This window comes from Shumkonia mesophila, assembly GCF_026163695.1.
GTDB classification, from domain to species: Bacteria; Pseudomonadota; Alphaproteobacteria; order Rhodospirillales; family Shumkoniaceae; genus Shumkonia; species Shumkonia mesophila.
The window spans coordinates 52566-160678 of sequence record NZ_JAOTID010000013.1; the positions used below are offsets into that span (position 1 = coordinate 52566).

General features: G+C 67.8%; 111 protein-coding genes, 1 tRNA gene and 1 other RNA gene (1 of these 113 only partly in view). 30 read left to right on the forward strand and 83 right to left on the reverse strand.

What is annotated here, in order from left to right:
- Positions 1-1245 carry the 5' portion of an asparagine synthase (glutamine-hydrolyzing) gene (gene asnB, locus ODR01_RS18940; protein WP_316979266.1) on the reverse strand. It extends 534 nt beyond the left edge of the window, so the window shows 1245 of its 1779 coding nt (coding positions 1-1245); the start codon lies at positions 1243-1245; the stop codon falls past the left edge of the window.
- Positions 1245-2279, reverse strand: coding sequence for a glycosyltransferase (locus ODR01_RS18945; protein ID WP_316979267.1), 1035 nt, complete (start codon positions 2277-2279; stop codon positions 1245-1247). Before ODR01_RS18945 ends, asnB begins: the two co-directional genes overlap by 1 nt.
- A 149-nt stretch (positions 2280-2428) precedes the next feature.
- On the opposite strand from ODR01_RS18945, the gene ygfZ reads away from it, so the two are divergent.
- Positions 2429-3334: a CAF17-like 4Fe-4S cluster assembly/insertion protein YgfZ gene (gene ygfZ, locus ODR01_RS18950; protein ID WP_316979268.1), complete on the forward strand. Its 906-nt coding sequence runs from the start codon at positions 2429-2431 to the stop codon at positions 3332-3334.
- A 22-nt stretch (positions 3335-3356) separates the two neighbouring features.
- A complete protein-coding gene (locus tag ODR01_RS18955) occupies positions 3357-4007 on the forward strand; it encodes a class I SAM-dependent methyltransferase (protein WP_316979269.1) in 651 nt (216 codons plus the stop codon).
- Positions 4008-4013: 6 nt separating this feature from the next.
- Here the strand turns inward: ODR01_RS18955 and ODR01_RS18960 are convergent, their stop codons facing one another.
- From ODR01_RS18960 to ODR01_RS18980, 5 genes are all read right to left on the reverse strand, one after another.
- A complete protein-coding gene (locus tag ODR01_RS18960) occupies positions 4014-4406 on the reverse strand; it encodes a cupin domain-containing protein (RefSeq protein WP_316979270.1) in 393 nt (130 codons plus the stop codon).
- Positions 4403-5437 carry an ACR3 family arsenite efflux transporter gene (gene arsB / locus ODR01_RS18965; protein ID WP_449441458.1) on the reverse strand — a complete coding sequence of 345 codons (1035 nt, stop codon included), beginning with the start codon at positions 5435-5437 and terminating at the stop codon, positions 4403-4405. Before arsB ends, ODR01_RS18960 begins: the two co-directional genes overlap by 4 nt.
- 67 nt (positions 5438-5504) lie before the next feature.
- Complete coding sequence (locus tag ODR01_RS18970) at positions 5505-6032, reverse strand: arsenate reductase ArsC (protein ID WP_316979272.1); 528 nt, start codon at positions 6030-6032, stop codon at positions 5505-5507.
- An 11-nt stretch (positions 6033-6043) separates the two neighbouring features.
- A complete protein-coding gene (locus ODR01_RS18975) occupies positions 6044-6478 on the reverse strand; it encodes an ArsR/SmtB family transcription factor (protein ID WP_316979273.1) in 435 nt (144 codons plus the stop codon).
- Positions 6479-6534: 56 nt separating this feature from the next.
- Complete coding sequence (locus ODR01_RS18980; protein ID WP_316979274.1) at positions 6535-6870, reverse strand: ArsR/SmtB family transcription factor; 336 nt, start codon at positions 6868-6870, stop codon at positions 6535-6537.
- Between the two features lie 49 nt (positions 6871-6919).
- On the opposite strand from ODR01_RS18980, the gene arsM reads away from it, so the two are divergent.
- Entirely contained in the window at positions 6920-7735 is an 816-nt protein-coding gene (gene arsM / locus ODR01_RS18985) for an arsenite methyltransferase (RefSeq protein WP_316979275.1), read from the forward strand.
- A 15-nt stretch (positions 7736-7750) separates the two neighbouring features.
- Here the strand turns inward: arsM and ODR01_RS18990 are convergent, their stop codons facing one another.
- The 11 genes from ODR01_RS18990 to ODR01_RS19040 all read right to left on the reverse strand — a co-directional run bounded on the left by ODR01_RS18990 (position 7751) and on the right by ODR01_RS19040 (position 18420).
- Positions 7751-8152, reverse strand: coding sequence for a putative zinc-binding protein (locus ODR01_RS18990; protein ID WP_316979276.1), 402 nt, complete (start codon positions 8150-8152; stop codon positions 7751-7753).
- Between the two features lie 17 nt (positions 8153-8169).
- Positions 8170-8403, reverse strand: a complete 234-nt coding sequence (locus tag ODR01_RS18995; protein WP_316979277.1) for an MTH895/ArsE family thioredoxin-like protein — start codon at positions 8401-8403, stop codon at positions 8170-8172.
- Positions 8404-8427: 24 nt separating this feature from the next.
- Positions 8428-9729 carry a permease gene (locus tag ODR01_RS19000; RefSeq protein WP_316979278.1) on the reverse strand — a complete coding sequence of 434 codons (1302 nt, stop codon included), beginning with the start codon at positions 9727-9729 and terminating at the stop codon, positions 8428-8430.
- Positions 9730-9778: 49 nt separating this feature from the next.
- On the reverse strand, positions 9779-10099 hold the full coding sequence (locus tag ODR01_RS19005; RefSeq protein WP_316979279.1) for an ArsR/SmtB family transcription factor: 321 nt from the start codon (positions 10097-10099) through the stop codon (positions 9779-9781).
- A 124-nt stretch (positions 10100-10223) separates the two neighbouring features.
- A complete protein-coding gene (ppdK, locus tag ODR01_RS19010) occupies positions 10224-12899 on the reverse strand; it encodes a pyruvate, phosphate dikinase (RefSeq protein ID WP_316979280.1) in 2676 nt (891 codons plus the stop codon).
- Between the two features lie 4 nt (positions 12900-12903).
- Positions 12904-14982 (reverse strand): glycine--tRNA ligase subunit beta, encoded by a 2079-nt coding sequence (glyS, locus tag ODR01_RS19015; protein WP_316979281.1) that lies wholly within the window; start codon positions 14980-14982, stop codon positions 12904-12906.
- Between the two features lie 2 nt (positions 14983-14984).
- Complete coding sequence (locus tag ODR01_RS19020) at positions 14985-15857, reverse strand: glycine--tRNA ligase subunit alpha (RefSeq protein ID WP_316979282.1); 873 nt, start codon at positions 15855-15857, stop codon at positions 14985-14987.
- 143 nt (positions 15858-16000) lie between these two features.
- On the reverse strand, positions 16001-16258 hold the full coding sequence (locus ODR01_RS19025) for a hypothetical protein (RefSeq protein ID WP_316979283.1): 258 nt from the start codon (positions 16256-16258) through the stop codon (positions 16001-16003).
- A gap of 214 nt (positions 16259-16472) precedes the next feature.
- Positions 16473-17333 (reverse strand): S49 family peptidase, encoded by an 861-nt coding sequence (locus ODR01_RS19030; RefSeq protein WP_316979284.1) that lies wholly within the window; start codon positions 17331-17333, stop codon positions 16473-16475.
- 69 nt (positions 17334-17402) lie between these two features.
- Positions 17403-18161, reverse strand: a complete 759-nt coding sequence (locus ODR01_RS19035) for a tRNA1(Val) (adenine(37)-N6)-methyltransferase (RefSeq protein WP_316979285.1) — start codon at positions 18159-18161, stop codon at positions 17403-17405.
- Positions 18162-18180: 19 nt separating this feature from the next.
- Positions 18181-18420 carry a putative signal transducing protein gene (locus ODR01_RS19040; protein ID WP_316979286.1) on the reverse strand — a complete coding sequence of 80 codons (240 nt, stop codon included), beginning with the start codon at positions 18418-18420 and terminating at the stop codon, positions 18181-18183.
- Between the two features lie 125 nt (positions 18421-18545).
- On the opposite strand from ODR01_RS19040, the gene ODR01_RS19045 reads away from it, so the two are divergent.
- The 3 genes from ODR01_RS19045 to ODR01_RS19055 all read left to right on the forward strand — a co-directional run bounded on the left by ODR01_RS19045 (position 18546) and on the right by ODR01_RS19055 (position 21016).
- Entirely contained in the window at positions 18546-19562 is a 1017-nt protein-coding gene (locus ODR01_RS19045; protein ID WP_316979287.1) for a polyprenyl synthetase family protein, read from the forward strand.
- A gap of 118 nt (positions 19563-19680) precedes the next feature.
- Positions 19681-19757: transfer RNA gene (locus ODR01_RS19050), tRNA-Pro, on the forward strand.
- A gap of 107 nt (positions 19758-19864) precedes the next feature.
- On the forward strand, positions 19865-21016 hold the full coding sequence (locus ODR01_RS19055) for a TRAP transporter substrate-binding protein (RefSeq protein WP_316979288.1): 1152 nt from the start codon (positions 19865-19867) through the stop codon (positions 21014-21016).
- Positions 21017-21032: 16 nt separating this feature from the next.
- Here the strand turns inward: ODR01_RS19055 and ODR01_RS19060 are convergent, their stop codons facing one another.
- A complete protein-coding gene (locus ODR01_RS19060; RefSeq protein WP_316979289.1) occupies positions 21033-22169 on the reverse strand; it encodes a DUF2336 domain-containing protein in 1137 nt (378 codons plus the stop codon).
- Between the two features lie 284 nt (positions 22170-22453).
- On the opposite strand from ODR01_RS19060, the gene ODR01_RS19065 reads away from it, so the two are divergent.
- On the forward strand, positions 22454-22861 hold the full coding sequence (locus ODR01_RS19065) for a c-type cytochrome (protein ID WP_316979290.1): 408 nt from the start codon (positions 22454-22456) through the stop codon (positions 22859-22861).
- 59 nt (positions 22862-22920) lie between these two features.
- Here ODR01_RS19065 and ODR01_RS19070 read toward each other — a convergent pair whose 3' ends face one another.
- From ODR01_RS19070 to ODR01_RS19080, 3 genes are all read right to left on the reverse strand, one after another.
- Positions 22921-23352 carry a universal stress protein gene (locus ODR01_RS19070; RefSeq protein ID WP_316979291.1) on the reverse strand — a complete coding sequence of 144 codons (432 nt, stop codon included), beginning with the start codon at positions 23350-23352 and terminating at the stop codon, positions 22921-22923.
- A 24-nt stretch (positions 23353-23376) separates the two neighbouring features.
- The gene (locus tag ODR01_RS19075) at positions 23377-25800 is read right to left on the reverse strand and encodes a TRAP transporter permease (protein ID WP_316979292.1); all 2424 of its coding nucleotides are present in this window, start codon (positions 25798-25800) and stop codon (positions 23377-23379) included.
- 86 nt (positions 25801-25886) lie between these two features.
- On the reverse strand, positions 25887-26891 hold the full coding sequence (locus ODR01_RS19080) for a TAXI family TRAP transporter solute-binding subunit (RefSeq protein ID WP_316979293.1): 1005 nt from the start codon (positions 26889-26891) through the stop codon (positions 25887-25889).
- 446 nt (positions 26892-27337) lie between these two features.
- Here ODR01_RS19080 and ODR01_RS19085 point away from each other — a divergent pair, with 446 nt between their 5' ends.
- A complete protein-coding gene (locus tag ODR01_RS19085; RefSeq protein ID WP_316979294.1) occupies positions 27338-27853 on the forward strand; it encodes an adenine phosphoribosyltransferase in 516 nt (171 codons plus the stop codon).
- Here the strand turns inward: ODR01_RS19085 and mutY are convergent.
- Positions 27795-28988 (reverse strand): A/G-specific adenine glycosylase, encoded by a 1194-nt coding sequence (gene mutY, locus ODR01_RS19090; protein ID WP_316979295.1) that lies wholly within the window; start codon positions 28986-28988, stop codon positions 27795-27797. The two genes, ODR01_RS19085 and mutY, sit on opposite strands and share 59 nt — an antisense overlap.
- A gap of 30 nt (positions 28989-29018) precedes the next feature.
- Between mutY and ODR01_RS19095 the strand changes: the two genes are divergently transcribed.
- The 8 genes from ODR01_RS19095 to ODR01_RS19130 all read left to right on the forward strand — a co-directional run bounded on the left by ODR01_RS19095 (position 29019) and on the right by ODR01_RS19130 (position 36448).
- Positions 29019-29555 (forward strand): DUF721 domain-containing protein, encoded by a 537-nt coding sequence (locus ODR01_RS19095; RefSeq protein WP_316979296.1) that lies wholly within the window; start codon positions 29019-29021, stop codon positions 29553-29555.
- Between the two features lie 65 nt (positions 29556-29620).
- Complete coding sequence (locus ODR01_RS19100) at positions 29621-30229, forward strand: DsbA family protein (RefSeq protein ID WP_316979297.1); 609 nt, start codon at positions 29621-29623, stop codon at positions 30227-30229.
- 18 nt (positions 30230-30247) lie between these two features.
- Positions 30248-33709, forward strand: a complete 3462-nt coding sequence (gene smc / locus ODR01_RS19105) for a chromosome segregation protein SMC (RefSeq protein ID WP_316979298.1) — start codon at positions 30248-30250, stop codon at positions 33707-33709.
- Between the two features lie 280 nt (positions 33710-33989).
- Positions 33990-34256 carry an AtpZ/AtpI family protein gene (locus ODR01_RS19110; RefSeq protein ID WP_316979299.1) on the forward strand — a complete coding sequence of 89 codons (267 nt, stop codon included), beginning with the start codon at positions 33990-33992 and terminating at the stop codon, positions 34254-34256.
- A gap of 24 nt (positions 34257-34280) precedes the next feature.
- On the forward strand, positions 34281-35006 hold the full coding sequence (locus ODR01_RS19115; RefSeq protein ID WP_316979300.1) for a F0F1 ATP synthase subunit A: 726 nt from the start codon (positions 34281-34283) through the stop codon (positions 35004-35006).
- Between the two features lie 55 nt (positions 35007-35061).
- Positions 35062-35286, forward strand: coding sequence for a F0F1 ATP synthase subunit C (locus tag ODR01_RS19120; protein ID WP_316979301.1), 225 nt, complete (start codon positions 35062-35064; stop codon positions 35284-35286).
- A 65-nt stretch (positions 35287-35351) separates the two neighbouring features.
- Positions 35352-35921: a F0F1 ATP synthase subunit B family protein gene (locus ODR01_RS19125; protein WP_316979302.1), complete on the forward strand. Its 570-nt coding sequence runs from the start codon at positions 35352-35354 to the stop codon at positions 35919-35921.
- Positions 35921-36448: a F0F1 ATP synthase subunit B family protein gene (locus ODR01_RS19130; protein ID WP_316979303.1), complete on the forward strand. Its 528-nt coding sequence runs from the start codon at positions 35921-35923 to the stop codon at positions 36446-36448. Before ODR01_RS19125 ends, ODR01_RS19130 begins: the two co-directional genes overlap by 1 nt.
- Before the next feature lie 88 nt (positions 36449-36536).
- On the opposite strand, the gene ODR01_RS19135 is transcribed toward ODR01_RS19130, so the two are convergent.
- The 29 genes from ODR01_RS19135 to ODR01_RS19275 form a co-directional block, all read right to left on the reverse strand.
- Positions 36537-38003, reverse strand: a complete 1467-nt coding sequence (locus tag ODR01_RS19135) for a sodium:solute symporter family protein (RefSeq protein ID WP_316979304.1) — start codon at positions 38001-38003, stop codon at positions 36537-36539.
- 10 nt (positions 38004-38013) lie between these two features.
- Positions 38014-38232 (reverse strand): hypothetical protein, encoded by a 219-nt coding sequence (locus ODR01_RS19140; RefSeq protein ID WP_316979305.1) that lies wholly within the window; start codon positions 38230-38232, stop codon positions 38014-38016.
- Positions 38233-38649: 417 nt separating this feature from the next.
- Complete coding sequence (ligA, locus tag ODR01_RS19145; RefSeq protein WP_316979374.1) at positions 38650-40743, reverse strand: NAD-dependent DNA ligase LigA; 2094 nt, start codon at positions 40741-40743, stop codon at positions 38650-38652.
- Positions 40744-40760: 17 nt separating this feature from the next.
- Positions 40761-42437, reverse strand: coding sequence for a DNA repair protein RecN (recN, locus tag ODR01_RS19150; protein WP_316979306.1), 1677 nt, complete (start codon positions 42435-42437; stop codon positions 40761-40763).
- A 13-nt stretch (positions 42438-42450) separates the two neighbouring features.
- Positions 42451-43320: an outer membrane protein assembly factor BamD gene (locus ODR01_RS19155; protein ID WP_316979307.1), complete on the reverse strand. Its 870-nt coding sequence runs from the start codon at positions 43318-43320 to the stop codon at positions 42451-42453.
- A gap of 172 nt (positions 43321-43492) precedes the next feature.
- Complete coding sequence (gene lpxC / locus ODR01_RS19160; protein ID WP_316979308.1) at positions 43493-44488, reverse strand: UDP-3-O-acyl-N-acetylglucosamine deacetylase; 996 nt, start codon at positions 44486-44488, stop codon at positions 43493-43495.
- 168 nt (positions 44489-44656) lie between these two features.
- Complete coding sequence (gene ftsZ, locus ODR01_RS19165) at positions 44657-46273, reverse strand: cell division protein FtsZ (RefSeq protein WP_316979309.1); 1617 nt, start codon at positions 46271-46273, stop codon at positions 44657-44659.
- Between the two features lie 114 nt (positions 46274-46387).
- A complete protein-coding gene (gene ftsA / locus ODR01_RS19170; RefSeq protein WP_316979310.1) occupies positions 46388-47653 on the reverse strand; it encodes a cell division protein FtsA in 1266 nt (421 codons plus the stop codon).
- Between the two features lie 44 nt (positions 47654-47697).
- On the reverse strand, positions 47698-48459 hold the full coding sequence (locus ODR01_RS19175) for a cell division protein FtsQ/DivIB (RefSeq protein ID WP_316979311.1): 762 nt from the start codon (positions 48457-48459) through the stop codon (positions 47698-47700).
- Between the two features lie 77 nt (positions 48460-48536).
- Positions 48537-49439: a D-alanine--D-alanine ligase gene (locus ODR01_RS19180; protein ID WP_316979312.1), complete on the reverse strand. Its 903-nt coding sequence runs from the start codon at positions 49437-49439 to the stop codon at positions 48537-48539.
- The gene (gene murB / locus ODR01_RS19185) at positions 49436-50374 is read right to left on the reverse strand and encodes a UDP-N-acetylmuramate dehydrogenase (protein ID WP_316979313.1); all 939 of its coding nucleotides are present in this window, start codon (positions 50372-50374) and stop codon (positions 49436-49438) included. Before murB ends, ODR01_RS19180 begins: the two co-directional genes overlap by 4 nt.
- A complete protein-coding gene (murC, locus tag ODR01_RS19190) occupies positions 50371-51807 on the reverse strand; it encodes a UDP-N-acetylmuramate--L-alanine ligase (protein ID WP_316979314.1) in 1437 nt (478 codons plus the stop codon). Before murC ends, murB begins: the two co-directional genes overlap by 4 nt.
- On the reverse strand, positions 51804-52940 hold the full coding sequence (gene murG, locus ODR01_RS19195) for an undecaprenyldiphospho-muramoylpentapeptide beta-N-acetylglucosaminyltransferase (protein WP_316979315.1): 1137 nt from the start codon (positions 52938-52940) through the stop codon (positions 51804-51806). The genes murC and murG overlap by 4 nt, the downstream gene beginning before the upstream one ends.
- Positions 52937-54058 (reverse strand): putative lipid II flippase FtsW, encoded by a 1122-nt coding sequence (gene ftsW / locus ODR01_RS19200; RefSeq protein ID WP_316979316.1) that lies wholly within the window; start codon positions 54056-54058, stop codon positions 52937-52939. The genes murG and ftsW overlap by 4 nt, the downstream gene beginning before the upstream one ends.
- Positions 54055-55449: a UDP-N-acetylmuramoyl-L-alanine--D-glutamate ligase gene (gene murD / locus ODR01_RS19205; protein ID WP_316979317.1), complete on the reverse strand. Its 1395-nt coding sequence runs from the start codon at positions 55447-55449 to the stop codon at positions 54055-54057. The genes ftsW and murD overlap by 4 nt, the downstream gene beginning before the upstream one ends.
- A 7-nt stretch (positions 55450-55456) precedes the next feature.
- On the reverse strand, positions 55457-56545 hold the full coding sequence (gene mraY, locus ODR01_RS19210) for a phospho-N-acetylmuramoyl-pentapeptide-transferase (RefSeq protein ID WP_316979318.1): 1089 nt from the start codon (positions 56543-56545) through the stop codon (positions 55457-55459).
- 8 nt (positions 56546-56553) lie between these two features.
- Positions 56554-58008, reverse strand: a complete 1455-nt coding sequence (locus tag ODR01_RS19215; protein WP_316979319.1) for a UDP-N-acetylmuramoylalanyl-D-glutamyl-2,6-diaminopimelate--D-alanyl-D-alanine ligase — start codon at positions 58006-58008, stop codon at positions 56554-56556.
- Entirely contained in the window at positions 58005-59474 is a 1470-nt protein-coding gene (locus ODR01_RS19220; RefSeq protein WP_316979320.1) for a UDP-N-acetylmuramoyl-L-alanyl-D-glutamate--2,6-diaminopimelate ligase, read from the reverse strand. Before ODR01_RS19220 ends, ODR01_RS19215 begins: the two co-directional genes overlap by 4 nt.
- Complete coding sequence (locus tag ODR01_RS19225) at positions 59461-61260, reverse strand: peptidoglycan D,D-transpeptidase FtsI family protein (protein WP_316979321.1); 1800 nt, start codon at positions 61258-61260, stop codon at positions 59461-59463. The genes ODR01_RS19220 and ODR01_RS19225 overlap by 14 nt, the downstream gene beginning before the upstream one ends.
- Entirely contained in the window at positions 61257-61610 is a 354-nt protein-coding gene (gene ftsL / locus ODR01_RS19230) for a cell division protein FtsL (RefSeq protein WP_316979322.1), read from the reverse strand. Before ftsL ends, ODR01_RS19225 begins: the two co-directional genes overlap by 4 nt.
- A complete protein-coding gene (gene rsmH / locus ODR01_RS19235) occupies positions 61607-62572 on the reverse strand; it encodes a 16S rRNA (cytosine(1402)-N(4))-methyltransferase RsmH (RefSeq protein WP_316979375.1) in 966 nt (321 codons plus the stop codon). The genes ftsL and rsmH overlap by 4 nt, the downstream gene beginning before the upstream one ends.
- A complete protein-coding gene (locus ODR01_RS19240; RefSeq protein WP_316979323.1) occupies positions 62572-63060 on the reverse strand; it encodes a division/cell wall cluster transcriptional repressor MraZ in 489 nt (162 codons plus the stop codon). Before ODR01_RS19240 ends, rsmH begins: the two co-directional genes overlap by 1 nt.
- A 318-nt stretch (positions 63061-63378) precedes the next feature.
- The gene (locus ODR01_RS19245) at positions 63379-63810 is read right to left on the reverse strand and encodes a GNAT family N-acetyltransferase (protein WP_316979324.1); all 432 of its coding nucleotides are present in this window, start codon (positions 63808-63810) and stop codon (positions 63379-63381) included.
- A 228-nt stretch (positions 63811-64038) separates the two neighbouring features.
- Entirely contained in the window at positions 64039-64893 is an 855-nt protein-coding gene (locus ODR01_RS19250) for an SAM-dependent methyltransferase (protein ID WP_316979325.1), read from the reverse strand.
- 43 nt (positions 64894-64936) lie between these two features.
- An RNA gene (rnpB, locus tag ODR01_RS19255) (RNase P RNA component class A) lies at positions 64937-65344 on the reverse strand.
- Positions 65345-65375: 31 nt separating this feature from the next.
- On the reverse strand, positions 65376-65759 hold the full coding sequence (locus ODR01_RS19260; protein ID WP_316979326.1) for a hypothetical protein: 384 nt from the start codon (positions 65757-65759) through the stop codon (positions 65376-65378).
- 4 nt (positions 65760-65763) lie between these two features.
- Positions 65764-66441: an N-acetylmuramoyl-L-alanine amidase gene (locus ODR01_RS19265; protein WP_316979327.1), complete on the reverse strand. Its 678-nt coding sequence runs from the start codon at positions 66439-66441 to the stop codon at positions 65764-65766.
- 99 nt (positions 66442-66540) lie between these two features.
- Positions 66541-67005, reverse strand: coding sequence for a cache domain-containing protein (locus tag ODR01_RS19270; RefSeq protein WP_316979328.1), 465 nt, complete (start codon positions 67003-67005; stop codon positions 66541-66543).
- Between the two features lie 196 nt (positions 67006-67201).
- Entirely contained in the window at positions 67202-67414 is a 213-nt protein-coding gene (locus tag ODR01_RS19275; protein ID WP_316979329.1) for a hypothetical protein, read from the reverse strand.
- A gap of 309 nt (positions 67415-67723) precedes the next feature.
- On the opposite strand from ODR01_RS19275, the gene ODR01_RS19280 reads away from it, so the two are divergent.
- Complete coding sequence (locus ODR01_RS19280; RefSeq protein WP_316979330.1) at positions 67724-68194, forward strand: hypothetical protein; 471 nt, start codon at positions 67724-67726, stop codon at positions 68192-68194.
- Between the two features lie 174 nt (positions 68195-68368).
- Here the strand turns inward: ODR01_RS19280 and ODR01_RS19285 are convergent, their stop codons facing one another.
- The 7 genes from ODR01_RS19285 to ODR01_RS19315 form a co-directional block, all read right to left on the reverse strand.
- On the reverse strand, positions 68369-68752 hold the full coding sequence (locus ODR01_RS19285; protein ID WP_316979331.1) for a type II toxin-antitoxin system HicB family antitoxin: 384 nt from the start codon (positions 68750-68752) through the stop codon (positions 68369-68371).
- A 4-nt stretch (positions 68753-68756) separates the two neighbouring features.
- Positions 68757-68951, reverse strand: a complete 195-nt coding sequence (locus ODR01_RS19290; protein ID WP_316979332.1) for a type II toxin-antitoxin system HicA family toxin — start codon at positions 68949-68951, stop codon at positions 68757-68759.
- Positions 68952-69002: 51 nt separating this feature from the next.
- On the reverse strand, positions 69003-69776 hold the full coding sequence (locus ODR01_RS19295) for a TerB family tellurite resistance protein (RefSeq protein ID WP_316979333.1): 774 nt from the start codon (positions 69774-69776) through the stop codon (positions 69003-69005).
- A 107-nt stretch (positions 69777-69883) separates the two neighbouring features.
- A complete protein-coding gene (locus ODR01_RS19300; RefSeq protein ID WP_316979376.1) occupies positions 69884-70645 on the reverse strand; it encodes a DUF3750 domain-containing protein in 762 nt (253 codons plus the stop codon).
- An 89-nt stretch (positions 70646-70734) separates the two neighbouring features.
- Entirely contained in the window at positions 70735-72039 is a 1305-nt protein-coding gene (locus ODR01_RS19305) for a TRAP transporter large permease (protein ID WP_316979334.1), read from the reverse strand.
- A 3-nt stretch (positions 72040-72042) separates the two neighbouring features.
- The gene (locus ODR01_RS19310) at positions 72043-72624 is read right to left on the reverse strand and encodes a TRAP transporter small permease (protein ID WP_316979335.1); all 582 of its coding nucleotides are present in this window, start codon (positions 72622-72624) and stop codon (positions 72043-72045) included.
- Positions 72625-72672: 48 nt separating this feature from the next.
- Positions 72673-73641: a TRAP transporter substrate-binding protein gene (locus ODR01_RS19315; RefSeq protein ID WP_316979336.1), complete on the reverse strand. Its 969-nt coding sequence runs from the start codon at positions 73639-73641 to the stop codon at positions 72673-72675.
- A 356-nt stretch (positions 73642-73997) separates the two neighbouring features.
- Here ODR01_RS19315 and ODR01_RS19320 point away from each other — a divergent pair, with 356 nt between their 5' ends.
- Entirely contained in the window at positions 73998-75320 is a 1323-nt protein-coding gene (locus ODR01_RS19320; protein WP_316979337.1) for a TolC family outer membrane protein, read from the forward strand.
- 103 nt (positions 75321-75423) lie between these two features.
- Here ODR01_RS19320 and ODR01_RS19325 read toward each other — a convergent pair whose 3' ends face one another.
- Entirely contained in the window at positions 75424-77079 is a 1656-nt protein-coding gene (locus tag ODR01_RS19325) for a SulP family inorganic anion transporter (protein ID WP_316979338.1), read from the reverse strand.
- A 504-nt stretch (positions 77080-77583) separates the two neighbouring features.
- Positions 77584-78459 carry a universal stress protein gene (locus ODR01_RS19330; RefSeq protein WP_316979339.1) on the reverse strand — a complete coding sequence of 292 codons (876 nt, stop codon included), beginning with the start codon at positions 78457-78459 and terminating at the stop codon, positions 77584-77586.
- Between the two features lie 507 nt (positions 78460-78966).
- Here ODR01_RS19330 and ODR01_RS19335 point away from each other — a divergent pair.
- Positions 78967-80247: an L-lactate MFS transporter gene (locus ODR01_RS19335; RefSeq protein ID WP_316979340.1), complete on the forward strand. Its 1281-nt coding sequence runs from the start codon at positions 78967-78969 to the stop codon at positions 80245-80247.
- 135 nt (positions 80248-80382) lie between these two features.
- On the opposite strand, the gene ODR01_RS19340 is transcribed toward ODR01_RS19335, so the two are convergent.
- Together ODR01_RS19340 and ODR01_RS19345 are read right to left on the reverse strand one after the other, a co-directional pair.
- Positions 80383-81543 carry a mandelate racemase/muconate lactonizing enzyme family protein gene (locus ODR01_RS19340; protein WP_316979341.1) on the reverse strand — a complete coding sequence of 387 codons (1161 nt, stop codon included), beginning with the start codon at positions 81541-81543 and terminating at the stop codon, positions 80383-80385.
- 31 nt (positions 81544-81574) lie between these two features.
- Positions 81575-82633 (reverse strand): Ldh family oxidoreductase, encoded by a 1059-nt coding sequence (locus ODR01_RS19345; RefSeq protein WP_316979342.1) that lies wholly within the window; start codon positions 82631-82633, stop codon positions 81575-81577.
- Between the two features lie 283 nt (positions 82634-82916).
- On the opposite strand from ODR01_RS19345, the gene ODR01_RS19350 reads away from it, so the two are divergent.
- Both ODR01_RS19350 and ODR01_RS19355 read left to right on the forward strand, forming a co-directional pair.
- Positions 82917-84038 carry an Ldh family oxidoreductase gene (locus ODR01_RS19350; RefSeq protein ID WP_316979343.1) on the forward strand — a complete coding sequence of 374 codons (1122 nt, stop codon included), beginning with the start codon at positions 82917-82919 and terminating at the stop codon, positions 84036-84038.
- A 155-nt stretch (positions 84039-84193) separates the two neighbouring features.
- The gene (locus ODR01_RS19355) at positions 84194-84544 is read left to right on the forward strand and encodes a carboxymuconolactone decarboxylase family protein (RefSeq protein WP_316979344.1); all 351 of its coding nucleotides are present in this window, start codon (positions 84194-84196) and stop codon (positions 84542-84544) included.
- A 10-nt stretch (positions 84545-84554) separates the two neighbouring features.
- On the opposite strand, the gene ODR01_RS19360 is transcribed toward ODR01_RS19355, so the two are convergent.
- The 3 genes from ODR01_RS19360 to ODR01_RS19370 form a co-directional block, all read right to left on the reverse strand.
- Entirely contained in the window at positions 84555-85145 is a 591-nt protein-coding gene (locus tag ODR01_RS19360) for a DUF4405 domain-containing protein (protein ID WP_316979345.1), read from the reverse strand.
- Between the two features lie 181 nt (positions 85146-85326).
- Complete coding sequence (locus ODR01_RS19365; RefSeq protein ID WP_316979346.1) at positions 85327-85680, reverse strand: flagellar biosynthesis regulator FlaF; 354 nt, start codon at positions 85678-85680, stop codon at positions 85327-85329.
- A 104-nt stretch (positions 85681-85784) separates the two neighbouring features.
- Positions 85785-85937, reverse strand: coding sequence for a hypothetical protein (locus ODR01_RS19370; protein ID WP_316979347.1), 153 nt, complete (start codon positions 85935-85937; stop codon positions 85785-85787).
- A gap of 247 nt (positions 85938-86184) precedes the next feature.
- Between ODR01_RS19370 and ODR01_RS19375 the strand changes: the two genes are divergently transcribed.
- Together ODR01_RS19375 and ODR01_RS19380 are read left to right on the forward strand one after the other, a co-directional pair.
- Complete coding sequence (locus ODR01_RS19375; RefSeq protein ID WP_316979348.1) at positions 86185-86589, forward strand: response regulator; 405 nt, start codon at positions 86185-86187, stop codon at positions 86587-86589.
- 80 nt (positions 86590-86669) lie between these two features.
- Positions 86670-87269, forward strand: a complete 600-nt coding sequence (locus ODR01_RS19380; RefSeq protein ID WP_316979349.1) for a DUF938 domain-containing protein — start codon at positions 86670-86672, stop codon at positions 87267-87269.
- A gap of 162 nt (positions 87270-87431) precedes the next feature.
- Here the strand turns inward: ODR01_RS19380 and arfB are convergent, their stop codons facing one another.
- Positions 87432-87851, reverse strand: coding sequence for an alternative ribosome rescue aminoacyl-tRNA hydrolase ArfB (gene arfB / locus ODR01_RS19385; protein ID WP_316979350.1), 420 nt, complete (start codon positions 87849-87851; stop codon positions 87432-87434).
- A 206-nt stretch (positions 87852-88057) separates the two neighbouring features.
- On the opposite strand from arfB, the gene ODR01_RS19390 reads away from it, so the two are divergent.
- Together ODR01_RS19390 and ODR01_RS19395 are read left to right on the forward strand one after the other, a co-directional pair.
- Entirely contained in the window at positions 88058-88402 is a 345-nt protein-coding gene (locus ODR01_RS19390; RefSeq protein ID WP_316979351.1) for a hypothetical protein, read from the forward strand.
- A gap of 207 nt (positions 88403-88609) precedes the next feature.
- Positions 88610-89704: an autotransporter outer membrane beta-barrel domain-containing protein gene (locus tag ODR01_RS19395; protein ID WP_316979352.1), complete on the forward strand. Its 1095-nt coding sequence runs from the start codon at positions 88610-88612 to the stop codon at positions 89702-89704.
- Positions 89705-89991: 287 nt separating this feature from the next.
- Here ODR01_RS19395 and ODR01_RS19400 read toward each other — a convergent pair whose 3' ends face one another.
- The gene (locus tag ODR01_RS19400; protein WP_316979353.1) at positions 89992-90948 is read right to left on the reverse strand and encodes a cation diffusion facilitator family transporter; all 957 of its coding nucleotides are present in this window, start codon (positions 90946-90948) and stop codon (positions 89992-89994) included.
- A 223-nt stretch (positions 90949-91171) separates the two neighbouring features.
- On the opposite strand from ODR01_RS19400, the gene ODR01_RS19405 reads away from it, so the two are divergent.
- Positions 91172-92755 carry a gamma-glutamyltransferase family protein gene (locus ODR01_RS19405; protein ID WP_316979354.1) on the forward strand — a complete coding sequence of 528 codons (1584 nt, stop codon included), beginning with the start codon at positions 91172-91174 and terminating at the stop codon, positions 92753-92755.
- Between the two features lie 10 nt (positions 92756-92765).
- Here the strand turns inward: ODR01_RS19405 and ODR01_RS19410 are convergent, their stop codons facing one another.
- The 4 genes from ODR01_RS19410 to ODR01_RS19425 all read right to left on the reverse strand — a co-directional run bounded on the left by ODR01_RS19410 (position 92766) and on the right by ODR01_RS19425 (position 96709).
- On the reverse strand, positions 92766-93599 hold the full coding sequence (locus tag ODR01_RS19410; protein ID WP_316979355.1) for a sulfite exporter TauE/SafE family protein: 834 nt from the start codon (positions 93597-93599) through the stop codon (positions 92766-92768).
- A gap of 88 nt (positions 93600-93687) precedes the next feature.
- On the reverse strand, positions 93688-95013 hold the full coding sequence (locus ODR01_RS19415; RefSeq protein ID WP_316979356.1) for a TRAP transporter large permease: 1326 nt from the start codon (positions 95011-95013) through the stop codon (positions 93688-93690).
- Positions 95010-95591, reverse strand: a complete 582-nt coding sequence (locus ODR01_RS19420) for a TRAP transporter small permease subunit (RefSeq protein WP_316979357.1) — start codon at positions 95589-95591, stop codon at positions 95010-95012. The genes ODR01_RS19415 and ODR01_RS19420 overlap by 4 nt, the downstream gene beginning before the upstream one ends.
- Before the next feature lie 2 nt (positions 95592-95593).
- Positions 95594-96709: a TRAP transporter substrate-binding protein gene (locus ODR01_RS19425; RefSeq protein WP_316979358.1), complete on the reverse strand. Its 1116-nt coding sequence runs from the start codon at positions 96707-96709 to the stop codon at positions 95594-95596.
- A gap of 201 nt (positions 96710-96910) precedes the next feature.
- Here ODR01_RS19425 and ODR01_RS19430 point away from each other — a divergent pair, with 201 nt between their 5' ends.
- Positions 96911-97594 carry a GntR family transcriptional regulator gene (locus tag ODR01_RS19430; RefSeq protein ID WP_316979359.1) on the forward strand — a complete coding sequence of 228 codons (684 nt, stop codon included), beginning with the start codon at positions 96911-96913 and terminating at the stop codon, positions 97592-97594.
- A 5-nt stretch (positions 97595-97599) separates the two neighbouring features.
- On the opposite strand, the gene ODR01_RS19435 is transcribed toward ODR01_RS19430, so the two are convergent.
- Genes ODR01_RS19435 through ODR01_RS19455 form a run of 5 tightly spaced genes read right to left on the reverse strand, consistent with a single transcriptional unit; the run spans position 97600 to position 102667 of the window.
- A complete protein-coding gene (locus ODR01_RS19435; RefSeq protein WP_316979360.1) occupies positions 97600-98211 on the reverse strand; it encodes a CDP-alcohol phosphatidyltransferase family protein in 612 nt (203 codons plus the stop codon).
- A 40-nt stretch (positions 98212-98251) separates the two neighbouring features.
- On the reverse strand, positions 98252-99097 hold the full coding sequence (gene hpnK, locus ODR01_RS19440) for a hopanoid biosynthesis-associated protein HpnK (protein WP_316979361.1): 846 nt from the start codon (positions 99095-99097) through the stop codon (positions 98252-98254).
- On the reverse strand, positions 99073-100500 hold the full coding sequence (gene hpnJ / locus ODR01_RS19445; RefSeq protein WP_316979362.1) for a hopanoid biosynthesis associated radical SAM protein HpnJ: 1428 nt from the start codon (positions 100498-100500) through the stop codon (positions 99073-99075). The genes hpnK and hpnJ overlap by 25 nt, the downstream gene beginning before the upstream one ends.
- A gap of 26 nt (positions 100501-100526) precedes the next feature.
- On the reverse strand, positions 100527-101678 hold the full coding sequence (hpnI, locus tag ODR01_RS19450; RefSeq protein ID WP_316979363.1) for a bacteriohopanetetrol glucosamine biosynthesis glycosyltransferase HpnI: 1152 nt from the start codon (positions 101676-101678) through the stop codon (positions 100527-100529).
- An 11-nt stretch (positions 101679-101689) separates the two neighbouring features.
- The gene (locus tag ODR01_RS19455) at positions 101690-102667 is read right to left on the reverse strand and encodes a lysylphosphatidylglycerol synthase domain-containing protein (protein WP_316979364.1); all 978 of its coding nucleotides are present in this window, start codon (positions 102665-102667) and stop codon (positions 101690-101692) included.
- Between the two features lie 164 nt (positions 102668-102831).
- On the opposite strand from ODR01_RS19455, the gene ODR01_RS19460 reads away from it, so the two are divergent.
- From ODR01_RS19460 to ODR01_RS19470, 3 genes are all read left to right on the forward strand, one after another.
- On the forward strand, positions 102832-103536 hold the full coding sequence (locus ODR01_RS19460; RefSeq protein WP_316979365.1) for a CDP-alcohol phosphatidyltransferase family protein: 705 nt from the start codon (positions 102832-102834) through the stop codon (positions 103534-103536).
- 19 nt (positions 103537-103555) lie between these two features.
- Positions 103556-104452 (forward strand): DMT family transporter, encoded by an 897-nt coding sequence (locus tag ODR01_RS19465; protein WP_316979366.1) that lies wholly within the window; start codon positions 103556-103558, stop codon positions 104450-104452.
- A gap of 178 nt (positions 104453-104630) precedes the next feature.
- A complete protein-coding gene (locus ODR01_RS19470) occupies positions 104631-105032 on the forward strand; it encodes a four-helix bundle copper-binding protein (protein ID WP_316979367.1) in 402 nt (133 codons plus the stop codon).
- Positions 105033-105363: 331 nt separating this feature from the next.
- Here ODR01_RS19470 and ODR01_RS19475 read toward each other — a convergent pair whose 3' ends face one another.
- The 6 genes from ODR01_RS19475 to ODR01_RS19500 form a co-directional block, all read right to left on the reverse strand.
- Entirely contained in the window at positions 105364-105726 is a 363-nt protein-coding gene (locus tag ODR01_RS19475) for a hypothetical protein (protein ID WP_316979368.1), read from the reverse strand.
- 132 nt (positions 105727-105858) lie between these two features.
- Positions 105859-106146 (reverse strand): hypothetical protein, encoded by a 288-nt coding sequence (locus tag ODR01_RS19480; protein ID WP_316979369.1) that lies wholly within the window; start codon positions 106144-106146, stop codon positions 105859-105861.
- Complete coding sequence (locus ODR01_RS19485; protein ID WP_316979370.1) at positions 106055-106480, reverse strand: hypothetical protein; 426 nt, start codon at positions 106478-106480, stop codon at positions 106055-106057. Before ODR01_RS19485 ends, ODR01_RS19480 begins: the two co-directional genes overlap by 92 nt.
- Position 106481: 1 nt before the next feature.
- Positions 106482-107279 (reverse strand): transglycosylase SLT domain-containing protein, encoded by a 798-nt coding sequence (locus ODR01_RS19490; protein ID WP_316979371.1) that lies wholly within the window; start codon positions 107277-107279, stop codon positions 106482-106484.
- A gap of 5 nt (positions 107280-107284) precedes the next feature.
- Complete coding sequence (locus ODR01_RS19495; RefSeq protein WP_316979372.1) at positions 107285-107614, reverse strand: phage holin family protein; 330 nt, start codon at positions 107612-107614, stop codon at positions 107285-107287.
- 166 nt (positions 107615-107780) lie between these two features.
- A complete protein-coding gene (locus ODR01_RS19500; RefSeq protein WP_316979373.1) occupies positions 107781-108062 on the reverse strand; it encodes a hypothetical protein in 282 nt (93 codons plus the stop codon).
- Positions 108063-108113: the final 51 nt, after the last annotated feature.

Consider the following 108113-nt stretch of genomic DNA (forward strand, 5'->3'; position numbering starts at 1 on the left):
GCCGGCCCGCCAGGGCCGTCGGCGGCCCTCCTCGCGCAGCACGCCAAGGCCGTCCAGCATGCCGGTGCGCCGCATTTCGCGGGCGAACGGCCAGGTGCGGTCGGCGGTGCGATAGCGGCCATAGCCGGCGAACAGCTCGTCGCCGCCCTCGCCGCTGAGCACCACCTTGAGGCCGTCGGCGCGGGCCGCCTGGGCCAGCTTGTAAGTGGGCAGGACGGCGTAGTCGGCGGCGGGATCGTCCATCGCCGCAGCGATCTCGGGCAGCAACCGCCAGAAGTCGGCCTCAGTGAATTCGACATCGACGGGATCGGCGCCGACGGCCAGCGCCACCTCGCGGGCGTGCCGGCGCTCGTCGTGCACCGCGGTGCCGGGGAACCCGGCGGTGAAGGTGCGCACCGGCCGTTCGTTCAGGCGCACCATCATGGCCAGCAGCACCGAGGAATCGATGCCGCCGGAAAAGAACATTCCATAGGGCACGTCGGCGCGCTGATGCACCCCCACGCTGTCGGTGAGCACGCCATCGAGTTCATTCAGCGCGTCGGTGACGCTCGCCCGGCGGGGCCGTTCCCGCGGCAGGGCGTCGAGCCGGCGGCGTTCGACCACACGGCCGGCCTCGACGACAAGGGTCTCGCCCGGCAACACCCGCTGAACGCCCTCGAACACGGTGGCCCGCCCGGTGGTGAACTGAAGCTGCAACAGCTCGTCGCGCTGGGCGGGACACAGCGACGGCTTGGCCCACCCCGCCTCGATCAGGGCCTGCGGCTCCGAGGCGAAGGCGAAGCCGGCGGCGGCCTCGACGTAATAGAGCGGCTTGATGCCGAAAGGATCGCGCGCCAGGACCAGCCGCCGGGCGTCGGGATCGTGGATGGCGATGGCGTACATGCCCCGCAGGTGCGAGGCGAAAGAAACGCCGTGGCGCAGATAGAGGTGCAGCGGCGGCTCGCAGTCGGAGCGGGTGGCGAAGGCAACGTCGGCCATCGCGGCGCGCAGTTCGACGAAATTGTAGATCTCGGCGTTGGCGATCAGGGCGGCGCGGCCGCCGGCCGGGGTCGTCGCGAAAAGCGGCTGGTCGCCGGTCTGAAGGTCGATGATGGCGAGGCGCGTCTGCACCAGGGCGACGTCGCCCGCCAGATGCCGGCCCCGGCCATCGGGACCGCGATGCGCCAGGCAGCCGGTCATGCGCTCCAGGGCCACCGCGTCCGGCGGCCGGCCATCGGCGGTCATGATGCCGGCAATGCCGCACATCAGGTGGGGGATCCGGCCAGCAGGCTTTCGAAGAAGGCGATGTACTTGGCGACGACGACCCGCTCGCTGTAGTCGGCCTCGAAGGCGGCGCGCCCCTGCTGGCCAAGCCGGGTGCGCAATTCGTCGTCCTCGAACAGCGCGCGCACGGCGCTGGCCAGCGCCTCGGCGTCGTCGACCGGCACCAGGATGCCGTTTTCCATCTGCTCGATCAGCATGCCCGGGCCGACGGCATCGGCGGCGACCACCGGCTTGCCACGCGCCCAGGCCTCCAGCACCACGTTGCCCAGGGGCTCGTGGCGCGACGGGCAGACGAAAACGTCGCAGGCCGCCAGCAGGGCCGGCACGTCGTCGCGCCAGCCCAGGAAGCGGACCCGCGGCTTGACCCCCAGCCGCTGGGCCAGGACTTCCAGGCTTTCGCGCAGCGGGCCGTCGCCGGCGATCCACAGATAGGCGTCGGGCAGCCGGACCAGCGACTGGAGCAGGACGTCGAACGCCTTGTTGGGGTGGAGCCGGCCGAGGGCGAGAATCAGCTTGCCGCGGTCCGGCGTGTAATAGTCGGTGCGCCGCACCGGCGCCGCCGCCGTGTCGTCGGCGAAGTTGGGCAGGTAGTGCGCCTTTTCGGCCGGCCATCCCTCGTTGACCAGGTAGTCGCGGATGTCCTCGGTGTTGGCGATCAGGTGATCGCACCCCTGATAGTACTTGAGGTCGTAGTAGCCGCCGAGCCGGCTGACGTGGATGAACTTGCCGCGCGGGCACATCTGGGTGGCCCGGTTCATCCAGGTCATGACGATGTGCGGCTTGAAACCGCGGATCTCGCGGCGCATGACCAGCGGCGAGCCGAAATCCAGGCGCCCGCCGAAGGCGACTTCGACCGGCTCGATGCCCGCCGCGCGCAGTTTCGCCACCCGCTCGGCATCGCGGCGGATCACCACCAGCTGCTGGATGCCGGCGCGTTGAAGGGCCGGGACGAGACGCATGAAAAAAGACTCGGCTCCACCGTGGGGGGCTCCGGCCATGGCCTGAAGAACACGCATTGGGGCATCCACCTCTCGAAGTCCGCGGCGGCTGTTATACGTCCCGGGCGGGGCCTTGGAAAGGCCCCAAACCCTTGCCAAGGCACCATCGATGCGCCAATTTTTGGGACACGGGCGACAAGCATCATGTTATACCCAGGAAAACAAGGATGCGCATGGCAAACCCCTCGTTTGCACGGCTTGAAAATCGCGGGCTGCTGGCGGTACGGGGCGAGGATGCCCGAACCTTCCTGCAGGGCCTGATTTCCAACGACATCCGGCGGGTGACCGATGATCGAGCCATCCACGCGGCTTTCCTGACCGCCCAGGGAAAGTTCCTGCACGAGTTCTTCGTCGTGCCGCTGGGCGAAACGCTGATGCTGGACTGCGAAGCCGGGCGCGCCGCCGACCTGGCCCGCCGGCTTTCCCTCTATCGCCTGCGCTCCAAGGTCACCGTCGAGCAGCGGACGGCGGACTATCTCGTCGCCGCGGTGTTCGGAGAGGAGGCCGGCCAGGCCTTTCAATTGAACGGCGAGGCGGGCGACGCCGCCGCCTTCGCCGGCGGCGTCGTCTATCGCGACCCGCGCCTGGCGGCGGCCGGTGTGCGCGCCATCCTGCCCCGCGAGGGCGGCGAGGAAGCGCTTGGCCGCATGGGCTTCGCCGAGGCGCCGTTCGCCGCCTACGACGCCCACCGCCTGGCCCTCGGCCTGCCCGACGGCAGCCGCGACCTGGTGGTGGAGAAGACCATCCTGCTCGAGGCCGGATTCGACGAGTTCAACGGCGTCGATTGGCAGAAGGGCTGCTTCCTGGGGCAGGAACTGACGGCGCGCACCAAATACCGCGGCCTGATCAAGCGCCGCCTGTTGCCGGTCCGCTTCGACGGCCCGGCGCCGGCGGCGGGAACGCCCATCCTGCTGGACGGCCGCGACGTCGGCGAGATGCGCTCCTCGGCGCCCGGCATCGGGCTCGCCCTGCTGCGCCTCGAATCGCTGGAAGCGGCGGCAGGCGCCGGCACCGCCCTGATGGCGGGCGACATTCGGCTCGTCCCCGAAAAGCCGTCGTGGGCCAGGATATGAGCCCATCCGGAGCGCCCGTTCCATGAACCCCGATGACCTCCGCGACGCCGCCCGCAGGCTGGCGCCGATCGCCGTCCTTTACGACATCCGCCTTAAGGAATGCGGCGCCACGGCGCGCGGCGTCTTCTGGCGCAACGCGACGGGACAACAATTGCGCTTCGAGGTACTGATCGGCATCGTCGATCCCGCCGACGACGCGGGCGGCCTTACGCTCACCGACCTGGGCTGCGGCTACGGCGCCTTTTTCGATTTCGTCGCGCCGTTCCCTTTCATGCGAGACAGCACCTATTTCGGCTATGACATTTCCGAGGGCATGGTGCGCGAGGCCGCTCGGCGCATCCGCGATCCCCGGGCCCATTTCGCCCAGTGCCTGATGGCGACGCGCGAGGCCGACTACTCCTTCGTGTCGGGCACCTACAACATGAAGCTCGACGAAAGCGACCGCGACTGGATCGCCTATGTCGAAGGCAGCCTCAGGGACCTGTGGTCGAAGACCCGCAAGGGCCTCGCCTTCAACATGCTGTGCGCCGCCACCAAGAGCCGCAGGGAGAAGGACCTCTATTACGCCGACTGGCGGGTGTTCCACGATTTCTGCGTGAAGGAACTGTCGCCCCGCGTCACCGTGCTGCGCGACTATCATCTGGCCGAGTGGACGATCCACGTGCGCCGGTAGGCCGGCTCACACCGTCGGCGGCCACTTGCCTTCCACGGCAATGGCCTCACCCTCGCCCGGCCAGGGCGGCATGGTGATGCCGACGGCGGCCAAGGGCTTGTCCCCCAAGGCGCGGAACTGGAAATGGGTTCCCAGCGGGATGGTCAGGCACACGCCCGGCTCGACGGCGACGATCTCCTCGCGGGTTCCCTGCCGGCGCCACATCTCGCCCAAGCCGCCGACGAAGAACCAGATTTCCTCGACGGTGCGGTGCGTCACCGCCCGCGACGTTTTTCCCGGGGCGAGTTGGAAATGGGCGGCGCCGCCCCCGGCGAGGCCGAGCAGGATGCGCACGTCGGAGCCGTCCGGGGCAACCACGTCAGGATCGACGGCGAGCCGCTTGGTGGCGAAATCGGTCATGGCGCCACCCGTCCCCGCTCGTACCACGCCTGCGTGCGGGTGACGATGCCGACCACCGAGAGCATCACCGGCACCTCGATCAGGACGCCGACCACGGTGGCCAAGGCGGCGCCGGACTGGAAGCCGAACAGGCTGATGGCGGTGGCCACCGCCAGTTCGAAGAAGTTGCTGGCGCCGATCAGCGCCGACGGCCCCGCCACGCAGTGGGCGGCGCCGACCTTGCGGTTCAGCAGATAGGCCAGCCCGGCGTTGAAATAGACCTGGATCAGAATCGGCACCGCCAGCAGCGCGATGATCAGGGGCTGGGCGATGATCTGCTCGCCCTGGAAGCCGAACAGCAGCACGAGAGTCACCAGCAGCGCCCCCAGCGACACCGGGTGCAGGCGCGCCAGCACGGCCTGGAGCGCGCCGTCGTCGCCGTTCCTGACCAAGCCGCGCCGCCACAACTGGGCAAGGATCACCGGAATGACGATGTAAAGCACGACCGAGAGGAAGAGCGTTTCCCACGGCACGGCGATGGAGGAAAGCCCGAGCAGCAGGCCGACGATCGGCGCGAAGGCGAAGATCATGATGGTGTCGTTCAGCGCCACCTGGGAAAGCGTGAAGTGGGGCTCGCCGTCGCACAGGTGGCTCCATACGAAGACCATGGCGGTACAGGGGGCGGCAGCCAGGATGATCAGCCCGGCGATGTAGGAATCGATCTGCTCGGCCGGCAGGTACGGCGCGAACAGATAGCGGATGAACAGCCAGCCCAGCGCCGCCATCGAGAACGGCTTGACCGCCCAGTTGATGAACAGCGTGACGCCGATGCCCCGCCAGTGTTGGCGGACCTGGCCGATGGCGCCGAAATCGACCTTGAGCAGCATGGGAATGACCATCAGCCAGATCAGCACGGCGACCGGGATATTGACCTTGGCCACCTCCATGCGGCCGAACGCCTGGAAGACATCGGGCACGACCTGGCCCAGCGCGATGCCGCCGACGATGCAGAGCGCCACCCACAGCGTCAGGTAGCGCTCGAAAATCCCCATCGGGGCCTTGGCCGCGCGACGGCCGGTCGCTTCGCATTGGATCGACATGTTTTTCGTGGTCCTTCGTTCAGGCGGGATCGGCGGCCGAGGCGGCTTCGTCGCCCATGCGGCCGATGTCCTTGACGCGGCTGTGCAGCGATTGCCTGTCCAGCGAGGCGACCGGAAGGCTGGCGAACACCGCGATGCGGTTCTGCAGCATGCGGAACACCTTGAGGAAGAAGGCCCGCCGCTCGGCGTCCGTTCCCTCGAAGGTGGCCGGGTCTTCGACCCCCCAATGGGCCGTCATCGGCTGGCCGGGCCACACCGGGCAAACCTCGCCGGCCGCGTTGTCGCAGACGGTGAAGACGAAATCCATCACCGGCGCGCCCGGCTCGGCGAACTCGTCCCAGGCCTTGGAGCGCGCCCCCCCGGTGGGCAGCCCGGCGATGCGCAAGGTGTCGAGCGCCAGGGGATGCACGCGGCCGGACGGATGGCTGCCGGCGCTGTAGGCCCGGAACTTGCCTTTGCCCAGGCTGTTCATGATCGCCTCGGCCATGATGCTGCGCGCCGAATTGCCGGTGCACAGGAACAGAACGTTGAAGACTTTCTCGGTCATGGAGGGTCCCTTCAACCGGTGGGGGTCGCTTCCTTGTAGCGCCCGAGTGTTGCAAGCCCGTGACGGTCGAGGCCGGCCAGCACCGCCGGCCCCTCGTCGCACAACCGCTCCGCCGGGATGGCGGCGAGGCTGTCGAGGGCGCGGCGGTCCGCCAGAACGGCGGGATCTTCGGCCAGCGCGGCGCCGACGACGGCCAGGACGGCCGGCGCATACGGGTTCACCTCGCGGTCGGCAAGCCGGTAATAGGCCCATCGGCCCCGCTTGTCCGACAGGATCATCCCCGCCGACTTGAGGACCGAAAGATGCTTGGACACGGTCGCCGGAGCCAGGTCGAGGGCCATGGTGATGCGGCACACGCAGAGCGGCCCGGATTCCAGCATCTTGAGAATGCGGACCCGGTTGCGGTCGGCGATGGCCTTGGCGACGAATTCGAACTGCTCGATCATCGGCGATGTACCTGATAATTCGTTATATAGCGAAATATCAGGTACAAGACATCCCGTCAACGACGTTCTGGCAAGGCATCGGCCGGGGCGCATCCGCAGATCTCGGGATGGTCCTGGCAGCAGTCCTTTTGCAGGAAGTCCAGGAAGCGGCGCATGGCGCCGTAATCGACGGCATAGAGCATCTGGCGCTGGTGGCGGCGGACCGTGACGAGGCCGGTGCGCTCCAGTTCCTTCAGGTGGAACGACAGCGTCGAGGCCGGGGCGCCGACCCGCTCCGCGATGTCGCCGGCGGCCATGCCGGCCTCGCCCCGGCGGACCAGCAGGCGGAACACCGCCAGGCGGGTTTCCTGGGCGAGCGCAGCCAGGCAACTGAGGGCTTGCTTTGTTTCCATATTTCTAGAATAATCGAATTATACGAGTTTGACCAGTGGAGATCATGCCATGACCACCCCCGACATCAAAACCCTTGTCCGTGAACGTTATGCCGATGCCGCGACCCGCGCCTCCGGCTGCTGCGGCCCGTCGTCCTGCGGCTGCGGCTCCGGACCGGGCACCGGCGTCGACATGATCGGCAACGCCTACAGCCAGGTCGAGGGCTACGTCGCCGAGGCCGACCTCGGGCTCGGCTGCGGCCTGCCGACCCGCCACGCCGCCATCCGGGCCGGCGAAACGGTGCTCGACCTCGGCTCTGGCGCCGGCATCGACTGCTTCGTCGCCCGCCGCGAAACGGGCGATTCGGGCCGGGTGATCGGCGTCGACATGACGCCGGAAATGATCGCCAGGGCGCGCCAGAACGCCGCCAAGCTTGGCTACGGCAACGTCGAGTTCCGGCTGGGCGAGATCGAGAACCTGCCGGTCGAGGCCGGGGCCGTCGACATCGTGATCAGCAACTGCGTGCTCAACCTGGTGCCCGACAAGGCCGCCGCCTTCGCCGAAATGTTCCGCGTGCTGAAGGCGGGCGGCCGGTTCTGCGTGTCCGACATCGTCTCCAGCGTGGCCCTTCCCGCCCCCATCCGCGAGGCGGCGGCCCTGCACGTCGGTTGCGTGGCCGGCGCCATCGTCGAGGCCGAGTACCTGGCCCTGCTCGGCCAGGCCGGTTTCACCGACGTCCGCGTGGTCGAGGCCAAGCCGATCCCGCTGCCGGACGACCTGCTGGGCCGTTACCTCGACGCACGGGGGCTGGAGGCGTTCCGGGCATCCGGCACCGAGTTGCGCAGCGTCACCGTGCTCGGCACCAAGGCGGCATCCGCGGCCTGAAGCCGGCACATCGCCCTATTCGGCGGCGGCGCAGCAGGAGCCGCCGCCGAGCAGTTCCGCCCCCCTGGCGACGACCCGCCCGACCGCCTCGTCGGTTACCGGGCTGTGGCCCTTTTTGAGGCCGAGGTCGGCCAGTTGGAGATGCCTGAACCCCGAGAACCCCGCCTGTTCGAGGGTCTTGCGGGCGCAATCGATGGGGCAGCCGTCGATGGCCAGAACGGCCGAGGCGGCTTCGGTGCTCTTGACGATGCCCGGAACCCGCCCGCCGATGCCGGCCAGGCAGTACATGTTGCCGACGCCGCCGCGCGTGAGGTGGCGCGCCGCCTGGTCGGAGATGGCGCCGACGTCGGCCGCGCCGGAGCAGGCAAAAATGAGCTTCGGCGCGCTGTTGCACGCGCAACTGTCTTGCTTTTCCATGGTCGTTTCTCCCGTCTTCATCCCTTCAAAAGGGTCTTGATCTCATCCACCGAGGCCACCTTGCCGACCACCTTGACCACACCGTCCACGGCCAGGGCGGGCGTCATGGCGACGCCGAAGTCGGCGTAGCGGTTCATGTCGGTGATCTTCTCCATCTGATAGTCGAGGCCCAAGTCCTTGGCCGCCGCCTCGGCATGCTGGGCCAGGGCGTGGCATTTGGCGCAACCGCCACCGAGAATCTGGATTTTCATGGTGTTCCTCCTTTGGTTTCAGGATCAGCCGAAAAAGGTTCCGAAGAGCATGCCGCTCACCGTGGCCATCACCACGACGAGGACGACGAAAGCGAGGGTCTTCCTGGTCCCGAGGACGGTGCGGATGACCAGCATGCTGGGCAGGCTCAGCGCCGGCCCGGCCAGCAGCAGGGCCAAAGCCGGGCCCTTGCCCATGCCGGCGCCGATCAAACCCTGCAGGATCGGCACCTCGGTCAGCGTCGCGAAGTACATGAAGGCGCCGACCACCGAGGCGAACAGGTTGGCGGCGAGCGAATTGCCGCCCACCAGACCGGAAACCCACTCCGAGGGAATCAGGCCTTCGTGGCCCGGCCGCCCAAGCAGGGCTCCGGCGACCAGGACGCCGATAAAGAGGAGCGGCAGGATCTGTTTGGCGAAGTCCCACGACACGCCGAACCAGGTTCCGATCTCGCCTTTGTCCCGGCTCGTGAAGTAGGAGAAGGCGACGACGCCGGTGGAAAACGGGATCAGCGGCATGTCGGGCGCCAGGGTGGCGGCCAGCGCCACCGCCGCGGCGACGATCGCCACCTTCTTGACGGCGAAGCCGAACCACAGGACGAGGGTGCCGCCGAGGGCGAGGCCGAAGGCTGCCGTCACCAGCCACTTGACCTGCCATATGACCGCCCACACGCCCGTTGCCTCGGCCGGCTCGCCCCAGGTGGCGAAGACCAGGATGCCGACCATCGAGGCGAAGAAGAGGGCGTTCTGCCACAGGGGCCGCGTCGCCTCGGCTTCCGGCATGACCATGGCGACCGACGCCTTCTCCCGCTCCTCCTTGAGGAACAGCAGATGCATGACAAGGCCGATGACGATGGAAAAGAGGATCGCCCCCACGGCGCGCGCGATGCCCAGTTCCAGCCCGAGGACGCGCGCCGTCAGCACGATGGCCAGCACGTTGATGGCAGGCCCCGAATAGAGGAAGGCGGTGGCCGGCCCCAGACCGGCGCCCATGCGGTAGATGCCGGCAAACAGTGGCAGCACGGTGCACGAACAGACCGCCAGCAGCGTGCCCGACACCGAGGCGACGCCATAGGCCAGAACCTTGTTGGCCTTGGCGCCCAGGTACTTCATGACCGAAGCCTGGCTCAAGAAGACGCCGATGGCCCCGGCGATGAAGAAGGCCGGGATCAGGCACAAGAGCACGTGTTCCTGGGCGTACCAATTGGCGAGGTGGAAGGCTTCGAGGATGGCCCCCTGCACGCGGTCGGTCTCGATCGGCAGGAAGAAGATGGAAAGGAAGCCGACGATGCCGACGGCCAGGGCCTTCCACTCGTTTTTCCAGGTCATGACGGGGGTCCGTTCTTGATGTTCTTCTTGGTCATCCGGCCCGGCAGGATCAGGCCAGCATGGCGACCTGTTCCTTCACGCGGGCATCGATGACGGCTTCGACGCAACCCATGAAGCTCAGCACGCAGGGAACGCGCAGGCGGTAGAACACCTGCATCCCGCGCTTGTCATCCTCGACGATTCCAGCCTGTTTGAGGACCGAGAGGTGCCGGGACACGGTCGAGAAATCGGCGCCGATCTTCTCGACCAGCTGGCAGACGCAGCGCTCGCCTTCTCCCAGTTCCTCGACAATGAACAGCCGGCTGGGGTGGCCCAGCGCCTTCAGCACCTTGGCCTTCTCCTCGAGGAAAAACCGCGCCCGCTCGTCCATGACACCACTCTTATGCTATTTGGCTAAAGTGCAAAATAGCCATTAGGTGGCGCACTGTCAAATGAAAAGACCCGGCGGGTGGCCCCGACCGGGTCTTTTCGTTCAGGTCAGTCGGTCGCGTCGATCAGGCGTTGGTCTCGCCCTCGACGCCCAGCGCCGCCTGGGCCGCCGCCAAGCGGGCGATCGGCACCCGGTAGGGCGAACAGGACACGTAGTTGAGCCCGACGCGCTGGCAGAAGTGGATGGAGGCCGGATCGCCGCCGTGCTCGCCGCAGATACCCATCTTCAGGTCGCTGCGGGTCGAACGGCCCTTCTTGACGGCGATGCGCACCAGATCGCCGACGCCCTCCTGGTCCAGGCTGACGAAAGGATCGATGTCGATCAGCCCCTTCTCCACATAGACCTTAAGGAAGCTTCCGGCATCGTCGCGCGACAGGCCATAGCCCATCTGGGTCAAATCGTTGGTGCCGAAGCTGAAGAACTCGGCCCCTTGGGCGATCTTGTCGGCGACCAGGGCGGCGCGCGGCACCTCGATCATGGTGCCGACCATGTACTTCACTTCGACGCCCTTTTCGGCAAACACGGCCTTGGCCGTCCTGTCGATCACCTCCTTCAGAACGTCGAACTCGGCCTTCAACCCAACCAGCGGGATCATCACCTCGGGCAACACCTCGATGCCCTCATGGGTCACGTCGCAGGCCGCCTCGAAGATGGCGCGCGCCTGCATCTCGCTGATTTCCGGATAGGTTATGCCCAGCCGGCAGCCACGATGACCAAGCATCGGGTTCGTCTCGTGCAAGGAAGCCGCGCGGGATTTGACCGCATTGAAATCCATGCCGGCGGCCTTGGCGACCTCTCGGAAGTCGGCATCGGTAGTCGGCAGGAATTCGTGCAGCGGCGGGTCGAGCAACCGGATGGTCACCGGCAGGCGGTCCATGATGCGGAAGATTTCGGCGAAGTCGTCGCGCTGATAAGGCAGCAGCTTGGCCAGCGCGACGCGGCGCTGTTCCTCGGTGTCGGCGACGATCATCTCGCGGACGTGGATGATCCGCTGCGGATCGAAAAACATGTGCTCGGTCCGGCACAGGCCGATGCCCTCCGCTCCGAACTTGCGGGCCGTCGTGGCGTCCAGTGGGGTTTCGGCGTTGGCCCGGACCTTCATGGTCCGGATGACGTCAACCCATTCCATCAGCTTGGCGAAATCCCCCGAAAGCTCGGGGTGGGTGGTCGGAACGGCGCCAAGGAAGACCTCGCCGGTCGAGCCGTCCAAGGTCAGGACATCGCCTTCATGGATGGTATGGCCGGAGACCTTGATGGTCTTCGCCGCATAGTCGATCTTCAGATCGCCGGCACCGGACACGCACGGCGTTCCCATGCCGCGGGCGACCACGGCGGCGTGACTGGTCATGCCGCCTCGGGCGGTCAGGATTCCTTCGGAAACATGCATGCCGCCGATGTCGTCGGGGCTGGTCTCGATCCGGCACAACATGACCTTCTCGCCCCGGCCGACCCAGGCTTCCGCATCGGCCGCGCTGAATACCACCTTGCCCGATGCCGCCCCCGGCGAGGCCGCCAGTCCCTTGCTCAGCAATTTCTTCGGCACATTGGGATCGAGGGTCGGATGCAGAAGCTGGTCGAGCCCGGCCGGATCGACCCGGCGCACAGCTTCCTTGCCGTCGATCAGCCCTTCTTCCTTCATCTCGACGGCGATGCGCAGGGCCGCCTTGGAGGTGCGCTTGCCGGTGCGGGTCTGGAGCATCCACAGCTTGCCCTGCTGGATGGTGAACTCCATGTCCTGCATGTCTTTGTAATGCTTCTCAAGCTGCGCGCGGATGACGCACAGTTCCTTGTAAAGCGCGGGCATGACCTCTTCGAGAGCCGGAAGATCCGATCCCGCATGCTTCTTCTCGGCCAGGGACAACGGCTGCGGCGTGCGGATGCCGGCCACCACGTCCTCGCCCTGGGCGTTGACCAGATACTCGCCATAGTAGGCGTTCTCGCCGGTCGCCGGGTTGCGGGTGAAGCAGACCCCCGTGGCGCAATTCTCGCCCATGTTGCCGAATACCATGGCCTGGACGTTAACGGCGGTGCCCCAACTGTCCGGCAGGCTGTTCAGCTTGCGATAGGTGATGGCCCGCTCGTTCATCCAACTGCCGAACACGGCGCCGATGGCGCCCCACAGTTGCTCGTAGGGGTCCTGCGGGAACGGCTTGCCCTGCGTCTCCTCGACCTTCTTCTCGTAGCCCTTGACGACGACCTTCCAGTCCTCGGCGGTGAGGTCGGTATCGTGGCGGTAACCCTTGGCCTCCTTGCGCTCTTCGAGGATGGATTCGAAGTGGTGGTGGCCGATACCCAGCACCACGTTGCAGTACATCTGGATGAAGCGCCGGTAGCTGTCCAGCGCGAAACGCTCGTCGCCGGTGGCCTTGGCCAGGGCCGCCACCGTCTCGCGGTTGAGGCCCAGATTGAGCACGGTGTCCATCATGCCGGGCATCGAGGCCCTGGCACCCGAGCGGATCGAAAGCAGCAGCGGCATCTCGCGGCTGTTGAATTTGCAGCCCATGGTCTTCTCGATCCGGGCCAGCGCCGCCTCGACCTCGGGCTTGAGGTCGGCCGGATAGGTCTGCTTGTTCTGGTAATAGAAAGTGCAAACCTCGGTGGTGATGGTAAAGCCCGGAGGCACCGGAATCCCCAACCGGCTCATCTCGGCCAAGTTGGCGCCCTTACCTCCGAGGAGGTTCTTCATGCTTGCGTTGCCGTCGGCGGAACCGTCCCCAAAGCCGTAGACCCATTTAGGCATGTTTCTACCCTTCTATTGTTGAGAAGTCGGCCACCTCCGAAAGGGCCGACCGCACGGTCGACAAAAGGCGCAAACGGTTTTTCCTGAGGGCCGGCTCGTCGCAGTTGACGGTAACCTCATCGAAAAAGGCATCGACGGGTCCCCGCAGCCGGGCCAGGATGGACATTGCCTCATTGAAACGCTCGCGGCGGATCTCGTCGGCCACCAGGGGCATGATCTCGCCGATCTTCCCGCTCAATTCGATCTCTTCGCCCTGCTTCAGCAGCGCCTGGTCGGCCGCCGCCGCATAGCTGGCGTTGTCCTTCTTCTCCTCGATGCGCACGATGTTGGCCGCCCGCCGGAAGGCGGTCAGCAGGTCGGCGCCGTCTTCGGAGGCCAGGAACGCCGCCAGGGCGTCGACCCGGGCCAGCAGCCGCACGAAATCATCCTCGCCGCCGACCGCGAACACCGCCGAGATGAGGTCGTGTCGCACCCCCTTTTCGCGCAGATGCACCTTCAGGCGGTCGGCGAAAAATTCCAGAAGCTCCTTCACGTCGAGTGCGGCCGCCGGGGCGATGCCCTGGCCGGCATAAAGGCCGCGCGCCGCCTCGAAGATGCCGGTCAGCGGAAGGCGCAGGCCGTTTTCGACGATCAGGCGGATGACGCCCAGCGCCGCCCGGCGCAGGGCGAACGGGTCCTTCGATCCGGTCGGCTTCTCGCCGATGGCGAAGAACCCGACCAGGGTGTCGATCTTGTCGGCCAAAGCCACGGCGACGCTGAGCGGCTTCGACGGGCAGGCGTCGCCGGGCCCCTGCGGCGAATAGTGCTCGGCGACGGCATCCGCGACGGCCGGCGTCTCGCCATCGTGAAGCGCGTAATAGCGGCCCATGACGCCCTGCAACTCGGGGAACTCGCCGACCATCTCGGTGCCGAGATCGGCCTTGCAGAGCAGGGCGGCGCGCTCGGCCGCCGCCGCCTCGGCGCCCGGCACGTGGCGGGCGATGGCCTTGGCCAGTTCGCGCAGGCGCGAAACGCGCTCGCGGTCGCTGCCCAGCTTGGCGTGGAAGATGCGCTCGGCCAGCTTGTCGACCCGGCTTTCGAGGGTGCGCTTGCGATCCTGTTCCCAGAAGAACTTGGCGTCCGACAGGCGGGCCCGCAGCACCCGCTCGTTGCCCTTGACGATCTGGGCGCCGCCGTCGGCGGTCTCGTTGTTGGCGACGACGACGAAGCGCGGCGCCAGCTTGCCCGCCGCATCGAGCGTCGAGAAGTATTTCTGGTGGGCCCGCATCGAGGTGGCCAGCACCTCGGGCGGCAGGTCCATGAAGGCGGCGTCGATGCGCCCCATGCGCACCACCGGCCATTCGACCAGTCCGGCCACCTCGGCCAGCAGCCCCTCGTCGGCCTTGACCGTCAGCCCCTCGGCCTTGGTCAATTTCTCGGCCTCGGCCTTGATGACGGCCCGCCGCTCGGCCGCGTCCAGCATGACCTTGGCGGCGCGCAGCTTGGCCGCATAATCGGCAAAGTCCTTGACCGCGAACGGAGCGGGCGCCAGGAAGCGGTGCCCTCGCGTCGCGTCGCCGGCCGTCACCGGGCCGAAGGCCACCGGTACCGGCGCCCCGTCGAACAGGCAGAGGATGGAATGCAGGGGCCGCACCCAGCGCACCGCGTGATCGGCCCAGCGCATGGACTTCGGCCACGGTAAAGCGGCAGTGGCCGCCGCCAGCACGGCCGGCAACACCTTCAGGGTCGCCGCGCCCTTCTTCTCGACCACCGCGACATAGTAGTCGCCCTTCTTGGGATCGGAACGAATCTCGCAGGCGTCCAGGCTGTCGATGCCGGCCGCCTTGAGGAAGCCGGCGATGGCGCCCTCGGGCGAGCCGACGCGCGGTCCCTTGCGCTCTTCCCTGACGTCGGGCTGGGCGACAGGCAGGCCGTCGACCACCAGGGTCAGGCGGCGCGGCGTCACGAAGGCCTCGGCTTTCGCGAAGTCCAGGCCGACCGCCTTGAGCCCGTCGGTCACCAGGCGTTTCAGGTCGTCGGCGGCGCGCGCCTGCATGCGCGCCGGAATTTCCTCGGAGAACAGTTCGAGCAGCAGTTCGGCCATGATCAGGCTCCCGCCCCGGCTAGCCAGCCTTCGCAGCAGCCCTTGGCGAGCGCCCGTACACGGCCGATATAGGAGGCGCGCTCGGTCACGCTGATGACGCCGCGCGCGTCCAGAAGGTTGAACAGATGGCTCGCCTTGATGCACTGGTCATAGGCGGGCAGCGACAGCTTCTTGTCCAGCAGGGCCGTGCACTCGGCCTCGGCGTCCTTGAAGTGCTGGAGCAGCATCCTGGTGTTGGCGTGCTCGAAGTTGTGGGCCGAATACTCGCGCTCGGCCCTTAAGAAAACGTCGCCGTAGGTCACGCCGGCGCCGTTCCAGTCGAGGTCGTAGACGTTCTCGACTTCCTGGATGAACATGGCCAGCCGCTCGACTCCGTAGGTGATCTCGGCGGTGACGGGGGCGCATTCGAAGCCGCCCACCTGCTGGAAATAGGTGAACTGCGTCACCTCCATGCCGTCGCACCACACTTCCCAGCCGAGGCCCCAGGCGCCCAGCGTCGGGCTTTCCCAGTCGTCCTCGACGAAGCGGATGTCGTGCATCGCCGGATCGATTCCCAAATGTTTGAGGCTGTCGAGGTAAAGCTGTTGGACGTCGGCCGGCGACGGCTTGAGCACCACCTGGTACTGATAGAAGTGCTGCATGCGGTTGGGATTCTCGCCGTAACGGCCATCGGTCGGCCGTCGCGACGGCTGCACGTAGGCGGCGTTCCATTCGCCTTTGCCGAGGCAACGCAACGTGGTCGCCGGATGGAAGGTTCCCGCCCCCACCTCCATGTCGTAGGGCTGCAGCAGCACGCAGCCGCGCGCCGCCCAGAACGACTGCAGGGCGAGGATCAAGGATTGGAAATTGGGCTTGTTTTGGGGAGTTTCGGCCATGAAATCGATGTTGATCCGTATGTTTTATCGTTGCGCGAAAGACTAATCCGCGACGGCACAACCGGTCAAGGAAACAGGGCCGCAGGACCGTCGGTTCCCGCAGTGGTTAGGATTGTGCAACCTGCGCGTTCGCGGGTCGACGGTCAACCCGCATAAGGACAGCCGGAACGGCCGCAGCTTCGGGCGCCTTTGGCCGGCACGTAGTCGCCGCAAACCGGGCAGGCGACCATGTCCACCGCCTCGACGGCCGGCGGCGCCGAGGGACGCTCCGCCTTCTCGCGGACGCGCCGTGGCGCCCCGTCCCGCACCGCCTGGACGCGGCTCAGCCATTTCCAGCCGAAAAAGACGGCGGCCACCACCACGATCGTGAACAGGAGCTTGCCGAGGCTGAGACCGAGCATGTCCCGGTTTTAGGGCCCGTCCTTCACCGGGTCAAGGCGAACCGGGGAGAGAAACCGTACGCCGCCATCTTCCCCTCTCCGCCGGTGGGGCGGAGAGGGTGCGCGCGAGAGCGCGCGGGTGAGGTGGGGAGCCGCCGCCGCTCGGAAATCCCCCACCTCACCTCGATCCTCTCCGCCCCCAAGGGCGGAGAGGAGGTTGTTAGCTCCGAACCGGTCACAAACCGAATCGGCTCCAGGTCATCCGCTCCTCGAGGGCGGAAACAACCGCATCCGCCCAGGCGCCGGCGTCGCCGCCCGCCATCCCCGTCAGGCCCACCCGCCGGCGCAGCCATCCTTTTTCGGCGATCACCGGGCGCAGCTTGACCCGCTCGCCAAAGCGTTCGCGCATGACGGCGCGCAGGTCGCCGATGCCGTCGATCAGGCCCATGGCCAGCGCGGTGCGCCCGCTCCAGAAGGCGCCGCTGAACAGGTCCTCCTCGGGGGCCCGCAGGCGCCCGCTGCGACGGGCCCGCACCATTTCGATGAAGTCCTGGTGAACGCTGTGCTGCAAGGCTTCGAGATGCTCGACGTCCTCGGGCCGTTCGCGGGAAAATGGGTCGAGCATGCCTTTTCTGGCGCCCGAGGCGTGCAACCGGCGCTCGACGCCTATGCGGCGCAGCAGGTCCTGGAAGCCAAAGCCGGAGGAAATCACCCCGATCGAACCGATGATGGAGGCGGCGTCGGCATAGATCTCGTCGGCGGCGCAGGCCAGCCAGTAGCCGCCGGAGGCGGCGACGTCCTCGGCGAAGGCGACGACCGGCACCCCCTTCTCCTCGGCCAGCGCGCGGATGCGCCCGGCGATCAGCGAGGACTGGACGGGCGATCCGCCCGGCGAGTTGACGGAAAGCGCCACCGCCTTCAGGTGGCGCAGCCGGAAGGCCCGTTCGATCGGCCCCGCCAGCGCCGCCAGGCTCAGGCCCCGCCGCATCGGCCCCATCTGCCCGACGATGCCGGCCAGCCTGAGAACCGCCACCACCGGCGCCGGTTCGCGCCAACGGGCAAAGGGAATGAGGCTTCTCGGCGACAGGCGATTCATCGGGTCTTCCTTTTCTCGACGGCAGGGACGGGTTTCTTGGGCTTGATATAGGCGGCGCGCGGGCCGGCGCTATGGCCTCAGGGCGGCGCCATCGCGAAGCACCCGTTCGGCCGCCTCGGTGTACGTGCCGTCGGCGGCGTGCAGCACCAGCCCCGGCAGCAGGGCCAGCGGCGCGGCGATCCCCTTGCGGCCGCTGACGATGACCCGCTTGGCCGGCTTCGGCCGGCCGTCGGCGGCCGGCGCGCCGCCCGGCCACAGCGGAAACACCGTCAGTTCGCCCAGTCCCTGGCGCATGAGGGCCAGCAGTTCGTCCAGGCGGTCGGCGCGATGGACGACGGTGATGCTGCCCTTCGGCCGGACCATGGTAAGGCAGAAACGCAGCCAGTCGGCCAGCCGCGCCTCTCCCTCGATGGCGGCCGCGGCCTTGGCGGGATCGGGCGGCGGGTTGCCGCGGCCGGCGGCGACGAACGGCGGATTGGCCATGACATGATCGAAGGTGCCGGCGGCCAGGCGCGGCGGCGGCCGCAAAAGATCGCCGGCCATGAAGTCGACGCGCCCTGCCAAGCCGTTATCCCTGGCGTTGGCGGCGGCCAGCGCCACCAGGTCGCGCTGCAGGTCGATGCCGCTGACCCTGACGCCATCGAGACGGGCGGCCAGGCACAGTCCGGCGGCGCCCACCCCGCAGCCGGCGTCGAGCACCCGCTCGCCCGGCTGCGCCGGCACCGCGGCGGCCAGCAGCACCGGGTCGATGGCGGCCCGATAGCCGGCCGCCGGCTGGCGGATGCGAAGCCGCCCGCCGAGCACGCCGTCGACCGTGATGCCGGCCATGGCCGGCGTTTCCGCCGGATCACGCCTCGGCGTTGTCATCTCCGTCCCTTTCGCCGCCGGCTTCGGCATCGGCCAGAATCCTAGAGGCCCGGACGAAATCGTCGTCGGCGACCATCACGCGGCGCTGGATGGCGGCGACGCTGCCTTCGAGGATGGCCGTGTGGGTGTCCAGCACGACGGCGTAAATCGAAGCCTCGCCGAGGGCGGCGGTCAGCCACGAGATCAGCACCGGATCGTTGGTCCGCACCAGTTCCTTCATGACGCCCCCTGTTCGCCGGACCCGGTCCCGCCGCCTCATCCTTTCGGCGGGGTTGACCGCCCGGCCCCGTGCTTCTTATGCTCCAGGGACCGGGGGTTCACGTCAAGCGGGTCGGGAGAGAGATTTTGGGGATCGTCGTCGATCTGAACGGAAAGCGCGAGCCGCAACCGTCGCTTGAGGCCCTCACCCGCCTGGTGGCCGCCGATCTCAAGGCGGTCAACGAGCTGATCGTGCGGCGCATGCACAGCCCGGTGGCCCTCATTCCGCAGTTGGCCGGCCACATCGTCGCCGCCGGTGGCAAGCGATTGCGGCCGGTTCTCACCCTGGCGGCCTCCCGCCTGTGCGGCTATACCGGCACCCGCCATATCGCGCTGGCCGCCTGCGTCGAGTTCATCCACACCGCGACCCTTTTGCACGACGACGTGGTCGACCGCAGCGAGCTTCGGCGCGGGCTGGCCTCGGCCAACGCGGTGTGGGGCAACAAGACCAGCGTGCTGGTCGGCGACTTCCTGTTCGCCCGCTCGTTCGAACTGATGGTCGAGGACGGATCGCTGGAGGTGCTGGCCATCCTCTCGCGCGCCTCCTCGGTAATCGCCGAGGGCGAGGTGGCGCAGCTGGTCACGGCCAACGACACCGAAACCGGCGAAACCGCCTACATGGACGTGATCAAGGCCAAGACGGCGCAGCTTTTTGCGGCGGCCTGCCAGATCGGCGCCATCGTCGCCGACCGCCCGGCGGTGGAGAAGGAGGCCCTGGAATCCTATGGCATGAACCTGGGCATCGCCTTCCAGCTGATCGACGACGTGCTCGACTATTCGGCCAAGCAGGCCAAGCTGGGCAAGACCGTCGGCGACGATTTTCGCGAGGGCAAGATCACGCTCCCCGTGATCCTGGCGTTTCGCCGCGGCAGCGAGGCGGAACGCGCCTTCTGGCGGCGCACGCTGGAAGACCTCGACCAGAAGGAGACCGATTTCGACAAGGCGGTCGGTCTGATGGGCCGTTACCAGTCGCTGGAGGACACCATCGAGCGGGCCCGCCACTACGGCGCCATCGCCAGGGACGCCCTCGGCATCTTCGCGGACGGCGCCGAAAAGGACGCTCTCATCGAGCTCATCGACTTCTCCATCCATCGCGCCTACTAGGCCGGCGCCGGCAGCCGATTTCCGCCAATTCCCCGGCCGTGCAAAACTCCCGCGTCCGGCGGCGAGACGGACCTTGCCCTGCCGCGCCGACAAGGGTATAAACCCGTCCACGACGGTCCGGGGCGTAGCTCAGCCTGGTAGAGCGCTATCTTCGGGAGGTAGAAGTCGCTGGTTCGAATCCAGTCGCCCCGACCAATTCCCCCCTTGCACGACAAGGGGGTTTTTTGTCAGTCTCCATGACCAGAAGGCGGGAATAGCCCGCCCGTCGACAGCCGACCGGAAACCTGGCAGGGAGGGATGGCATGCGCAATGCGATCATCGGGATCGTCATTGGCACGGTGGTCGGCGTGGTGATCGGCGCCACCCTGCTGGCGCCCCAGCTCTATGACGGCGGGAATACCGCCCTCGCCACCCCGGGGGTCGAGAACCTGTCACCCCCGGCACCAGCGCCCGCACCGGCCAAGGACCCCGCCCCGCGGGCCGAAGCCCCGGCCGTTTCCTGGAAGATGGCCAGCGCCTATTCGGGAAAGCTGCCGCAGATCGGCAGCCTGGCCAAGCGTCTCGAACAGGAAACCTGGCGCATTTCCGGCGGCCAGATGGAAATCCGCCTCAGCGAGCCCGACACCCTGGTCCCTTCGACCGAAATCTTCGATGCCGTCGCCTCCGGCGCCATCGACGCCGCCTTCGCCTCGCCCGGCCTGTGGCGCGACAAGGCGCCGGCGTTGCAACTCTTCGGCGCCGTGCCGTTCGGGCCCGACGCCGTCGAATACCTGGCCTGGATCTATTTCGGCGGCGGCCGCGAACTGTTCGACAAGATCTACGAACGGCACGGCATCCACAGCCTGTTCTGCGGCATCCTGGGGCCCGAGGCTTCGGGCTGGTTCCACCAGCAGATCCTCGGCATCGAGGATCTGCGCGGCCTGAAGATCCGCATCTACGGGCTGGGGGCCGACGTGCTGGCCAAGCTGGGGGCCAAGCCGCGCATGCTGGGCGATGGCGAGATCTTTCCCGCCCTGGAATCGGGGGCCATCAACGCCGCCGAATTTTCGATGCCGGCCATCGACCTTCAACTCGGCCTGCACAAGATGGCCGAACACTACTACTTCCCCGGCTGGCACCAGCCGGTGACGATGCTGGAACTGATGGTCAACCGGGGCAAGTGGGAGGCGCTCTCCTCGCAGGCCAAGTCCCAGGTCGAGGCGGTCTGTGGCGACAACATCCGCTACGGACTGGCCGAGGGCGCCGCCATCCAGTTCGCTGCGCTGAAGAAGATCTATGCCGAGGGTACGAAAATCCACCGCTGGCCCCCGGCTTTCCTGGAAACCCTGGAGACGACGTGGGCCGAGGTGGCGGCCGAACGCTCCGCCAGCGACGAGGCCTTCCGCGAGGTGTGGAGTTCGCTCAGCGCCTTCCGCCGCGACTACGCGATCTGGCAGGAACTGGCCAGCCCCTGAACCGCGAGCCGCCGCTTCAGGCCTCGGGCACCGGATCGATGGGCAAGGCGTTCATCTTGGTCAGCAGGTATTCCAGGTCGTCGGCCTCGATCTGCACGCCAAGATCGCCGTACTGGGTCAGGATGCGCTCGATCATGCGGCGCGAATAGCGTTCGCGGTCCTGGTCGCCGCCGTCGTATTCGGTCTCCCAGGCGACATCGACGGCGGCGCGGATGGCCGGGAAATAGCTGCGCGGCAGCTTGGCTCTGTCGAATAGCGCTTTCAGTCCCCGCTTGCCGGCATCGTGAATGAGTTCGCGCGCGTTGAGGATGGAAATGCCGGCCAGTTCGGCCACTGCCGCCTCGAAGAAGGGCAGGTCGCCCATGCACAGCGCGCGCAGCACGATCGAGGGGGTCAGGCGACCGTTGGTCTTCAACTGCTGGACCAATTGGTGCAGGTCGTCATCGTCGCTGCCCGACGACAGCGACAGCACGGCCCGCTCGCGGATCTGAAGGATGAGATCCGTCATGGTGTCGGCCGGCAGGTCGAAACGCTGGGCGATCTCGGCCTTCAGGTGTTCGGAAACCAGGGTCACCAGCCGCTCGGCCACCGTGACCGGCAACCGGGGGCGGCCGACCATCGCTTCCTGGACCGCTTCGCGGTCGCCCAGCGAATCGACCACCCGGCCCAGCGAGCCCTCGGAAATGTCGGCCCCCGGATTGGCCACCAACCGGGTCACCACTTCTTCCTTCTCGGTATCGACGATCGCTTCGGACACGGTTTCCGACACGTTGGCCCGGCTGGCGATCGCCACCTGCTTTTCGGTGTCTTGCGAACGGATGATCGCCACCAGGTCCTCGTCCGTCAAAACCTCGGAATACTGGAGGACAGGCAGGGCCACGGAGGTGACGTCATGGGCCATCGTCATCGCCACGTCGCGGGGAACCAGCGGATTGGACTTCAGGTTGCTGGACAGCGCCTCGCGGACCCGTATCTCGGCGTCCTTGACCATCAGCCGGAAGATATCCTCGGCCAACCGCCGCTGAGTTTCCGTCAACTCCGCCTGATTGAACTCGATTGCGATCTTCCTGGCGGTCTCGGCCCGTTTGCTGCCCGATGAATCTTCGAGCAGCGCCATAACGTCCGCTTGCGACAGGACACTCGTTTTAGCCATCGTCCAACCCTTCTCCGACCCCGAACGGACCCCTCCGGACGACAAGTATACCGGCTGTTTGCCGTCGCCGCATCCCCGTCCTTGCGTTTGACATCCATCCTCCCCACTTCCCCGGGGTCAGGCGCGCCCGGGGGTCAGCCGCGCCCGCAGGCCCGCCGGCGAGGATTTTCCATCGGCCCGGACCGGGCCTCCCGGCGCGGCGTTGGAGTGTTGCGTCGCGGCAACATCGTACGGATAATGCGGCCGATCGTGTTGGCCACCCGATAGTTTATGAAAGGAATCCGATGCTCAAAGCTCCATCCATCGTCCTTGGCGCCCTGTGTGCCATGATGGTCGTCGGCGGCCAGGCCGTCGCCGCCGACGCCGCCAATGGCGAGGCCGCCTTCAAGAAACGGTGCGTGGCCTGCCATACCGTCGAGAAGGGCAAGAACAAGGTTGGACCGTCGCTGTTCGGCGTTGTCGGCAGGAAGGCGGGGACGACGGAGGGCTTCAAGTATTCCGAAAGCTATGTCGAGGCGGGCAACAAGGGGCTGACCTGGACCGCCGACAAGATCGTCCCCTACCTCGAGGACCCGAAGGACTACATGGAAAAGGCGACGGGCAACCCGAAGGCCAAGTCGAAGATGGTTTTCAAGCTCAAGCCCGAGAACGAACGCCAGGACATCGCCGCCTACCTCGCCACGGTGAAGTAAGCCGGTTTAGAATGTGGAGCCCCGGCGGACCGCTGCCGGGGCTCTTGGATTCTACGGCGTCACTCCCTGACCACCATCACCGAGCAGCCGGCGTGGCGCACCACGCGCGCGGCGTTCGGCCCCAGCAGATAGTCCTCCAGCTCCGGATGGTGGGCCCCCATGATGATCAGGTCCGCCTTCACCTGCCGCGCCGCGTCGAGGATTTCCTTGTAGATCTTCCCGTAGGCGATGATGTGCTGGACCTTGGTGCCCGCCGGAACATGGTGGATGGAAAACGCGTGGAGGTCGTCGTGGACCTGGCGGCGGATTTCCTCCTCATAGTTGCTCGGAAAATACTGGGCCACCGCCGTCTGAAGGCCGATTTCCGGAATCACCGTCATCAGGTGAAGGGTGGCGCCGAACGCGCGGCACATTTCGAGCGCCGTCGGCAACGGTTTTTGCCACGAGGTTTCGTCGTTGAGGTCGACCGGAACCAGGATGTGCTTGTACATGTCTGAAATCTTACCCTCTTCCGGTTAAGCCGAAACGGCGGCAGCCGCCACGTCCTTCCGCCTGTCGCGCCGCCAGCGGAAGAACTGGAGACCGACGACAAGGCCAAGGATCGCCAAGCCAATCGGGTATATCCAATACTTCGCCGGCCGGTTCTTCACCTCGACGTCAACGGCGGTGACGAAGTCGCCGAACTGCACCCCGATCGTCTCGGCCGGCCCCGCCATCGCCAGATCGGCGACCTTGTAGCGGCCATTGTCCTTCTGCAGCGTCACGCCGTAGGGTCCCATCGTCCCCGTCGTCGTTGCCGGCGTCGGCAGGCGATAGAGCTTGTAGCGGTCGCCGTAGTTGGTTTCGCGCACGATGTGGAAGCGGACATCGAGACCCGGCCCCGCCGCCGCCTCGCCGGAGATGAACTTGTCGGTATTGAACTGCACGAACGGCGGATAGGCCATATCCATGAAGAAGCCCGGCCGGAACAGGGCGACCATGGCAACCAGCAAAAGCGCGCTCTCGTACCACCGGTTGCGCACCAGCATCCAGTTCTGCGACACCGAGCTGAAAGCGAGAATGGCCAACAGCGAGGTGATGAATATCAACAACGCGTGCCAGAAGCTGTCGACGCCGATCAACAGCAGTTCCGGGTTGAAAAGGAACACCACGGGAATGATGGCCGTACGAATGTTGTAATAGAAAGCCTGGACGCCGGTCTTGATCGGGTCCGCCCGCGAAATCGCCGATGCGGCGAAGGCGGCCAACGCCACCGGCGGGGTCACGTCCGCCATCAGGCCGAAGTAGAAGACGAAAAGGTGGACCGCCATCAGCGGCAGCACGAGGCCGGCTGCGGCCCCCAGTTCGACCACGACATTGGCCAGCAGCGAAGCCACCACCAGGTAGTTGGCGGTGGTCGGCAGGCCCATGCCGAGCAGCAGGCACAACAGCGCGGTCATGCCGAGCAGAATGTAGACGTTGCCGCCCGACACCGCCTCCACCACGCTGATCAGGGCATTGTTGAGGCCGGTCGAAGAGACCGAGCCGACGATGATGCCGGCCGCCGCCACCGCCACCGCGATGGTGATCATGTTGCGGGCGCCGCCGACCATCCCTTCGTAGACGTCGCACAACCCGGCCTTGGCGGCATCGAGCGGCGATTCCTTGCCCGAATGCAGGGCGCGGATCACCTTCTGGAGGACGATGATGCCCATCATCAGCAGGATCGAATAGAAGACCGAACTGCTCGGCGTCCACTTCTCGACCATCAGCAGCCAGATCAGGACGATGATGGGAATGACGAAATGGAGGCCCGACAGCAGTGTCGGGAAGAACGGCGGGATTTCCTCGCGCGGCAGGCCCTTGAGGCCGAGTTTCATCGCCTCCAGATGCGAAATGTAAAGCAGCGCGATGTAGATGATGATGGCGGGAATGAAGGCGGCCTTGACCACCTCGAAATAGGTGACGCCGATGAACTCGGCGATGATGAAGGCGGCGGCGCCCATGACGGGCGGCATGATCTGGCCGTTGACCGAGGCAGCCACCTCGATGGCGCCGGCCTTCACCGCCGGCATGCCACTGCGTTTCATCACCGGGATGGTGAAGGTGCCGGTGGTCACCACATTGGCAACCGACGAGCCCGAGATCAGGCCGGTCATGCCGGAAGCCAGGATGGCGGCCTTGACCGGCCCGCCGCGGTAGCGGCCGACCATGGCAAACGCCAGGTTGAGGAAATACTGGCCGGCGCCGGCCTTGTCGAGGATCGCGCCGAACAGAACGAACAGGAACACGAAACTGGTGGTAACGTCGATGGGAATGCCGAAGATGGCCTCGCCCGTCAGCCACTGATAGCCGGGCAGCCTGGACAGCGACACCCCGCGATGCGAGATGAGGTCCGGCATCGACTGTCCGAATACGGAATAGATAAGGAATAATCCGGCAACGATGACCAGCGGCCAGCCGATGCTGCGGCGGGTCGCTTCCAGCAGCAGCAGGATACCGGCCCAGCCGAGCAGAACCTCGAACGGAAGCACGAAGGAATAACCGGCCAGCGAAACGGGAATATCGAGAAGAACGCCAGGACGCCGGGCCATGTCGTCCCACGCCAGAAACAGGTACAAAGCGCAGAAACAGGCGAGAACGGCCAGGACTCGGTCGCGCCACGGAATGTGTCCGGAGGATGCCCTCGTTCGGGAGCCGGGAAAGACCAGGAAGACCAGGAAAAGTCCAAAGGCCAGATGGACGGCTCGGGCGGGAACGTCGGTAATGATCCCGAAATTGAAGATGAATGGCAGGGGAGACGCGATCCACAACTGGTAGAATGACCACAGCGCCGCGATGAAACCGATGAACATCGCGGTACGGGGATCGTGCTTTCGACCCGCGTATTCAATGTCTTTGAGAGCTTCCTGAAGGTCTTCGGGTACAGCTTCGTCCCCGGTCGTCACGTTCACTGCCATCGGCCCTGATCCCCCCGGCCTAGAACTATAGCAAAACGCGGCACCCCCGCCGTCGGCGGGGGTGCCGGCTTTTAGGTCTCAGGAGATTACATCAACTTCTTCTCTTTGAAGTACTTGACGGCGCCGGGATGCAGCGGGGCCGACAGGGCGTTCTTGGTCATGACCTTGGGATCAAGATTCGCAAAGGCCGGATGCAGCGACTTGAAGTCGTCGAGGTTCTCGAAAACCGCACGGACCACTTCGTAGACGATGTCTTCCGACACGTCGGCGCTGGTCACCAGCGTCGCCATGGGGCCGAAGGTGGTGACGTCGGCCGTGCTGGTCTTGTATGTGCCCTTGGGAATGGTGGTAAAGGCGTAATAGGGCGTCTCGGCCACCAGTTTCTTCACGGGCTCGTCATTGAGATTGATGATCCTGGCATCGCAGCCATCGGTCGCCACGGCAACACCGGCGTTCGGCACGCCGACCGTGTAGCCGAAGGCATCGATCTTGCCGTCGCACAGCGCGTTGGCCTGCTCGGTCGAGGTCAATTCGGTGGCGATGGCAAAGTCCTTGGTCGTCAAATTGAACAGCTTCAACAGCACCTCGGTGGTGCCGCGCTGGCCGGACCCTGGATTGCCGATATTGAACTTCTTGCCTTTGAGGGTTGCAAAGGACGTGATGTCCTTGGCGTCCTTCGAGACGATGATCTGGTAGGGTTCGGGGTAGATCGAGAATACCGACCGCAGTTTCGGGAACGGCTTCACCTTGTCGGGCGTGTCTCCCTTGTAGGAATGGTACTGCCAGTCGGACTGGGCAACGCCGAATTCCAGTTCGCCGGCCGCAACCTGGCCGATGTTGTAGGTCGAACCGCCGGTCGAGGGCGCCGAGCACCGGATGCCGTGCTTGCGGCCCTGGGACGCCCCTTCCGCCGCTTCCTTATGGACCATCCGGCAGATGGCATTGCCCGCGACGAAGTACACGCCCGTCGGGCCGCCGGTGCCGATGGCGATGAACGATTTCTGGGCCACCGCCTCGCCCGGCTGCATGCCGGCGGTCAGCGCGACCGTGCCGAGTGCCAAGGCCATCGTCGAGAAAGTCGTCTTTTTCATGACATTATGTCTCCCCTGGTTAAAACATAGAAAGCGACACGACACCACGAGAAATGCCCGCAGATCCCGTCAAGATCGATGACGGAAACCGCCGAAGCCACCCCGTTGGCCGATCGCTGAACCACCGGATGAAAGAGCCGCCTTCCCTCAGCCCATTCTTGCCCGCTGGTCCTGGTCCCGGCGCCCGGCGGATCTTTCCGCGGACACCCAAACCCGAACGCACCTCCCGGAATGGCCCGACGACAGGCCATCCCGAGGGGACGCACTATAACGTCCTTTGGTGGAAAGGTACAACGCTCCGCCGTACGCGTCGGGTGAAAATCCCGCCGCCGGCCGGTCTTTCGATGTCGAAACCGGCCGCGTATATGCTATAGACGGCAAGGTCGGGGTGCCGAGGCTGCGGCGGGCACTCGCGTGCGGCTTTCACGGCAGACGATGGACGACAAATGGATCTCAAGGACCACATCGCTTCGATCCCCGATTTCCCGAAACCCGGCATCAATTTCTACGACATCTCGCCCCTGCTGTCCCACGCCGAGGCCTGGAGCGTCGCCATGAGCCGCATGGCCAAGGTGGTGGGCCGCCACAGTCCCGACATCCTGGCCGGCATCGAATCGCGCGGCTTCCTGGTGGCGGCGCCGCTGGCCCTCAAGCTGGGCTGCGGCTTCGTCATGATCCGCAAAAAGGGCAAGCTGCCGGGCAAGACCATCCCCTACGAATACGGGCTGGAATACGGCACCGACACCATCGAGATCCAGGAGAACGCCGTGAAGCCCGGCCAGCGCGTCGTTATCCTCGATGACCTGCTGGCGACCGGCGGCACGCTGGCCGCCTCGGCCGGGCTGCTGCGGCGGATCGGCGCCGAAGTCACCGGCGCCGCCTGCATCATCGAACTGACCTTCCTCAACGGCCGCTCGAAGCTCGACGTGCCGGTCGAGGTCCTGATGTCCTACGACGCATAGGCCGAACGGCCGCCTCGGGCGGCGCCGACGGTGGGGCGAGCGCCCGCAGGGCGTGGTCGGCCACCTTGCGCATCACCGTCGGCAACGCGTGGCCGCCGAAATCCTCCGGCCGGCACCACAGGCCTTCGACGATGCCGGGGGCGAGGCCGTTCGCCGCCAGGACGCCCAGCTTCAGTTCGAAATGGGTGAAGACATGGCGTACCTCGCCGGCCAGCGGCCGCCACTGCCCCGGCGCCGGTGCCAGGGCCAAGGCCTCGTCTTCCGTCCATGGCCGCTCCCGCCATTCGGTGCCCGGCACCTCGGTCATGCCGCCCAACAGGCCCTTCTCCGGCCGGCGGCGCAGCAGCACGGCCCCGACCGTGTCGACCGCCCAGAAGGCGACGCCGTGGCGCACCGGCTTCGCCTTGCGCCGGGCCCGCCGTGGCAGTTCCCCGGTCAGGCCGCGCCGCAGAGCCAGGCAATCCCCGGCCCATGGGCACATCGGGCAAGCCGGGCCGCGCGGCCGGCAGACGGTGGCGCCAAGATCCATCACCGCCTGCCAGAAGTCGCCGGGCCGGCCGGCCGGCGTCAGGCCACCGGCCAAGGCGCCGACCTCGCGCTTGACCTCCGCCCGTTCGCCATCCAGGGCGAACAGGCGGGCCAGCACCCGCTCGACGTTGCCGTCGACCGGCGCCGCCGGGCGGCCGAAGGCGATGGCCGCGATCGCCGCCGCCGTGTAGGCACCGATGCCGGGCAGAGCCCGCAATCCGGCCTCGCTGTCGGGAAACCGCCCGCCCAGGTCCCCGGCGATCACGCCGGCGCATTTGTGCAGGTTGCGGGCGCGGGCGTAATAGCCCAGCCCCTGCCAGGCGTGCAGCACCGCCTGCAGGTCGGCCCGGGCCAGATCGCCCACCGTCGGCCAGCGGGCGATGAAGGCCAGGAAATAGGGCCCGACGGTCGCCACCGTCGTCTGCTGCAACATGATTTCGCTGAGCCACACGTGGTAGGGATCGGCGCGTTCGCCCGGCCGCGCCCGCCACGGCAGGTCGCGCTTATGGCGGTCGTACCAGGCCAGCAGTCGTTTCGCCAGGGCCGCCGCCGGCGCGCCGTTCCCGGGTCGCGAGGAGTCGGTCGTGGCGGCGCGAAACTGTTTCATATTGGCTCCGACGCTATCATATTGTTCCCCATGGCAACCCGCACAACCGATTCCGCCGGCACCGTCCCCTCGACCCGCCGGAGCGGCCGCGTCAAGGCTCTGGCCAGCGCCGTCGAGGGCGTCACGCGGCCGATTTTCGGCCGGCGCGGATTGGCCGACGGCGCCATCGTCCACCACTGGCAGGCCATCGTCGGAGAGCGGTTCTCCGCCCTCACCGCGCCCGAGAAGCTGGTGTTTCCCACCGGCGCCCGGCACGGCGGCACCCTGCACCTTCGGGTCGCCAGCGGCGGCATCGCCACCCAGCTGCAACATCTGGAGCCGCTCCTGGTCGAGCGCGTCAACAGCTATTTCGGCTATCAGGCGGTGGCGCGGCTGCACTTCAAGCAGGGCCCCGTCACCACCCCCGGCGAATCGCCGGCCCCGGTGCCGCCGCCGCTCGACGCCCGCGAGGAAGCCGGCCTCGCCGCCTGCCTCGACGTCGTCGAGGACCCCGATCTGAAGGCCGTCCTTCAATCCCTCGGCCGGGCGGTCGTCACCCGCGGGCGCAAGCGGCGGAGCGGTGGATAAAAGCCGTCTTGTCGAGCGGGACGCGATTCTATAGTCTTCCACATCTTGTATACGGGAGAAGAAATTTGCCGCGCTTCATACTAGGTATAGCATTCGCGTTGGCGGTGTGGTCGGTCGGGAGCGCCGCCTCCGCCGCCGATTTCGATGCCCTTCTGCCGGAAATGGCGCTGGGGTCCGCCGACGCGCCGCTGACCATTTATGAGCATTCGTCGCTGACCTGCGGCCATTGCGCCAATTTCCACCGCGTGACGCTGCCTGAGATCAAGAAGGCCTATATCGACACCGGCAAGGTGCGCTTGGTGTTCCGCGACTTCCCGCTGGACAACCTCGCCTACGCCGCGGCACTGCTGCCCCATTGCGCCGGCCCGCAGCGTTACTTCGGTTTCCTCGAGGTACTGTTCCGCACCCAGGAGACCTGGGCCGGCGGCAAGGACCCCTTGGGCGAGTTGAAGAAGGTGGCGCGCCTGGGCGGCCTGTCGGCCGGCGACTTCGAGGCCTGCCTCGGCAACCAGCCGCTGTTCGCCGCCATCCGCGACCGCGCCGCCGCCGATGGCAAGGCCTACGCCATCGAGGCGACGCCGACCTTCCGTATCGGCAACCAGACAATCGTCGGCGGTCAACCGTTCGACGCCTTCAAAAAGCTCATCGACGAAGCCCTGAAGGCGTCGAAGTAGGAGCGGGAACCAACGCCGGTGCGCTTCACCAAACTTCGCCTTTCCGGGTTCAAATCCTTCGTCGACCCGACCGAGCTGATCATCGATCGGGGCCTCACCGGCGTCGTCGGCCCCAACGGCTGCGGCAAATCGAACCTGGTCGAGGCCCTGCGCTGGGTGATGGGCGAGACGTCGGCCAAGCAGATGCGCGGCTCGGAGATGGAGGACGTCATCTTCGGCGGTACCCGCGACCGGCCGCCCCGCAACATCGCCGAAGCGATCCTTAGCATCGACAACACCGAGCGCAACGCCCCATCGCAGTTCAACCATGCCGACGAACTGGAGGTCAGCCGCCGCATCGAGCGCGGCGCCGGCTCGATCTACCGGGTCAACGGCAAGGAAGCGCGGGCCCGCGACGTCCAGATCCTGTTCGCCGACGCCGCCACCGGGCCGCGCTCGACCGCCCTGGTCAGCCAGGGCCGTATCGGCAACCTGATTTCCGCCAAGCCGACCGAACGGCGCCTGCTGATCGAGGAGGCGGCCGGCATCACCGGGCTGCATTCCCGCCGCCACGAGGCGGAGATCCGCCTGCGCGGCGCCGAAAGCAACCTGATGCGCCTCGACGACGTGCTGGGCACGCTGGATGCCCAGCTCAAAAGCCTGAGGAAACAGGCCCGTCAGGCGTCGCGCTACCGCAACCTCAGCGGCGACATCCGGCGGGCCGAGGCGACCCTGTTCCTGCTGCGCTGGCGGGACGTGGAGCGCGACCTCGCGCTTGGCCACGAGCAGTTGAAGGAGGCCGAGGCCCGGGTCGTCCAGTTGACCGGCACGGCGGCCGAGGCGTCGGCCCGCCAGGCGGAATGCGCCGCCACCCTGCCCCCCCTGCGCCAGGCCGAGGTCGAGGCGGCGGCCGAGTTGCAGCGCCTGACGCTGGCCCGTCAGAGCCTCGACGAGGAGGAGCGGCGCGTCGAGGCGGCGGTACGCGACTGCCAAGCCCGCCTGGCCCAGATCGCCGCCGACATCGGACGCGAGACGTCGCTGGCCGACGACGCCGGTAACGCCATCAAGGCGCTCGATGCCGAGGCGGCCGGTATCGACCAAGCGCGGGCTGGAGAGGCGGCGGCCCGCGAGGAGGCGGAAGCCCGCCTCACCGCGGTGCGCCAGCAGGTCGAGGCGCTGGATCGCCAGTTGGCCGAGCTGACCGACAAGGTGGCCGGCGACGAGGCCAGGCGGACCAACCTGGCCCGCGCGCTTGAGGAATTGGCCGTGCGCCAGAAGAACCTGGAGACGCGTGCCGCCGAGATCGCCAGCCAGCGCACCGCCCTGGAGGCCCGCGCCGTCGACCCCGCCGGCCTGGCGGCCGCCGAAACGGCGCTAGCCGAGGCCCAAGAGAACGTCGAGCGGGCCCGCGAGCGGGCGGCGCAGGCGGCCGAGGATCGAGCCTCGGCGGCCGAAAAGGCGCGCGCCGCGATGGCCTCCCTGCACGAAGCGAAATCGGCCTTCACCCGCCTGGAAGCCGAGGCAATGGCCCTGGCCAAGGTGCTGGAGGCGGGCGAATCGAAGAAATGGCCGCCGCTCATCGACAAGGTGACGGTGGAGCCGGGCTACGAGGCGGCCCTCGGCGCCGCGCTGGGCGAGGACCTGTCGGCGCCGGTCGATGAGCCGGCCCCGGTGCGCTGGCAGACGCTCGCCCCTTACGGCGAGACGCCGCCGCTGCCCACTGGGGCCGTGCCGCTGGCCAGCCACGTCAGCGGTCCCTCGGCCCTGGCCCGCCGCCTGTCGCAGACCGGTGTCGTCGACGACGAAACCGCCGGGGCCAGGCTGGCCGGCGACCTGCGCCAGGGGCAGCGGCTGGTCAGCCGCGACGGCGGCCTGTGGCGCTGGGACGGCTTCGCGGTATCGGCCGGCGCCCCGACCGCGGCGGCGGCCCGTCTGCAACAGCGCAACCGTCTGGCCGAGGTGCGCGAACGCCTGGGGGGTGCGCGGCGCGAGGCCGAGAAGGTCGCCGAGACGGCCGGCGCCGCCGAGCGCGCCGCCCAGGCCGCCATCGAGGCCGAAAAGGCGGCCCGCGCCGCCGCCAACGAGGCCGATGCCGTGCAGGCGCGGGCATTGGCCGCGCTGGCCGAGATCCGCCAGCGGGCGGCCGAAATCGACAGCCGCTTGGGCGCGCTGGCCGAAACCGCCGAGCGCATCGAGGCCGACCGCGCCGAGGCCGCCGGGCGCCTGCGCGAGAGCCGGGAAACCCTGGACGGCCTGCCCGATCCCACCGCCGAGCGCGAGCGCCTCGTCGCCCTTAGGGCCGAGATGGCCGAGCGTCGCTCCCATCAGGTGGCCTGCCAGAGCGCGCTGGATTCGGTGCTGCGCGAGGCCCGCGAACGCCAGGCCCGGCGCGACGCCATCGCCCGCGACCTGGCCTCGTGGCACAGCCGCGGCGAGGCCGCCCGGCTTCACCTGGAGGAACTGGCGGCCCGCCGCAAGACGGTCGAAGAGGAAGCCGCCCGGCTGGCCGAACGGCCGGCCGAGATCGCCGGCCAGCGCCAGACCCTGCTGGGCCTGATCGAGGCCGCCGAGGGCAAGCGCAACGCCGCCGCCGACCGTCTGGCCGAGGCCGAGGGCCGCCTGGCCGCCGCCGACCGCGACCTGCGCGAGGCCGAATCCGCGCTGGCCAAGGCCCGCGAGGACCGGGTGCGCGCCGAGGGCGCCGTCGAGCAGGGACGCCTCGCCGTCCAGGCCCTGACCGAGCGGGTGCGCGAACGCCTGGACTGCCTGCCGCAGGCGCTGACCGAGGTCGCCGAGTTGGGCGAAGAGGAGGAATTGCCCGACCTCGAGGCCACGGAAAAGCGCGTCGACCGCCTGCTGCGCGAACGCGAGACCATGGGGCCGGTGAACTTGAGGGCCGAACAGGAAGCCAGCGAACTGGACGAGCAGATCACCACCCTGCAGCAGGAGCGCGGCGACCTGATCAAGGCGATCGAGAAGTTGCGCCGCGGCATTTCGGATCTCAATCGCGAAGGCCGCCAGCGCCTGGTCGCCTCGTTCGAGGAAGTCGACGGTCATTTCCGGGCGCTGTTCACCCGCCTGTTCGGCGGCGGCCGCGCCCATCTGGCGCTGACCGAATCGGACGATCCGCTCGACGCTGGGCTGGAAATCATGGCCAGCCCGCCCGGCAAGCGGCTGCAGGTGCTGTCCCTGCTGTCGGGCGGCGAACAGGCGCTGACCGCGCTTGCCCTCATGTTCGCGGTGTTCCTCACCAACCCGGCGCCGGTGTGCGTGCTCGACGAAGTCGACGCCCCGCTCGACGACGCCAATGTCGATCGTTTCTGCACACTGGTCAGCGAACTCGGGCAGGCCGGCCACACCCGTTTTCTGGTCATCACCCACCACCGCATGACCATGGCCCGGATGGATCGGCTGTTCGGCGTCACCATGGCCGAGCGCGGTGTTTCGCAACTTGTCTCGGTGGATCTGCAACAGGCGGTCGCCCTGCGCGAAATCGCCTGACGCCTAGGGCATTCACGACGAATTTCAAGACTTATCAAGGGCTTGGGTAGCAGTCTTTCATTCTTGACAGCCCGGGAGCCGGCCGCTAACGTCCGCCTCCCATGGGTTGCGGGCGGACGGGAGTTCGCCGGGCCCGGCGGGCGGGAATCCGATGGGCGACGAGACACCTGGTGGATCTCTTGAAGACCTGGATGCCCGGCTTAGACGCGCACGTTCGCAGGAACAGGCCCGATCGCGGGGCAGGGGTTCCGCGCTCGGGGCTCCGATGTCGGGGTTCGGGGTGGCCTTTCGCATCGGCGTCGAACTGGTCGCGGCCTTGGTTGTCGGCGTCGGAGCAGGCCTTCTGCTTGACAGGTGGTTGGGCTCCACGCCATGGTTTTTGATTGTCTTCTTCTTTCTCGGCGCCGCCGCCGGCGTGTTGAATGTCTACCGGGCGGCCAGCAGGATAGGATGGGCAGAGGCGGAAGGGGCGCCGGCGCCGTCCGAAGGGAAACCGGAAGAGGAAGATGACGATTGGCCGTCCGGGACGGGCTCGGACAGGCAATAGGACTCTCAGGGGGCGAGAACACAGGTGGCCAACCCACTCCATCAGTTCGAAATCCATGTCGTCGCGCCCATTCATGTCGGCGGCGTCAACGCATCCCTCACCAATTCGGGCATTTTCATGCTGGTGACGGTCGCCGCCGTGACCCTCTTTTTGATGTTCGCCATGCGCAACCGGCGGCTGGTTCCCGGCCGCTGGCAGTCGATGGCGGAACTCAGCTACGAATTCATCGCCGGCATGGTGCGCGACAACGTGGGCAACGAGGGGCGGCGCTATTTCCCGTTCATCTTCTCGCTGTTCATGTTCATCCTGTTCGGCAACCTGGTCGGCCTAGTTCCCTACAGCTTCACCTTCACCAGCCACATCATCGTCACCTTCGCGATGGCGATCTTCGTGTTCCTGGGCGTCACGGTCATCGGCATCGTCCGCCATCGGCTGAAGTTCTTCAGCTATTTCCTGCCCAAGGGCGTGCCCCTGGTCATGGCGCCGCTGCTGATTCCGATCGAGATCATGTCCTATCTGTCGCGCCCGGTGAGCCTGTCGATTCGCCTGTTCGCCAACATGATGGCCGGCCACACCATGATGAAGGTGTTCGCCGGCTTCGTCGTGCCGCTGGGCCTCCTGGGCGGTTGGGCGCCGCTGTCCATCGACGTCGCCCTGACCGCCTTCGAATTCCTGGTGGCGTTCCTGCAAGCCTACGTTTTCACCATTCTGACCTGCATCTATTTGCACGACGCCATCCACCTGCATTGAGGGTCGGCGCGTCCCGCCGAAACCGTTTTCTTGAACCAACGAGGGAATTAGGATCATGGAAATTCTTGCCGCGAAAATGATTGGAGCCGGCCTTGCCGTCATCGGCCTGGGCGGCGTGGGCGCCGGCATCGGAAACATCTTTTCCTCGCTCATCGGCTCCATCGCGCGCAATCCCGCCGCACGCTCCCAGGTTTTCGGCCTCGCCATGCTGGGCTTCGCCCTGGTCGAGGCGGTGGCGCTCTATGCGCTGCTGGTTTCGTTCCTGATCCTCTTCGGCTGAAGGCGGTGGGCGGTGCCGGCGCTCCCCACGGGCGGCCGGCCGGCGTCTTCCTGCGGGAGATGAGCATGCGCGGATTCATTCGGCTTCTGGGGGGTCTGGCCCTGACCGTTGCGGCGGGAACGGGCGCGGCGTCGGCCGCCACCCTTCCCCAGCTGGACCACGAATTCTACGCCTCCCAGGTGATCTGGCTGGTGGTCTCGTTCCTGATCCTCTACGTCGTCATGTGGCGGTTCGCCCTGCCGCGCATCAGCCACATCCTCGAGGAACGCCAGGACCGGATCGAGGGCAACCTGGAACGGGCCGAAACCATTCGCCGGGAAGCCCAGGTCACCGCCGAGGCTTACGATAAGGCCGTGTCCGAGGCCCGCGCCGCCGCCCAGTCCGTGATCGCCACGGCGCGCGACAGGATGGCCGCCGATGCCGCCGCCCATCACGCCACGCTGAGCGAACGCCTGGCGGCCGAGATCGCCGAGGCGGAGGGCCGCATCCTGGAGGCCAAGCAGGAAGCGATGGCCCACCTTCGCGATGTGGCGGTGGAGGTGACATCGACGGCGGCCGAGCGGCTGGCCGGCGAGCGCGTCGACCCGCGCGTCGTCGGCAGGATCGTCGACCACGTGCTGAAGGAGCGCAGCTGATGCAGGCATGGGCGGCCGAAACGGCCGGAACAAAGGCCGAAGCGTTCTGGGCCACCCCCGAGTTCTGGGTGGCCATCGCCTTCGTCATCCTGGTCGCGCTGGCCGGGCGGGCCGTGCTTCGGCTGGTGACCACCGGCCTCGACGCGCGCGCCGATGCCATCCGGGCCAGGGTCAACGAGGCCGAGAAGCTGCGCGAGGAGGCCCAGGAACTGCTGGCGTCCTATCAGCGCAAGCAGCGCGAGGCCGCCGAGGAAACCAGCCGGCTGCTCGAACACGCCCGCCAGGAAGCCGCCACGCTGAGCGCCCGGGCCGCCGAAAGCCTGGAGCAATCGGTCAAGCGGCGCGAGCAGTTGGCGATGGAGCGCATCGCCCAGGCCGAGGCCACGGCGACGCGCGAAATCCGCGACGCGGCGGTGGACGTCGCCCTGGAGGCGACGCGCCGCGTGCTGGCCGAAAAATTGAGCGAAACGAAGGCCGACGAGCTGATCGACGACGCCATCAAGGGGCTGCCCGGCAAGCTGCACTGAGGCGACAGGCCCCGGAAAAACTCGGACGAAAAAACGGCCCCGGCATCATCCCGATGCCGGGGCCGCTTGTTGAAAACCGCCTTCCCGTTCAGACGCGGTGGAAGGCGCGGACGTGTTCCTCATCCCGGCTGCGGCACATCAGGCTTATCGCGATGAAGATGATGACGTTGGCGATCAGCCCCATGATGCCGGGGTTGATGTCGAGCGGCGTCACGCCCTTCTGGACCAGTTGGTACCAGAAGTTCACGCCGACGCCGACGACCAGGCCGGCGATCGCCCCTTCCTTGCGGGCGCCGCGCCACCAGATCGCCCCGTAAACGCAGGGCGCGAACTGGACGATCGAGCCATAGGCGCCGAGCAGGAGCTGGACCAGCCCCGCCGCCCCCCAGATGGCCAGGTAGTAGGAAACCGCCCCGACGGCCACCACCGCCCAGCGCATGATGACGATCTGGGCGCGGTCGCTGAGATCCGGCTTCAGCGGGTAGACGACGTCGCGCCCGAACGACACCGAGGCGCCGTGCGTGATGGCGTCGGCCGAGGATTGCGCGGCGGCCAGCGCGCCGGCCCCGATGATGCCGTAAAGAAGGCCGGTCGCCCCCAGGTTGTTGGTGATCAGGTAGGGCAGGATGCCGTCCGGAGTCGTCAGGGCGGTGGACGGGATCACCCCGACCGCCGAGAACCCGATGAACAGCACGGGCACCAGGAAGATCGCGAACAGCGGGTAGGCCAGCACCGTGAGCTTGATCGTCTTTTCATTGGCCGTGTACGACTTCATGAAGAGATGCGGCCACATGATGAAGCCGACGACCGACACCAGGATGGCCGTCGAATAGGCCATCTGCGACATCTTCGAACCTTCGTGCCCGATCTCCAGAAAGCCGGGGCGCTCCGCGGCGATCTGGGCGAACATGGCGCCCGGGCCGTCATGCAGGACGTAGACGAGATAGAGCCCGACACCCCAGGCGACGACGAACATCATGGCGCCTTGCAGAACGTCGCTCCAGGCGGCGCCGCGCACACCGCTGGTGGCGACGTAAATGACGACGATGCCATAGGAGAGAAGGGCACCGACCCAGAACGGGATGTGGCCGTCCGTCATGATGTTGAAGATGTAGGCCATGCCCTTGATCTGCAGGGTCAGATACTGGATGAAGGCCAGCACAGAGACGATGCCGACGATCACCACCAGCGACCTCGACTGATAGCGGTCGCGCAGCATGTCGCCCATGCTGAAATAGCCGCGCGCGGCACCCAGCTTGGCCATCCTGGGGCCGATCAGGTACCAGGGCAGCAGGCCCAGCGCCGTATAGGCCAGGATGTAGAAAGAGGCCGCGCCCCGCGAGTAGGCCCAGGCCGGCCCGCCCAGGAAGGCGAAGGCCGAGAAGATCGTGCCGCCCATCAGGAACCACATGACGACGATGCCCAGGCCGCGGTCGGCGACCGCGTATTCGGAGATCGAGAAGAACGAGCGCCCCTTGCCCGCCAGCATCCCCAACACGAACGCGAAGACGAGGTATCCCCCCATCATCGCCAGCGCAATGATCCATTCCGGCATGTCGGCCTCCTCAGCGCCCGTATTCGTAACGGAAAAAGGCGATCAGGCCGACGAACTCGACGCCGATCCAGAAGACCACCCAGAACAGCGAGAACGGCAGTCCGATCACGATCGGCTGCGCCGAATTGCCCAGCCCGTAGAGCGGAAACATCATGACGAGCAGGATGAATACGGCGAAGACGGCATAGGCTCTCTCGGGTGTCTTTCTCTTCGTTTCAGTGTCAGGCATGTTGTGGCTCCCTGCCGGTTTCATTGCAGCGGCGGCACCCCCATGGGCCGCCGGTCACGGACGCCTCGGCGGTGGAAACGCGACGAGACCCGGCCCGGCAGCCGGCGCCTGCCGAGAGGATCCCGTCGTCGAAGTCGTCGTGAGGTTGGTGTCCTCGGTGCCCATATCGGGATCGAGGCCACGAGAAGCGTTGTCTGCCAACACCGCATGTCGTCTATGGAATCGACGATCCCCGGCTTCATGGGCTGGCCTCCGTCGCCGGCGATGCCGAACCGTTGGCATCGCTCAAAATCTGGCTGACCTGGTACCTTAGGTGCCGCTCCCCGTCGCGCGTCAGTGTAACCGAGGGCCGCGCCGGCCGCAACGAGTGGTATTCCGGGAAAAAATTCTAGCGATGGCTGCCCGACGCGGCCGGCCTCAACCGATAAGGGCCCGCCAATCGGCTTCGCTGAGCGTGGCGACGCCCAGTTCCTCGGCCTTGCGGGCCTTCGAGCCGGCGTCGGCGCCGACGACCACGTAGTCGGTATTCTTCGACACCGAGCCCGCCACCTTGGCGCCGAGCGCCTCGGCCCGGGCCTTGGCTTCGCCGCGGGTCATGGTTTCCAGCGTGCCGGTGAAGACCACGGTCTTGCCGGCGATGGGCGAGGCCTGAACCGCCGGCGCCTGGAACGGCTCGACCGTCAGTTGCCATTCTTTCTTTTCTGTTTCTTTTGTACCGACGAGATCGTCGAGGACCTCGCCATTGTGCTGCTCGGCGAAGAAAGCCAAGATGTCACCGACCATCCCTGGGCCGATGCCGTCGATGTTGATGAGGTCTCGGTAAACTTCTGAATCGGTGTCGCGGGCCGCCGTCATCGCCGCCCGCCATCTCTCAAACGTCCCGTAGTGGCGGGCCAGCAGGCGCGCCGTCGCCCGCCCCACCTGCGGGATGCCGAGGGCATAGATCAGGCGCTCCAGCGCAATCGTCCGCCGCTCGCCGAGCGCGCGCACGAGGTTGCGGACCGACTGCTCTCCCCACCCCTCGCGCTCGGCGATTTCCTCGGTCCGGCCGGGAAGCCTGAAGATGTCGGCCGGCGTCTTGATGAGGCCGTCCTTCCAGAACGCCTCGATGTGCTTGCCGCCCAATCCCTCGATGTCGAAGGCGTCGCGCGACACGAAGTGCCGAAGCCGTTCGACCGCCTGGGCCGGGCAAATCAGGCCGCCGGTGCAGCGCCGGGCGACCTCCCCCTCCTCGCGCACCGCTTGGCTGCCGCATTCAGGGCAGACCTCGGGAAAGACGAAGGGGCGGCTGCCGGCCGGCCGCTTCTCCAGCACCACCTCAACCACCTGCGGAATGACGTCGCCGGCCCGCTGGACGATCACCCTATCGCCCTCGCGAACGTCCTTGCGGGCGATCTCGTCCTCGTTGTGCAACGTCGCGCGCGACACCACGACGCCGCCCACGGTCACCGGCTCGAGATGCGCCACCGGGGTCAGCACGCCGGTCCGGCCCACCTGGATATCGATCCTGTTGAGCACGGTTTCGGCCCGCTCGGCCGAGAACTTGTGGGCGATGGCCCAGCGCGGCGCCCGGCTGACGAAGCCCAGGCGCTCCTGCCAGTCCAGCCGGTTGACCTTGTAGACCATGCCGTCGATGTCGTAATCGAGCGTGGCGCGCTGGCTTTCCATGGCGGCGTAATGGGCAAGCAGCGCATCCGCGCCCGTGCAGACGACAACCAGGGGGTTGGTGCGAAAGCCCCAGCTGCGCAGCAGTTCCAGGAATTCCCCCTGGCTTTTCACCGGCAGCCGGCTGACCTCGCCCCAGGCATAGGCGAACATGCGAAGCGGCCGCTGGGCGGTGATCCCGGCGTCCAACTGGCGCAGGCTGCCGGCGGCGGCGTTGCGCGGGTTGGCGAAGATCTTGCCGCCCCTTTCCTGCTGGCGGACGTTGAGCGCGGCGAAGTCGGCCCGCGACATGTAGACCTCGCCGCGCACCTCGAAGACGGCCGGCACCTCGCCCGCCCGGATCTCGGTGGGGATGTCGTCCAGCGTGCGCAGGTTGGCGGTGACGTTCTCGCCGGCCGCGCCGTCGCCGCGCGTCGCCCCCTGGACCAGCCGGCCTTGCTCGTAACGCAGCGACACCGAAAGCCCGTCGATCTTGGGCTCGGCGACGATTTCCAGCGGCTCCGCCTCCGGCAGGTTGAGGAAGCGGCGGATGCGGGCCAGGAATTCCCGCACGTCCTCGGCGGAAAACGCGTTGCCCAGCGACAGCATCGGCTTGGCGTGGACCACCTTCTCGAAGCCGGCGGCGACGGGAGCGCCGACCCGCCGGGACGGACTGTCGGACCGCACCAACTTGGGAAAGCGCGCCTCGATGGCCTCGTTGCGCCGGCGCAGGGCGTCGTATTCGGCGTCCGATACCGTCGGCGCGTCGTTCTGGTGATAGGCCCGATCATGGGCGGCGATCTCGGCGGCCAGCGCCGCCAGTTCGGCCTCGGCTTCCCGTTGCGTCAGATCCTCGACGGCAAGCATTCGCAGATCGCGCTCGTTCATGCCGCCCCGCCCCCGGCGAGCAGGCTGTCGGCGGCGGCGCGGGCCTCGTCGGTGACCCGGGCGCCTGCCAGCATGCGGGCGATTTCTTCCTTGCGCTCGCCGGCCGAGAGCGCCTCGACCCGGGTGACCGTGGCGGCGCCGTCGATCTTCTTGGAAACCCGCCAGTGATGGGCGCCCCGCGCCGCCACCTGCGGCGAGTGGGTGACGACCAGCACCTGGAAGCGGACGGCCAGGCGGGCCAGCCGTTCGCCGACGGCATCGGCCACGGCGCCGCCGACGTTGGCGTCGACCTCGTCGAAGACGATGGTGGGCACCGGGTCGGCCTGGGCCAGGACCGCCTTCAGGGCCAGCATGAAGCGCGACATCTCGCCGCCCGAACTGATCTTGTTGAGCGGCCCCGGCGGCGTTCCCGGATTGGTCGCCACCTCGAAGGCGACGGCATCCGAGCCGTGCTCGCCCCAGGCCCCCTCCTCCAGCGCGTCGATGCGGGTGCCGAAGCGCGCGCTGCCAAACTTGAGCGGGCCCAGCTCGCCGGCCATCGCCTTGTCCAGGCGCGCCGCCGCGGCCAAGCGCTTCTCGCGCAACGCGCCGGCGGCCGCGACATAGGCCGCGCGGGCCGCCGTCGCTTCCGCCTCCAGGCGGCGCACCCGGCCGCCGCCGTCCTCGATATCGCCCAGCTTCGCCTTGAGCCCGTCGAGGACCGCCGGCAGCCGGTCGACATCGACGCCGTGCTTGCGCGAAAGGGTGCGCAGGGCGAACAGCCGTTCCTCCACCTTCTCCAGGTTGCGCGGATCGAGGTCCATGTCGGCGCTGGCCCGATGCAACAGCACGACGGCCTCGGCGGCCTCGACCGCCGCCCGGTCGAGGGCGGCGAGCGCCGCGTCGAGGCGCCCTTCCGCCTTGTCGGCGACCCGTTCCAGGGCCCGCGCCGCGCCGCGCAACGCCGCTTCCACCCCGGCCCCGGCGGAAAGGTCCGCGGTCGCCTGGTTCATCGCCTCGATCAGCTTCTCGGCGTGCATCATGACGGCGCGCCGCTCGGCCAGTGCCGCCTCCTCGCCGGGCTGGGGCGCCAGGGCCTCCATCTCGTCGACGGCATGGCGCAGGAACTCCTCCTCGCGCCGGGCCTGGGCCAAGTCGGCTTCGGCCCGCTCGAACGCCTCGACGGCCGCCCGCCAAGCGCGATGGGCCCCGGCGGCGGTGGCCCCCTCGGCGGCGAGCCCGCCATAGGCGTCCAGCAGCGCGCGATGGGTGGCGGTATGCATCAGCCGCTGATTGTCGAACTGGCCATGGATTTCGACGCAGGCGTCGCCGATCTGGCGCAGCAGCGAGACGCTGACCGGCTGGTCGTTGACGAAGGCCCGCGAGCGGCCGTCGGCGCCGACGATGCGGCGCAGGATCAGCTGTCCGCCGCCGTCCTCGATCCCCTGCTCGGCCAGCAGCGCCTCCGCCGGATGGCCGCCATCGACGTCGAAGGCCGCCGCCACCGTGGCCTGCGCCGCGCCATGGCGCACCAAGCCGGCTTCGGCCCTTTCGCCCAGGGCCAGCCCAAGGGCATCCAACAGGATGGATTTGCCGGCCCCGGTCTCGCCGGTCAGCACGCACAGCCCCGGCTGGAAGGTCAGATCCAGCCTTTCGATGAGGACGACGTCGCGGATGGACAGGCTGCGCAGCATCCAGCGGACCGGATCACCAGAACTTGAACCAGGACTCTTTTTTCGCGGGGTCGGTCTCGATCTTCTCGACCTTCGGCGGCTCCGCATCGCCTTCCCAGAACTTGTACCAAGCGGTCTCCTGGGGCCGGATGCGCTTCTGCTCGAGCAGTTCGTAGGCGTCGACATACCATTCGCTGCCCGGGAAATTGTGGCCGAGCACCGCCGCCGTGCGCCTCGCCTCCTCGCTCAGGCCGAGCGCCAGGTAGGCCTCGGTCAGCCGCAGCAGCGCCTCGGGGACATGGGTCGTCGTCTGGTGATTGTCGACCACGTAGCGGAAGCGGTTGATCGCCGCCAGATAGTGGCCCTGGCGCAGGTAGTAGCGGCCGATTTCCATGGTCTTGCCGGCCAGATGGTCATGGGTCAGGTCGATCTTGAGCCGGGCGTCCTTGGCATAGGTGCTGTCGGGAAAGCGGGTGATCAGTTCGTCCAGGGTCTTCTTGGCTTCCTGGGTCATCTTCTGATCGCGCCGGACGTCGGAAATCTGCTCGTAATAGCAGAGCGCCTTCAGGTAGTAGGCATAGGGCGTGTCGCGGTTGGACGGGTGAAGCTGGATGAAGCGGTCCAACGCCACGATCGCCTCGTCGTAGGCGCTTTTCTGATAGTGGCCGTAGGCGGCCATCAATTGGGCCTTGGTCGCCCACGACGAATAGGGATGCTGGCGCTCGACCTCGTCGAACTGCCGGGCGGCGGTGTCGTACTTCCCGGTCTGCAGCGCGTCCATGGCCTCGTTGTAGAGCTCCTCGATCGGCCGCTCGACATAGAGCTCCTCCTTGCTCGCGCAGGCGGCGAGCAGAAGGGCAAAGGCGAAAGCCGCGAGGCTGAGCGGTGTCCTTCCACGGGTCATGGGATCGGGTCATTCTCCGGCGGGTTCGGCGATCGCCCGGCGCGATCGGCCCGTTGCCGCGGACTATACCACGGCCGCTTCAAATGTCGTTAGGATGATACGCACAACGCCGCGCCGCGCAAGGCCCTAGGCCCGCCGGCGCGTCACACGTCGATCGAAGAGGAAACCGCCCTCAGGCCGTCGCGGCCAGCCCTACCGGCATATCGTCGGCAATCGAAGCCCGCATCGCCGGCGCTTCCGCCCCCGCCACCCTGACGGTGTCGTAGCACCAGGCGTCGGGCTGGGCGAAAAGCTGCCGCAGCAGGCGGTTGGTCAGCGCATGCCCCGAGCACCGGCCGTCGAACCGCCCGATGATCGGCGCGCCGGCGGTGTAAAGGTCGCCGACCGCGTCCAGCGCCTTGTGACGGACGAACTCGTCCTCATAGCGCAGGCCGTCCTCGTTCAGCACCTTGTCGCCGCTGACCACCACCGCGTTTTCCAGCGAGCCGCCGCGGGCAAAGCCGTTGGCCCACAACTGCTCGACCTCGTGCAGGAAGCCGAAGGTGCGGGCCCGCGACAGTTCCTTCTTGAAGGTGCCGTTGACCAGTCCCAGCAAAAGGGCCTGGCGCCCGACCAGGGCGCTGTCGAAATCGATCTCGAAACCGACCGCGAAGCTGTCGGCCGGATAGAGCGCCGCGATGCCGCTCTTGCCGCCGTCGACGACCACCGGCTTGAGCACGCGCACGCCGCGGCGGGCCACGCCCAGGTCGCGCACGCCGGCACACTCGATCAGGAAAACGAAGGGCTCGGCGCTGCCGTCCATGACCGGCACTTCGGGACCGTTGATCTCGATCTCGACGTTGTCGATCCCGCAGCCGGCCAGCGCCGCCATCAGATGCTCGATGGTCGAAACCACCACCCCCTCGCCGTTGCCGACGACGGTGCACAGCCGCGTATCCACGACATGATCCCAGCGGGCGGGGATGACGGCGCCCTTGCCCGCGATGTCGGTCCGCCTGAAGACGACGCCGTGACCGGCCTCGGCCGGCTTCAGAACCATCGATACCTTGGCCCCGCTATGGAGCGCCACGCCCGAACAGCCGATGGGGCTCTTCAGCGTCTTCTGGGTATCGATGCGCTCGTCGGTCAAGGTCTCGACCCGGCGGCGTCTGATCTCGGAAAATCCCATCTTCGGTGTCTTTCCCCGGTGGTTCCCGGCATCGGCTGCACGCCGAAAAACCCTTGGACCGAAAGCAGTTAAAGAAAAAGTGCCACGAGGGTTGATATACCCACCAACCCCGTGGCACTCAAATCAATCATTGTTTCTAATTGTTTCCGTGCAACCGATTGTTTTTCCTCAGTTTGCTTGCCTCCTCAGGAAGGCCGGAATATCCAGCAGGTCGTCGCCGGACTGGGAGTCCTGCAAACGGTCCGACGGGTCGAGGCCGCCGATCTCGGATTGCTCCTTCGTCGCCGGCATCGGAACCGGCGCCGGCTCGGCCCTCGGCTTGGCCGCCCGGCCGGTTCCGGTCACCTTCTCGAACAGGCTGGGGCCGCGCGGTTTGGCGGCCTCGACGTGGGGCCGTTCGACCGCCCGGGCTCCGTTGGCCATCGCCGCGCCGGCGAACGGATCGGCCCGGCGTGGCGGCATCGGCTGGTCGTTGCGACCGACCGGCCGCGCCGGAATGAAGGTCTCCCGCGCGTTGACCGACGGCGCCGCCGCCGGGGCCGGCACCTGATCGGAGGGTGCCGCCACGAAGTGATCCAGCGCCCCCGGCTCGACCTCGGCGACCGCCTGTTCGGCGGCGACCTCCTCAGGCTTGACGGCGGCCGTTTCCTCGGTTTCGGCGACAACTTGCTGGGTCGCCGGCATCGACACGACGGAACCCAGCGGCGAGGCGTACGCCTCGGCCGGAACGGCCTTCTTGCGCTCGATCGCCCGCTCGGCCCGCGCCTTGGCAAGGACATCCAGCGTCACCGGCGCCGGCTGGGTCTGCGACTGGGTGCTCATGCCGGTGGCCACCACCGAGATGCGCATCTTGCCGTCGAGGCTGGCATCGAAGGTCGAGCCGAAGATGATGAAGGCGTCGCCGTCCACTTCGGCACGGATGCGGTTGGCCGCCTCGTCGACCTCGAAAAGGGTCATGTCGGTGCCGCCGGTGATGTTGATGAGGACGCCCTTGGCCCCCTTCATCGAGGTGTCGTCGAGCAGCGGGTTGGCGATGGCCGCCTCGGCCGCCTCCAGCGCGCGACGCTCGCCCTCGGCCTCGCCGGTGCCCATCATGGCCTTGCCCATCTCGCTCATCACCGAACGGATGTCGGCGAAGTCGAGGTTGATCAGGCCGGGCATCACCATCAGGTCGGTGACCCCGCGCACGCCGGAATAGAGCACGTCGTCGGCCATCTTGAAGGCGTCGGCGAACGTCGTCTTTTCGTTGGCCACCCTGAACAGGTTCTGGTTGGGGATGATGATCAGGGTATCGACGTACTGTTCCATATCGTTGATGCCGGCCTCGGCGATGCGCATGCGGTGCATGCCCTCGAAATGGAACGGCTTGGTGACGACGCCGATGGTCAGGATGCCCATCTCGCGGGCCGCCCGGGCGACCACCGGCGCGGCGCCGGTGCCGGTGCCCCCGCCCATGCCGGCGGTGATGAACACCATGTTGCTGCCTTCCAGGTGATGGACGATCTCGTCCATCGTCTCCTCGGCGGCGGCGCGGCCCACTTCGGGCCGGTTGCCGGCACCCAGGCCCTGGGTGACGGTTGCGCCAAGCTGGATGCGGGTGTCGGTGCGCGCCTGCGCCAACGCCTGGGCGTCGGTATTGGCGACCACGAAATTGACCCCCTCCAACTCGGCCTGGATCATGTTGTTGACGGCGTTGCAGCCAGCGCCGCCGACGCCGAAGACCGTGATACGCGGCCGCAGCTCGGGCACTTCGCTGGTGGTCGGCAGGCTCAGGTTGATGCTCATAATTCCCTCCGAAAAACTGACGAAGCCAAGATATTCCCTGTGTGTTGCCGTCCGCGGGCGGCGATGCCGGGGGTCCGCCCCCTCGGCGGGCCGGTCAGGTCGAACGTTCTCCCTCTAGAAATTCTCACGGAGCCATTGCCCGAAGCGGCCGAACCGCCCGTTGGGCACCTCTGTTGGGCGGTAGGGCGAACTGACCGCCGCCGCCGGGGTTCGAATCGCGTACTTCAGCAGTCCCGCGCAGGTCGAAAAGGCCGGACCGCCGGTCGCCTCGGCCATGCCGCGGATGAACTGCGGCCGGCCGAGCCGGACCTGCTTGTCGAGGATCATTCCGGCCACCTCGCGCACGCCCGACAACTGGCTGGCGCCGCCGGTCAGCACGACGCGCCGCCCGGCCACCTTGTCGAAGCCGGCTTCCTCCAGGCGGGCCCGCACCATCTCGAAGGTCTCCTCGATGCGCGGCCGGATGATGCTGACCAGCATCGAGCGCGGCACCGGATTGGCCTCGGAGTCCGACTCCTCGCCGATGACCGGCACCTTCAGCACCTCGCGGTCGTCGGACGGCGTCGGCATGGCGCTGCCGTAGAGCGTCTTCATGCGCTCGGCATGGGCGACCGGGGTGGAGAGGCCGCGGGCGATGTCGTTGGTGACGTGCATGCCGCCGACCGGGATGCCGTCGGTATGGATCAGCTCGCCGTCGAAATAGACGGCGATGGTGGTGGTGCCGCCGCCCATGTCGATGAGGGTGACGCCCAGCTGCTTCTCGTCGTCGACCAGGCAGGCCAGCGACGAGGCCAGCGGCGAGACCACCCTGGCGTCGATTTCGAGATGACAGTGGGCGATGCAGGTGGCCAGGTTGCGCAACGCGCCGCCGCTGGCGCTGATCACGTGGACATTGGCGCCCAGCCTTTCCCCGAACATGCCGCGCGGGTCGGCCACCCCGCGCTGGCCGTCGATGCTGTAGCCGACCGGCAGGGTGTGGATCATCTCGTGATCGGCCGGGCGGCCGTGGTTGAGCACGTGGGGGTCGAGCACCTGGCGCAGATCGGCGTCGCCGATCTGGTGGCCGGCGATGGAAATCTCGTAGGCGATCAGCCGCGAAACGGGCTCGCCGCCCGACAGGTTGACAATGACCTCGCGGATGTTCTCGCCGGCCATCTGCTCGGCCGCCTCGACGGTGGCGCGGATGGAATCGGCGGCGGCCTCCATGTCGACGATGGTGCCCGAGCGGATGCCGCGCGACAGCTGGTGGCCCATGCCGACGATCTGCAGCCCGGTGTCGCCCCCGGTCCTGGCGATGAAGCAGACCACCTTGGTGCTGCCGATATCGAGCGCGGCAACCAGGCCGTTGCGCACTTTCGGGGTCGTGCCGTTCGTCTTCATCCGTCTACCGCTCTTCGATCCGTCGCCATGGGCTTGCGGGCGTCTCACGTTTCGGTGCCGGGCTCGAGCCCCTCGGACTGGCGCGCCTTCTGCACGATCAGGCGGTCGGGAAGCCTGAGATCGAGCACGCCGACGTCCTTGGCCAGCACGTGATGGGTTCGTTCGTAATCGGCCAGCCGGTTCCAGGCCGATCCCGTGTTCTCCTCGGGCAGGCGCACGTCGATGCCGTTGTCGAGGCGAACGTTCCAGCGCCGGCCGCCGACCCGCACCGCCGCCTTCACCCGCGCCATCAGGTCGGGCTGGTTCCACAGCGTCTCCAGCAGGCGGGCGGTGTGCACCGGGGCGTCCTCGCCGACCACCAGCAGCAGGTGGGCGAAGCGCTCCAGCTTGCCGTCGGGGATCACCTGGCCGTCGCGGTCGATGAGCGCGAACCGGCCCTGGTGCTGCCACACCGCCAGCGGCCGCCGCTCGACGACGCGCAGAAACACGGTGTCGGGCAGCCGGCGCTGCACGGACGCCGATTTGACCCACGGCAGGGCCTCGACCCGTTGCTTGGCGGCATCGGGATCGAAGGCCAGGATGGGGGCGCCGCGGGCCAGGCGCACCGCCTTCAGCAACTCGTCGCGCGGCGTTTCCTGGCGGCCGAGGACCAACACGTTTTCGACCCGGAAGCCCATCTCGGCGGTCGTCGCGATGACCGCCCAGCGGGCCTTGGCGGCGACGTTCGCAGCCCAGCCCGACTGCCACATCCACCAGCCGCCGGCCGTCGCGCCGGCGATCGCCGCGACGGCGGCCAGCGCGACCACATGGCCGCTTTTCCAAAGAGGCTTCACCCGTGGGCGGGGCTGGCCCCTTTTCTTCGACGTCGAGGATGTCCACGGTCTCATCGATCGCACTCCGCACTCTCAACCATCCAGGTGCACAGTTCGGCAAACGAGATGCCGGTATGCGCCGCCTGTTCGGGCACCAGGGACGTCGGCGTCATCCCGGGTTGCGTGTTCACTTCCAGCAGGAAAAGGGTGTCGCCGTCGTAGCGGAAGTCGGCCCGGGCCACGCCCCGGCAGCCGAGCACCGCGCAGGCGCGGGCGGACAGCCGCAACGCCTCGTCGTAGACCTCGGCATCGAGCGGCGCCGGCAGCAGGTGCCGCGAGCCGCCGGCGGCATACTTGGCGTCGTAGTCGTAGAAGCCGTGTTCGGTGGTGATCTCGGTCACCGCCAGCGCCCTGTCGCCCATGACCGCGACCGTCAGTTCGCGGCCGGGGATGAAGCGCTCGACCATCGCTTCCGCGCCGAACGGCCAGCGCTCGATCACCGTGTTGATGTCGCCCTGCTCGCGGATGATGAAGACGCCGACGCTCGAGCCCTCGTTCGGCGGCTTGACGACATAGGGGCGCTCCAGCGGGTCGCCTTCCTTGAGCTCCTCCAGGGTGACGACGGCATCCTCGGCGACCGGAATGTCGGCCGCCCAGAACAACCGCTTGGCCGCCGGCTTGTCCATGGCGAGCGCCGAAGCGAGCAGGCCGGAATGGGTGTAGGGAATGTCGAGGATATTGAGCAGCCCCTGGATGCATCCGTCCTCGCCGAAGCGGCCGTGCAACGCGTTGAAGACGACGTCGGGCCGCGGGAACAGGCGGGTCAGCAGCGCCCCCACGTCGCGCTGCACGTCGATGGCGGTCACCCGATAGCCGGCTTCGCGAAGGGCGGTGGCGCAGGCCGCGCCGCTGACCAGCGACACCTCGCGCTCGGCCGACCATCCCCCCATCAGAACGGCGACGTGCTTGGTCATGCCGAATCCCTCCGTTTGCCGGGATCGGCGGTGCCGATGCGGCGGATTTCCCATTCCAGATCGACGCCGGCGGTCTCGCGGACGCGACGGCGGACCTCTTCGCCCAGGTCCTCGAGGTCGGCGGCGGTCGCCTCGCCGGTATTGATCAGGAAGTTGCAGTGCTTTTCCGACACCATGGCGCCGCCCCGGCGCAGGCCGCGGCAGCCGGCCTGTTCGATCAGCTGCCACGCCTTGGCGCCGGGCGGATTCTTGAACGTGCTGCCGCCGGTGGCGATGCGCAGCGGCTGGGTGGTTTCCCGTTCCTTCTGGATGTGCGCCATGCGCCGGGCGATGTCGTCGCGTCGGCCGGGCACCCCCCGCAGGGTCGCCGCCACCACGATCCAGTCCTCGGGGATCGAGGTGCGGCGGTAGGAAAAGCCGATGTCGGCGGCGGCGAGCTCGTGCGCCTTGCCGGCGCCATCAATGGCGCGGGCCCTGACGACCACATCCTTCATCTCGACGCCGTAGGCGCCGGCGTTCATGCGCACCGAGCCGCCGACGGTGCCGGGAATGCCGCTCAGGAATTCCAATCCCTCGGTCTCGGCCTCAAGGGCGGCCCTGGCCACCTGGATGGCCATGGCGCCCGAGCCGGCCTCGATCTCGGTCCCCTTGGCCTTGATGTCGGCGAAACCGCGGCCGAGGCGCACCACCACCCCCGCCACCCCGCCGTCGCGCACCAGCAGGTTGGAGCCAACGCCGATGACCGTGACCGGCAGGTCGAGGGGCCGCCTGGCCAGGAAGCTGGCGAGGTCGTCGGCATCGGCCGGCTTGAACAGCACCTCGGCCGGACCGCCCACCTTGAACCAGGTGACGCGGGCGAGATCGAAGTCGGGCAGGTATTCGCCGCGGACCTTGGGCAGGTGCTCGATCAGCCGAGAATGTCCATGAACGGTCATCGGGCGGGTCCTCCCGCATCGCCGTAGCGCAGCCGGGTCAGGGCGGCCGGCAGGGCGTTGGCCCAGGTGGTGACGCTGCCGGCGCCCAGGCAGACGACCAGATCGCCGGGACGCGCCAGGTCGTTGATCACGCCGGCCAGATCGGCGGGGTCGGCCAGCGGCATCACCAGCCGGTGGCCGTGGGCGCGCAACCCTTCGACCAGGGCGGTCTTGTCGATTCCCTCGATGGGCGCCTCGCCGGCCGGATAGACGTCGGCGACGACCACCGCGTCGGCGTCGTTGAAGCAGGTGCAGAAACCCTCGAACAGGTTTTGCAGGCGCGAATAGCGGTGCGGCTGGACGACGGCGATGACTTTATTCGCCTTGGCCTCGCTGCGCGCCGCGCGCAGCACGGCGGCGATCTCCACCGGGTGGTGACCGTAGTCGTCGATCACCGTGATGCCGTCGACCTCGCCGGTGCGGGTGAAGCGACGCTTGACCCCCCGGAAGGTGGAAAGCGCTTGGCGCAGCACCGCCTCGTCAAGGCGCATCTCGTTGGCCACCGCCACCACGGCCAGCGAGTTCTGGACGTTGTGGTCGCCCACCATCGGCAGGACCATCCCGGTAAGCGTCCGGCTGTCGCCGGCCTTGCGGTCGGTCAGCACGACGTCGTAATGGGTGGCGCCGGGCACGGTTTCCAGATTGATGGCGCGCACGTCGGCCTGCGGGCTGAAACCGTAGGTGACGATCTTGCGGTCGGTGACGTGCGGGATTAGCGCCTGCACCTCGGCGTTGTCGATGCACAGCGCGGCGAAGCCGTAGAAGGGGATGTTCTCGACGAACACCCGGAAGGCGGCGCGCAGCGCATCGAACGTCCCATAGTGGTCGAGGTGCTCGGGGTCGATGTTGGTGACGACGGCAATCGTCGCCGGCAGCTTGACGAAGGTGCCGTCGGATTCGTCGGCCTCGGCGACCAGCCAGTCGCCGCTGCCCAGGCGGGCGTTCGACCCGATGGCGTTGATGATGCCGCCGTTGATCACCGTCGGGTCCATACCGGCGGCATCGAGAAGGGCGGCGATCATCGAGGTGGTGGTGGTCTTGCCGTGGGTGCCGCCGATGGCGATCGACCATTTGAGGCGCATCAGCTCGGCCAGCATCTCGGCCCGCCTGACCACCGGGATCAGCCGCTCGCGGGCCGCCGCGACTTCGGGGTTGTCGCGCTTGACGGCCGAGGACACCACCAGCACCTGGGCCTCGCCCAGGTGCTCGGCCGCATGGCCGACGGTAACGGGAATGCCCAGCGCCCTGAGGCGCAGCACGTTGGCGTTTTCCGCCACATCGCTGCCCTGGATGACATAGCCGAGGTTGTGCAGGATCTCGGCGATCCCGCTCATGCCGATACCGCCGATGCCGACGAAATGCATGGGGCCGAGGTCGAGGGGAAGCGCCATCAATTGGGCCTCCCGGGCTGGGCGTCGCCGCCGCGATCCATCAGGTCCATCACCATGTCGGCCAGCCGGACCGCGGCATCGGGCCGCCCGACGGCGCGCGCCGCGGCGGCCGCCCGATCCAGCGTCGCCGGCACGGCCAGCAGGGATTCCAGGCGGGCCGCCAGGGCCGGCGCCGTGAAACCGTCCTGCGGCATCAGCCAGCCGCCGCCGGCCTCGGCAACGGCGTGGGCGTTGAACGACTGGTGGTCGTCGATGGCATGCGGATAGGGCACCAGGATGGCCGGCCGGCCGACCGCCAGCATTTCCGCCACCGTCGAGGCGCCGGAACGGGCGATCAGCAGATGGGCCGCCGCCAGGCGTTCCGGGATGTCGTCGAAGAAACTCTTGAGCTCGGCTTCGATGCCGCCCGCCCGGTAGGCGGACGTCGCCGCCTCCAGGTCCTCCGGCCGGCATTGCTGAACGATGGCCAGCCGGCAGCGCAACGCATCCGGCAGCAGGCCGATGGCCGCCGGCACGACCTGGGAAAAGACCCGTGCGCCCTGGCTGCCGCCGACCACCATCAGGCGGATCGTTCCGTCGAGGGCCGGGGGAGCGTACGGCCGCTCGCGCATGGCAAGCACGGCGGCGCGCACCGGCATACCGGTGTGGACCACCCGGTCGGCGCCGCGCTCGGGGATGGCCTGGCAATCGGCGAACGACGTGGCGATGCGCGAAACGCGGCCTGCCAGCAGCCGGTTGGCCCGCCCGAGAACGGCGTTCTGTTCGTGGACGGCGGTGCGCCGGCCGCCCAGGGCCGCCGCCGCCATGGTCGGCACCGAGGCGTAGCCGCCAAAGCCGATCACCGCCGCCGGCTGGAGGCGTGCGAGCAGGCGACGGGCCTGCCAGGTACCGATGACCAGTTCGACGCCGCCGCGCAGGCGGGCGGCCACGCCCTTGCCGGCCAGGCCGCCGGCCCGGATGCGGTAGGTTTCGGTACCGGCCAGGAAGGTGCCCCGCGCGGAGCCTCGCTGATCGGTGATCAGGGCGACGCGGCAGCCGCGGCCCAGCAGTTCGCGGCCCAGCGCCTCGGCCGGGAAGACGTGGCCGGCGGTACCGCCGGCCGCCAGGACGACAAGGGGGGTGGCGGGCGCGCTCATTCGCCGAAATCCTGGTGCGGACGGGCGCGGGTCAAGGCCAGCACCATGCCCATGGTCAGCGCCAGTGCGATCATCGACGAGCCGCCGTAGGAAATGAACGGCAGCGTCATGCCCTTGGGCGGCATCAGGCGGACGGCCGAGGCCATGTTGATGATGGCCTGCAGCCCGAACAGCACCAGCAGGCCCGACACCGCCAGCACGACGAACAGGTTTTCCTCCTTGAGGATGCGCGCGAAGCCGCGCAGCACGACGAACGTGAACAGCGCGACGATCAGCAGGCAGACGATGAGGCCGAATTCCTCGCCGGCCACCGCGAAGATGAAGTCGGTGTGGGCGTCGGGCAGCACCGCCTTGATCTGGCCCTCGCCGGGGCCGCGGCCGAACAGGCCGCCGTTGCGGAAGGCCTCCAGCCCGCGCGCCACCTGATAGCTGTCGCCGATGGCGGGGTCGAGGAAGCGGTCGACCCGGCTCTGCACGTGCGAGAAGGTGAAGTAGGCGCCGACCCCGGCCCCCAGGAAGATGGCGCCGATGGCCCCCACCCAGGTCAGCGGCAGGCCGGCGATGAACAGCTGCACCCCCCAGATGGCGGCCACCAGGATGGTCATGCCGACGTCGGGCTGCAACAGCAGCAGTCCGGCCACCACCGCCAGCAGGATGGTGGCGACGCCGTAACCGGGGAAGCCGTCGTCCATGCGCCGCTCGGCCAGCATCCAGGCGGCCATGACGGCGAAGCTGGGCTTGACGAACTCGGACGGCTGGATCGTCAAGGAACCGATCTGCAGCCAGCGGACGGCGCCCTTGGTCTCGACGCCGAAGAACAGCACCCCCACCATCATCACCAGCGACGCCACCAGGATGAGGGCAGCCAGCCGGCGCACGCCCTTAACCGACAGCAGCGAGGTCGAAATCATGATGGCCAGCGCCAGCGGCAGGAAGACGAACTGGCGGCGGGCGAAGTGGAAGGTTTCCAACCCGATACGCTCGGCGACCGGCGGCGAGGCGGCCAGCGTCAGCACGGCGCCCACGCCGACGATGGCGAACAGCGCGGCCAGGGTCCAGCGGTCCACCGTCCACCACCACCGTCCGACCAGGCTGGTATCGGTGCGTCCGATGCTCATGACGCCGCCCTCCGGCCGTTGGCCAGGTCGGCGACCAGATCGCGGAAGACGTCGCCGCGGTGCTCGAAGCTGGTGAACTGGTCGAAGGACGCGCAGGCCGGCGACAGCAGGACGACGGCGCCCGGGATCGCTTCGGCGACGGCCAGCTTATGGGCTTCCCGCACCGCCGCCTCGAGCGTGCCGCAGCGGCTGACCGGAACCTGGCCGGCCAGCGTCTCGGCGAAGGCCGCCTCGGCGGCGCCGATCAGGAGGGCGCGGCGGATGCGCGGATAGTAGGGCTCGATGCCGGCGAGGCCCCCTTCCTTGGGCAGGCCGCCGGCGATCCAGTAGATGGCGTCGTAGCAGGCCAGCGCGCGTGCCGCGGCGTCGGCGTTGGTCGCCTTGCTGTCGTTGATGAAGGCGATGCCGCCGACGCTGGCGATGCGCTCCTGGCGGTGGGCGAGGCCGGGATAGGTGACGAGCGCCCTGGCGATCGCCTCACGCTCGATGCCGACGGCGCGCGCCGCGGCATAGGCGGCGGCGGCGTTCTGCCAGTTGTGCTCGCCGGGAAGCGTCGGCGCCTCGGCGAGGTCGACGACCGCGCGCATGGCGCCTTCCATGTCGTCGACCAGCCGGCCGCCGGCGGCGAACACGCCCTTCGACACCCGCCGCAGGCACGAGATCGGCACCACGCGGCGCCCGCCTTCGGTCTTGAACTCCTCGAAAATGGCCCGCGAGCGGTCGTCGTCGACACCGACGATCGCCATCATGTGCGGCTTCTGGTGGCGGAAGATGCGGCGCTTGGCGGCAACGTAGCCGTCCATGCCGCCATGCCGGCCGAGGTGGTCGGGCGACAGGTTGATGAAGACGGCGACGTCGAAGGCGGCCTCGTCGATAAGGTCGAGCTGGTAGGACGACAGCTCGAGCACGTAGATGCCACCCGCTTCCAGCGGCTTGAGCCCGAGGGCCGGGGCGCCCAGGTTGCCGCCGACCTCGACGGTGCGGCCGGCCTCCTTGAGGATGTGGCCGATCAGCGCGGTGGTGGTCGACTTGCCGTTGGTGCCGGTAATGCCGACGTAGGTGGCCCTGGGCTGGGCCTTGGCCAGCAACTCGATGTCGCCGACGATGGGGCAGCCGGCATGACGCGCCATCGCCACCACCGGATGCGGCGCCGGATGGGTCAACGGCACCCCGGGGCTGAGCAGCAGGGCGGCGGCGGAGCGCCAGTCGCAGGTGCCCGGCTCTTGCAGCGTCACGCCCTTCGCAGTGGCGGCGGCGCGGCTTTTCACGTTGTCGTCCCAGGCCCACACGGTGGCGCCGCCGGCGGCAAGCGACAGCGCCGAAGCGATGCCGGAGCGGCCGAGGCCGAACACGGCGACCGGACGGTCGGCGAAGTGGGAAACGGTGATCATGCCCCCCTCACCTCAGCTTCAGGGTCGAAAGGCCGACCAGCGCCAGGATCGTCGCGATGATCCAGAAGCGGATGACGATGGTCGATTCGGCCCAGCCCTTCTTTTCGAAGTGGTGGTGCAGCGGCGCCATGCGGAAAACCCGGCGACCGGTCAGCTTGAACGAGACCACCTGGACCACCACCGACACGGTTTCCAGCACGAACAGGCCGCCGACGATGGCCAGCACCAGCTCGTGCTTGGTGATGACGCTGACCGAGCCCAGGGCGCCGCCCAGGGACAGCGAGCCGGTGTCGCCCATGAAAACGGCGGCCGGCGGCGCGTTGAACCACAGGAACCCCAACCCGCCGCCCGCCAGGGCGCCGCAGAATACGGCCAACTCGCCGCTGCCGGGCACGTAGTGGAGCTGCAGGTAATTGGCGAACAGGGCGTTGCCGACCAGGTACGAGATCAGCGCGAACACGGCGATGGCGATCATCACCGGCACGACGGCCAGGCCGTCGAGCCCGTCGGTCAGGTTGACGGCGTTGGACGCCCCGACCATGACGAACACGGCAAACGCGATGAAGCCCCAGCCGAAGTCGACCAGCACCTGCTTGAAGAACGGCACCGCCAGATAGCTGGCCAGCGAGGCCGGCAGCATCGACGTGATCCAAAAGGCGGCGACGACCGCGATGCCGGTGAGCAGCGCAAGCTTGGCGCGGCCGGGCAGGCCGCCGCTTTGGCGCCGGGTGACCTTCAGCCAGTCGTCGGCGAAGCCGACGGCGCCGAAGCCGATGGTGACGAACAGCGCCGCCCAGACGAAGCCGTTGCTGAGATCCGCCCACAGCAGGGTGGAGACCGTCAGCGCCAGCAGGATCATGAAGCCGCCCATGGTGGGCGTGCCCTTCTTGGTGATCAGATGGCTTTCCGGGCCGTCGAGGCGGATCGGCTGGCCGCCGTTCTGGACCTTGCGCAGGTGGCGGATGATCCGGGGGCCGAGGACGAAGGCGACGATCAGCGCCGTGATGATGGCGGCGCCGGTGCGGAACGTGAGGTAGCGCACGACGTTGAAGACGAGGAACTCGTCGGCCAGCGGGACAAGCAGATGGAACAGCATGGCGCCCCCTAACGCCCGTTGACGGTCCGGCGTGGCGCGTCGCCGCCGTTGGCGCCGAGCTTCAGCAAGGCCTGCACGATGGGGCCGGTGCGGCTGCCCGCCGAGCCCTTGACCATCACCACGTCGCCCGGTCCGACGGCGCCCCTGACCAGCGGCAACAGCGCCTCGGCGTCGGCGGCATGGCCGCCCCGCATGGCGGCCGGCAACACCCCCGACAGACAGGCCATGTGGGTTCCCGCCGTGAACACCAAGTCGATGCCATTGCGGCGCAGCGGCGCCGCCAAACCGGCATGCAGGTCGCCGGACTCGGCACCCAGTTCCAGCATGTCGCCCAGCACGGCGATCCGCCGCCCGCCCGGGCCCGGCTGGGCGACGCCCAACACCTCGAAGGCGGCGCACATGGAAACCGGGCTGGCGTTATAGCTTTCGTCGATCAGCTCGAAGGCGCCGCCCGCCATCGTCACCCGATGTCGCTGGCCACGGCCCTTCGGCAGTTCGATGACGGCAAGCGAGGCCGCCGCGTTCTTGACGTCGCCGCCGGCCGCCCACACCGTGGCCAGGACGCCCAGGCTGTTGATCACCCAGTGGCGGCCCGGCGCGCCGACGCGCAGGCGCAGCGTCTCGCCGCCCACCATCACCTTGAGGCGCGAGCCGTCGGCCTCGATGGTCGCCTCGGTCAACCTGACGTCGGCGCCGGCGTCGACACCGAAGGAAACGATCCGCGACACGCCGGCTGCCTCGGCGGAGCCCGCCAGGCGCGCGAAAAATCGGTTGTCGCGGTTGAGCACCGCCACGCCGTCGGCCTCGATGCCGTCGAAGATCTCGGCCTTGGCGTCGGCGATCGCCTCGACGCTGTCGAAGAATTCCGTGTGAACGGGTTCCACCGTGGTGACGATGGCGACGTGCGGCCGGGCCAGGCGCGACAGCGGCGAGATTTCGCCGGCATGGTTCATGCCCATCTCGAAAATGCCGATTTCGGCGTCCAGCGGCAGCCTGGACAGGCTGAGCGGCAGGCCCCAGTGGTTGTTGAGGTTGCCGGTCGTGGCGAACACCGCGTACTGCCGGCCGAGCACCGTGCGCAACGCCTCCTTGGTCCCGGTTTTCCCGACGCTGCCGGTCACCGCGATGATGCGGGCGCGCGTCCGGGTGCGGGCCGCCGCCCCCAGCTGCCGCAACGCGTCCAGGGTATCGCCGACCACCAGAAGCGGCGCCTTCTCGGAAACTTCGGGTGGGCGATGGCTGACCATCGCCGCCGCCGCACCGCCGCCGAGGGCATCGGCGACGAAGGCGTGGCCGTCGAAGTTGGGGCCCTTGATGGCGACGAACAGGTCGCCCGCCTGGATCGCCCGGCTGTCGATGGAAACGCCGGTGGCCGTCCATTCGCCACTGGCGCGGCCCCCGGTCGCCGCCATCGTCTCCGCCGCGGTCCACAGAACAGATCCGGCATGGGGCGCAACGTTCATCGTCCGACCTCCGCCACCGCTTCGCTGACCACCGTCACGTCGTCGAAAGGAATGACCTTGTCGCCGACGATCTGGCCGGTCTCGTGGCCCTTGCCGGCCACCAGCAGAACATCGTCGGGACCGAGGGCGGCGACGGCGGCGGCAATGGCCTGCCGGCGGTCGCCGATTTCGCGGGCGCGCGGACTGGCCGCCATGACCTGCCGGCGGATGGCGGCGGCATCCTCGCCGCGCGGGTTGTCGTCGGTGACGAAGGCCAGGTCGGCCAGGGTGTCGGCGATGCGGCCCATTTGGGGGCGCTTGCCGGCGTCGCGGTCGCCGCCGCAGCCGAAGACGACGAGCAGCCGTCCCTTGACGTGCGGCCGCAGGGTCTTGAGCACGGACTCCAGGGCGTCGGGGGTATGGGCGAAGTCGACGATAATGGGTGCGCCGTTGGGATGGCGGGCCGCCAGCTGCAAGCGGCCACGCACGCCCTCCAGCCCGCCCAGCGCCGCCACCGCCTTGGCGGCGTCGCTGCCGGTGGCGATGGCGAGGCCCAGGGCGCACAGGGCGTTCATCGCCTGGAAGGCGCCGACCAGCGGCAGGACGACGTCGTGGGATCGTCCCTCGACGGCAATCTTCAGCCGCTGGCTCTCGGCCAACGGTTCGCTGCGCTCCAAGCGGATGGCCTCGCCCGCCGTCCCGTAGGTGAGGACGGCGAGGCCGCGCTTGCGGGCCGCCTCGACAAACATCGGCGCCCCGGCGTCGTCGGCGTTGATCACGGCGGCGCCGTCGCCGGCGGTGACGTCGGTGAACAGGCGCAACTTGGCCGCCCCATAGGCGTCCATGGTTCCGTGATAGTCGAGGTGGTCGCGGGTCAGGTTGGTGAAGCCGGCCGCCTTCACCTTGACGCCGTCGAGCCGGTATTGGGCGAGGCCGTGACTGGAGGCCTCGAAGGCCAGATGGCTCACCCCGGCTTCGGCCAGGGCGGCAAGGTCGCGATGGAGGTCGACGGCGTCGGGCGTAGTCAGGCTGCCCTTGGTCTCGACGCCCGGCGCCACGGTGCCCAGCGTTCCCATGCTGGCGGCCTGGTGGCCCAGGCGGGCCCAGATCTGGCGCACGAAGGTGACCGTCGAGGTCTTGCCGTTGGTGCCGGTGACGGCCGCGACGGTGGCGGGCTGCCTATCGTAAAAACGCGCCGCCATCAGGGCCAGGGCGCGGCGCGGGTTCTCGGCATTGATCAGGCGGGCCGGAAGGGTTGGCGGGTAAAGCTGGGTACCGGGTGGAGCGAGCACGGCAACGGCCCCGCGGCCGAGGGCCTCGGCGATGAATTCGCGGCCGTCGGCGTGGGCGCCGGGAAAGGCGGCGAACAGATAGCCGGGCTTGACCTGGCGCGAGTCGCTGGTCAGTCCCGTGATGTCCGTGGTTCCGAATTCGGCCGCCCCGGCCAAGCCTTGAAGTTCTTCGCTCAGCAGGTCAGCGAGCCGCACGCCGGGCCTCCCTGACATCGTCGAGGGCCGCCCGCACCGCGACCACCAGGTCGCGGTTGACCGGCACGGCCTTCGGCGCGTTCTTGGGGGCGATGCCGGGCGCCGCGTCGTCGCCCGGCACACTCGGGGAAATGCCCATGAGCGGAGCGATCCGCTTGACGATCTTGCCGACCGCCGGCGCCGCGACCCAGCCGCCGGTAGCGTAGTTGTACGTCTTCTTGGTGCCGTGCGGTTCGTCGAGAAGGGCCAGCACCACATAGCGCGGCCGCTCGATGGGGAAGGCGCCGATGAAGGACGAGATCCGGGCGTCGCTGCGATAGCGGCCGTTGACTTCCTTCTCGGCGGTGCCGGTCTTGCCGCCGATGCGATAGCCCTCGACCTTGGCCTGCTTGCCGCTGCCTTCCTCGACCACCAGTTCCATCAGTTGGCGCACCTTGGCCGAGGTCTCCGGCGACAGGACGCGCTCGCCGACCAGGGGCGCGGCCCCTTCGTGGCGCAGGATGGTGGGGGTGTAGCGGATGCCGCCGTTGACCAGCGTCGCCGTCGCCGCCACCACTTGCAGGGGGCTGACCGCGAGGCCATGGCCGAAGGCGATCGTCATGGTGTTGATTTCGCGCCACTGCGCGGGAACCAGCGGCTTGCCGACCTCGGGCAGTTCGACGGCGGGCGCCGTCAGCAGGCCCAACCGGCCCAGATAGTCGCGCTGGCCCTTGGTGCCCACATCGAGCGCCATCTTGGCCGCGCCGATGTTGGACGAATGGATCAGGATTTCGGGGACCGACAGCCAGCGGTTCTCGCCGTGGTAGTCGCTGATGGTGAAGCGGGCGACGCGGATCGGCTTGCTGGCGTCATAACCGCTCTGCAGGGTGACGGTGCCGGAGTCCAGCGCCATGGCGGCGGTGAACAGTTTGAAGGTCGACCCCATCTCGTAGACGCCCTTGGTGGCGCGGTTGAAGCCGGCCTCGCCCTGCAGGGTGGCGGGCTGATTGGGATCGAAGTCGGGCAGCGACACCATGGCCAGCGTTTCGCCGGTGGCGACGTCGAGCACGATGGCGGTGCCGCCCAGCGCCCTGTATTCGGCGACGGCGGCGGAAAGTTCCTCGTGCGCGATGGCCTGGACCCGAAGGTCGATGGAAAGCTTGAGCGGCTCGTCGTCGACCCGCAGGCGCTCGTCGAACAGCTTCTCGACGCCGGCGATGCCGCGGCTGTCGACGTCGGTGAGGCCAAGCACGTGGGCGACGAGCGGCCCGTGCGGATAGACCCGCCGTTCGCCCTGATGGAATTGCAGGCCGGGAATCCCCAACCGGTTGACCTCGAACTTCTGGCTGGGGGTGAGGTTGCGATGGATCCACACGAAACGGTTGCGGCTGGACAGTTTGGCCAGCAGGTCGGCGCCGTCGAGTTCGGGCAGCACGGTCAGCAGGCGTTCGGTCGCCTCGGCAGGGTCGAGCACCTCGGTGGCGTCGGCATAGAGCGAGGCGGTGGGCAGGCTGGTCGCCAGGATCAGCCCGTTGCGGTCCAGCACCTCGGCACGGTCCATGGTGCCACTGCGCTCGCTCTCGGCCTGCGCAACCTTGGGTTCGCCCGGCTGGTCGATGGCGGTGAGGTCGACCAGTCGCCCGGCGATGGCCAGGAAGGCGAAGGCGAACACGGCGCCGGTCACCAGCACGCGGTTGCGCCCGGTCTCGAGCGCCTGCTTGCGCGCGCCATCGAGGCGGACACGGCGGAATTCCCAAGGCTTGCGAGTGGCTTGGCCGTTCTGGCCGAGCGAGGTTTCGGCGCTCATCGCTTCTCTCCGCGGCTAAGGCCGGCATCGGCGGGACGCGCCGCAACCGGCTGGACGTCGGGCGTCACCGCCGGCTGGCGTTCGGCCAAGCCGTCGAAACTGTTCATCTGGCGGGCCGAGATCGGCCCCATGCCCAGGTGCTTCTCGGCCAGCTGGCGCAGCCGGCCGGGATCGTTCAGGTGGGCCCACTCGGCACGCAGCACGTGGATGGCCCGCTCCTCGCTGACGATGCCGCGCTCGATGCCGGTCAGTTCGGCCTCGAGCTGCTGCACCTGATACTTGACCGAAAACAGCACCAGGCTGAGACCGGCGGCGACCAGCAGGGCGAACAGCGTGGTCTGGCGGATCATGACAGACCTCCGGCAAGGGCGGCGGCAGCGGTTCGCTCGGCGGCGCGCAGGCGGGCCGACCGGGCGCGCGGGTTGGCGGCGGTTTCGGCCTCGCCGGGCACCTGGGAGCGCCGGCCGAGCAACCGGAAGGTGGCGGCCGGCGCCGCCCCGTCGGCGGCCTCGGGCAGATGGCGCGAGACGTGCGGGCGGTCTTCGCTGCGCGACCTCAGGAAGGTCTTGACCCGGCGGTCCTCCAAGGAATGAAACGCGACCACGGCCAGACGCCCGCCCGCCTTGAGCACGGCCTCGGCGGCGGCAAGGCCGCGGTCGAGTTCCGCCATCTCCTGGTTGACGTGGATGCGCAGCGCCTGGAACGTGCGGGTCGCCGGGTCGATGCCGTCGCGCGACTTGGGCACGACGCGGCGCACGATGGCGGCCAGCTGCCCGGTGCGCTCGATCGGCTCGCGCTCCCTGGCCTCGACGATGGCGCGCGCCACACGGCGCGAGGCCCGCTCCTCGCCATAGGCATAGATGATGTCGGCGAGCGTTTTCTCGGGAAGGGAATTGACGGCATCCGCGGCACTGGCGCCCTCCTTCTCCATACGCATGTCGAGCGGCCCGTCCTCGCGGAACGAGAAGCCGCGCTCGGCGTCGTCGATCTGCTGGGACGATACGCCGAGATCCAGCGCCACGCCGTCGACTTCACCTAGACCGGCCGTCGCCAGGATACGGTCCATGTCGCCGTAACGGCCGCCGACGACGGTCAGGCGGCCGGGAAAATGCTTGGCCATTTCGGCGCCGCGCGCCACCGCGTCGGGATCGCGGTCTATACCCCACACCGAACAGTCGGCCGCCTCCAGCACGGCGCGGGCATAGCCGCCGCCGCCGAAGGTGCCGTCGACGTAGATGCCGCCGTCCCGGGGCGCCAGGACGGCAAGCACTTCTTTCAGCATGACCGGAACGTGGGTGGTCGGGCCCGCCATCATTCCTCCCCGCCGGCCGGCCCTGACGGCCGCAGCTTGAGGGTGGCGCCGCGGCTGCGGGCCTTCTCGAAGGTCTGCCGGGCGTGCTTGGCGTAGGTCTCGGGGGTCCAGATCTGCAGGCGGGTGCCGCGGCCGACGAACAGGGCCTCGGCGGTGATGCCGGCGTGCTCCAGGAGTTCGGGGGGGAGGACCACGCGGCCTTCCGGATCGAAGGCGAGGGGGTGGGCGTTTTCCATGATCACCGAGGCGAGCTCGTCCTGCTCGTCGGAGAAGAGGTCGAGGTCGTCGAGGCTTTGGCTGATGCGGTTCATGAAGTCTTCGCCGCAGGCCTCGATGGCGGGGTACTTGAACAGCGGATAGGCGTAGAGGCCGGCGAACGACTGATCCTTGAAGGCGTCGCGGAACGGCTTAGGGACGGAAACCCGACCCTTTCTGTCGATCTTGTTGACGTGCCTGCCGACCAACAGCGCCATTCTGACCTCTGCCATCCCCCTTGCGACCGGCCGCCGAAAGGCCCGGAAATCCTCGGCTTACGGTCGCTCCCCCACGATCCACATGGCGGGCATTCATGGGATACCATGGGATATCATGGGCGTCAATGGGATACTATTGAAATACTTGGGTTAACAAAGTGTTACTGGCCGCGGAAACCAAGGGCCCGCAAAACGGGCCACAGTGATCGCCAAAGGTTCGAGGGTGTTGCGCCCTTCTATTCAGCAACAACAATGCGGCGATATTATGTTCCCACTATGTTCTCTTGTGGCAGGCAAGGATCTTGGCGAGGACGGCAGCGGCCCGCGGACCCCTCAGCCGCGCGTCTTCAGCATGTAGCGGGCCGGCTCGGGAAGCGGCCCGAAGCCCAGCGGCCGGTAAACCCCGTGGGCGTCGCGGGTGGCCAGGACCCAGCGGTCGACGTCGGCGATCGGCGGATAGCCGACGATGGTCTCGGCCAACCAGCGGCCGAGGCCGCGACCGCGCAGTTCGGGCGCCACGAAGACATCGCTGAGCCAGGCGAAGCGGGCGTAATCGGTGACCACGCGGCCGAAACCGGCCTGCTTGCCGTCGGGCCCGTAGAGCCCGAACACCAGCGCGCGATCGAGCGAGCGCAGGAAACGATCCTCGGTCAGCTTTTCCCCCCAGTACGTGGTCCGGATGAATTGCCAGGTCGAGGCGCGGTCGATGCGGGCCTGATCGGTACTGATGACGAAGCCGTCGCGGCGCCATTCATCGAAGCTCATGGACTCCCCCTCCCCCGCCGGCCTGGAGCGACCGGATGACCAGAGCGCAATGCGATCAAACGGATTCCTCTTTTCGTCACCCCCGCGTTCGCGGGAATGACGATGAAGGAAAGCGCGATTCCCTGCAGTCGCATACCGCTCTGCGGACCATGAATCGGCAAATGTTAAGCAAAGATTAAGATGCCGCGAACGGCCGGAAAATGCGTCGTCATTACGCGTTCTCTGTGTTCAAACGCGAATCCGATCCGCCCTTTCGGCAATCACGGCGAATTCAGGGGCCTCCGCGTCATAGGCGTCACCGGCAACGTTGCCGAGGATTTCGGTCAATCGCAGGCCATGTTCGGCGAACAGGTCGCCGAGCCCCCGGGGATCGTAGCACTGGATCCAGTTGTAGCTCTCGCGGGTGCGGTTGCGCTCGACGATCGTATACTTGTGCAGGAAGAGCCGCTCGACCCCGTACTTGAACACGTTGCGGATGGCGAAATAGGGATCGGCCGACCAGAACCCGCCATTGGGCGCCGTCTCGACCGTCGTCGCCTCGGCGACACCGGCAAGGCCGGCCAGGGATTGAACGTCGAGCAGTACGCTCCCGCCCTCCGCCAGCATGGCCCGCATCCTGTCGAGAAGAACGCCGCGCTGGTCCGGGCTGAGCACGCAGAAGTCGCAAAAGATCAGGGTGATCAGGTCGAACGGCGCGTCCGGCGTCGCCTCCAGGTAGTTGCCCAGCACGTAGTCGATGGTCAAGCCGTCCCGGACGGCGGCTTCGCGGGCATAGGCAATGGAGTTCTGCGACAGATCGACACCGGTCACCGCTGCCCCGGCCCGGGCGAAGCGCGAGGTGTACAGCCCGGGGCCGCAGCCGAGATCGCACACCGCCCGGCCCGGCCCCAGGCAGAAGCGCGACGCAATCCAGGCCGCGGAACGTTCGATGAAACCGGCGGGCCGCGAGGCGAGCTCGGCGTCGGGATCGAGATGCAGTTCGAGCATCCGACGCGACACGTGCGGGTCGTTCCAAAGCTCGGGGGTGGTGTAGTGGGCGAAGGGTTGCGGACGGGCGGTGACCCGCATCAGCGTCTCGAACATTTAGGCCTCTCAAGATAACCGCTGACGTCCGCAGCCTGTGGTAAGTGCCAGACGGCCTGTAAGCCGGGTTCTGTCCCTCCGCCGCCGAGGCTTCGAAGGGGATGGCCATTCATCTGGGACGCCCGTTGCCGGACGCCTCGCGCAACCAACCCGGACGACGACGCGGAAACGCGCCTGCCGGACAAGCCGGCCCGTCGTCCCTATTCGGTTTTGCTCCCGGTGGGGTTTACCGTGCCGCCCCCGTCGCCGGGGGCGCGGTGCGCTCTTACCGCACCCTTTCACCCTTACCCTGCGAAGCTCGTAAGAGCGAAGCAGGGCGGTTTGCTTTCTGTGGCACTTTCCCTGGGGTCGCCCCCGCCGGGCGTTACCCGGCACCGTATTTCCGTGGAGCCCGGACTTTCCTCCCCCCGCCACGCTGTCGCGCACGGAAGGCGGCCATCCGGCCGTCTGGCTTCTTTAGGGTAATGCATGCCCGCGAAAGGTCAAGCGGCGGTGACGGCGGGCGCCGCCGATTCCTCCGCCGCCCCCCACTGGCCGCGCCGGGCCGCGGCCTGGCCCAACAGGCGGCGGAACACCTCGATCGGCACCCACACCATGCGTTCGGTGTCGATGGCCGCCGAAGCCGGCTCGCCGGCCATGCCCAACAGCCGGACGTATTCGAGCCCGGTCATCTGCTGGCGCTCGCGGTCGCGCAGACCCAGCGCGAAGACGATGAAACCCAGGAGCGGGCGCCGGGTCAACCCGTCGAAACGCTCCAGCGCCGTCGTCAGTTCGGCGAACAGACGGGCGTCGGGCGCGCCCCGCACCGCCTGATTGCGCCGCACCGCCGGATCGTCCGGACTGATCGAGCAGGAACATCCCGCCATGGCGTCATCCCTTGTCGTCGGGGTCTCCGGCCAGCATTCGCAGCCGGCCGAGGGTTTCGCCATCCAGGATACCGTCGATAAGGGCCGGGCGGAAGTGGCGCTGGAAGGCCATCACCGTCTTTTGCAGGTCCACCGTCTCATAGCCGACGGCGGCAAGCAGGCCGGCCGCATCGCCCTCCCCCCGCCCGGCCGCCGTACCCACCGGCCAACGGCCGAGGCCGGCCGCCGCCAGGCGCGGCCAGTCGAACAACTCTCCCGGATCGGACTTGCGCCGGGGCGCCACGTCGGAATGGCCGACCACGTTGGCGGGCGGGATGGGATGGCGGGCGACGATGTCGCGGCAAAGCGCGATCAAGGCCGCCATCTGCGCCTCGGGAAACGGGCGGTAGCCGAACTCGTGGCCGGGATTGACCAGTTCGATGCCGACGGAACGGCCGTTGACGTCGGTCTCGCCCCGCCAGAAGGCTTCGCCGGCGTGCCAGGCGCGCATCGCCTCGTCGATCAGCGCGTGCACCGCGCCGTCCTCGTCGATCACGTAGTGGGCGCCGACCTGGGCGGCCGGATCGCACAACCGGGCCAGCGCCGCCTCGGCCGTCGGCATACCGGTGTAGTGGATGACCAGCATGTCGATGGGCGTGTCGGCCGGGCGGGGCCCGAAGTTGGGGGAGCGGTAGAGGCTCATGGCCGGCATTGTGGCGCCGGGAACGATAAAACGGAAGGGCGACGACCGTCACCCGACGCCCGCCGCCTTTCCCCGCGCCCCGCGCCGGTCCCGCGCGGCCTACTTGTAGAAGCCGCACCCGAGAAGCATGGTGTCGTCGACCTTCTTCACGAAGCTCGACTTCGGCTCGACCGCCTGGGTCACCGGATTGGCCCACTTGTAGTCGACCCAGCCCTCGCCCCTGGTTTTGGCGACCTCGACGAACTCGTCGGCGAACACCTTGCCGTCGGCGTCCTTCATCTGCTGGGTGACGAGGTTCTGGCCGATCAGGTTCTTGCTGGCCCCGTGCGAGAGAACCTTCCCCTCGAAGTCGAAGACGAAGATGTAGAGGTCGCGATCCACGAAGCCGCCGTCCTTGCTCTCGAACGCCGCGAAGGCGGCCTTGGGCCCGTCCGTCTTGATCTTGGCCACCGCCTTCTCGACCAGCGCCCTGGCCTCCGCCCCGCTTCCCCGCTCGGCGGCGTTGCCGGCCAGCGGCGAAAGCAAAAGGAATGCCGCGATGAATGTCCCAACCGCCTTGGTCATGATGCCCCCCTTGGCCTGAAATGCGATTGCGTATTGATCGCACTTTAGACCGAAACGGGAATGGGGAAAAGACGTGGATGCCGGGAACAAGTCCGGGCATGGCGATCAGCAATTCCGTCATGGCCGGGCTTGACCCGGCCACCCACGACTTAGTTTCCTGTCTTCGCTGGCGTGGGGGACGCCTCGAAGACAGTCTTCAAGGCCGCTTGCGGTAACTGATGGAATCCCCGCCGCGGTCGAGAAAGCTTCCCAGGTTGACCGGACGGGCGCCGTTCCTGTCCATCCAGATGTCGTCGACGCTGTCGAGTTTTTCGCCCTTCAGGTTATAGACGTTGCCGCCCTTCGCCTGCCGACCCGCCTTGGGGGCCGCCGTGGGGGATCGGGCGGTCTTCGGATCGGCGTCGGCCATGGTCGGGCTCCGTCCCATAAGGTCCAGTCGGCGGAAGCATACCCGGTGGAAAAAACGGGGCGGCAGGCTCGGAATCTACTCAGGCCGCTCCGTTTGAGTAGAATCCGAGCCTGCCGCCGGCCATCGGCGGCCCCCATAATCAAATCCATCGGCCATGCACCGGCGCTCCGGCGCCTCCCACATCGGTACCGGACGGAACGCGACGTCATGGCGGATCATCGACGGACGATGGCGCTTGGGGCGGCGGTCGTTTCAGGCCGGCCGCGCGGGGCGATTCCATTTCCCGGACCACAACAAAGGATACCGACCATGAAAAAGATCACGACGTTCGCAACGATCCTCGGCGCCGCGACCCTTGCGGTGACCGGCGCCGCGCTGGCGGCCGAAGCGGTACCCGGCTCCGACGGCGGGGCCAGCACGCTGCTTTGGACGGCTCCGGCGGTGCCGAGCCAGCCCATCCAATGGATGCCTTCGGGGTCCACCGATCCGCGCGCGCATTCGCTCGCCATGGCGAAACCTTCGTCATCGCCCTATACGGTATCGCCGCCTTCGGCGATCGGCATGGACGTCGTCACCGCCCAGGGCGATACCATCGGCGAGGTCGACGGCATGGCCGGCAGCTGGGTCGTCGTCTCGATCGACAGCCAGCTTGGCATCGGCACCCATGACGTCGTGCTGTCGTGGCCGCAGCTTCGGCCCATCGGCACGGGTGACGCCGTGAAACTGCAAACGACGCTGTCCAAGGACGAATTCCGGACCCTTCCGGAATTCAAGCGGTAGGGTTCCGACCCTCCTGCGGACGGCATGATCGCCGCGTCGGCTTCGCGCGGGAAGGTCTACCGCTTTGGCCCTTGCGTGAAGAAAGAAAGACGTGGATGGTCGCGCTTGCCATGGGCATCCACGACTTCCTTTTCCGCCCGGCGCGGAAGCGGGATTCACAGGAATAGGCTCGCCCTACTTCGCCAGCGCCTTCTCCGCCGCCTCCACCAGAAAGCGGGAGCGGTTGCCGGCACTGGCGGCGTCGATGCGGCCCAAGAGATGGCGCGGGATCATCACGTTGACCCGTTCCGACTTCAACAGACCGGGATCGAGATCGACGAGGAAAAGGACGGCGTCCTTGCGGTGAGGGTCATCGGCCAGCCCGTCGAGGGTGGAAGGTGCCGGCACCGGTTCCCCTTCCTCCTGAAGGACGGCGATATGCCCGGCCAATGCTTCCGCCGCGTTGGCCTTCGCCTCTTCGAGGGTGCGGCCGGCCGTCACGCAGCCCGGTACGTCGGGAAATTCGACGCCGTAGTCGCTTCCCTTCTCCTTGCGCAGATAGGCGATGTAGGAAACCATCGGATTACCTCGATAACAGCTTCAGTCCGCTCTGCCGTTCGATGGCCTTGACGGTGCCTGTCGGCAGATCGCGTTTCGGGTGGGGCACCGTCACCAGAACCCGGCGCGCCGGGTGCCAAAAATGCCAATGGCTGCCGGTCGTGCGTTTATGCTGCCAACCGGCGGCCTCCAGAGTTTTGATGATCTGGCGGCTATCCATGTGTGTAATAATACACAACGAATTGGACGGCTGTCAAGGAGAAGGCCGCCCCTACCTCAACCCCCGCTCCTTGGCGACGCGGTCGTAGGCGGCGTTGATGGTGGCCATCTTCTGGGTGGCGAGGTCGATGAATTCCTGCGGCATCCCCTTGGCGATCAGGGTGTCGGGGTGGTGCTCGCGGATCAGCTTGCGGTAGGTGCGCTTGATCTCGTCGTCGGCGGTGTCGCGCTTCAGGCCCAGCACGGCGTAGGGGTCGCCGTCGGCGCCGACGGCGCCGCCCATGTGGGTGGCGCGGATGCGCTCGAAGGCGCGGCCGTCGAAGCCGAAGATGTCGGCCACCTGGCGCAGGTACTGAAGCTCGGCCTGATTGACGCCGCCGCCGGCGCGCGCAATGTGAAAGAGGCCGCCCAGCAACTCCTCCAGCATCATGCGGTCGTGGGCGAACAGTTGGGCGATCTGGGTGGCGTAGGGCTCGAAGCCGGTGGCGTCCCGCTTGGCCTCGTTGAACAGCCGCCCCACCGCCTCGGCCTCTTCGGGGGGAATGTGGAAGACCTCGCGGAAGGCGCGGATCTCGTCGGTCGTCACTTGGCCGTCGGCCTTGGCCATCTTGGCGCCCAGCACGATGACGGCCAGCGTGAAGGCGGCCTGGCGATCGGGGATGCCGAAGGCACCGAACGGGCCGCCGCCCCCCGCGAGCCGCGCCCGGCCGGCCTGGCGGTTCTTGTCGACCATCACGTGGCCGGCGAAGGCTCCCATCAGGGCGCCCAGCGGCCCGCCCAGGGCGAAACCGGCCACACCGCCCAGAACCTTACCCCAAATGCTCATGGTCTTCCCTTCGCGTCCCGCCGCGCCGGCGAACCGGCCGGCGGCCCCCAAAATAGCGGTTGGCCGCGGCGACGCAAGGCGCCGTGTCGGGAAAAGGAGAAAAGCGTTCAGCCGCCGCTGGCGTTGGCGTTGGCGTTGGCGGTGGCGGTGGCGGTGGGCCAGCCGACGCGGCCGATGGCCGGCAGCTTGAGCGCCAGGCCCATCGGATCGACCCCGAAGGTCAGGCCGAGGATGTTGATCTCCAGCCCCTCCTCCGGCCCCACCAGGAAGCCGAGGAGGCCGAACAGAGAAACCTGCACTCCCTTGCCGCCGGGCGGCTGGGCGACGATGCCGCCGTTCGGCAGGTAGTCCTTGCCGATGGCGGTGGGCGGCAGGTCCAGCTTGAAGGCCGGCACCCGCCGGGCGAGATAGGCGATGAACGTGTTGCTGTTGGGGCCGGGCCACACCCGGTACTCGTTGGGATACGGGTATTCCTTGGCGGCGCGGTCGATCTCGTCGATCATGGCGTCCACCCCTTCGCCCCGGATGTCGGCCAGGATCTCGGGAGCGGAGCCGAACCACCGGCCATCCGGCGGGCGGTTGCTGATGGAAACCGCCGACATGCCGCGCATTGCCCGCCAGCCGACCACCTCGTAAACGGTGAAGGCCGGCGCGTCGGTATGTTTCACCGCGATCCAGGTATGGACGCCCAGGGCGCCGCGCCAGCCGAAAGTGCGCGCCGCGTAGACCTGGGCCACCGCCTCGCGCGTCACCGCCGGGTCGGGGGCGATCCCGGTGGGTTCCCGGCTGGCCGTTCGCCAATCCTGCGCCATTGTCCGCTGAATTCCCGCGTAAAGAAGGGCCGCCACTGCGGCGGCAACGACAATCATCAAGGCGAGAAGCATCTTCCTGAACATCATCGCATAAATGGGATGGCCGGCCCCCCCTGCCAAGGACTCGACGGTTCCGCCCGGCCCGCCTAGCGCTCGGACATGCGCTGGGGCAGATAGGTGGCGATTTCGGGGAACACGACGATCAGCACGACCGCCAGCAGCAGCAGGAAGAAGAAGGGCAGCGCGGCCTTGGCGACGTAAAGGATGTTGCGCCCGGTCAGGCCCTGCAGCACGAACAGGTTGAAGCCGACCGGCGGCGTGATCTGGGCCATCTCGACCACCAGCACGACATAGATGCCGAACCAGATCTTGTCGATCCCCGCCTGCTCGATCATCGGCAGGATCACCGCCGTGGTCAGCACCACCACCGAAATGCCGTCGAGGAAACAGCCGAGCACGATGAAAAAGACGGTCAAGGCCGCGATCAGCATGACCGGGGAAAGCCCCAGGGAACCGATCCATTCGGCCAGCAGGCGCGGGATGCCGGTGAAGCCCATGGCCACCGTCAGGAAGGCGGCGCCGGCCAGGATGAAGGCGATCATGCACGAGGTGCGGGTGGCGCCCATCAGGCTGTCGGCAAGGGTTTTCCACGTCAGCGTCCCCGATCCCCAGGAAAGAACGAGGGACAGCAGCACGCCCACCGCCGCCGCGTCGGTCGGCGAGGCGATGCCGAGGTAGATCGAGCCGATGACGCCGGCGATCAGCAACAGGATCGGGATCAGGCGGCGCGTCTGGTGAAACCGCTCGGCGAACGTCATGTCGTCCTGGGCCGGCGGGATCCGGGCGGGATAGATCAGCGACCACGCGATCACGTAGCCCATGAAGAGGGCGACCAGCAGGAGGCCGGGCAGAACGCCGGCGATGAAAAGCCGGGCGATCGATTCCTCGGTGGCCACGCCATAGACGATGAGGATGATCGACGGCGGAATGAGAAGACCCAGCGTCCCCGACCCCGCCAGCGTGCCGATGCTCATGATCGGCGGATAGCCGTGGCGGTCGAGCTCGGGGATCGACATCTTGCCGATGGTCGCCGCGGTGGCCGCCGACGAGCCCGACACCGCGGCGAAGACGCCGCAGCCCAGCACGTTGACGTGGAGCAGCCGCCCGGGCAGCCGGTTCAGCCATGGCGCCAGGCCGGCGAACATGTCTTCCGACAGGCGCGAGCGGAACAGGATCTCGCCCATCCAGATGAACAGCGGCAGCGACGCCAGGGCCCAGGAATTGCTCGATCCCCAGGTGGTGGTGGCGAGCACCAGCCCGGTCGGCGCGTTGGTGAACGCCATCATGGCGAACAGCGCGATGCCCAGCAGCGAGAGCGCCACCCAGAGGCCGCTGCCGAGCAGCGTGAAGAGGGCGACGATAAGGGCGATGGAAAGACCGATCTGTTCCATGGCCTACTCCATCGGTACCGAGACGTCATCGCCGGCGCCGGCATCGCCGCCGGCGAAGCGGCCATGGACATAGGACGGCTCGCGCCCGGCCAGCGCCTCGAAGAATTCGTCGACGAGCGCGACGGTCAGCACGATCAGCCCGATGGCCATCGGGACCTGCGGAATCCACAGCGGAAGCGCGACCATGCCGGGCGACACGTCCCCGAACTCGATGGATTCGACGACCAGGCCGACGGTATAGACCGCAAAGTACGCCGACAGCACGGCCCCCAGGCCGGCGCACCAGATCTCGACGAAACGGCGCTGGGCCGTGCTCAGGGTCTGGATGATCATCGAGACGCGGATGTGGGCGCCGCAGCGCAGCGTGTAGGCGAGCGCCAGGAACGAGGTGCCGGCCAGGAAGAAGCCGGCGAACTCGGCGTAGGACGGCACCACCAGCCCGAACGAATGGCCCAACAGCCAACTGGCGAGGGCATCGATGACGTTGGCGCCGACCTGCAGCAGCACCACCACGCAGATGGCCGCCAGGAACACGGCCGCGACGACGCCGCTGCCGCGATAGAGATGATCGAGGATTTTGCGCATGCTTGTCCGGAAACGGGGGGCCGGCGGAAGGCCGGCCCCCGCCCGTCGCTATTTCCGATAGGCCTTGACGATGGCCTCGCCGTCGGCGCCGGCCCTCTTGAGCCATTCGGCGGTCATCTTCTCGCCGATCGTCTGGAGGCCCTTCTTGAGGGCGGCGTTGGGGTCGTTCACCGACATCTTGTTGTCGCGCAGGATCTTCAGCTTGGCGTCGGTTTCCGCCATGCTCATCGTCCAGCCGCGCTCCTCGGCCGTCTTGGCGGCATCCTGAACGGCCTTCTGGGTGTCCTTGTCGAGGCGCTGGAAGGCGCGCTTGTTGACGACGATGACGTTCTTCGGCACCCACGCCTGGGTATGGTAGTAGTGGGACAGGTAATCCCACGACTTCGATTCGGCGCCGGTGGAGGGCGAGGTGATCATGGCGTCGACGCGCCCGGTGGCGAAGGCTTGCGGAATGTCCGGCACCTCGATCTGGGTCGGCACCATGCCGGCCAGTTCGGCCAGGCGCGTGCCCGCCGGGTTGTTGGCCCGGAATTTCAGGCCTTTGAGGTCGTCCATGCTGTTGATCGCCCGCTTGGTGTAGAGCCCCTGCGGCGGCCACGGCACGGCGAACAGAATGGCGATGCCCTGCTGGTCCAGAAGCTTCTCGGTCGCCGGACGCGCCGCCGCCCACAGCTTCTTGGCGCTGGCGTAGTCGGTGGCGAGGAACGGCACGGCATCGACGCCGAAGACCGCGTTCTCGTTGTCCAGTAAGGAAATGAAGAATTCGCCGATCGGCACCTGGCCGCCGCGCACCGCGTTCTTGATTTCGGGATGCTTGAACAGCGACCCGGCGCTGTGCACCTTGATGTCCAGCTTGCCCTTGGTGGCCGCCTTCACGTCTTCGGCGAAATGCTTGATGTTGACCGTGTGGAACGTGGAATCCGGATAGGGCGTCGGCATGTCCCACGTTTCCGCCACCGCCACGCCGGTGGCGAACGTCAGGGCCGCGGTCGCGGCCGCTAGTCGCAACATCGTCATCTGGCTTCTCCCCTGTTTAAAAAAACGTTCCCCCGAAATTCGATCCTGCAATTCCCACGACAGTCACCCCCCACTCCCCTTCCGGTCAAGGTCAATTTCCGCCGAGGCGCCGGCACCGGCTGCCGGAAGCCCGCCGTGTCGATGACCGCGCAAGCCGCGGAAACCCTTTGGAAATATGCCCTGGACGCGGTAGATTGCACGGCGCGCGGTCGATAGGGGTGATGGCGTTTTTTTTCGCACCGCGCCGTTCTTTTCGTGTGTGTGCCTGGTTTGAGTGCAGAATCGGGGACGCCCCGGTCCATACACCAAACGTTAATCAGGCCGGTGGCATAATGCCGGCAGGTTGGGAGCCCGAAGTGACGTCCAGACCCTTGACCAATGCCTGTGCGGGGATCGCGTTCGGTGCCTGCCTTTGCGCCGCGGGCTTGGCGCTCGCCAATCCGCTGAAGGACGAACTGCGCGGCCTTCTCGTTTCGCATCCCGATATCCTGGCCGCCGAAAAGGCGGTCGGTTCGTCGCGCGAGGGCGTCAGCCAGATCCGGGCCGAATACCTGCCGCGCGTCAAGCTGACCGGCGACACCGGCCACCAGAACCTCGACGGCCCGTCGCAGCGGGCGGCGCCCGGCGGCGAGCCCTACGCAAGAATGCGCGACAGCGCCACCCTCACCATCACCCAGAACCTGTTCAACGGCTTCTCGACGACGACGGGCGTGCAGATCGCCGAGCTGAACGCCGAGATTGCCCGCGTCTCGCTGGAGGGCACCCGCCAGAACACCCTGCTCGAGGGCATCCGCACCTACCTGTCGGTGATGCGCCAGCGCCGGCTGATCGAACTTGCCGCCAGCAACGAAGGGAACATCCAGACCCAGCTCAACCTCGAGGACGAACGCGTGCAGCGCGGCGCCGGCATCGCGGTCGACGTTCTGCAGGCCAAGTCGCGCCTGCAAATCGCCAAGGAGCGGCGGGTCACCTTCGAGGGCGGCCTGGAAGACGCCATCAGCCGCTACGTGCGCGTCTTCAACCACGCCCCCGACCTCGACGAGATGAACGATCCGCCCGCCCCGGTGCAGCTCATCCCCGAAAGCCTGGAGCGGGCCCTCGACGTCGCGCTCGACGCCAATCCGGCGGTGGTCAACAGCATGGCCAGCGTGGCGGTGGCGCGCGAACAAAAGGACCGCACGCTGTCCGAATACATGCCGTCGGTCGACCTGGTCGGCAAATGGAACCTCGAGAAGAACGTCGACGCCCTGGTCGGCGTCAAGCGCGACTATCAGGTCCTGCTGCAAGCCTCATGGGATCTGTTCAGCGGCCTCACCACCTCGTCCAAGACCACCCAGGCCGCGTACGACTATGGCGCCAAGAAGGATGTCCAGGAACTGACGGCCAGGCGCGTCGTCGAACAGGCGCGGGTGTCCTGGCAGGCCCTGCTGACCGCCCGCCAGCGCGTCGAACTGCTGGAGAATGCGGTCAACATCGCCGCCGAGGTGTTCGACGCCCGCCAGAAGCTGCGCGAGGCCGGCAAGGAAACCGTGATCAACGTGCTCGACGCCGAGAACGAGATCTTCAACGCCCGCATCAATTTCGTCCAGGCTTCCTACGACGAGCAGATCGCCATCTTCCAGCTGTTGCTCGCCATGGGCCAGCTCAACGCCGACCTGCTCGGCGTCGACGAAGGCTGACGCATTTCCATCCAGTCCGAGCCGCCCCCGCGAAAACGCCACCGCCGGGACGGCGCCTTGACGGCGCCTCCCCGGCGGCAATTGGCGTAGGTCCGTCCGGGTCTCAGGCGGCGGGTTTCTCGATCTCGCCGGAAGCGACCATGGCGGCCGCGTAGCGGACGGCTTCGAGGCGCGTGCCCAGGATATGCTCGGCCGGAACCAGCTTGAGGATTCCCAGCCCCGCCATCACCTTTCTGCCTTGCGGCTTCAAGCCGGCGATGAGGACGTGCTGGTTGCCCGAGTGGGCGCGGATCAACAGGTCCTCGATGGCGAAGGCTCCCGAGGTGTCGATCAGCGTCACGTCCGAGAAGTCGAGAACGACCACCTTGTGGCCGCCGCCGAGGGCGAGGCCCTGCATCATGCCCTTGCCGCCGCCGAAGCTGACCGGGCCGCTCAGGTGGTAGAGGATGATGTTGTCGGCGTCGCGGGCCAGGATCTTCGCTTCCTCTTCGTGCAGAAGGGCCTCCTGGGAAGCGTTGCGGGCATGCGTGTGGGCGATCTGCAGATCGGCCATGCGCTTGACGAACAGCAGGCTGGCGGCGACCATGCCGACCCCCACCGCCAGGATCAGGTCGACGAAGACGGTCAGCCCGAACACCAGGAACATGATGGCGACGCCCGGCCGCGGGGCGTAGCGGATGTGGGTCAGGTACCGCCAGTCGATGATGTCGATCCCGACTTTGATCAGGATGCCGGCCAGGACGGCATGCGGAATGGCGCTGGCCAGCGGCCCCAGCCCCAGAATGATGGCCAGCAGCAGCAGCGCATGAATGACGCCGGACAGCCCGGTCTTGCCGCCCGAGCGGATGTTGACCACCGTGCGCATGGTGGCGCCGGCGCCCGGAATGCCGCCGAACAACCCGGCCGCCATGTTGCCGATCCCCTGGGCGATCAGTTCGCGGTTCGATTGGTGAAGGGTTCGCGTCATGCTGTCGGCAACCAGCGAAGTAAGCAGGGTGTCGATCGATCCCAACAGGGCCAGCACGAGGGCCGAGGAAAGCATCTGGGGGAGCGCCGCCCATTCGAGGGTGGGCAGATGGGGCGTCGGCGCTCCCGTCGGGATTTCGCCCAGTACCGGTGCCCCGGTCAATACCCACAGCACCAGCACCGAGCCAACGGCCAGGGCCAGCAGGGGCGCCGGCAGGATGCGGCTGATCCGCTTCGGCATCAGATAGACCATCGCCACGGTCAGGCCGCCGACCGCCAGCGCGTGCCAGTTGGGATGCGCGTAGAAATCGGGGAGCGCCACGACCGCCGCCATGATGCCGCCCTGCGGCGAGGCATGGCCGACCAGCGGGCCAAGCTGCAGGATGATGATGATGACGCCGATGCCGCTCATGAAGCCCGAGACCACGGTGAAGGGCACCAGGCTGACCATGCGGCCGATCCTGAGAACGCCGAAGAGGATCTGGAAAAGCCCCCCCATCATGACGACGGTGAACGCCATCGCCGGCTCATGGGCGTACTGGGTGATGACGATCGCCATCACCACCGTCATCGGCCCGGTCGGCCCCGAAACCTGGGTCGGAGTACCACCGAACAACGAGGCGAAGAAGCCGACGAAGATGGCGCCGTAAAGCCCGGCCATCGGCCCGGCCCCCGACGCCACGCCGAAGGCGAGCGCAAGAGGCAGGGCAATGATGGCGGCGGTGACGCCGCCGAACAGATCGCCCCTCAGGTTGTCGAAACGAAGCCCGGAAGCGATACTCGTGATCCGCATGTTTCTATTTCCATTCGCAAACTCGGCCCGCGTTGCCCGGCGGGGCGCGGACGCAAAATTATGAACAGCGGGCGGGGCCTCGGAAGACACGGCCCCCCATTCCGTCGGCCTTCATTCGTCGGGAACGAGGGCCTGGCGGGTAGAAGGACGAAGCCCGCAAACGGGCGGTCCGGTCAAATGCATGTCACAACGCCTTTCGCCTCTCGGGCGAATCATGATCGGCGAAGCCGGTCCGGGACCCATGCGACCTGAGGGGTGGAAACAAGGAAGACGCATGCGCGCCGCAATCCTCGTGCCCGCCGGGGTGATGTCGAACGTCCGTCATCCCGACGGCTCGGCGCCCCTGCCTCTCTCGTATCGCCGGCGATCATCCCCGTCCTAGCCGGCGTCGCGACCGATCAGCTAAATCCGTTGGGCCCGACAGTCAAGCACGGTTTTCCCGTGCAGACAGCGGCGGGCCCCGCCGAATGCCCCATCAAACGCCGGAAACGGCCGCGTTTTCACCTAGTGCCCCATCAGGACCGGGATCGTCGCCTCGCTCAGCACCTGCTGGGTCGCGTTGCCCATGATCAACTCGCGGAAGCCGCCGGCGATGAAGGCGCCCATGACCAGGAGATCCGCCCCGACGTCGTCGCAGGCCTTCAGCAGCGCGGCGCCGCCCAACGGCTTGTCGGCCATGTGGGCGAAAATCCGCGTTTCGGCGCGAACGCCATGGAGCGACAGATAGTCCGCCAGTTCCTGGGCGGCCTCGGCCGGGGTGCGTTCGCTCTCGGCGGTCAGCACCGTGACCTTTTCGGCGGCGCCGAAGAAGTTGGTCGCGGCGGCCACCGCGCGCGACGCCTCGGCGCTGCCGTTCCAGGCGATGGCGATGTTGCGGCCGATGTCGCCCTTCGGGGTTTCCGGCGGCGCGATGAGAACCGGCCGGCCGGTTTCGAACAGTCCGGCCTGGGCGGTCATGCTGGTGGCCAGCCGGGGCTTGAACGTCGGCTTGCCGAGCACGATCATGTCGGCCAGGCGGCCGCGGCGGCGCATCAGCGCGTCGGCGTAGCCGACCTTTTCCAGCCACGCCGCCGAAAACTCGCCGGCCGGCGGCTTGCCGGTCACGACCGGCACCTGGTGGCCGGTGCAGTATTGGTCGAACATCCTGCGGGCCAGCTTGGCCCGTTCCGCCACGTCCTTCTCGGAAATCGATACCAGCTGGTCGGCCATCCGGCCGGTCATGCCGTCGCCGAAGGCCGGCACCGCATGAAGCGGATCGGCCAGCACGTGCAGCACCTCGGCGTGCGCCTTCAACGTCGCCGCCAGCAACAGACCGGTTCCGATCGTGGATCGCGACGTTTCCGAACCGCGAACCGCGATCAAAATCTTCTTGATGGGCATTTATGTGTCCCTTCCGTCGCCTACCCTATGCCTCGCCGCACGGAATTCCCGATACGGAAACCCCCATTCCACAACCCGGCGTCACCGGCATGCCGCCCGCTCCCCTTTTTGGTGCGGCGTCCGATGGTGCCTCGTTGCCGGGCTGTTTTTCACGATACATCTCGCCAACTCGTATGTGAACTGCCAATAGCGGCGCGTTTTATGCCCGCGAAACGGCGCATCCCGGCAATTTTTCGCCATTCGCGCAGTCCGATGTTCGTTGATTTCGACCGGGGGTTGACGTAAAACCACAATGCGGAAAGTGGGGCCGGCCTCGCCGGTCCGACCGCGTGGAGGAAACGTCCATTGCTCCAAGAACACCCACGCCTCTCCGTACCGTCCTCTGAACTCTTTGCGTCACCGTTTGTGACCATGGCCCGGCTTGCCACCGCGCCATGCAATGCGTGTGAGGAGGACACGTTCTTGGACTAACCTGAGGGGAATATCCGCATGGCGGAAAATAAAACGATGAACCGCTGGCTTGTGGTCCTAGGGGCCATATTGATCCAGCTCAGTCTGGGTGCGATTTACGCGTGGTCTGTTTTTACCCCCCCGCTCAAGGCGGCGGGGTGGACCAATCTTGAAACCCAGGTCGTCTTCTCGCTCGGCCTGGCCAGTTTTGCCGTGGTCATGGTGTGGGCCGGCCGTCGCCTGTCCGACTGGGGGCCGCGCAAGCTGGCCTGTACCGGCGGCGTCGTGCTGGGCGTCAGCTACGTCCTGGCCGGCCTGTTCGGCGGCACCCATTTCTGGTCGGTCAATCTGCTGATCGGCCTTCTGGGCGGCGCCGGCATCGGGCTGGGTTACGTGGTGCCGATCGCGGTCGGCATGCGCTGGTTCCCGGACAAGAAGGGCATGATCACGGGCCTTGCCGTGGCCGGTTTCGGCTTCGGCGCCATGGCCTGGGTCAAACTGGCCGGCGAATGGGGCCACCTGCTCGCCAACTATGGCCTGTCGACGACCTTCATCGTCTACGGCGTCGTTTTCGCCGGGCTGGTCCTGATCGGCGGCATCTGGATGGTCTTCCCGCCGCCCGGTTGGAAGCCCGAAGGCTATGTCGTGCCGCAGGCTTCGGCCGGCGCCACCAACGGCACCGTGCCGTTCACCAGCCGCGCGATGCTGGCGACGCCGCAGTTCTACCTGATCTTCCTGACCTATACCATCAGCGCCGGAGCCGGCCTGATGTCGATCGGCCTGATGAAGCTCTACCCGATGGAGGCCCTGCAGGCGACCGGCATCAGCCAGGCGGAAGCCAGCGCCATCGCCGGCACCGCCATGGCCGTCTTTTTCAGCCTGGCCAACGGCATCGGCCGCATCATGTGGGGCACCTTCAGCGACTGGCTGGGACGCCGGCGGTCCATCCTGATCATGGCGGGAACCCAGGGACTGATCCTGCTGGCCTTCCCGTTCATGGCGGGCCAGGAATACCTGCTCTATCTCGGCGCCATGCTGATCGGCTTCAACTTCGGGGGCAACTTCGCGCTGTTCCCGACGATGACCGCCGACACCTTCGGCACCGAGACCGTCGGCCAGAACTATCCTTACGTCTTCCTGGCCTACGGCGTGGGCGGCATCGTCGGGCCGATCCTCGGCGGCATGCTGGGCGACATGGGCAACTTCCCGGTCGCCTTCACCATTACCGGCGTCGCCTGCATCGTCGCGGCGGCGATGATCTACAAGGTCAGCCCGGTGCGGGCCCGGCAAGCGAATCCATCGGTCGACGGATTGGGGATCGCCGGCAGGGCCACTTAGCCATCCGGCGCCGGCAGATCCCCGACCGAGGCAACGGTCGACGGACGGAAGAAGGGGCTCCCACGCGGGGGCCCCTTATTTCGGGGACACCATACTTAATTAAGATTAATTAAGTATGGTGTCCCCGAAATATGATCAGGCGACCCGGAAGCGGCGCACGAAGTCCCAGTCGATCTCGAAGCCGAAGCCCGGCCCTTTGGGCAGGCCGATGGTGCCGCCTTCCCGTTCCACCCGTCCCAGCACGTCGAGCGGCTCGGCCAGCAGTTCCTCGCGGAAGCGATTGGGCGTGGTGTCGTATTCCAGCAGCGGCTGGACGGGATGCGCCCCGCCCGGCAGGTCGGGCAGCGCCGCCAGCAGATGCAGGTTGGCGGCCACCGCCACGGCCGATCCCCACACATGGTTGACCACCGGCACGAAGTGGGTGTGGGCGAGCGCCAGCACCTTGCGGTATTCGGTGATGCCGCCCAGCCCGCACACCTCGGGCTGCAGGACGTCGACGCAGCGCCCCTCGATCAGGTCGCGGAAGCCCCAGCGGGTGAATTCCGCCTCGCCGCCGGCGACGTTCATGTCGAGCGCCAGGCAGACGTCGCGATAGCCCTGCCGGTCCTCGGGCGCCACCGGCTCCTCGAACCAATAGACGCCCAACTTTTCCAGTTCGCGGCCCAGCGGGATGGCCTCTCTCGCCGTATAGGCATGGTTGGCGTCGACCATCAGCTTGATGTCGTCGCCGATGGCCCGGCGCACGGTTTCCACCAGCGCCAGGTCCTCTTTCGGCCCCAGGCCGATCTTCATCTTGGTGGCGGTGAAGCCCTTGGCCGCGATGGCGGCGCTTTCCCGCGCGAAACGCTCCTTCAGATCGGGCACCCGCTGCAACATCATGCCGTAGCCGTAGACCTCGATGCGCTCGCGGAAGGCGCCGCCCAACAGCTTGTAGACCGGCTGGCCATAGAACTTGCCGGCGATATCCCACAGCGCCATGTCGATGCCGGAAAGGGCCTGCAGCGGCATGCCCTTCTGGCCGTGATCGCGCAAAAGGTTATAGACCTTGTGCCAGATGACCTCGCAATCCAGCGGGTCCATGCCGAGGATCATCGGGCCGATGGTCTTCTCGACGATGGCCTTGTTGCCGAAGGCGACGCCGCCGCCGCCGAAGGCCTCGCCATAGCCCTTGATGCCCTCGTCGGTGATCACCTCGACGATGTGGGCGGTGCGCTTGGCGTAGTATTGCTGGGAATAGCCCAGTTCCTCGTCGAGGTCGTATTGCAGGACGTAGCTGTTCACTTCCTTGATTTTCATCGAATCCCTCCCTGCCCTTCTTTTTGACGCCCTAGGCGATCGGCGCCGGCGGTTGCACGCCCAGTTCGGCACCGCGTTCCGTCAGCATCTCCATGATCCCCGGATAGAGGCGCACCCCCGTCGCCAGTTGCTCGGCCCGCCGGCGCAAGGCGCCGTCGCCCGGCATCTGCACCGGCGGGTCGCCGGCCGCCACCGGCGAGGACCGGCAGAGATCGGCCAGGAAGCCGGTCTCGCGCCGGAACGCCTCGGCGCCGCCGAAGCGGGCCGGATCGATGAGCTGGAGAAAGACCGAGGCCCCCCAGGTGGTCGGCCGGTCGGCCCGGCCGTAGCCGCCCAGCGCCGCCGTCAGCGCCTCGACCATCAACCCCAAACCGAAGCCCTTGTAGCCGAGGTCGGCGCCGCCCAGCGGGTAAAGGGCGCCCGGCGGCTCGGTGAAACGCACGTTGGGATCGTCGCTCGGCCGCCCCTGGGCGTCCTTGAGCCACGGCCCGGGAAGCTTTCTTCCCTCGGCGCGGGCCCGGTTGACGACGCCGTTGGCGGTGGTCGACAGGCTGACGTCGATCAGGATCGGCGCGCCGTCGGTCGGAATGCCGACGGCGATCGGATTGGGGCTGTAGCAGGGCGCCAGGCCGCCATGCGGGGCGACGCTGTCTTCGCGCGGGTCGGACGCCATCAGGATCATCATCAGGTTCTGTTCCGTGGCCCGCCGCAGATAGGCCTGCAAGGCGCCGATATGGTGGCAGCGGCGGATCACCGCCGTGACGGCGCCGTGGCGGCGGACCCGGCGTTCGGCCTCGGCCATCGCCTCCCGCACCAGCCACGGCCCGGGCAGATAGTTGCCGTCCCAGGTGAACACGCCCTCGGCGTCGGCGACGACATCGGGTTCGCCCGCCAGCGTCATGCCGCCGCCGCGCGCCTCCTTCAGGTACGGCGCCATCAGCTGCAAGCCGTGGGTGGTCTTGCCCATCAGGTCGCCCTCGACCAGGATGTCGGCCACCGCGGCGGCGCGCCCGGCGGCCAATCCGGCCCGCTCCAGCAGCCGCGCCGCGAAGGTCCGGAGATCTTCCGCCCGATAGCACGTCTCGCCCATGCCGCCTTCCCCCTTCCCTGCCTCTCGGCGGCCGGCCGCCGCCGCGCCCCAACAGGTCGCAGTCGCGCCGTCGAATGTCAATCGCCGCCGCCCCGGGGTCGACAAAATTGTTGACAATTTTCGGCGCGCCGGGAAAGCTTTTTCCGCGCTCGACCGGTGCGCACCTTCCCCGGCATCGTCCCGATGCCGCACGACCCAATCTGGACCGCACCACGACCCCCGACCACGACCCGCGGCATGGACAAAGATGCCGATCCACGCACACAGAGGAGCCGAAACCAAGATGTCGCACGTGAAGACAATCGAGAAGGGCGGGGTCATCGTCCAGGCCGCCGCGCTGGAGCGGCTCGTCGCCGCCATCTTCCAGGCCGCAGGCTGCGAGAAGGAGGAAGCCCGGCAGGTCGCCCACTACATGATGGACGGCAACCTCACCGGCCACGACAGCCACGGCGTCATCCGCACCGGCCGCTACGTGTCTTGGATCGGCAGCCGGGTGTTTCCCGGCCACCGCCTTTCCATCGTCAGCGAGACGGACACCATCGTCATCGCCGACGGCCACAACGGATTCGGCCAGATCATCGGCAAGGAGGCCACCCGCATCGGCATCGACAAGGCGAAAAAAAGCGGCGTCGCGGTGGTGGCGCTTCGCAATTCGGGGCACATGGGTCGCATCGGCACATGGGCCGAAATGGCGGCGGCCGAGAACGTGGTGTTCATCGGCTTCGTCAATGTCCGCTCCAGCCTGCTGGTGGCCCCTTTCGCCGGTACCGAGCGGCGCATGTCGACGGCGCCGGTCGCCGTCGGCCTGCCGGTCGCCGGGCGCGACCCGGTCATCCTCGATTTCGCCACCTCGGCGGTCGCCGAGGGCAAGGCGCTGGTGACCCTGCAAGGCGGCAAGCCGCTGCCCGCCGACGTCCTGATCGGCCCCGACGGCAAGCGCTCCAACGACCCCGCGCTGCTGTACGGCGAGGTGGCGCCGGGCGCGGTGGCCAACCCGATGGACGGGCCGGGCGCCCTGCGCGCGCTGGGCGACCACAAGGGCTCGGGCCTCGCCTTCGTCACCGAACTGCTGGCCGGCGCGCTTACCGGCGCCGGCTGCTCGGGGCCGCTGCCGCGCCCGTACGCCAACAACATGCTGGCCATCTTCCTCGACGTCGCCGCGTTTAACGCCGGCGGCGGGTTCGCCGCCGAGATCAAGAGCTACATCGACTTCTTCGTCAGCGCGAAGCCCGAGAAGGAGGGCGGCCAGGTGCTGGTCCCCGGCGACCCCGAGCGGCTGGCCCGCAAGGACCGACTGGCCAACGGCGTCCCCATGGCCGGCGGCGCCTGGGAGGACATCCTGCGCACGGCCGCCAAGGTCGGCCTGACCCAGGCCCGGATCGACCAGATCCTCGGCACGGACTGAGACCCCGTTCCAGCGCCTCGCCAAAGCGACGGGCGCCCCAAGGGGCGCCCGTTTTTCTTCCCGGAGTCGACCCTCTGTCCCAGGCGCGCTAGACTTCGCGGGCCGGGCCGGGCGACCGTCGCGCCGACCCCCATTCACAAGCGGGAGAGCCGTCCATGACCATCAGTGCCAAACAGATCCTCCAGGATCGCCGCCGCGCCAGCGAACGGCTGAAGCACGAGGCCCCCGACCTGTTCGCCGGCTTCCGCGAGATGGTCGAGCGCTATTACGCGCCGGGCGCCCTCGATACCCGCGAAAAGGAACTGGCGGCCATCGCCTGCTCGGTCGCCCTCGCGTCGTCCTCGTCGCTGGCCGTCCACGTCGCCAACGCCATGGCCGCCGGCGCCACCCGCCAGCAGGTCATCGAGGCGGCGGCCGTCGGCGTCGAGTTCGGCGGCGGCCCCTCCTATACGCTGGTGCGAGACCATCTTCTGACCTTCCTCGACGAGATCGAAGCCGAAGGCTAGACGCGGCGCCTCAGGGCCGCGCCGCCGGGCGCACCGCGGCCGCGAGCAGGCGCAGCGACGACGTGCCCTGGCCGGCGGCCAGTTCGGCGAAGGTCTGGTCGGCGCCGGTGACGTCCACGCCGGCGCCGCGCAGGCGCACCGCGAGATCCTCGACGGTGACGCCCAGCACCGGGGCGACGGTGGCGATCGGCGCCTTTTCGACGGCGCGGACCAGGTCCATGACCGGATTGCTGGCGCTGGACCCGCTCGACGCCATGATGAAGGCCGCCGCCGCGATGCCGGTCAAACCGAAGAGAACCCACCCCCGCGCCGTCTTCATGAGCTTGACCATGCCCCTGCCGTTGCGGACCACGTGCAGCGCCGCGGCCGCCACGAACAGAAGGCCCAGCCATTCGTGCAGGCTGGTGAACATCTTGCCGCCGACATGGAAGAACATCAGCAAGCCGCTGATCCCCGTGACCAGGAAGAGCGACGCCGTCGCCGCCGTGGCGTAGCGCTGGATCGGCGAGCCCGCGGCCTTGGTGGCGACGAGGGTACGGGTGGCGACGGCCCGGCTGGACCGGAGGTTGCTGTTGGCGGGATCGTACGGGGTGGCAATCATCGAACGTCTCCTCATGTTTTTGATTTGCGGCTTGGTGGCGCTGCCGGAGGAGAGACAAAAGCCAGGACGTTGGCCGCCTCCCTCCGAGACGAGCGACCCTAGACCCGGCATGTTTCCCGCATGTTTCGGCGGGACCGCCTTTTTGTAACGGAGTATTTCTCTCGGACTTTGCCGGCGCGCCCTAAAGGAGGCCGGCGGCCAGCGTGCGGTTGACCTCGATCATCGCCTTGAGGTCGGCCCCTTCGGGGTGATGGGCGACCTCGGCGATCTGGCGTTCCATGAACCGGCAGAGCGCCATCAGGTCGCCGCGAAGGGCGAGAGGCAGGGGATGGTGCTCGTGCGCGAGATCGGCTTCCAACACCGTCCACAGGCTGAAATTGAAATCCAGCGCCGCCGCCAGGGCGTCCATGTCGTCGGGCGTGGCCTCGGCGGCCATCAGCAGGCGGGCCGCCCGCAGAAGGGCCTCGGCCTCGACGGCGCGGCCGGCCAGCGCGTCAACGCGGCGCTTGACGCAAGCGGTATCTCCGGCCTCCATCGATCTCGTTCCCCCTGTCGAGGAAGCCATTCTGGCACGGCCGGGCGGCGCCAGAAGTGACGGGCGTCACGCCGGAGCGCAAAATCGGGAATCCTCCCATGCCGTCAACCGACGGTGCTCAGAACCATCATGGCGCCGGCGACGCCGGTCATGATGAAAAGGGCGATGCCCACCGCCGCGATCCGCCGGAAAATCGACGAGCGGCGCCGGATGACGTCGGGCCGGATGGCATGGGGGACATAGGGGACGGAAACCATGATCCGCATCTCCTTCTCGCAGCGGGGGCCGGTCCCGGCGGGGCCGACGGGAGGGAGGCGATGTCCTTCCCTCTCGAAAACACCCTAGAAGGGCAATGTGTTCTCCCCGTGTCGGAGAGCCGCCGGATTGTGTCGGACTTGTGGCACCTCCGGCCTGCCTTTTCGGCGGTCGTCCGCGCGCGCCGCAAGCCGTCTTGCCAGGCCCGGCCCCCGGGGCTTAGGCTGTCTCCCGGCCGCCAGGGAACGGATGATGAGCCAGGGCAAGACCCCCTCGACGAGCCGGAACGGGCCGGTCGTGCTGGTCGTCGAGGACGACGCGGCGGTCCGCGAGGCGACGATCTGGGTTCTCCACGTCTTCGGCTATGCCACCCGCGAAGCCGAGAACGGTCCCGCCGCGCTTGAAATGCTGGCGGCCTCGCCCGAAATCGCCGTCCTGTTCAGCGACGTCATGATGCCGAAGGGCATGAGCGGCATCGAGCTGACACAACAGGCCCTGCTCCGCCGCCCCGACCTCAAGGTCCTGCTGACGACGGGCTATTCGCAGGCCGACATCGATCTCTCCCGGCTCGCCCGCGACGACATCCGGCTGATCATCAAGCCCTACTCCAACGACGATCTCGAAGCCGCGCTCAAGGCCATGCTGGGCGCCTGACGCCCGGGGCCGCGGTGGCCGGCCGCGGGCGTCATCCCCATTTGTGCTGCGGGTGCCCAGCCCCCAAGACGAGGACATCGATGCCGCCCTTCTCGCAGGCCGCCGAGAACAACAAGGAACCGATCGCCCGCGTCCTGGCGGAGGCCTTCAGGGACGTCCGCCACGTGCTGGAAATCGGCAGCGGCACCGGCCAGCACGCCGTCCATTTCGGCCGCGCCCTGCCGCACCTGATCTGGCAGCCCAGCGATCTTGCCGGAAACCTCGACGGCATCCGCGCCCGGCTGGCAAGCGAGGGGCCGGCCAACGTGCGCCCGCCGGTGGCCCTCGACGTCGGCCTGCTGCCGTGGCCGGTGGATTCGGTCGACGGCGTCTTTTCGGCCAACGCCGTGCACATCATGGCCTGGCCGCGCGTCGAGGACCTGTTCTTCGGGGTCGGCGACGTGCTGGCCCCCGGCGGCACGCTCTGCCTTTACGGCCCCTTCAGGTACAAGGGCGCCTTCACCACCGCCAGCAACGCCGCGTTCGACGCCTGGCTGAAACGCCAGGACCCCGCCAGCGGCATCCGCGACTTCGAGGCCGTCGACACGCTGGCCGCCGCCCAGGGCCTGAGGCTTGTGGCCGACCACGCCATGCCGGCCAACAACCAGCTGCTGGTGTGGCGAAGGGAGGCCGCGGCCTAGAGTTTCATAGAATCGCTCCATGCCCGGGAGCCCCCCTCCCCGCCCTCCCCCACAAGGGGGGAGGGAGAGTTCCGTGCCGATTCACTTTTCTTCCCCCTCCCCCTCGATGGGGGAGGGTTGGGGTGGGGGTGCGCCGCTACGTCAACGTCATCGCAAGATACCCTACTCCTCGGCCCCGCCGCCGCGCGTGCGCTTGACCGCCGAGCGGCGCTGTTTGGCGTCCAGCCGGCGTTTCTTGGAGGCCAGCGTCGGGCGGGTCGGCCGGCGGCGGCGCGGCGCCACCGAAGCCTCGCGGATCAGCTCCACCAGGCGCTCGCGGGCGTCGGCGCGGTTGCGCTCCTGGCTGCGGAAGCGGCTGGCGGTCAGCACGATGACGCCGTCCGCCGTCATCCGCCGCCCGGCCAGCCTTTTCAGGCGGCTCAGCACCTCGGCCGGCAGGGCCGGCGAGCGGGCGGCGTCGAAGCGGATCTGCACCGCCGTTTCCACCTTGTTGACGTTCTGGCCGCCGGGGCCGGGCGAGCGGATGAAGCGCTCCTCGATCTCGTCGTCGGCAAGGGCGATGGTGTCGGTGATCGGGATCATGGGGGCAGTCTAGAACATCTTCCGATCCGACGGAATCACTCCGCTCCCCCCCTCCCTGCCCTCCCCCACAAGGGGGGAGGGATGACTCTCTTCTTCCCCCTCCCCCTCGATGGGGGAGGGCCGGGGTGGGGGTGCGCCGCCGTCTTCACCCGGTTGGCGAAACCCCGTACACTGGCCGCCGTACGCCCCCTGCCGAGGATGCCGCCATGCCGCCGAAGAAGAACCCGCTCAAGCTCAACGCCCTGCAACTGAGGACGCTCGCCCTGGCCCAGGTGGTGGCCGCCGAGCCCGGCATGGCGACCCGCAACGCCGCCACCGGCGCCGTGGTCCTCGACCAGGTGCCGCACCCGCACGGCGATCACGTGCACGTCGGGCGCTTCACCGTCTCGGCCAGGGACGCCAGCGGCTTCGCCAACCCCGCCGTGTGGGTGGCGCTGGCTCGCAAGGGCCTGGCGAAAACCGACGACTACGGCACCATCATTCTCACGGCCGAGGGCCTAGCCTACGACACCGGGCTCATGGAAAAGTTCGCCGCGCCGTCGGATCACTGAGGGCGGCTCTTGACGGACTTGCCGGCCGATTCGTCCGCCCGTCGAATCGTTCATTGCCCTCCCCGTTCCTCAACCCCAGGCTGAGTGTCCGTTAACCTTTTGTTAACCATGCGCGGCAACCCTCGTGGGGTGCCGAGGGTCTCTGCGCGTGGCGCCCGCCGGGGTCAACGGTCGTCCGGCCACAGAAAAAATGGGGGGAGACACGACATGGCTGACGGCGGGCCGCCGCGTCCCTTCCGCGCCGTCGCCGGCGTCGCGTTCGCGCTTTCCCTTTTCGTCCCGGCCGGCCCGGCCGTCGCCGATCCGGCCGCCACCGCCGCTCCCCAGGGCGTGCTGACCAGCAGCCGTCTGGTGCGCAGCGCCGTCACCCAGACCGGCGGCGCCCTCGCGGCCCGGGTGCAGGCGCTGACCGGCGGGCGGCAGACCTCGCCGCTCAAGCCGACGCCGGACCGCCACGTGCAGCTGTTCCAGCTGGGCAACGCCGGCACCGTCTTCGGCAACGCCTACGACGCCGACACCCGGGCGCTGGCCCAAAAGAACGGTATCCGGCTGGTCGATCTGCCGGTCAAGACGCCGTTCGGCGTGTGGGCCGACGGCGCGTGGTCGAAGCTGGGCTTCAGCGACGACGGGGTGGCCGTCGACGGCGACGTGTGGTCCGGCCATTTCGGCGTCGACTACAAGGCCAACAGCCGGCTGATCCTCGGGCTGGCCGGCGGCTACGAGGGCCAGGACTTCGACACCTCGCTGATGGACGGCACCGTCGCCGGCAACGGCATGACGGCGGCGCCCTACATGGTCTATCGGATCGACGAAAACCTCAGCCTCGACGCCAGCGGCGGCTATACCCTGCTCGATTACAAAAGCCGCTACCGCGACCCTTTCTATAACGGCGATGCCTATGCGGCGACCGGCGCCGACCGCCGGTTCGCGGCGACCGACCTCAACCTCGCCTATCCCCTCGCCGACGCCTGGCACCTGGACGGCCGCGTCGGCACGCTGTACGCCGACAGCCTGGCCGAAACCCCGCAGGCCGGGGTTTCCTCGGGCGGCCAGGTGGCGGCGGTCGGCGACCTTCGGCTCGGCTATACCTTCGACGTGCTGGACGGCCTGGAGCCCTATGCCTCGATGCTCGGCCGCTACGCCCATGCGGACGGCGCCACGGACAGCGCCGACGGCGGCCTGTCGCTCGGCGCCATCCTCAACGTGCGCGGCGCCCGCCTCCAACTGCAAGGCGCCTCCACCGAAACCAGCGACGCCGAGCCGGTCTACACCGGCCTGCTGAAACTGCGCATCAAGATGTAGGCCGGGCCGGCGGCCGGATCGCCGTCCTTGACAATCGACCTATTATATGATAATAATCCTCTTTCTTTTCCCTTTAGGGAAAGAAGGCTTGTGCGCGTCCCGCCGCTCCCCGGCAAGGTTCGGAAGAACCGCGCAAGACACTGAATTCAAAGGGAAAAATGGCAAAATGACGAGAAATGACGATGTTTTTTTCGGCGATTCCGGTGTTTTCCGTTTATTTTCAGTGCGTTAGGCCTCATCGGCAAAACCGGAAACTCGTCATTTCGGCACCGGCCGCGGCCGGCCCCTCAGGACTCGCCCAGCGCCGCCTCGCGGTCGCGCATGGCGCCGACCACGCTGACCGGGTCGGGATGGACCAGCACCTCGGCCCGCGGATAGGCGGCCAGCAGGGCCCGCTCGACGGCCAGCGCGATCTCGTGGGCGGCGTCGAGCGCCATGTCGTCCTTGAGCTCCAGATGCAGCTGGATGAACACCTGCGGCCCCGAGGAGCGGGTGCGCACGTCGTGGACGCCGAGCACCCCGGGCACCCCCACCGTGACCTCGCGGATGCGAAGGCGGTCGGCCTCGGGCAGTTCGCGGTCCATCAGGATATTATAGGCCTTGGTCCCGATGCCGATGGCGCCCCACAGGATGTACCCGGCGATGGCCAGCGCGAACAGCGGGTCGGCCGCCGTCCATCCGAACCGGCTGGACAGCACGAGCGAGACCACGATGCTGGCGTTGACCAGGATGTCGGTCTGATAGTGCAGCGAGTCGGCGCCGATCGCCACCGAGCCGGTGCGCCTGACCACGTATTTCTGGAACACGACCAGGACCAGGGTGAGCGCGATGGAGACGGCCAGCACGACATAGCCGACCTCGGGGTTGACCACGGCGCGCGGATGGAACAGGCGCTGTCCGGCCTGCACGATCAGAAAGACCGCCGAGCCCGAGATGAACGCGGCCTGGGCAAGGCCGGCCAGCGGCTCGGCCTTGCCGTGGCCGAAGCGGTGGTCCTCGTCGGCCGGCTGCAGGGCGTGATGCACGGCGATGAGGTTGATGACCGAGGCGGCGGCGTCGAGCAGCGAATCGAGCAGGGTGGACAGCAGGCTGACCGAATCGGTCACCAGCCAGGCCGCCAGCTTGGCCAGCGTCAGGGCGACGGCCACCGTCACCGAGGCATGGGTGGCGGCCCGCATGAGCCGCGCCGCCTGCCGGGGCGGCACCGGCAACGGGCCGTCGGTTTGTCGAGGATCGTCCGCCAAGGTCGGCTTTCCTTCGTCCGTCTGCGCTGGCGCGCACTATGAAACCGCGTCCGTCGTTTGGCCATCCGCTTTTTGGCGTCGTTCGTCTGGGCATCTGGCCCGCCAATTGCTAAGGGTGGCGCAACGGAGCGCAAACCCATGGGAAACGGAGTCCGAGGATGATTTCCAGGTCAGTCGGCGTGGGCATGTGCCCAAAGGCCGGGCAGCGGCGGAGCGCCGCCCCATGCTGAACACCGCCGCCGCCTACGGCGGCATGGCCGTCGCCCCCCACCACCTGGCCGCCGAGGCCGGCGGCGCCATCCTGAGAGAGGGCGGCACCGCCGTCGAGGCGATGGTCGCCATGGCGGCGGCCATCGCGGTGGTCTATCCGCACATGAACGCCATCGGCGGCGACGGCTTCTGGATTCTGGCCGAACCGGGCCGTGAGCCGGTCGGCATCGACGCCTGCGGCGCCGCCGTGGCCGCCGCCGTGCCGGAGTTGTATGCCGGACACGACGCCATTCCGCCGCGCGGCCCGCTGGCGGCGCTGACCGTGGCGGGCACCGTTTCCGGATGGAAGGCGGCGCTCGACGCCTCGGCTTCGTGGGGCGGACGCCTGCCGCTGTCGCGCCTGCTGGCCGACGCCATCCGCCACGCCGGCGACGGCATCGCGGTGACCGTCGGCCAGGCGGCGCTGACCGCCGAGAAGCTGCCGGGCCTTAAGGACGTGCCGGGCTTCGCCGAAACCTTCCTCATCGAAGGCCGCCTGCCCGCCGCCGGCCAGCGGCTGCGCCAGCCGGCCCTGGCCGCCACCCTCGTCCACCTGGCCCGGGCCGGCCTCGACGATTTCTATCGGGGCGACGTCGCCCGCGCGCTGGCCGCCGACCTCGGCGCGGTGGGCAGCCCGCTTCGGCTTTCCGACCTCGAATCGCACCGCCCGCTGATCGTCCGCCCGCTGTCGGCCCGGCTTTCGGTCGGCACCGTCTACAACATGCCGCCGCCCACCCAGGGGGTGGCCTCGCTGATGATCCTCGCCCTGTTCGAGCGCCTGGGGGTCGAGGCGGCGGAAGGGTTCGCCCACGTCCACGGGCTGGTCGAGGCCACCAAGCAGGCCTTCCTCGTGCGCAACGCCAAGGTGTGGGACCCCGCCTATATGGCCGAGCCGGCCGAGCGCTTCCTGGAGGGGCCGTTCCTCGATCGTCTGGCCGCGCGCATCGACGCCCGCCGCGCCCTGCCCTGGCCGCAGCCGGCGGCGCCGGGCGACACCGTGTGGATGGGTGCCGTCGACCGCCACGGCCGCGCCGTCAGCTTCATCCAGAGCATCTATTGGGAATTCGGTTCGGGCGTGGTGTCGCCCCGTACCGGCGTGCTGTGGCAGAACCGCGGCATCAGCTTCGCCCTCGAGGAAGGCCACCCCAACCGGCTGGCTCCCGGGCGGCGGCCGTTCCACACCCTCAACCCGGCGCTCGCCCGTTTCGACGACGGCCGGGTGATGACCTATGGCACCATGGGCGGCGAAGGCCAGCCGCAGACCCAGGCGGCGGTGTTCAGCCGCTACGCCCTGTTCGGCCAGCCCTTGCAGGCGGCGGTCACGGCGCCGCGCTGGCTGTTGGGGCGCACCTGGGGCTCGGACAGCGCCAACCTCAAACTCGAAGGCCGCTTCGCACCGGCGCTGATCGAAGCCCTCCGCGAGGCCGGCCATGACGTCGAGGTGGTCGCGGACTTCACCGACCTGATGGGCCACGCCGGGGCCATCGTGCGCCACCCCGACGGCCGGCTCGAAGGGGCGGCCGACCCGCGCAGCGACGGCCGGGTGGCCGCCCTCTAGGGCCTCGCCATCAGAGGAGGCTCCAGAACATGCGCAGCGAGGTGACCAGCAGGAAGAAGCCGAAGGCCAGGCGCAGCGTCCGGGGCTTGATGGTGTGGGCGATGCGCACGCCGACGGGCGCCATGGTCATGGTCGCCGGCACGATCAGCGCGAAGCCGATGAGGTTGGCGTAGCCGATGCTGAGCGGCGGCAGGTTGGCGGCGCCGAGCCCGGCCAGGATGAAGCCGATGGCGCCCGGCACGCCGATGATGAAGCCGATGGCCGACGCGGTGCCGACGGCCCGGCGGATGGGATAGTTGAAAGCGGTCAGGATGGGCACGGTCAGGGTGCCGCCGCCGATGCCCATCATCACCGAGAAGGCGCCGATGCCGAGGCCCATGGCGGCGCGCCCGATGCCGCCCGGCAGGGCGTCGGCAAGGGTCATGCCCTCCTTGCGGAAGGCCATGTTGGCGGCAACCAGCAGCGCGATCACGGCGAACACCGCGGTCAGAACCTGGCCGCGCACGTTGCCGCCCAGGATCGTGCCGGCCAGCACGCCGATGAAGATGGCCGGGCCCCAGGACTTCAGCAGGTCGACGTCGATGCCGCCGCGCTTGTAGTGGGAACGGGCCGACATGATCGAGGTCGGAATGATGGTGGCCAGCGAGGTGCCGACCGCCAGGTGCATGCGTACCGCCTCGTCGATGCCCAAGAACAGGAACACGTTGAACAGCACCGGCACGATGACGATGCCGCCGCCGACGCCGAGAAGGCCGGCCAGGATGCCGGCGACGACGCCGGCCAACAGGATTCCGCCCGCGAAAAAAAGGAAGAACTGCGGGTCCGCGAAAAAGCTATCGACCATTTTGTTGTTTCCGTTGGACTTTCGGCTGTGACAAGGACCCGGCGGCCGGGCGACCCGGCCGCCGCGAAAGGGAAGCGATCGGCCTTCGTCACCAGCCGATAAGCTTCGGCAGCCAGGAAGTCAACTGGGGGAAGACGAACAGCAGGGACAGGCCGATCAGTTGCAGGCCGATGAAGGGAATGACGCCGCGGTAGATGTCGACCGTCGTCACCCCGGCCGGGGCCACGCCCTTGAGGAAAAACAGCGCCCAGCCGAAGGGCGGCGTCAGGAAACTGGTCTGCAGGTTCATGGCGACCAGGATGGACAGCCACACCATGTCCAGCTCGGTGCCGGCGAACACCGGCAGGAACATCGGCAGCACGATGTAGGAGATCTCGATCCATTCGAGGAAAAAGCCGAGCGCGAAAATCAGCGCCATCATGAACAAAAGGCTGCCCTCGAGCCCCCCCGGCACCAGGGAGAACAGGTGCTCGATCAGCCTTTCGCCGCCGAGGCCGCGGAAGGCCAGGCCGAAGGGCTGGGCGCAGATCAGGATGAAGAAGACCATGGCCGAGGTGACGAGCGAGGCGCGGCAGACCTCCTTCAGCGTCGCCAGATCGAGGCGGCCGGCAACGAGCGCCAGCAGCAGGGCGCCCAATGCCCCCATCGAGGCGGCCTCGGTGGGCGCCGCCACGCCGCCGACGATGGACCCCAGCACGGCGAACACCAGCACCAAAGGCGGCGTCACCACGCGGATCATCTTGCCGGCCAGCGCGCGGCGCGACAGCGCGGCCCGTTCGGCGGCGGGGATGGCCGGCACCATTTGCGGCCGGAAGACGCCGAGACCGACGATGTAGAGCGCCATGATCCCGGCCAGCATCAAACCCGGCACCATGGCGGCGGCAAACAGCGTTCCCACCGACAGGCCCAGGATGTCGGCCAGCAGGATGAGCACCAGGCTGGGCGGGATGATCTGCCCCAGGGTGCCCGAGGCGCAGATGGCGCCGCACGCCACCCCCTTGTCGTAGCCGCGCGCCACCAGGGGCCGGAGCGCCAGCAGGCCCATGGTGACGACGGTGGCGCCGACGACACCGGAGGAAGCGCCCATCAGCACGCCGACCAGCACGATGGCCAGCCCCATGCCGCCGCGCAGCCGCCCCATGGCGTGGCCGATGACGTCGATCAGGTCCTCGGCCATGCGCGACTTCTCGAGCATGATGCCCATGAAGATGAAAAGCGGCAGCGCCAGCAGGGTGTAGTTGGTGACGACGCCATAGATGCGGGCCGGCAGCAGGTTGAACAGCCCGGTTCCGAAACCGAGATAGCCGAACACCAGGCCGGACGCGGCCAGCGCGATGGCGACGGGGATGCCGGTCACCAGGAAGGCGAAAAACGCCCCCAGCATCCCAAGGGCGAGCCATTCGTTGCCGGTCATGACAGGGCCGCGGCCTCGCTCGCACGCCGCCCCGGCTCGACGACGGCGTCTTCCCGGGAGGTCATCTGGGCCAGCTGCAGCGCCACGTGGAGGGCCTGCGCCACGGCCTGCAATCCGAAGCAGGCGAAGCCGGCCGGAATGAACGCCTTGAGCAGCCAGCGGTAGGGCAGCCCGCCGGGATCGGGCGAACCTTCGGCCAATTGCAGGGATTGCGCGACATAGGGAACGGAGAGCGCGACGACGGCCGCCGCCAGGCCGATCATCATCAGGGCCGCGATCAGGTCGATGATGGCGGTGGCCCGCCCCGACAGGCGATCATAGAGGAAGTCCACGCGCACGTGGGCCCCCTTGTGCATGCCGTAGGCCATGCCGAACAGCGCGATCGGCGCGATCAGATGCCATTCCAGCTCCTGGAGCGCCACCGACCCGGTGTTGAAGACATAGCGCAGCAGAACGTTGGCGGCGACGACGAGCACCAAGGCAAGGCCGACCCAGGCGGTGGCGGCCCCGGTCCCGTCGATGACGGTGCCGATCGCCCCTTCCGCCCGGCGGGCCCAATCGGGTACGGAGCGGCTCATGATCAAACCTCCTTGCCGTCGGTCGCGATGAGGGCGTGATAGGGCTTCTCCGAAATCTCCGACCACGAGCGATGCTTGGCGCGGAACGCCATGAAGGCGTCGTGCACCTTGCGGGTCGCCGGGTCCTTGGCGGCCTCGGCCTCGAGCACCTGTTCGGTCACCTCGCGCAGACGCCGCACGATGGCGGGCGCGAGCTGGCCGGTCTTCACGCCCCCGTTCTTGACCAGATCCTCCAGCGCGTCGGCGTTGTTGGCCTCCGACCACGCCTGGCTTTCGACGTTGCAGGCCATGGCCGCCGTCTTGACGATGGCTTGCAGGTCCTTGGGCAGGGTCGCCCAGGCCTTGAGGTTGATCAGCAGTTCGGTGACGTTGGAGGGTTCGTGCCATCCCGTCGTGTAGTAGTACTTGGCGGCCTTGTGCAGGCCCAGGCGGCGGTCCTGGTAGGGACCGACGAACTCGGCGGCGTCGATGACGCCGCGCTCCAGCGCCGGGAAGATCTCGCCGCCGGGCAGCAGCTTGACCTCGACGCCGAGCGCCGCGTAGACCTTCCCGGCCAGGCCGGGAATGCGCATCTTGAGGCCCTTGAAGTCCTCGACGGATTCGATCGGCTTGCGGAACCAGCCGGTCATCTGGACGCCGGTGTTGCCCATCGGGAAGGCGATCAGCCCCTGCGGCTTATAGAGTTCGTGCCACAGCTCCAGCCCGCCCCCCTGATAGAGCCAGGCGTTCATGCCCTGGAAATTGAGCCCGAAAGGCACCGTGGTGAAGTACTGGGCGGCGAACAGCTTGCCGGCCCAGAAGTAGGAGTTGGCGGCGTTCATCTCGACGGTGCCGGCCCGCACGGCGTCGAACCCTTCGAGCGCCGGGATCAGTTCGCCGGCCGCGAAGTGTTGGATGGCCAGGCGGCCGTCGGACATCTCGGCCACCTTCTTGCAGAAGTCGGTCGGGCTGCCGGGGCCGACCGCGTAGAAGGGCGAGCCGGCGCCATAGGCGTTGGTCATCTTCCAGTTGATGGTTTCCTTGGCCCGGACGATGCCGGGAGCGGCGATGGCGCCGACAACGCCGATTCCGCCGAGGGCCGCGGCTTTGACAAATCGGCGGCGTTCAAGATAAGCCATGGGATGAATTCCTTTGCACCACGAAACGGACGTGTATACATCTCGCAAAGGCCATGCCAACTCGTAACATATTGATTTATATCGAATTATGAAAGCCGCGCGGCAACGATATGCATATTATTTAACCTGCACCATAATCGTGCCTATATATTATACAATCTGCCGCCCGAACGCGGCGCCTTAGGGATGGGAACGTAGGTCATGCCCCGATCCGTCGACCAGCACGCGCCGGCCCAGGCCGTCTGTCAGGCCTTGGAGGACGACATCGTGACCGGCCGGCTGCTTCCCGGCACCCGCCTGGAGGAACCGCAACTGGCCCGCCGCTTCGGCGTATCGCGCACGCCGGTCCGCGAGGCGTTGCACCTGCTGGCCGCCACCGAACTGGTGGAACGGCGCCTGGGCCGCGGCGTGATCGTTTCTTTGGTAACGCCCGAGCGCCTGTCCGCCATGTTCGACGCCATGGCCGAGTTGGAAGCGGCGTGCGGCCGCTTGGCCAGCCGGCGGATGAGCCCTGCCGAGCGCGGCCGCCTGGAGACCCTGCACCGCGCCATGGCGCGTGCCGTCTGCGAGGGGGCCGCCGAATCCTACGAGAAGCAGAACCGCGCCTTTCACGACACCATCTATGGCGGGGCGCGCAGTTCCGTCCTGGTCGATCTGACCAAGTCCACCCGGCGGCGCGTGGCGCCGTTCCGGCGGGTCCAGTTCAATGATTTGCGGCGCCTCGCCGGGTCCTATGACGAACACCAGCGCATCGTCGCCGCCATCCTGCAGGGCGCCGAGGAACGCGCCGCGACCGAGCTTCGCGCCCACATCATGTCGGTTCACGACCTGGCGCAGGACTATCTTGCCGGCCTGCGGGGGAACGCCGGCCGCCCGGCGGCCTGACGGGATCAGGCCGCGGCGCGGACCGACCGGCTGCGCCGCAGGCGGTACCAGGTCAACAGCGCGAAGGCGGGCGCGCCCACCGCGGCGCCGACCACGAAGGGCATCTGCCAGCCCAGCCAGACCACCGGCGCGAAGAGATACAGCACATCGTCGAAGTCGAAGCCGGCGAAGCCGGGATAGGCCTTCTCGCCGGTGTCCTGGTTTTCGTTATCGATGACCTCGGCCAGAATTTCAGCCGCCACCACGCCAGCCGCCCCCAGCGTCCCCATCAGGATGGCCCAGCCGCCCAGGTCGGTGCCCCGAAGCCCGATGCCGGCCCCCAGAAAGAACAGGGCGGTGACGCCGATGTCGGCCACCATGTCGTACTTGTGGCCCCACGGACTGGCCTTGCCGCTGACCCTGGCCAGTTCGCCGTCGGCGCGGTCGAGAAAGGCCGACAGCAGCCACAGCCAGCCGCCGGCGATGTCCCACGAGCGTTCGCCCACCGCGAACGCCGCGCAGGCGGCCAGCCCGGTGAGCAGGCGCAGCGTGGTGATATGGTTGGGCGTCACCGGCGTGTCGACCAGGGGAAGGATGACCACGTGGGCCATCTTATGGGTCCAGGAATCACCGACCATGAATACGGGCTCCGGTTCGAAGTGTGGCTTCAGGCGGGTATCACAATCCGCGAAAGGTCGTCAATGTGGCGCCGGTCACCGCCAGGCGGACGTCGGGGTCGATCAGGGCCGCGAATTCGTCCTCGAAGCGGAAGTGCGCCGCCTCCGGCTCGATCTCCCGCCAGCGGCGGGTGGCGGGATGGGAAAAGATTTCCGACACCCCTTCGGGCAAGGAGGCGAGAAGGGATAGCAGATGGCGGCGATCCATGCGACCGCAATCGCCGATGCCGAAGGCGAAATCGTTGTGGCGGACGCCGGCGGCGTCGAGGCGGCGGCGCATGAGCGCAATCCACAGGCCGAGGAAAAGACGCCCCAGCCGGGCCAAAAGGCCGCCCCCGGCAGCCGGCTCGAACGGCAGGCGCACGGCGGTCATGCCGTACTCGCGCCCGATGGCGATGATGAGGCCCAGCACCGTCGGGTGGACGTGCATGTGATTGTGGGCGTTGACGTGATCGAGCGGCAGGCCGGTTTGCCGGAAGGCCGCGAACTGGGCGCGGATCTCGGCCGCCAGCTGGCGGCGCACCTTGGGCAGGAAGAAATAGCGGAAGCCGGCCCTGACCAGATTGGCGTCGAAGCGCCCCTCGGCGTCGACCAGATCGGGAATTTCCGCGGGCGGCAGCACCGCATGGCCGCGCACGACAACGAGGTGAAGGCCGACACCGAGGCCAGGCAGCCGTTTCGCCCGCTCGACGGCATCCGCCGCAGCCGGCGCCCCCACCATCAGGCACGTCGCGGTCAGGATGCCCCGGCTGTGGGCTTCCTCGATGGCCTCGTTGACCGGCGCCGACAGGCCGAAGTCGTCGCCCGTGACAATCAGGCGTTTCAGACCGCGTTCTCCCGGCCCCACAGGAAGCGGAAGAATTCCACCCCCTCGCGCAGTTGGCGCTTCATCACCTGCCAGTCGCGGCACATGTCGAAGAACAGCGACGCCATCTTGCGCGGCCGGAAGTAGAAGCGCTTGTAGAAGCGATCCACCGCCTCGAAGATCTGGGCGCTGGTCAGGTGCGGATACTCGATGACGCTGTTCTGCACGCCGTGCTCGTCGACCAGGTGCTCGGCCTTCTCGGGCGCCAGCCAACCGTTCTCCATCGCCTGATTGTACAGGAAGGTTCCCGGATAGGCGGCCGGCAGCGACACCTGGATGGTCTTGGGATCGAGCTCCTGGGCGTAGCGGATGCTCTCCTCGATGGTCTCCAGCGTCTCGCCGGGCAGGCCGACGATGAAGGTGCCGTGAATGAGGATGCCGAGCTCGTGGCAGTCCCGCGTGAACTGCCGGGCCTTGGTGACGAGGATACCCTTCTTGATGTTGTTCAGGATCTTCTGGTTGCCCGACTCGTAACCGACCAGCAACAGGCGCAGGCCGTTCTCCTTCATCACCTTCAACGTCTCGTAGGGCACGTTGGCCTTGGCGTTGCAGGACCACGTCACGCCCAGCTTGCCCAATTCGCGGGCCAGCGCCTCGACGTTGGGGATGTTGTCGGTCAGCGTGTCGTCGTCGAAGAAGAACTCCTTGATTTCCGGGAAGTTGTCGCGCGCCCACTTGATCTCGGCGGCGACGTTGGCGACCGAACGGGTGCGGTAGTTGTGCCCGGAAATGGTCTGCGGCCACAGGCAGAAGGTACACCGCGACTTGCAGCCGCGCCCGGTGTAGAGCGACATGTAGGGGTGCAGCATGTAGCCGTTATAGTAGTCGCTGGTGACCAGGTGCTCCTTGTAGACGGGCGCCACCCACGGCAGCGAGTCCATGTCCTCGATCATCGGCCGCCTGCCGGTGAAGTGGGGCCTGCCGTCCTTGAGGATGGTGATGCCCAGAACCTCGGGCAGCGGCCTGCCCTCGGCGATCTCCTTGATGGCGAAGTCGAACTCGACGTCGCAGACGAAGTCGATGGCGGGCGAGGCCGCGATCGAGGCCTCGTTGTTGATGGCGACATGGGCCCCGCAGAAGCCGATCAGCAGCGCCGGGTTGGCCGCCTTGAAGGCCTCGGCCACCTTGACGTCGTTTCCGAAGGACGGCGTGCTGGTGTAGATGACCAGGAATTCGTAATCGGGGGCCAGCGGCAGCAGGGCGTCGAGCGCGAGGCCACGGGCCGGCGCGTCGATCAGCTTGCTTCCCGGCACCAGGGCAGCCAGCTGGGCCAGCCAGGTCGGATACCAGAAAGACTTCACCTCGCGCTTGCACTGATAGCGCGAACCGGCGCCGCCGTCGTAGCCGTCAAAGGTGGGCGGGCTGAGGAACAGGGTCTTTTTCATCGTCAACACCAATCCTTGCGACCTATTCATTCTGCGGCCTTGAGCCGGTTGCCATCATGAATGACGAAAGCCTGCTCGCGCCACAAGACCTTGCTGCCGAAAAAGCTGGCCACGCGGACCGCCAGAGACAAGAGGTCGCGCAGCGGAATGAGCCAGAAGCGGCCGCGGCTGGTGGCGGGCAGGATGGAGTGCACGGCAGCGTGCTGGGCCAGACGCAGGGCAACGCCGCCGACCGCCAGCCCAAGGGCCGGCAGCGCCGAGGCCGACGTCACGGCCAGCAGCCCGGCGGCGAGGAGGGCCAGCGGCACCACCTCGGTGACCGACATCAGGGCGTAACCCACCGGCCGCACCGAGCGGATGGTCCGGGCCCAGCGCAGTTCGTGCAGGAACAGGCCCCCGAGGCTGGGCTCGTCGACGACGTTTTCCACCAGATAGGGCACCAGGGCGACCTTCATGCCGTTGGCGACGATGCGGTTGCCCAGCATGTAGTCGTCGGCCAGGAGGTTCGCCAGCGATTCGAAGGAACCGATCGCGGCCAGCGCGTCGCGGCGCACCGCCATGGTCGCCCCGAAGCAGAAGGTAAGCTTGCCGAAGACGGCGGGGATGAGGGCGGAAGCCAGGAACCATTCGTTGATGAACATGGCCCCCAGCCGCGAAATCCAGCCCTGCCTCGGCCTTCCGCAATAGACGCAGGTGGAGGCGCCGACCGCCGGATCGGCGAAGGGCGCGATGACGCGCCCCAGGTAGTCGGGGCCGACCCGCATGTCGCTGTCGGAAACGACGATCAGGTCGTGGCGGGCCACCCGCATCATGTTGGCGAGGTTGCAGACCTTCTGGTTGGAGCCGATGGCGGTGGGATCGACGATCAGCGCGATGTCGCGCTCGGGAAAGCGGGCCCGCACCCGCTCGATCACCGGAATCGCCGGATCGGCCGGTCCGTGCACGCCGAACACCACCTGATAGTCGCCGCCCTCCTGGCGGCAGAAGGAGGCCAGGTTCTCCTCCAGTTCGAATTCCAGCCCGCAGACCGGCTTGAGCAGCGTCGCCGGGCGCCAGGCGACAGCCGGCCGCGCGGCGCCGAGCAGGCCGCGGAAGCGCAGGATCGCCGCCATCGAGACGACGGCGTAGGCGAACGAGGCGGCGGCCAGGAGGACGGAGAGAATGACCAGGATATGCATCGGGTGTCGCCTCAGGCCCGCCGGCGGGCCAGCAGGGCCCGGCCCTCGACCACCTGCCAGGCGATCAGGCCCGGCACGTCGACAAGCAGTTCGCGGATGCGGATGGCCAGCGAGACGGCCAGCGACACGTCGGGGGCAAGGCCGATCAGGCCGCCCAGCAGGACGAAGGCACCTTCCTGGATGCCATAGCTGTTGGGCACCACGAAGGCGGCGTCGCTGACCGTGTTGCTGAGGCTTTTCAGCATCACCGCCTCGATGATTCCGATCGGATGGCCGAGCAGGTAAGCGGCCAGCCACACCTCGCCCGACTGCCAGATCAGCGCCGCCATGCGCCAGACGATGGCGGCGGCCAGCCGGCGGCGCTGGGCATAAAGTTCGCGGATGACGCGGTCGACCTCCTCGGCCATGCCGACCAGCCGGCCGGCGGCGCGCGACCCGGTCAGGCGATAGGTCAGCCGGGCGAGATAGCCGAACATGCCGGCCCGCTGCACCGCGATGAAGCCGAAGACGCCGACCCCCAAAGCCAAGAGCCCGATCAGCGAGCCGGTGGCCAGCCCGTCGTCCAACGCCATCGCCGCCAGGAGCGCGATGCCGATCAGCCCCCACAGAACGATGGTGATGACGTCGATGGTCTTGTCGACCACGGCGGCGGCGCTGGCGTGGTGCGGATCGGCGCCCCACAGGATAAGGGCGCGGGCCTTGACCACGTCGCCGCCGATGGAAGCCACCGGCAGCAGGGTGTTGATGGCCCGTCCGATCCACTGGGCATAGAGGGCCTGCCCGAATTTCGGCATGTGTTCCGGCACGAACAACAGTTGCCAGCAGCGTGTGTTCATCGGCAGCGAGGGCAGCCAGATCACCGTGATCCACAGCAGCGACCAGCCGGAGGCCAGCAGCAGGCCGCCGATCTCCTGGACCCCCGCCCAGGCGACCAGGGCGGTCATGACCGCCAGGCCGAGGAGCAGGCCGATGTAGGACGCCACTTTCATGCGCGCTTCCGCCGCAACAAAACCCGGCCTTCTTTTAAGGACTGCCGGGCGGCGCCGCCACCATGAAATGCACCGGCCGGCCCCGGGAAGCCTTGCAACGCCCCGGGCGCTTGGCTAGAGATGACGCTCGGCTGCCGTCCTCGCCACCAGGGAACGATCCCATCGTGTCCTCCCTTTCGTCTTCCGACGCCCCCTACACCCTGCGCGCGCCCAAGCAGCTGTTCCCGCTGACGCGCCACCTTTCCTATCGCCTGACCCCGCTCATCCTGCGCCTGCCGCTCACCCCCAACCACGTGACCGGACTGTCGGCGGCGGCCGGGCTGGCGGGCGCCGCCTGCTTCCTGGCCGGAACCTGGGGGTGGGGCGTGATCGGCGGCCTTCTGCTGATCCTCTGCTATACGCTGGACAACTGCGACGGCGAGGTGGCGCGCATCAAGAACATGTCCTCGGAATGGGGGGCCCGCCTCGACGATATCGCCGACTGGCTGGTCGACACGTCCTTTTTCGCCTGTCTCGGCATCGGTACCTGGAGCGCCACCGGCGAAGCGCTGTGGCTGTGGTGCGGCATCGCCGCGGCGGCCGGCGCCACCGTCGACTTCGGGGTCGACCTCGTCCATTACGCCCGCGAGCGCAAGAAACCCAAGGCCCCCAGCCGCGAGGAGGTGGCCAAGGGCGAGCGTAGGCCCGAGAATGCCGTCGACTGGCTGATCTACATCTTCCACAAGCTGAGCCGCGCCGACTTCTGCGTCATCGTCTGCGGTCTGGCCCTCTTCGGCGTCGCCTGGGTGCTGCTGCCGCTGGGCGCCATCGGCGCCCAGGCCTTCTGGATCACCGACCTGTTCAACCGCGCCCGCGGCTGGCACACCTGAGCCAAGGCCCGGTCCCCCGGTGACCGCCAAGGTTTCCCCTCCCCCGCCCGCCCCGACGCCGCCCGCGTCGGTCGCCGTCGGCATCCTGCTGATGGTGGTCGCCGTCGGCTGCTTCGCCGCCACCAACATGTTCGTCAAGCTGATCGGCCCCGCCTACCACCCGGTCGAGGCGGTGTTCTTCCGGAACCTGATCACCGCCCTCCTGACGGTGCCGTTCATTCTGTCGTTCGGGGGTCTGCGCATCCTCAGGACGCGCCGCGCCGGCATCCACGCCATCCGCACCGTCACCGGCGTCATCAGCAACGTCTGCTACTTCTACGCCTATCAGCGCGTGGCCCTGGCCGACGGCATGGCGATCGCCATGTCGGTGCCGATCTTCGCCACACTGTTCGCCATCCCGCTGCTGGGCGAGAAGGTCGGTCTGCACCGCTGGCTGGCGATCATCGTTGGCTTCGGCGGCGTCATGATCGCGCTCAACCCCCAGGGCGACATCCAGACCGGCAGCCTCTACGCCCTGGCCGGCACGCTGTTCTGGGCGGTGGCCCTGCCCTACGTGCGCATGCTGGGGGCGACCGAGAGCCCCTATACGGTGGTCTTTCACTACATGTGGGCGAGCACGCTGATGGCCGCCTGCTTCCTGCCCTTCGTGTGGGTGACGCCGACCGGGCACGTGATGATGCTCTACCTCGCCACCGGCCTGGTCGGCACCGTCGGCCAGATCTGCATGACCTACGCGCTGAAGCTGGCGGCAGCCTCGATCATCGCCCCCTTCGAATACACCAAGATCGGCTGGGCGGTCCTGTTCGACCTCACCCTGTGGGGGGCGTCCCCCTCCTTCACCACCCTTCTCGGGGCCGGCATCGTCATGGTCACCGGGCTCTACATCCTCTATCGCGAGACCCGGCACCGCAAATAAGCGCGGCCGCACACCGCGTCCCGCTTCGGCGCACAAAAAAACCTGAAGACAAATTGAACCAATCGGCCGTCCCGCCGTTGGAGCCGTATCGCCGGCGACGTCGGCGGGACCACTCGGGCTTCCGCCTGCCGTCGCCCTCGATGACAAAACGCTCAACTTGCCAAAACGGGAGAGCCCCATGCATACCCATCAAATGATCAGCACCCACCCCGACGTGAAGGGCAGCGTCAACGACGCGCTTATTCGCTGCATCGAGGAATGCCTCGCCTGCGCCCAGACCTGCATTTCGTGCGCCGACGCCTGCCTGGCCGAGGACATGGTCGATGAGCTCAAGCAGTGCATCCGCCTCGACCTGGATTGCGCCGACGTCTGCCAGACGACCGGCAAGCTGGCCACGCGCCGCACCGGCTCCAACCAGGACCTGCTGCGCCAGATGATCGAGACCTGCGCCGAGGCCTGCAAGCTCTGCGGCGACGAGTGCTCTCGCCACGCCGACCGGCACGAGCACTGCCATATCTGCGCGGACGCCTGCCGCAGCTGCGAGGAGGCCTGCCGGCAGGCCGTCGGCACGGTTCACTGAACGAGCCCGCGAACGCAATGGGGTCCTCCGGCGGCGCGATGCCGCCGGAACATGAAGTTGGAATTTCAACTTTTGGCTAGTTGGAATTTACCAATCGTTCCCATTGCCTTCCAAAGGAAAACCCCCGCTAAGTCCTTGACTTGGCGGGGGTTCCGATTGGTGGGCGCACAAGGACTCGAACCTTGGACCCGCTGATTAAGAGTTGCCTGGAAAGTGAACGATTTCAACGGCGTTTGGCAAAATCGGCAGATTTACGACCCATGGGAAACCGCCCCTTCCCGCATCGCGTGCCAAACCTACATCACGCCCCCATAGGCTCCAACAAGGCCAATCAATCCCGGAAATAATAAGGCGCCCGCTCCCTGACCGATGACTTCTCGCCGGTCTTCCAGTCGAAGACGTTGTAGCCGCCAGCATCGTTGGGGATCTTCAGGTACCGGACGCCGTCCCCATAGAGACGGGCCTTCGCGTCGGCAATGTTCTTAAGCACGATCATGACGTGGAGTTTGTTCGTGCGCGCCGTCCAGTCCAGTTTCAGCGTCTTCGAGAAGAAGCCCTCAAGTTCGGCCTGGCAGACGCCGCCGAACTCGGTATTGACGATATCGACGATCCTCCTGGCGTCGCCGGCGTCCGCCGCGCGCGGAGCGGCGACGATGCCCATCACCAGGGCAACGATCAGAACGAAGGCTTTCATGACTTCCTCCCCCGACCGACCGGCTGGATGATATCACCGCCAGCGCGCGGACACAAAAAAAGCCCCCGGCCGGAGCCGGGGGCGAGGTGGGTGGCCTGGCGGCGAAGGGCCCGCCGGCCGGAACGAGGATGCTTAGGGGGTTTCCATGCGGGCCTTGGCGTCCCTGAGCCAGGCCGTCAGTTCGGTCAGGGTGCGCCGGCAGTCGCGGCCGGCGGCTTCCAGGCGCAGCATGTACTCGGCGATGGCCGGCTCGGCTGCGCCCTCGGCGTAGATCCCGGGAGCCGGCGCGCACTCGGCGAGCTCGGCCGGCGCCTCCGGCACCCGGATCTCAGTGACCCGGAGGATCGCCGGCTCCGGCGGCGTCGAGCAGGCGGCGGCGAGCAACGTCAAACACGGGATGAACCGGACAAGCCGTTTCATGATCGGGCCTCCTCGCTTCGCGCACGGCCGCCAGCGCGGCCTGCAATGTCTGGGTTTCGGCAGCACGGCGCTGCGACGTCGCCCGGGCCGTGGCGAGGTCGGCGCGGAGCTGGGCCTCGGCCAGTTGGTGGAGGTGAACGGCTTCCTTGTGGATATCGACGGCGCGTGCCACGTCTTGCCGCAGGGAGGCCACCCTGGCCTTGGCGTCCTGGTAGTCGTTCCAAAGGTAGACCACCACGGCAGAGGCCAGCGCGCAGGCCGCGCCGATGAGGATCTTGCCAAGGGCGAATCCCAGCACCTTCCTGGCCAAGAAGGTGGAAATCGTCGCCAGCATGTTACCCTCCCGCCTCGATGATCCGCCGCCATTTGGCAATGGCCTTGACGTAGCCGATCGTCTCGGCCGAGTGCCGGCCGGTCACCTGCGGCAGGCAGGCAACGATGTCCTCGTACCCCGGCGGGCCGTGGCACAGACGCTGGGCGGCCAGCAGGTGGCCAAGGCCGGCGTTGTACGAAGCCTGCGCCAGCCGGTGTCGATCCTCGGCCGGACGCGGCGCCGACCATTGGCGGCGCAGCTTGGCCATGTAGTAGGCCCCTACCTCGATGGCGAGGTCGTGGTGCGGCGACACGCCGGGCGGCAGCCGCAGATCGCGCGCCACCATCGCCCAGGTACCGGGCATGAATTGTGCCAGGCCTGCCGCACCCACAGGGCTCACCGCCGCCGGATCGAGGCGGCTTTCCTGGTAGAGCTGGGCCTTCCAGGCTGCCGGGAAGGGGTAGTCCGGCCACCAGGTCGATACAGCTCGCCGGATCTCGGTGTCGTGCTTCGATGACGTCAGCACTCCAGCCTGGGCCGGCCCGCAGCCGAAGAGCGACCCCAGCATGATGACGACGGCGGCGCCGAGGATCAAGATGCCGAGGATCCGCCGGCCGTAATAGCTGGCAAGAGCCTCCGGCTTTTGCTCCATGATGCTAAGAGCCTCGGCAAAAGTTGTTCCGGCCCGACGATCCAGCCACTGCGAGAACTTGACGATGACCCACATGGCGGCGAACGACACGACGATGGCGAGCGTCGCGTAGCCAAGCTTCATGACCACCATGTCCCATGGAATGGCCTCAAAAATAGCCTCCAACATGATCCTCACTCCTCCTTTGCTTCGCGGCCAAAATATCGCCGGGCGATATTGCCGAGCATCACCTCGACGCCACGCGGACCGAGCCAGGCGGTAACGCCGACGACGGCGTTGCTGGCCATGGAGTCCATTCCCCACCAGCTGGCCAGCCCGCCGCCGATGACGGCCGACAGCATTGCCGTCGGGATCTCCCACAGAAGGTCGACTGACCAGAACCTGCGCCGCCCCAAGGTCACCAGGCGACGGTGCCACAGGAAGCGCGCGAGCATGGCGGTGGGCATGAGGCCAAGAATACCAATGATGGCCTGCTGAACTTCCGGCGGCAGCTTGTCGATCAAGGCTCCCCTCCTTTGCCGGCAAGAAGAAAGGCCGCTCTAGCCGGAGCGGCCTAGATGGGAAAATCCCGTCGAACGAAACGCGTTGAACACTTGGCAAGCCGGGCGTTGGCCACTGTGCCGGCCCATGGTGCCAGGAAAACCGGCCAGGGCCGGATCGTCCGGCACGTCACTGCAGCGGAGGATCGTAGATCAGCACGTCTTCCGGCAGTGTCGTGATGGCGGCGATCGCGGCGTTGTTGGCGGCGGGATTGCTGGAGACAACCGGCGCCCCGTTGAAGTCGGCGCCGACCACCTGCCCGGCCGGGATGGTCGGCCAGGCCCAGAAAGGCTTGCCGACGCCCGGGATGTTCCGCAGGACCGACCCCACGTTGACGCCGGCCGCGGTCGTATAGTGGCGGATGATGGTCACCCCGCCGATGGTAATTTCGCAAACGACCTTCATGTCCATTCCCCTCTCCTAGATGCGATAGACTTCGACGTTGAAGGACGGCGGGTCGAG

Excerpts from the sequence above, each read along its gene's own strand:
- ODR01_RS18960 (WP_316979270.1), bottom strand. The coding sequence starts at position 4,406 with ATGACCGATTTCGCCACCAAGCGGCTCGCCGTCGATCCTGACGTGGTT.
- ODR01_RS19030 (WP_316979284.1), bottom strand. The coding sequence starts at position 17,333 with ATGAATCGCCTGTCGCCGAGAAGCCTCATTCCCTTTGCCCGTTGGCGC.
- ODR01_RS19395 (WP_316979352.1), top strand. The coding sequence starts at position 88,610 with ATGGCTGACGGCGGGCCGCCGCGTCCCTTCCGCGCCGTCGCCGGCGTC.
- ygfZ (WP_316979268.1), top strand. The coding sequence starts at position 2,429 with ATGCGCATGGCAAACCCCTCGTTTGCACGGCTTGAAAATCGCGGGCTG.
- lpxC (WP_316979308.1), bottom strand. The coding sequence starts at position 44,488 with ATGGGATTTTCCGAGATCAGACGCCGCCGGGTCGAGACCTTGACCGAC.
- ODR01_RS19065 (WP_316979290.1), top strand. The coding sequence starts at position 22,454 with ATGCTCAAAGCTCCATCCATCGTCCTTGGCGCCCTGTGTGCCATGATG.
- ODR01_RS19060 (WP_316979289.1), bottom strand. The coding sequence starts at position 22,169 with ATGGCTAAAACGAGTGTCCTGTCGCAAGCGGACGTTATGGCGCTGCTC.
- ODR01_RS19430 (WP_316979359.1), top strand. The coding sequence starts at position 96,911 with ATGCCCCGATCCGTCGACCAGCACGCGCCGGCCCAGGCCGTCTGTCAG.
- arsB (WP_449441458.1), bottom strand. The coding sequence starts at position 5,437 with ATGGGGATTTTCGAGCGCTACCTGACGCTGTGGGTGGCGCTCTGCATC.
- recN (WP_316979306.1), bottom strand. The coding sequence starts at position 42,437 with ATGCTGCGCAGCCTGTCCATCCGCGACGTCGTCCTCATCGAAAGGCTG.
- ODR01_RS19480 (WP_316979369.1), bottom strand. The coding sequence starts at position 106,146 with ATGAAACGGCTTGTCCGGTTCATCCCGTGTTTGACGTTGCTCGCCGCC.
- ODR01_RS18955 (WP_316979269.1), top strand. The coding sequence starts at position 3,357 with ATGAACCCCGATGACCTCCGCGACGCCGCCCGCAGGCTGGCGCCGATC.
- ODR01_RS19405 (WP_316979354.1), top strand. The coding sequence starts at position 91,172 with ATGCTGAACACCGCCGCCGCCTACGGCGGCATGGCCGTCGCCCCCCAC.
- ODR01_RS19025 (WP_316979283.1), bottom strand. The coding sequence starts at position 16,258 with ATGCTCGGTCTCAGCCTCGGCAAGCTCCTGTTCACGATCGTGGTGGTG.
- hpnI (WP_316979363.1), bottom strand. The coding sequence starts at position 101,678 with ATGCATATCCTGGTCATTCTCTCCGTCCTCCTGGCCGCCGCCTCGTTC.
- ODR01_RS19215 (WP_316979319.1), bottom strand. The coding sequence starts at position 58,008 with ATGAACGTTGCGCCCCATGCCGGATCTGTTCTGTGGACCGCGGCGGAG.
- mutY (WP_316979295.1), bottom strand. The coding sequence starts at position 28,988 with ATGAAACAGTTTCGCGCCGCCACGACCGACTCCTCGCGACCCGGGAAC.
- ODR01_RS19365 (WP_316979346.1), bottom strand. The coding sequence starts at position 85,680 with ATGGAGGCCGGAGATACCGCTTGCGTCAAGCGCCGCGTTGACGCGCTG.
- ODR01_RS19435 (WP_316979360.1), bottom strand. The coding sequence starts at position 98,211 with ATGGTCGGTGATTCCTGGACCCATAAGATGGCCCACGTGGTCATCCTT.
- ODR01_RS19370 (WP_316979347.1), bottom strand. The coding sequence starts at position 85,937 with ATGGTTTCCGTCCCCTATGTCCCCCATGCCATCCGGCCCGACGTCATC.
- rsmH (WP_316979375.1), bottom strand. The coding sequence starts at position 62,572 with ATGGCGGGCCCGACCACCCACGTTCCGGTCATGCTGAAAGAAGTGCTT.
- ODR01_RS19245 (WP_316979324.1), bottom strand. The coding sequence starts at position 63,810 with ATGAGCTTCGATGAATGGCGCCGCGACGGCTTCGTCATCAGTACCGAT.
- ODR01_RS19415 (WP_316979356.1), bottom strand. The coding sequence starts at position 95,013 with ATGACCGGCAACGAATGGCTCGCCCTTGGGATGCTGGGGGCGTTTTTC.
- ODR01_RS19490 (WP_316979371.1), bottom strand. The coding sequence starts at position 107,279 with ATGTTGGAGGCTATTTTTGAGGCCATTCCATGGGACATGGTGGTCATG.
- ODR01_RS19000 (WP_316979278.1), bottom strand. The coding sequence starts at position 9,729 with ATGACCTGGAAAAACGAGTGGAAGGCCCTGGCCGTCGGCATCGTCGGC.
- ODR01_RS19275 (WP_316979329.1), bottom strand. The coding sequence starts at position 67,414 with ATGGCCGACGCCGATCCGAAGACCGCCCGATCCCCCACGGCGGCCCCC.
- mraY (WP_316979318.1), bottom strand. The coding sequence starts at position 56,545 with ATGCTGTTCCATCTGCTTGTCCCGCTGGCCGACGAGTTCCTCGTCTTC.
- ligA (WP_316979374.1), bottom strand. The coding sequence starts at position 40,743 with ATGCTTGCCGTCGAGGATCTGACGCAACGGGAAGCCGAGGCCGAACTG.
- ODR01_RS19285 (WP_316979331.1), bottom strand. The coding sequence starts at position 68,752 with ATGGTTTCCTACATCGCCTATCTGCGCAAGGAGAAGGGAAGCGACTAC.
- ODR01_RS19240 (WP_316979323.1), bottom strand. The coding sequence starts at position 63,060 with ATGGCAGAGGTCAGAATGGCGCTGTTGGTCGGCAGGCACGTCAACAAG.
- ODR01_RS18980 (WP_316979274.1), bottom strand. The coding sequence starts at position 6,870 with ATGGAAACAAAGCAAGCCCTCAGTTGCCTGGCTGCGCTCGCCCAGGAA.
- ODR01_RS19455 (WP_316979364.1), bottom strand. The coding sequence starts at position 102,667 with ATGAAAGTGGCGTCCTACATCGGCCTGCTCCTCGGCCTGGCGGTCATG.
- ODR01_RS19070 (WP_316979291.1), bottom strand. The coding sequence starts at position 23,352 with ATGTACAAGCACATCCTGGTTCCGGTCGACCTCAACGACGAAACCTCG.
- ppdK (WP_316979280.1), bottom strand. The coding sequence starts at position 12,899 with ATGCCTAAATGGGTCTACGGCTTTGGGGACGGTTCCGCCGACGGCAAC.
- ODR01_RS19475 (WP_316979368.1), bottom strand. The coding sequence starts at position 105,726 with ATGAAAGCCTTCGTTCTGATCGTTGCCCTGGTGATGGGCATCGTCGCC.
- ODR01_RS19380 (WP_316979349.1), top strand. The coding sequence starts at position 86,670 with ATGCCGCCCTTCTCGCAGGCCGCCGAGAACAACAAGGAACCGATCGCC.
- ODR01_RS19120 (WP_316979301.1), top strand. The coding sequence starts at position 35,062 with ATGGAAATTCTTGCCGCGAAAATGATTGGAGCCGGCCTTGCCGTCATC.
- ODR01_RS19410 (WP_316979355.1), bottom strand. The coding sequence starts at position 93,599 with ATGGTCGATAGCTTTTTCGCGGACCCGCAGTTCTTCCTTTTTTTCGCG.
- ODR01_RS19425 (WP_316979358.1), bottom strand. The coding sequence starts at position 96,709 with ATGGCTTATCTTGAACGCCGCCGATTTGTCAAAGCCGCGGCCCTCGGC.
- ODR01_RS19310 (WP_316979335.1), bottom strand. The coding sequence starts at position 72,624 with ATGCGCAAAATCCTCGATCATCTCTATCGCGGCAGCGGCGTCGTCGCG.
- ODR01_RS19095 (WP_316979296.1), top strand. The coding sequence starts at position 29,019 with ATGGCAACCCGCACAACCGATTCCGCCGGCACCGTCCCCTCGACCCGC.
- ODR01_RS19075 (WP_316979292.1), bottom strand. The coding sequence starts at position 25,800 with ATGGCAGTGAACGTGACGACCGGGGACGAAGCTGTACCCGAAGACCTT.
- ODR01_RS19035 (WP_316979285.1), bottom strand. The coding sequence starts at position 18,161 with ATGGCCGGCATCACGGTCGACGGCGTGCTCGGCGGGCGGCTTCGCATC.
- ODR01_RS19295 (WP_316979333.1), bottom strand. The coding sequence starts at position 69,776 with ATGAGCATTTGGGGTAAGGTTCTGGGCGGTGTGGCCGGTTTCGCCCTG.
- ftsW (WP_316979316.1), bottom strand. The coding sequence starts at position 54,058 with ATGAGCATCGGACGCACCGATACCAGCCTGGTCGGACGGTGGTGGTGG.
- ODR01_RS19055 (WP_316979288.1), top strand. The coding sequence starts at position 19,865 with ATGCGCAATGCGATCATCGGGATCGTCATTGGCACGGTGGTCGGCGTG.
- ODR01_RS19290 (WP_316979332.1), bottom strand. The coding sequence starts at position 68,951 with ATGGATAGCCGCCAGATCATCAAAACTCTGGAGGCCGCCGGTTGGCAG.
- ODR01_RS19500 (WP_316979373.1), bottom strand. The coding sequence starts at position 108,062 with ATGGACATGAAGGTCGTTTGCGAAATTACCATCGGCGGGGTGACCATC.
- arfB (WP_316979350.1), bottom strand. The coding sequence starts at position 87,851 with ATGATCCCGATCACCGACACCATCGCCCTTGCCGACGACGAGATCGAG.
- ODR01_RS19265 (WP_316979327.1), bottom strand. The coding sequence starts at position 66,441 with ATGAGCCTCTACCGCTCCCCCAACTTCGGGCCCCGCCCGGCCGACACG.
- ODR01_RS18975 (WP_316979273.1), bottom strand. The coding sequence starts at position 6,478 with ATGATCGAGCAGTTCGAATTCGTCGCCAAGGCCATCGCCGACCGCAAC.
- ODR01_RS19340 (WP_316979341.1), bottom strand. The coding sequence starts at position 81,543 with ATGAAAATCAAGGAAGTGAACAGCTACGTCCTGCAATACGACCTCGAC.
- ODR01_RS19180 (WP_316979312.1), bottom strand. The coding sequence starts at position 49,439 with ATGACCAAGCACGTCGCCGTTCTGATGGGGGGATGGTCGGCCGAGCGC.
- ODR01_RS19335 (WP_316979340.1), top strand. The coding sequence starts at position 78,967 with ATGAACCGCTGGCTTGTGGTCCTAGGGGCCATATTGATCCAGCTCAGT.
- glyS (WP_316979281.1), bottom strand. The coding sequence starts at position 14,982 with ATGGCCGAACTGCTGCTCGAACTGTTCTCCGAGGAAATTCCGGCGCGC.
- ODR01_RS19345 (WP_316979342.1), bottom strand. The coding sequence starts at position 82,633 with ATGGGCGAGACGTGCTATCGGGCGGAAGATCTCCGGACCTTCGCGGCG.
- murG (WP_316979315.1), bottom strand. The coding sequence starts at position 52,940 with ATGAGCGCGCCCGCCACCCCCCTTGTCGTCCTGGCGGCCGGCGGTACC.
- ODR01_RS19225 (WP_316979321.1), bottom strand. The coding sequence starts at position 61,260 with ATGAGCGCCGAAACCTCGCTCGGCCAGAACGGCCAAGCCACTCGCAAG.
- ODR01_RS19130 (WP_316979303.1), top strand. The coding sequence starts at position 35,921 with ATGCAGGCATGGGCGGCCGAAACGGCCGGAACAAAGGCCGAAGCGTTC.
- ODR01_RS19280 (WP_316979330.1), top strand. The coding sequence starts at position 67,724 with ATGAAAAAGATCACGACGTTCGCAACGATCCTCGGCGCCGCGACCCTT.
- ODR01_RS18995 (WP_316979277.1), bottom strand. The coding sequence starts at position 8,403 with ATGAAAATCCAGATTCTCGGTGGCGGTTGCGCCAAATGCCACGCCCTG.
- ODR01_RS19390 (WP_316979351.1), top strand. The coding sequence starts at position 88,058 with ATGCCGCCGAAGAAGAACCCGCTCAAGCTCAACGCCCTGCAACTGAGG.
- murD (WP_316979317.1), bottom strand. The coding sequence starts at position 55,449 with ATGATCACCGTTTCCCACTTCGCCGACCGTCCGGTCGCCGTGTTCGGC.
- ODR01_RS19325 (WP_316979338.1), bottom strand. The coding sequence starts at position 77,079 with ATGCGGATCACGAGTATCGCTTCCGGGCTTCGTTTCGACAACCTGAGG.
- ODR01_RS19040 (WP_316979286.1), bottom strand. The coding sequence starts at position 18,420 with ATGAAGGAACTGGTGCGGACCAACGATCCGGTGCTGATCTCGTGGCTG.
- murB (WP_316979313.1), bottom strand. The coding sequence starts at position 50,374 with ATGACCGTTCATGGACATTCTCGGCTGATCGAGCACCTGCCCAAGGTC.
- ODR01_RS19330 (WP_316979339.1), bottom strand. The coding sequence starts at position 78,459 with ATGCCCATCAAGAAGATTTTGATCGCGGTTCGCGGTTCGGAAACGTCG.
- ftsL (WP_316979322.1), bottom strand. The coding sequence starts at position 61,610 with ATGATCCGCCAGACCACGCTGTTCGCCCTGCTGGTCGCCGCCGGTCTC.
- ODR01_RS19485 (WP_316979370.1), bottom strand. The coding sequence starts at position 106,480 with ATGCTGGCGACGATTTCCACCTTCTTGGCCAGGAAGGTGCTGGGATTC.
- ODR01_RS19350 (WP_316979343.1), top strand. The coding sequence starts at position 82,917 with ATGTCGCACGTGAAGACAATCGAGAAGGGCGGGGTCATCGTCCAGGCC.
- ODR01_RS19270 (WP_316979328.1), bottom strand. The coding sequence starts at position 67,005 with ATGACCAAGGCGGTTGGGACATTCATCGCGGCATTCCTTTTGCTTTCG.
- ftsZ (WP_316979309.1), bottom strand. The coding sequence starts at position 46,273 with ATGAGCATCAACCTGAGCCTGCCGACCACCAGCGAAGTGCCCGAGCTG.
- ODR01_RS19375 (WP_316979348.1), top strand. The coding sequence starts at position 86,185 with ATGATGAGCCAGGGCAAGACCCCCTCGACGAGCCGGAACGGGCCGGTC.
- ODR01_RS19260 (WP_316979326.1), bottom strand. The coding sequence starts at position 65,759 with ATGGCGGGATGTTCCTGCTCGATCAGTCCGGACGATCCGGCGGTGCGG.
- ODR01_RS19005 (WP_316979279.1), bottom strand. The coding sequence starts at position 10,099 with ATGGACGAGCGGGCGCGGTTTTTCCTCGAGGAGAAGGCCAAGGTGCTG.
- ODR01_RS19135 (WP_316979304.1), bottom strand. The coding sequence starts at position 38,003 with ATGCCGGAATGGATCATTGCGCTGGCGATGATGGGGGGATACCTCGTC.
- ODR01_RS19470 (WP_316979367.1), top strand. The coding sequence starts at position 104,631 with ATGCATACCCATCAAATGATCAGCACCCACCCCGACGTGAAGGGCAGC.
- ODR01_RS18990 (WP_316979276.1), bottom strand. The coding sequence starts at position 8,152 with ATGGAAAAGCAAGACAGTTGCGCGTGCAACAGCGCGCCGAAGCTCATT.
- ODR01_RS19300 (WP_316979376.1), bottom strand. The coding sequence starts at position 70,645 with ATGATTGTCGTTGCCGCCGCAGTGGCGGCCCTTCTTTACGCGGGAATT.
- ODR01_RS19085 (WP_316979294.1), top strand. The coding sequence starts at position 27,338 with ATGGATCTCAAGGACCACATCGCTTCGATCCCCGATTTCCCGAAACCC.
- ODR01_RS18945 (WP_316979267.1), bottom strand. The coding sequence starts at position 2,279 with ATGCGTGTTCTTCAGGCCATGGCCGGAGCCCCCCACGGTGGAGCCGAG.
- ODR01_RS19020 (WP_316979282.1), bottom strand. The coding sequence starts at position 15,857 with ATGGCCGAAACTCCCCAAAACAAGCCCAATTTCCAATCCTTGATCCTC.
- ODR01_RS19355 (WP_316979344.1), top strand. The coding sequence starts at position 84,194 with ATGACCATCAGTGCCAAACAGATCCTCCAGGATCGCCGCCGCGCCAGC.
- ODR01_RS19360 (WP_316979345.1), bottom strand. The coding sequence starts at position 85,145 with ATGATTGCCACCCCGTACGATCCCGCCAACAGCAACCTCCGGTCCAGC.
- ODR01_RS19155 (WP_316979307.1), bottom strand. The coding sequence starts at position 43,320 with ATGACCCGTGGAAGGACACCGCTCAGCCTCGCGGCTTTCGCCTTTGCC.
- ODR01_RS19305 (WP_316979334.1), bottom strand. The coding sequence starts at position 72,039 with ATGGAACAGATCGGTCTTTCCATCGCCCTTATCGTCGCCCTCTTCACG.
- ODR01_RS19140 (WP_316979305.1), bottom strand. The coding sequence starts at position 38,232 with ATGCCTGACACTGAAACGAAGAGAAAGACACCCGAGAGAGCCTATGCC.
- ODR01_RS19125 (WP_316979302.1), top strand. The coding sequence starts at position 35,352 with ATGCGCGGATTCATTCGGCTTCTGGGGGGTCTGGCCCTGACCGTTGCG.
- ODR01_RS19315 (WP_316979336.1), bottom strand. The coding sequence starts at position 73,641 with ATGACGATGTTGCGACTAGCGGCCGCGACCGCGGCCCTGACGTTCGCC.
- ODR01_RS19250 (WP_316979325.1), bottom strand. The coding sequence starts at position 64,893 with ATGTTCGAGACGCTGATGCGGGTCACCGCCCGTCCGCAACCCTTCGCC.
- ODR01_RS18970 (WP_316979272.1), bottom strand. The coding sequence starts at position 6,032 with ATGACCGAGAAAGTCTTCAACGTTCTGTTCCTGTGCACCGGCAATTCG.
- ODR01_RS19420 (WP_316979357.1), bottom strand. The coding sequence starts at position 95,591 with ATGAGCCGCTCCGTACCCGATTGGGCCCGCCGGGCGGAAGGGGCGATC.
- hpnJ (WP_316979362.1), bottom strand. The coding sequence starts at position 100,500 with ATGAAAAAGACCCTGTTCCTCAGCCCGCCCACCTTTGACGGCTACGAC.
- ODR01_RS19080 (WP_316979293.1), bottom strand. The coding sequence starts at position 26,891 with ATGAAAAAGACGACTTTCTCGACGATGGCCTTGGCACTCGGCACGGTC.
- arsM (WP_316979275.1), top strand. The coding sequence starts at position 6,920 with ATGACCACCCCCGACATCAAAACCCTTGTCCGTGAACGTTATGCCGAT.
- ftsA (WP_316979310.1), bottom strand. The coding sequence starts at position 47,653 with ATGAAGACGAACGGCACGACCCCGAAAGTGCGCAACGGCCTGGTTGCC.